The sequence below is a fragment of the Spirosoma humi genome, from assembly GCF_054776575.1.
The window spans coordinates 56249-171591 of the sequence record NZ_BAAHBR010000003.1 but is presented as its reverse complement, the minus strand read 5'-3'; the positions used below and the strand labels follow the sequence as shown (position 1 = coordinate 171591).

General features: G+C 50.7%; 99 protein-coding genes and 1 tRNA gene (2 of these 100 running past the window's edge). 46 read left to right on the top strand and 54 right to left on the bottom strand.

Annotated elements, in window-relative coordinates; translation table 11 throughout:
* Positions 1-246, top strand: partial view of an NAD-dependent epimerase/dehydratase family protein gene (locus ACYU8Y_RS04360; protein ID WP_460934582.1) — the final stretch only. It extends 651 nt beyond the left edge of the window; 246 of the gene's 897 nt are visible here — the last part of the coding sequence; the start codon falls outside the window, past its left edge; its stop codon occupies positions 244-246.
* Positions 247-333: 87 nt separating this feature from the next.
* On the opposite strand, the gene ACYU8Y_RS04355 is transcribed toward ACYU8Y_RS04360, so the two are convergent.
* The 9 genes from ACYU8Y_RS04355 to ACYU8Y_RS04315 form a co-directional block, all read right to left on the bottom strand.
* The gene (locus ACYU8Y_RS04355) at positions 334-1134 is read right to left on the bottom strand and encodes an endonuclease/exonuclease/phosphatase family protein (RefSeq protein WP_460934580.1); all 801 of its coding nucleotides are present in this window, start codon (positions 1132-1134) and stop codon (positions 334-336) included.
* A 95-nt stretch (positions 1135-1229) separates the two neighbouring features.
* Entirely contained in the window at positions 1230-2456 is a 1227-nt protein-coding gene (locus ACYU8Y_RS04350) for a metallophosphoesterase family protein (protein ID WP_460934578.1), read from the bottom strand.
* A 108-nt stretch (positions 2457-2564) separates the two neighbouring features.
* On the bottom strand, positions 2565-4295 hold the full coding sequence (locus tag ACYU8Y_RS04345; protein WP_460934576.1) for a RagB/SusD family nutrient uptake outer membrane protein: 1731 nt from the start codon (positions 4293-4295) through the stop codon (positions 2565-2567).
* 24 nt (positions 4296-4319) lie between these two features.
* Complete coding sequence (locus tag ACYU8Y_RS04340) at positions 4320-7886, bottom strand: TonB-dependent receptor (protein ID WP_460934574.1); 3567 nt, start codon at positions 7884-7886, stop codon at positions 4320-4322.
* A gap of 36 nt (positions 7887-7922) precedes the next feature.
* The gene (locus tag ACYU8Y_RS04335) at positions 7923-8969 is read right to left on the bottom strand and encodes a FecR family protein (protein WP_460934572.1); all 1047 of its coding nucleotides are present in this window, start codon (positions 8967-8969) and stop codon (positions 7923-7925) included.
* A 58-nt stretch (positions 8970-9027) separates the two neighbouring features.
* Positions 9028-9609, bottom strand: coding sequence for an RNA polymerase sigma factor (locus ACYU8Y_RS04330; protein WP_460934570.1), 582 nt, complete (start codon positions 9607-9609; stop codon positions 9028-9030).
* Positions 9610-9720: 111 nt separating this feature from the next.
* On the bottom strand, positions 9721-9945 hold the full coding sequence (locus ACYU8Y_RS04325; protein WP_460934568.1) for a hypothetical protein: 225 nt from the start codon (positions 9943-9945) through the stop codon (positions 9721-9723).
* A gap of 149 nt (positions 9946-10094) precedes the next feature.
* Positions 10095-10583, bottom strand: coding sequence for an SRPBCC family protein (locus ACYU8Y_RS04320; protein WP_460934566.1), 489 nt, complete (start codon positions 10581-10583; stop codon positions 10095-10097).
* A gap of 2 nt (positions 10584-10585) precedes the next feature.
* On the bottom strand, positions 10586-10900 hold the full coding sequence (locus ACYU8Y_RS04315) for an ArsR/SmtB family transcription factor (protein ID WP_460934564.1): 315 nt from the start codon (positions 10898-10900) through the stop codon (positions 10586-10588).
* Positions 10901-11292: 392 nt separating this feature from the next.
* Between ACYU8Y_RS04315 and ACYU8Y_RS04310 the strand changes: the two genes are divergently transcribed.
* The 8 genes from ACYU8Y_RS04310 to ACYU8Y_RS04275 all read left to right on the top strand — a co-directional run bounded on the left by ACYU8Y_RS04310 (position 11293) and on the right by ACYU8Y_RS04275 (position 23455).
* Entirely contained in the window at positions 11293-13050 is a 1758-nt protein-coding gene (locus ACYU8Y_RS04310) for a CocE/NonD family hydrolase (RefSeq protein WP_460934562.1), read from the top strand.
* Between the two features lie 191 nt (positions 13051-13241).
* Positions 13242-13586, top strand: coding sequence for a DUF6660 family protein (locus tag ACYU8Y_RS04305; RefSeq protein ID WP_460934560.1), 345 nt, complete (start codon positions 13242-13244; stop codon positions 13584-13586).
* 103 nt (positions 13587-13689) lie between these two features.
* Positions 13690-18117, top strand: coding sequence for a CusA/CzcA family heavy metal efflux RND transporter (locus ACYU8Y_RS04300; RefSeq protein ID WP_460934558.1), 4428 nt, complete (start codon positions 13690-13692; stop codon positions 18115-18117).
* Positions 18118-18130: 13 nt separating this feature from the next.
* On the top strand, positions 18131-19405 hold the full coding sequence (locus ACYU8Y_RS04295) for an efflux RND transporter periplasmic adaptor subunit (protein WP_460934556.1): 1275 nt from the start codon (positions 18131-18133) through the stop codon (positions 19403-19405).
* A 49-nt stretch (positions 19406-19454) separates the two neighbouring features.
* On the top strand, positions 19455-20081 hold the full coding sequence (locus ACYU8Y_RS04290; protein WP_460934554.1) for a hypothetical protein: 627 nt from the start codon (positions 19455-19457) through the stop codon (positions 20079-20081).
* Between the two features lie 8 nt (positions 20082-20089).
* A complete protein-coding gene (locus ACYU8Y_RS04285) occupies positions 20090-22099 on the top strand; it encodes a heavy metal translocating P-type ATPase (protein WP_460934552.1) in 2010 nt (669 codons plus the stop codon).
* Between the two features lie 17 nt (positions 22100-22116).
* The gene (locus tag ACYU8Y_RS04280) at positions 22117-22323 is read left to right on the top strand and encodes a PLD nuclease N-terminal domain-containing protein (RefSeq protein ID WP_460934550.1); all 207 of its coding nucleotides are present in this window, start codon (positions 22117-22119) and stop codon (positions 22321-22323) included.
* 220 nt (positions 22324-22543) lie between these two features.
* Positions 22544-23455, top strand: coding sequence for a hypothetical protein (locus ACYU8Y_RS04275; RefSeq protein WP_460934548.1), 912 nt, complete (start codon positions 22544-22546; stop codon positions 23453-23455).
* Positions 23456-23736: 281 nt separating this feature from the next.
* On the opposite strand, the gene ACYU8Y_RS04270 is transcribed toward ACYU8Y_RS04275, so the two are convergent.
* The gene (locus ACYU8Y_RS04270) at positions 23737-26379 is read right to left on the bottom strand and encodes an ABC transporter permease (RefSeq protein ID WP_460934546.1); all 2643 of its coding nucleotides are present in this window, start codon (positions 26377-26379) and stop codon (positions 23737-23739) included.
* On the bottom strand, positions 26376-26711 hold the full coding sequence (locus tag ACYU8Y_RS04265; protein ID WP_460934544.1) for a PadR family transcriptional regulator: 336 nt from the start codon (positions 26709-26711) through the stop codon (positions 26376-26378). Before ACYU8Y_RS04265 ends, ACYU8Y_RS04270 begins: the two co-directional genes overlap by 4 nt.
* Positions 26712-27274: 563 nt before the next feature.
* On the opposite strand from ACYU8Y_RS04265, the gene ACYU8Y_RS04260 reads away from it, so the two are divergent.
* The 3 genes from ACYU8Y_RS04260 (at position 27275) to ACYU8Y_RS04250 (ending at position 31579) form a co-directional block, all read left to right on the top strand.
* On the top strand, positions 27275-28807 hold the full coding sequence (locus ACYU8Y_RS04260) for an ankyrin repeat domain-containing protein (protein ID WP_460934542.1): 1533 nt from the start codon (positions 27275-27277) through the stop codon (positions 28805-28807).
* A 4-nt stretch (positions 28808-28811) separates the two neighbouring features.
* Positions 28812-29312, top strand: a complete 501-nt coding sequence (locus ACYU8Y_RS04255; protein WP_460934540.1) for a DUF2271 domain-containing protein — start codon at positions 28812-28814, stop codon at positions 29310-29312.
* A 71-nt stretch (positions 29313-29383) separates the two neighbouring features.
* A complete protein-coding gene (locus ACYU8Y_RS04250; RefSeq protein ID WP_460934538.1) occupies positions 29384-31579 on the top strand; it encodes a PepSY domain-containing protein in 2196 nt (731 codons plus the stop codon).
* A 35-nt stretch (positions 31580-31614) separates the two neighbouring features.
* On the opposite strand, the gene ACYU8Y_RS04245 is transcribed toward ACYU8Y_RS04250, so the two are convergent.
* From ACYU8Y_RS04245 to ACYU8Y_RS04235, 3 genes are all read right to left on the bottom strand, one after another.
* The gene (locus tag ACYU8Y_RS04245; protein ID WP_460934536.1) at positions 31615-32601 is read right to left on the bottom strand and encodes an FAD:protein FMN transferase; all 987 of its coding nucleotides are present in this window, start codon (positions 32599-32601) and stop codon (positions 31615-31617) included.
* A gap of 114 nt (positions 32602-32715) precedes the next feature.
* Complete coding sequence (locus ACYU8Y_RS04240; protein WP_460934534.1) at positions 32716-35745, bottom strand: PD-(D/E)XK nuclease family protein; 3030 nt, start codon at positions 35743-35745, stop codon at positions 32716-32718.
* Between the two features lie 88 nt (positions 35746-35833).
* Positions 35834-36430, bottom strand: coding sequence for a MiaE family protein (locus tag ACYU8Y_RS04235; protein WP_460934532.1), 597 nt, complete (start codon positions 36428-36430; stop codon positions 35834-35836).
* A gap of 147 nt (positions 36431-36577) precedes the next feature.
* On the opposite strand from ACYU8Y_RS04235, the gene msrA reads away from it, so the two are divergent.
* From msrA to ACYU8Y_RS04200, 7 genes are all read left to right on the top strand, one after another.
* Entirely contained in the window at positions 36578-37237 is a 660-nt protein-coding gene (gene msrA / locus ACYU8Y_RS04230) for a peptide-methionine (S)-S-oxide reductase MsrA (RefSeq protein WP_460934530.1), read from the top strand.
* Between the two features lie 181 nt (positions 37238-37418).
* A complete protein-coding gene (locus ACYU8Y_RS04225) occupies positions 37419-38144 on the top strand; it encodes a hypothetical protein (protein WP_460934528.1) in 726 nt (241 codons plus the stop codon).
* Positions 38145-38240: 96 nt separating this feature from the next.
* Positions 38241-39254 carry a hypothetical protein gene (locus tag ACYU8Y_RS04220; RefSeq protein ID WP_460934526.1) on the top strand — a complete coding sequence of 338 codons (1014 nt, stop codon included), beginning with the start codon at positions 38241-38243 and terminating at the stop codon, positions 39252-39254.
* A gap of 114 nt (positions 39255-39368) precedes the next feature.
* Entirely contained in the window at positions 39369-40430 is a 1062-nt protein-coding gene (locus tag ACYU8Y_RS04215; RefSeq protein WP_460934525.1) for a hypothetical protein, read from the top strand.
* Positions 40431-40448: 18 nt separating this feature from the next.
* Positions 40449-41033 (top strand): hypothetical protein, encoded by a 585-nt coding sequence (locus tag ACYU8Y_RS04210; protein ID WP_460934523.1) that lies wholly within the window; start codon positions 40449-40451, stop codon positions 41031-41033.
* Between the two features lie 17 nt (positions 41034-41050).
* Entirely contained in the window at positions 41051-41749 is a 699-nt protein-coding gene (locus ACYU8Y_RS04205; RefSeq protein WP_460934521.1) for a hypothetical protein, read from the top strand.
* On the top strand, positions 41736-43376 hold the full coding sequence (locus ACYU8Y_RS04200; RefSeq protein WP_460934519.1) for a S8 family peptidase: 1641 nt from the start codon (positions 41736-41738) through the stop codon (positions 43374-43376). The genes ACYU8Y_RS04205 and ACYU8Y_RS04200 overlap by 14 nt, the downstream gene beginning before the upstream one ends.
* Before the next feature lie 24 nt (positions 43377-43400).
* Here ACYU8Y_RS04200 and ACYU8Y_RS04195 read toward each other — a convergent pair whose 3' ends face one another.
* The 4 genes from ACYU8Y_RS04195 to ACYU8Y_RS04180 form a co-directional block, all read right to left on the bottom strand.
* Positions 43401-44291, bottom strand: coding sequence for a carbon-nitrogen hydrolase family protein (locus ACYU8Y_RS04195; protein ID WP_460934517.1), 891 nt, complete (start codon positions 44289-44291; stop codon positions 43401-43403).
* Positions 44292-44521: 230 nt separating this feature from the next.
* Positions 44522-44896, bottom strand: a complete 375-nt coding sequence (locus tag ACYU8Y_RS04190) for a DUF983 domain-containing protein (RefSeq protein WP_460934515.1) — start codon at positions 44894-44896, stop codon at positions 44522-44524.
* Between the two features lie 223 nt (positions 44897-45119).
* Positions 45120-45521: a hypothetical protein gene (locus ACYU8Y_RS04185; protein WP_460934513.1), complete on the bottom strand. Its 402-nt coding sequence runs from the start codon at positions 45519-45521 to the stop codon at positions 45120-45122.
* Positions 45522-45600: 79 nt separating this feature from the next.
* A complete protein-coding gene (locus tag ACYU8Y_RS04180) occupies positions 45601-46140 on the bottom strand; it encodes an NUDIX hydrolase (protein ID WP_460934511.1) in 540 nt (179 codons plus the stop codon).
* 64 nt (positions 46141-46204) lie between these two features.
* On the opposite strand from ACYU8Y_RS04180, the gene ACYU8Y_RS04175 reads away from it, so the two are divergent.
* Positions 46205-47107: a DUF2911 domain-containing protein gene (locus ACYU8Y_RS04175; RefSeq protein WP_460934509.1), complete on the top strand. Its 903-nt coding sequence runs from the start codon at positions 46205-46207 to the stop codon at positions 47105-47107.
* A 121-nt stretch (positions 47108-47228) separates the two neighbouring features.
* On the opposite strand, the gene ACYU8Y_RS04170 is transcribed toward ACYU8Y_RS04175, so the two are convergent.
* The 5 genes from ACYU8Y_RS04170 to ACYU8Y_RS04150 all read right to left on the bottom strand — a co-directional run bounded on the left by ACYU8Y_RS04170 (position 47229) and on the right by ACYU8Y_RS04150 (position 56685).
* Positions 47229-48917 (bottom strand): sodium:solute symporter family protein, encoded by a 1689-nt coding sequence (locus tag ACYU8Y_RS04170; RefSeq protein ID WP_460934507.1) that lies wholly within the window; start codon positions 48915-48917, stop codon positions 47229-47231.
* 201 nt (positions 48918-49118) lie between these two features.
* On the bottom strand, positions 49119-50027 hold the full coding sequence (locus ACYU8Y_RS04165) for a hypothetical protein (protein WP_460934505.1): 909 nt from the start codon (positions 50025-50027) through the stop codon (positions 49119-49121).
* 214 nt (positions 50028-50241) lie between these two features.
* A complete protein-coding gene (locus ACYU8Y_RS04160; protein ID WP_460934503.1) occupies positions 50242-51726 on the bottom strand; it encodes a RagB/SusD family nutrient uptake outer membrane protein in 1485 nt (494 codons plus the stop codon).
* Between the two features lie 13 nt (positions 51727-51739).
* The gene (locus tag ACYU8Y_RS04155) at positions 51740-54937 is read right to left on the bottom strand and encodes a SusC/RagA family TonB-linked outer membrane protein (RefSeq protein WP_460934501.1); all 3198 of its coding nucleotides are present in this window, start codon (positions 54935-54937) and stop codon (positions 51740-51742) included.
* A gap of 581 nt (positions 54938-55518) precedes the next feature.
* Entirely contained in the window at positions 55519-56685 is a 1167-nt protein-coding gene (locus tag ACYU8Y_RS04150; protein ID WP_460934499.1) for a hypothetical protein, read from the bottom strand.
* 46 nt (positions 56686-56731) lie between these two features.
* On the opposite strand from ACYU8Y_RS04150, the gene ACYU8Y_RS04145 reads away from it, so the two are divergent.
* Positions 56732-57922: an aspartate aminotransferase family protein gene (locus ACYU8Y_RS04145; RefSeq protein ID WP_460934497.1), complete on the top strand. Its 1191-nt coding sequence runs from the start codon at positions 56732-56734 to the stop codon at positions 57920-57922.
* 312 nt (positions 57923-58234) lie between these two features.
* On the opposite strand, the gene ACYU8Y_RS04140 is transcribed toward ACYU8Y_RS04145, so the two are convergent.
* Complete coding sequence (locus tag ACYU8Y_RS04140) at positions 58235-59821, bottom strand: acyl-CoA carboxylase subunit beta (protein WP_460934495.1); 1587 nt, start codon at positions 59819-59821, stop codon at positions 58235-58237.
* A 209-nt stretch (positions 59822-60030) separates the two neighbouring features.
* Here ACYU8Y_RS04140 and porQ point away from each other — a divergent pair, with 209 nt between their 5' ends.
* On the top strand, positions 60031-61077 hold the full coding sequence (gene porQ, locus ACYU8Y_RS04135) for a type IX secretion system protein PorQ (RefSeq protein ID WP_460934493.1): 1047 nt from the start codon (positions 60031-60033) through the stop codon (positions 61075-61077).
* Between the two features lie 10 nt (positions 61078-61087).
* Here porQ and ACYU8Y_RS04130 read toward each other — a convergent pair whose 3' ends face one another.
* Positions 61088-61456 (bottom strand): DUF5615 family PIN-like protein, encoded by a 369-nt coding sequence (locus ACYU8Y_RS04130; RefSeq protein ID WP_460934491.1) that lies wholly within the window; start codon positions 61454-61456, stop codon positions 61088-61090.
* Positions 61453-61698, bottom strand: a complete 246-nt coding sequence (locus ACYU8Y_RS04125) for a DUF433 domain-containing protein (protein ID WP_460934489.1) — start codon at positions 61696-61698, stop codon at positions 61453-61455. The genes ACYU8Y_RS04130 and ACYU8Y_RS04125 overlap by 4 nt, the downstream gene beginning before the upstream one ends.
* A 167-nt stretch (positions 61699-61865) precedes the next feature.
* Between ACYU8Y_RS04125 and hslU the strand changes: the two genes are divergently transcribed.
* The gene (hslU, locus tag ACYU8Y_RS04120) at positions 61866-63266 is read left to right on the top strand and encodes an ATP-dependent protease ATPase subunit HslU (protein ID WP_460934488.1); all 1401 of its coding nucleotides are present in this window, start codon (positions 61866-61868) and stop codon (positions 63264-63266) included.
* Between the two features lie 81 nt (positions 63267-63347).
* Here the strand turns inward: hslU and ACYU8Y_RS04115 are convergent, their stop codons facing one another.
* From ACYU8Y_RS04115 to ACYU8Y_RS04095, 5 genes are all read right to left on the bottom strand, one after another.
* Positions 63348-64931: a Na+/H+ antiporter gene (locus tag ACYU8Y_RS04115; protein WP_460934486.1), complete on the bottom strand. Its 1584-nt coding sequence runs from the start codon at positions 64929-64931 to the stop codon at positions 63348-63350.
* Between the two features lie 263 nt (positions 64932-65194).
* Positions 65195-66418 (bottom strand): MFS transporter, encoded by a 1224-nt coding sequence (locus tag ACYU8Y_RS04110; RefSeq protein WP_460934483.1) that lies wholly within the window; start codon positions 66416-66418, stop codon positions 65195-65197.
* A 94-nt stretch (positions 66419-66512) separates the two neighbouring features.
* Complete coding sequence (locus ACYU8Y_RS04105; RefSeq protein WP_460934481.1) at positions 66513-66911, bottom strand: hypothetical protein; 399 nt, start codon at positions 66909-66911, stop codon at positions 66513-66515.
* Position 66912: 1 nt separating this feature from the next.
* Entirely contained in the window at positions 66913-68175 is a 1263-nt protein-coding gene (locus ACYU8Y_RS04100) for an MFS transporter (protein WP_460934479.1), read from the bottom strand.
* A 101-nt stretch (positions 68176-68276) separates the two neighbouring features.
* On the bottom strand, positions 68277-68441 hold the full coding sequence (locus tag ACYU8Y_RS04095) for a hypothetical protein (RefSeq protein ID WP_460934477.1): 165 nt from the start codon (positions 68439-68441) through the stop codon (positions 68277-68279).
* A gap of 95 nt (positions 68442-68536) precedes the next feature.
* Here ACYU8Y_RS04095 and mltG point away from each other — a divergent pair, with 95 nt between their 5' ends.
* The 6 genes from mltG (at position 68537) to ACYU8Y_RS04065 (ending at position 74253) form a co-directional block, all read left to right on the top strand.
* The gene (gene mltG, locus ACYU8Y_RS04090; protein WP_460934475.1) at positions 68537-69574 is read left to right on the top strand and encodes an endolytic transglycosylase MltG; all 1038 of its coding nucleotides are present in this window, start codon (positions 68537-68539) and stop codon (positions 69572-69574) included.
* 67 nt (positions 69575-69641) lie between these two features.
* Entirely contained in the window at positions 69642-70055 is a 414-nt protein-coding gene (locus tag ACYU8Y_RS04085; RefSeq protein ID WP_460934473.1) for an acyl-CoA thioesterase, read from the top strand.
* A 100-nt stretch (positions 70056-70155) separates the two neighbouring features.
* The gene (locus tag ACYU8Y_RS04080) at positions 70156-71112 is read left to right on the top strand and encodes a YihY/virulence factor BrkB family protein (protein WP_460934471.1); all 957 of its coding nucleotides are present in this window, start codon (positions 70156-70158) and stop codon (positions 71110-71112) included.
* Between the two features lie 262 nt (positions 71113-71374).
* Positions 71375-72406: a glycosyltransferase gene (locus ACYU8Y_RS04075; RefSeq protein WP_460934469.1), complete on the top strand. Its 1032-nt coding sequence runs from the start codon at positions 71375-71377 to the stop codon at positions 72404-72406.
* A gap of 80 nt (positions 72407-72486) precedes the next feature.
* Positions 72487-73107: an L-threonylcarbamoyladenylate synthase gene (locus tag ACYU8Y_RS04070; protein WP_460934467.1), complete on the top strand. Its 621-nt coding sequence runs from the start codon at positions 72487-72489 to the stop codon at positions 73105-73107.
* 105 nt (positions 73108-73212) lie between these two features.
* Positions 73213-74253, top strand: a complete 1041-nt coding sequence (locus tag ACYU8Y_RS04065) for a hypothetical protein (protein ID WP_460934465.1) — start codon at positions 73213-73215, stop codon at positions 74251-74253.
* A gap of 61 nt (positions 74254-74314) precedes the next feature.
* Here the strand turns inward: ACYU8Y_RS04065 and ACYU8Y_RS04060 are convergent, their stop codons facing one another.
* The gene (locus ACYU8Y_RS04060; protein ID WP_460934463.1) at positions 74315-74890 is read right to left on the bottom strand and encodes an NAD(P)H-dependent oxidoreductase; all 576 of its coding nucleotides are present in this window, start codon (positions 74888-74890) and stop codon (positions 74315-74317) included.
* A 67-nt stretch (positions 74891-74957) separates the two neighbouring features.
* On the opposite strand from ACYU8Y_RS04060, the gene ACYU8Y_RS04055 reads away from it, so the two are divergent.
* Positions 74958-75800, top strand: coding sequence for a DUF6597 domain-containing transcriptional factor (locus ACYU8Y_RS04055; protein WP_460934461.1), 843 nt, complete (start codon positions 74958-74960; stop codon positions 75798-75800).
* Between the two features lie 121 nt (positions 75801-75921).
* On the opposite strand, the gene lepB is transcribed toward ACYU8Y_RS04055, so the two are convergent.
* From lepB to ACYU8Y_RS04035, 4 genes are all read right to left on the bottom strand, one after another.
* Complete coding sequence (gene lepB, locus ACYU8Y_RS04050; RefSeq protein ID WP_460934459.1) at positions 75922-77091, bottom strand: signal peptidase I; 1170 nt, start codon at positions 77089-77091, stop codon at positions 75922-75924.
* A 197-nt stretch (positions 77092-77288) separates the two neighbouring features.
* Entirely contained in the window at positions 77289-79559 is a 2271-nt protein-coding gene (locus tag ACYU8Y_RS04045; RefSeq protein ID WP_460934457.1) for a DUF3472 domain-containing protein, read from the bottom strand.
* Positions 79560-79922: 363 nt separating this feature from the next.
* The gene (gene tig / locus ACYU8Y_RS04040; protein WP_460934455.1) at positions 79923-81269 is read right to left on the bottom strand and encodes a trigger factor; all 1347 of its coding nucleotides are present in this window, start codon (positions 81267-81269) and stop codon (positions 79923-79925) included.
* Positions 81270-81376: 107 nt separating this feature from the next.
* Positions 81377-81458: transfer RNA gene (locus ACYU8Y_RS04035), tRNA-Leu, on the bottom strand.
* Positions 81459-81679: 221 nt separating this feature from the next.
* Here ACYU8Y_RS04035 and ACYU8Y_RS04030 point away from each other — a divergent pair.
* The 7 genes from ACYU8Y_RS04030 to ACYU8Y_RS04000 all read left to right on the top strand — a co-directional run bounded on the left by ACYU8Y_RS04030 (position 81680) and on the right by ACYU8Y_RS04000 (position 90590).
* Entirely contained in the window at positions 81680-83932 is a 2253-nt protein-coding gene (locus ACYU8Y_RS04030; RefSeq protein WP_460935181.1) for a RelA/SpoT family protein, read from the top strand.
* 101 nt (positions 83933-84033) lie between these two features.
* A complete protein-coding gene (locus ACYU8Y_RS04025; protein WP_460934453.1) occupies positions 84034-84555 on the top strand; it encodes a Fur family transcriptional regulator in 522 nt (173 codons plus the stop codon).
* 132 nt (positions 84556-84687) lie between these two features.
* Positions 84688-85974, top strand: coding sequence for an adenylosuccinate synthase (locus ACYU8Y_RS04020; RefSeq protein WP_460934451.1), 1287 nt, complete (start codon positions 84688-84690; stop codon positions 85972-85974).
* 93 nt (positions 85975-86067) lie between these two features.
* The gene (locus ACYU8Y_RS04015; RefSeq protein WP_460934449.1) at positions 86068-86787 is read left to right on the top strand and encodes a hypothetical protein; all 720 of its coding nucleotides are present in this window, start codon (positions 86068-86070) and stop codon (positions 86785-86787) included.
* A 78-nt stretch (positions 86788-86865) separates the two neighbouring features.
* On the top strand, positions 86866-87948 hold the full coding sequence (locus ACYU8Y_RS04010) for a hypothetical protein (protein ID WP_460934447.1): 1083 nt from the start codon (positions 86866-86868) through the stop codon (positions 87946-87948).
* Positions 87949-88067: 119 nt separating this feature from the next.
* A complete protein-coding gene (locus ACYU8Y_RS04005; RefSeq protein ID WP_460934445.1) occupies positions 88068-89441 on the top strand; it encodes a LapA family protein in 1374 nt (457 codons plus the stop codon).
* 231 nt (positions 89442-89672) lie between these two features.
* The gene (locus ACYU8Y_RS04000) at positions 89673-90590 is read left to right on the top strand and encodes a PhzF family phenazine biosynthesis protein (protein WP_460934443.1); all 918 of its coding nucleotides are present in this window, start codon (positions 89673-89675) and stop codon (positions 90588-90590) included.
* A gap of 5 nt (positions 90591-90595) precedes the next feature.
* Here the strand turns inward: ACYU8Y_RS04000 and ACYU8Y_RS03995 are convergent, their stop codons facing one another.
* Positions 90596-90919, bottom strand: coding sequence for a hypothetical protein (locus ACYU8Y_RS03995; protein ID WP_460934441.1), 324 nt, complete (start codon positions 90917-90919; stop codon positions 90596-90598).
* A gap of 286 nt (positions 90920-91205) precedes the next feature.
* On the opposite strand from ACYU8Y_RS03995, the gene ACYU8Y_RS03990 reads away from it, so the two are divergent.
* Complete coding sequence (locus tag ACYU8Y_RS03990) at positions 91206-93005, top strand: AMP-dependent synthetase/ligase (protein ID WP_460934439.1); 1800 nt, start codon at positions 91206-91208, stop codon at positions 93003-93005.
* A 2-nt stretch (positions 93006-93007) separates the two neighbouring features.
* Here the strand turns inward: ACYU8Y_RS03990 and ACYU8Y_RS03985 are convergent, their stop codons facing one another.
* Positions 93008-93274 (bottom strand): hypothetical protein, encoded by a 267-nt coding sequence (locus tag ACYU8Y_RS03985; protein ID WP_460934437.1) that lies wholly within the window; start codon positions 93272-93274, stop codon positions 93008-93010.
* A 190-nt stretch (positions 93275-93464) separates the two neighbouring features.
* Between ACYU8Y_RS03985 and ACYU8Y_RS03980 the strand changes: the two genes are divergently transcribed.
* Positions 93465-95363 carry an AAA domain-containing protein gene (locus tag ACYU8Y_RS03980; protein ID WP_460934435.1) on the top strand — a complete coding sequence of 633 codons (1899 nt, stop codon included), beginning with the start codon at positions 93465-93467 and terminating at the stop codon, positions 95361-95363.
* A gap of 69 nt (positions 95364-95432) precedes the next feature.
* On the opposite strand, the gene ACYU8Y_RS03975 is transcribed toward ACYU8Y_RS03980, so the two are convergent.
* The 7 genes from ACYU8Y_RS03975 to ACYU8Y_RS03945 all read right to left on the bottom strand — a co-directional run bounded on the left by ACYU8Y_RS03975 (position 95433) and on the right by ACYU8Y_RS03945 (position 100258).
* On the bottom strand, positions 95433-95906 hold the full coding sequence (locus tag ACYU8Y_RS03975) for an FKBP-type peptidyl-prolyl cis-trans isomerase (RefSeq protein ID WP_460934433.1): 474 nt from the start codon (positions 95904-95906) through the stop codon (positions 95433-95435).
* 44 nt (positions 95907-95950) lie between these two features.
* Positions 95951-97153: a chromate efflux transporter gene (gene chrA / locus ACYU8Y_RS03970; RefSeq protein WP_460934431.1), complete on the bottom strand. Its 1203-nt coding sequence runs from the start codon at positions 97151-97153 to the stop codon at positions 95951-95953.
* An 83-nt stretch (positions 97154-97236) separates the two neighbouring features.
* On the bottom strand, positions 97237-98193 hold the full coding sequence (locus tag ACYU8Y_RS03965; RefSeq protein ID WP_460934429.1) for an isopenicillin N synthase family dioxygenase: 957 nt from the start codon (positions 98191-98193) through the stop codon (positions 97237-97239).
* A gap of 165 nt (positions 98194-98358) precedes the next feature.
* Positions 98359-99054, bottom strand: a complete 696-nt coding sequence (locus ACYU8Y_RS03960) for a superoxide dismutase (RefSeq protein ID WP_460934427.1) — start codon at positions 99052-99054, stop codon at positions 98359-98361.
* A 40-nt stretch (positions 99055-99094) separates the two neighbouring features.
* Positions 99095-99274: a hypothetical protein gene (locus ACYU8Y_RS03955; RefSeq protein ID WP_460934425.1), complete on the bottom strand. Its 180-nt coding sequence runs from the start codon at positions 99272-99274 to the stop codon at positions 99095-99097.
* Positions 99274-99885, bottom strand: a complete 612-nt coding sequence (recR, locus tag ACYU8Y_RS03950) for a recombination mediator RecR (protein WP_460934423.1) — start codon at positions 99883-99885, stop codon at positions 99274-99276. The genes ACYU8Y_RS03955 and recR overlap by 1 nt, the downstream gene beginning before the upstream one ends.
* A 94-nt stretch (positions 99886-99979) precedes the next feature.
* On the bottom strand, positions 99980-100258 hold the full coding sequence (locus tag ACYU8Y_RS03945; RefSeq protein ID WP_460934421.1) for an ATP-dependent Clp protease adaptor ClpS: 279 nt from the start codon (positions 100256-100258) through the stop codon (positions 99980-99982).
* 113 nt (positions 100259-100371) lie between these two features.
* Between ACYU8Y_RS03945 and ACYU8Y_RS03940 the strand changes: the two genes are divergently transcribed.
* Both ACYU8Y_RS03940 and ACYU8Y_RS03935 read left to right on the top strand, forming a co-directional pair.
* A complete protein-coding gene (locus ACYU8Y_RS03940) occupies positions 100372-101835 on the top strand; it encodes a sodium:solute symporter (protein WP_460934419.1) in 1464 nt (487 codons plus the stop codon).
* A gap of 134 nt (positions 101836-101969) precedes the next feature.
* The gene (locus ACYU8Y_RS03935) at positions 101970-103874 is read left to right on the top strand and encodes a redoxin family protein (protein WP_460934417.1); all 1905 of its coding nucleotides are present in this window, start codon (positions 101970-101972) and stop codon (positions 103872-103874) included.
* Position 103875: 1 nt separating this feature from the next.
* On the opposite strand, the gene ACYU8Y_RS03930 is transcribed toward ACYU8Y_RS03935, so the two are convergent.
* Positions 103876-104460, bottom strand: coding sequence for a Uma2 family endonuclease (locus ACYU8Y_RS03930; RefSeq protein WP_460934415.1), 585 nt, complete (start codon positions 104458-104460; stop codon positions 103876-103878).
* A 67-nt stretch (positions 104461-104527) separates the two neighbouring features.
* Between ACYU8Y_RS03930 and ACYU8Y_RS03925 the strand changes: the two genes are divergently transcribed.
* Positions 104528-105040 carry a GNAT family N-acetyltransferase gene (locus ACYU8Y_RS03925; RefSeq protein ID WP_460934413.1) on the top strand — a complete coding sequence of 171 codons (513 nt, stop codon included), beginning with the start codon at positions 104528-104530 and terminating at the stop codon, positions 105038-105040.
* A gap of 64 nt (positions 105041-105104) precedes the next feature.
* Here the strand turns inward: ACYU8Y_RS03925 and ACYU8Y_RS03920 are convergent, their stop codons facing one another.
* The 4 genes from ACYU8Y_RS03920 to ACYU8Y_RS03905 form a co-directional block, all read right to left on the bottom strand.
* Positions 105105-105773: an SRPBCC family protein gene (locus tag ACYU8Y_RS03920; protein ID WP_460934411.1), complete on the bottom strand. Its 669-nt coding sequence runs from the start codon at positions 105771-105773 to the stop codon at positions 105105-105107.
* Between the two features lie 88 nt (positions 105774-105861).
* Positions 105862-106905 carry an MBL fold metallo-hydrolase gene (locus ACYU8Y_RS03915; RefSeq protein WP_460934409.1) on the bottom strand — a complete coding sequence of 348 codons (1044 nt, stop codon included), beginning with the start codon at positions 106903-106905 and terminating at the stop codon, positions 105862-105864.
* Positions 106906-106937: 32 nt separating this feature from the next.
* On the bottom strand, positions 106938-107426 hold the full coding sequence (locus ACYU8Y_RS03910; RefSeq protein WP_460934407.1) for a methylated-DNA--[protein]-cysteine S-methyltransferase: 489 nt from the start codon (positions 107424-107426) through the stop codon (positions 106938-106940).
* A gap of 117 nt (positions 107427-107543) precedes the next feature.
* Positions 107544-108767, bottom strand: coding sequence for a PQQ-dependent sugar dehydrogenase (locus tag ACYU8Y_RS03905; RefSeq protein ID WP_460934405.1), 1224 nt, complete (start codon positions 108765-108767; stop codon positions 107544-107546).
* Between the two features lie 305 nt (positions 108768-109072).
* On the opposite strand from ACYU8Y_RS03905, the gene ACYU8Y_RS03900 reads away from it, so the two are divergent.
* The 3 genes from ACYU8Y_RS03900 (at position 109073) to ACYU8Y_RS03890 (ending at position 111832) form a co-directional block, all read left to right on the top strand.
* Positions 109073-109918, top strand: coding sequence for a serine O-acetyltransferase (locus ACYU8Y_RS03900; protein ID WP_460934403.1), 846 nt, complete (start codon positions 109073-109075; stop codon positions 109916-109918).
* 44 nt (positions 109919-109962) lie between these two features.
* Positions 109963-110871: a cysteine synthase A gene (cysK, locus tag ACYU8Y_RS03895; RefSeq protein WP_460934400.1), complete on the top strand. Its 909-nt coding sequence runs from the start codon at positions 109963-109965 to the stop codon at positions 110869-110871.
* A 91-nt stretch (positions 110872-110962) separates the two neighbouring features.
* Complete coding sequence (locus ACYU8Y_RS03890; RefSeq protein ID WP_460934398.1) at positions 110963-111832, top strand: YitT family protein; 870 nt, start codon at positions 110963-110965, stop codon at positions 111830-111832.
* Here ACYU8Y_RS03890 and ACYU8Y_RS03885 read toward each other — a convergent pair.
* The 4 genes from ACYU8Y_RS03885 to ACYU8Y_RS03870 form a co-directional block, all read right to left on the bottom strand.
* Positions 111775-112236, bottom strand: a complete 462-nt coding sequence (locus tag ACYU8Y_RS03885; RefSeq protein ID WP_460934396.1) for an SDR family oxidoreductase — start codon at positions 112234-112236, stop codon at positions 111775-111777. The genes ACYU8Y_RS03890 and ACYU8Y_RS03885 overlap by 58 nt on opposite strands.
* A gap of 77 nt (positions 112237-112313) precedes the next feature.
* A complete protein-coding gene (locus tag ACYU8Y_RS03880) occupies positions 112314-112907 on the bottom strand; it encodes a TetR/AcrR family transcriptional regulator (RefSeq protein WP_460934394.1) in 594 nt (197 codons plus the stop codon).
* 206 nt (positions 112908-113113) lie between these two features.
* Positions 113114-113878, bottom strand: a complete 765-nt coding sequence (locus ACYU8Y_RS03875; protein ID WP_460934392.1) for an SAM-dependent methyltransferase — start codon at positions 113876-113878, stop codon at positions 113114-113116.
* A gap of 108 nt (positions 113879-113986) precedes the next feature.
* Entirely contained in the window at positions 113987-114454 is a 468-nt protein-coding gene (locus ACYU8Y_RS03870) for a redoxin domain-containing protein (RefSeq protein ID WP_460934390.1), read from the bottom strand.
* Between the two features lie 287 nt (positions 114455-114741).
* On the opposite strand from ACYU8Y_RS03870, the gene ACYU8Y_RS03865 reads away from it, so the two are divergent.
* Positions 114742-115343 carry the 5' portion of an ROK family protein gene (locus ACYU8Y_RS03865; RefSeq protein WP_460934388.1) on the top strand. The gene runs 319 nt beyond the window's last position, so the window shows 602 of its 921 coding nt (coding positions 1-602); the start codon lies at positions 114742-114744; the stop codon falls past the right edge of the window.

The following is a 115343-nucleotide window of genomic DNA, read 5'->3' as shown; positions in this document are numbered from 1 at the left end:
GCGCGGGATCTGGGCCAGATCGTGGATTTATGTTTGCAAAAAGATGGATTAGGGTATCAAGTATTTAATGCCGGCAATGACCACAATGGAGCGCTTCTTCCGAGTAAAGAACTGGCGGAACGTTTCTTTCCTGGGGTGCCGCTAAGTCGGGAGTTAGGCGAGCAGGAAGCCTTATTTTCTAATCGCAAAATTCGGGAAGTTTTAGGCTTCCGGGAACAACATAACTGGCAGAAGTACGTGCCATAAGGGCATGAATTGATCGGTGAGCACCATTTGCTGATTTTGGGGCGATGTGGAACAGTATACGAACTCCGTTCATTTTCCCGCCAAAGATTACCTGAACTTTAATTCTACAACTACCGGTAAATGATCGGATGCATATTGCTCATCAATGACTCTGGTTGACACGCTTTTCAAAGAACCATCCTGTTTATACATAATGAAATCTATTGCGCGGTCAGGATTTTTGACCGGAATGGTGGGCGCGCAGGGTTGACAGCTTCGTACGAACGTTTGGTCAAAAAGCTGAATAACCTTACTGTCAGCCTGCGCATTGAAATCGCCACCCAGAATGACGGGCAGAGCCGTGCGGCCAAAATGCGTTAGGAGTAACTTCGCCTGCGTAAGCCGGTTAGGTTCTTTCAAATCCAGGTGCGTGCTGGCGAAAATGATTCGTTTTCCCCTCGTCGGCTCTACCGTTATAGCCGCTACCGTTCGGGTTTCACCCCCGATGGCGGAGTCAATGGGCAGGATAAAGCGGGTGGAGTCGAGGATGGGGAAACGGGACAGAACAGCAACGCCATAATCGCCCCCCTGGTGGTCGATGGCCTTGGAAAAGAAAAAGTTCATCCCCGTTAACCGGGCCAGTTCCTTCGCCTGATTCAATCCCTTCCCCGACCGTTCGGTGTTCACGTCAACCTCCTGCAAAGCAACAAAATCAGGCTTTTCGGCCGTGATGACGCGCGCAATGGCTTCCACATCAATCTTACTCCCGGCAGAAGGCGGATTGCAGTGATGGATGTTGTACGTCATCACCCTGAGACTTTTTGCTTTCTTCGTCCCCTCCGATGGACCTTCATGAGCAGAAGAAGTAATGGGAAGGAGCAGGAGTAACATCCAGTTGACTAGCTTCATAAACATTTGATTGGGTTGCAGTTATCGGTCTTAACAACGGGTTAATTTCACCCCTTTGCGTTTGACCGGAGATCACTTCCATTTTACCGGTGCAATTACGACCGATTCTTTTTAGAAATAGTGTACTTCCCTACCACTTCGCCATCATCCCGAATCATTTTTACATTCAGCTCTCTGGCGGTAACGTGTAGCTTTATTAACGTCCGGTTTCCTTCCAGCGGCCCTCCACCGATCACGATTGGATAATTGTGATCGGCACTGGCATCGTGGGTTCCGTACCGGTGCGTATGCCCTGAAATCTGAAGATCGATTTTAGCCCTGTTCAGCAACGGCCCAAAGACTTCGCGGCAATGCATAGTCCCATGCCAGTCGCCGGAGTGGTAGGGTGAGATATGAATCAACACGACTCGAAAAGCGGCTTTTTTGAATTCATCGCGCTCGATTTCTTTTTCCAGCCACTTCGCCTGCGTCTGCCGGTACCGATCAAAAGCCGAGAGTCCACCGTATTCAACACTGTCATCGGTCTTATCCTCGCCCGAATCCAGAACAACAAACCGCACCGGGCCGCGTGTGAAGGCGTAGTAATAGTTGTCGTCGGGATACGCGTAATAAGCCGGCAGGTGCCTTGAAAAACTGCCCCGGCACTCATGATTTCCCTGCGTCAAAATAAACGGCATTTCCGACGCGAAAATATCGACCGATGGTTTGATCAGGTGCTCGACCATCTGGCTTTCATCGGTAACCCAGTCGAAGCAGTCACCGTTGAAAACGACGAAATCGTAATCCCGCTTGTTGCCCGTATAGCCATGCCGGTAGAGTAACTGAGGAATGATCTGAGGTCGGTCATGGATGTCGTTGAAGATGACCAGCTTAAACTCTTCCTCCTTGTCGGACGGGGTTTTAAAGCCGTATAGAGGGCTGGTAACGGTTTCGCCAAACTCAACCTTCGACCCTTTGTAGCCCAGTATTTCGGTTGAAACAATTCGGTACTTATGGTCTGCACCGGGCGCAAGACCCGACAGGGTTATTTTGTTTATCCGGTTGTTGGCTTCGATCAGTCCATTCGTGTAGCCGAATTCCCGTTTGCTGGTGAACGTTCCGGCTCCGTACTCGACCCAACTGAAACTGTTTTTGTGGGTAATCCACATAATTGTCACGGCCTGGGTACTCATATTTTGCAGATACGGCCCGGCCACAACATGATTCTTTTCCTCTATCAACGCGGAGGACCCGGCCGCAGCCAGTGCCGGAGCCGTGGGCAACAGCCCCAGCGCCCCGGCCTTCGCCATTTTTTCAAGAAAGGATCGTCTGTCTGAAAACATATTGATGTATAGGGTTATGGGTTTAGCGCTTAGCGATGAACGATCGGCGCTTTTGGTGGAGTCAGGTTAAAAATTTGTCGCTACGAAAAGCGCCGGACACCCCTCCCCTTACTCCCAATTAGGGTTCTGGTTTAATTTAGTGTTCAACAGCCGCTCCTGCGTAGGAATCGGGTACAGGTAATCGCGTGCTTCGTTGAATTTTTTGGTAATGTGTCCGTTCACCACAATGTTGCCGCCTTTGTTGCCATTTTCCAGCAGTATTTCGCTCCCCAGTTTGAGCAGTTGAGCACCCGACACGGATGGTTTGGTGCCTTCGTAAATAACCAGGTCGACTTTCCCGTTCTTGTCCAAATCGTAACTACCCGGTCCCGGAAAATACATGCCTTTGAATGGTTTGGTGAGCAGTTGCCCCTCTTTCCAGCGAATGATATCATCCCAGCGGAAGAAGTTTTCCATCACCAGTTCTACCCGCCGTTCGCGCCGTATCTCCAGAATGACGCCCGTGTTAGCCCCCTTGAGCTGCGTGTATTGCTGCGCCTGATAAGGGTCGGGGCTGGCATTGGCTGCGGCCAGATTAATGTTTGGCATACCAACCCGGTCGCGGGTGAGTTTAGTAGATACATCCAGGTCAGCCTGGGTTAACGTGCCCCGCTCAGCTTTGGCTTCAGCAAAATTCAGCAGCACTTCAGCGTACCGAAAAATGGGCATATCGGTGATGTCCTTGGTAAACGTATCCCACTTGGGTGCCGAAACAAACTTGATCAGTTGGTAGCCGGTTACGGTAGCCCCAAATTCCGGCACCAGGGGTGTGGTTTCGCCAATACGGGTGTAGCCTGGTGTCCGGATCGTCTGGGCCAAGCGAGGGTCTCGGTTTTGTACCTCCTCTGCAAACTGCATGGTTTCGTATCCTTTGACGTCCGTAAAGCGGGTCCCGTCGGCCATCAGATAGCTGTTAACCAGCTTCTTCTCCAGGCCGGGCTTGCCGTACGAGGCCGTCATGGTATAGTAATTCAGGTTATGATACACCTGCAATTCGTCGCTGAAATCGCGGGCCAGAATCACCTCGTCGGGAATGGCATTGTCCGACGAAAACAAGTTGCCATACGCGGTGGTGGGCGTGGCTTTGTAAATCGTGTATCCGCTGTTTTTCATCAGCTCCTGCGAGGCCGCAATGCTTTCGTCCAGAAATTTATCGGCACCGGGCAGGCTGAATTCTGTGTGGTACTTACGGAATGTGCCTTCATATAGGCCTATTCTGGATTTCAGAGCCAGAGCCGTCCACTTTGTGACGGTTGTAACCTGCCGTGATGCATCGAGGTTGGCAATGGCATAGTTAATATCGGCCATCACCGAATCCATAACCATTGTCCGGGGATCGCGTGCTTTAGTCAGCATCTCCTGATCCATCACCTCAATGGGTTCCGAATACCAGGGAACATCGCCAAAACGTTTCACCATGCCGAAGTAAAAGTAGGCACGAAAAAACCGGGCCAGTCCGTTGTATTTGGCTACCGCTTTGCCATCCGGACATTTTCCCGAATTAACCAGAAAATAGTTGATGTTACGCAAAGTGCCCCAACTCCAGCCGCCCCCGCTGGTGGGCACTACCCGCGTGCCCTGCAATTCATCGCGCAGGCTGTTCTTGACCACATTGTCGACATCTTCATTATACACATCCTCGGCCGATGGCAGGGCGTTATAAAAGGAATTCGTGTAAAGCAGCAGGTCGTTTTCGGTATTGAAAAAGGTTTCGGGCGAGATGGCGTCCTGAGGCAGCATGTTCAGGTCGCAGGCTGTCAAACCAAGGGTCACAGCCAGGATACTTATGATTTTTTTCATCGGAGTAGGTAGAGTTGAATGGACCTAGAACGTGAGATTCAGACCGGCAGAAATTGTCTTGGATAATGGGTATGTTCTGCCATTGGTGGCGTCGCCATCGAGTTGCTCCGGATCAATGTATTTGGATCGCAGGGGGGTATAGGTCAGCAGATTTTCGCCACTTACATAAATCCGGGCGCGAGTTATGCGGATCTTTTTGCTGAGACTTTCGGGAATCGTGTAGCCAATGACCACATTTTTCAGACGCAGGTAGCCAACATTCTGAATGTAGCGGTCGTTGGGCGCGTTCAGGTCACCGCCACCGTTTAACGCCGTGTAGCCTCTCAGCACCGGAAAGTACGCGTCGGTGTTGGTCGGCGTCCAGACATCAGCCTCAAAATTCTCCGGAATGAACGAATAATACGGCCGCGAATAAGGCCCCCAGAACTTGTCAGCGTTGTTGCCCGGATACCAGTTTTTCCGAAGAATCCCCTGCGCCAGCACCGACATGTCGAAGCCGTTCCAGCTTGCCCCCAGGTTGATACCATACCGGTAGCGCGCCCGGTCGTTGCCGATTATCTTCAGGTCGCCGTGATTCGCTAGTGTGTTGGCTCCCTGGTCGATCTTTCCGTTCCCGTCGGTATCGATGAATTTCAGGTCACCGGCTTGTAGTTTGCTCCAATCGCCGGGGGCGCTCAGGCGCTGTTTGTTGACAAGCGTTTGGTCGACCGTGTAGGCCTGCGCTTCTTCATTGGTTTTGAAGTAGCCGTCGATGGAGTAGCCCCATATATCGCCAATGGTCTGCCCTTCATAGCGGCTCGACAGAATCTTGTTCGGGTTGTCGTATTTGGTTATGATCGATTTGGAATCGGATAGAACAAACGAGGCATTATACACCAGTGGCTTACCGGCCACCTTGACCTGGTCGCGCCAGCCGATGGACAGTTCAAAGCCCTTCGTCTGTAAATCCCCGGCGTTTTGGGTGGGCACTGTAGCGCCATAAACCGACGGAAGCACCTGCCCCGGCACCAGCATCCCCGTTGTATTTCGGATGTAAACGTCAGCGGATAGGTTCAGTCGATTCTTCAACAAACCCGCATCCAGACCCAGGTTGGAGGTCGTTGCTTTTTCCCACGTAAGGTCCGGCGAAATTGGGTTCGGGCTGTTCACGTACGACAGCTTTTGACCATTGGTTATCCAGCTCGACTGCGCTGTTGGCATAATGGAGATGTATGGATAAAAGCTGGCCGAGTTGGTGTTCGACGGCAGTTGATTCCCCAGCGTACCGTACGAAGCCCTGATTTTAAAATTATCTACGAGGCCCTTGAGTGGATCGAAAAAGCGCTCTTCGCTCAGCCGCCAACCCGCTGAAACAGACGGAAAGAAACCATACCGTCGACCTTCGCCAAAACGGGAAGTCCCGTCGTAGCGGCCATTCACTTCCAGCAGGTATTTGCCGACATAATCGTAGTTCAGGCGATAAAACGCCCCAAACAGTGAATACTGGTACGAGTCACCGGCCGACAGTTGTTCGCCCGTACCCAGGTTGAGATCGTTCAGACTTTCGGAAAGCAGGTTCTTACGAGCGCCGAACAGCCGCTGGTGTTTTTTAGACTCGTAGTTAATCCCCGCCGTGGCCGCCACATAGTGTTTGCCGAATGTCTGATTATAGGACGAATACACGTTGGTCACGTTCATGGGATCGAACCAGAATGTTTTGCGGTACTGGTCCGTATTGTAGTTAGGCACGACGGCTAGAATACCCGGTTGAATGGAGTACTGAGCCACTGCAGACCGGTACCAGTCGTCGGCGATGTAAAAGGAGTACGCGTAGTTGGCAACCAGATTCCAGGTTTTGGTAAAGTCGATGGTTACCGAGTTGATTGCCGTCAGTTCATGTACCCGCTTTTCGCCACCGGCAACGCCTTTCAGCAGGTTTGCGTACAGCCCATCGCCAATGGAATAGTTGTTTTTCAGGGTGTTATACGTAGCCGTTCCATCGGGATTCGTGGGTGCATAAGCGGGTAAGGCGTGGACCGTAATTCCTACAAAATTCGCGTTGGCACCCCCTTCCAGGCCGGGGTATTTATACTTCGAGTCGAAATACTGGATATTGCTGCCCACTTTGAGCCAGGGCGTCAGCTGTGCGTTGATTTTACTGCGGAGGGTGTAAGACGTGAATTTATCGGTGTTGATCTTCATGATTCCGTCTTTCTCGAACATCGATCCCGACAGAAAATAATTGATCTTGTCGGTCCCGCCAGACAAATTGATGTTGTGCTGTTTGGAGGGCTCGGTCGTGTTGAAGAGCGTATTCCACCAGTCGTAATTCCCGTAATAGTTATAAATATCTTTTCCGTTTACGTTTTTAATGACCGTCCAGGGGCGAGCGGGATTTTCAACTTTATCGTACCGCCGGGCTTCCAGTTCCTTGTAGTCTTCCTCCGAATAACGGGTGTAGCTGTTGCCGGTAGCCCGCGTAAACGCTTCGTCGTTCATCCGAACGTATTCGTAGCCATTGGTCAGAAATTTGGTGCTGACCGTCGGGGCCGACCAGCCAAAATTGTTGCTGTACGATATGGTTGTCTTGCCATTTTTGGCCGTTTTGGTCGTCACCAGAATAACCCCAAACGCACCCCGAGCTCCATAGATCGCCGATGCGGCCGCATCTTTCAGCACCGATACCGACTCCACGTCGGCCGGGTTGATGCGGTTGATGTCGCCGGGAATACCATCGATCAACACCAGCGGTCCTCCCCCGTTGATTGACGTTTCTCCACGCACGTTCAGGTTACCACCCTGCCCCGGCTGGCCGGTGCTGAACGTAATGTTCAGGTTAGGAACCATACCCTGGAGAATTTGTGACATGTTGTTCAACGGCCGGTTTTCAAGTTCCTTGGCCAGCACCTGCGATACGGCCCCCGTCAGGTTCACTTTCTTTTGGGTACCATAGCCCACCACCACCACTTCGCTCAGCGCGTTCTGCGTTTCTTTGAGGATTACGTTGAGTATAGACTGACCGCTGTTTACGGGTACTTCCAATGTTTCGTACCCAATGAAGGAGAAGGATAGAATCAGATTGCTACTCACGTCGGGAATGGTCAGCGTAAAGCTACCGTCGGCATTGGTCGATGTGCCACGCGTGGTTCCTTTTACAACAATGCTCACACCGGGCAACGGTTGGTTACCGACATTGTCGCGCACGACACCCGACAGGATTCGCCGGGGCTGATCGAAGGCGACCACCCGGTTGATCTGAAAAGCCGGCACAGCCAGCAGGCTGCTTTGCCCATCCACTTTTTTTAGAATGATCTGTCCGTTGATCACTTCCCAGGCAATGTTCTGGGGGGTAAACAACCGCTGGAGCACACTCGCCAGCCGTTCATTACGGGCACTGATCGAAATACGTTTGTCAGCCCCAATCACACGCGGACTATACACGAAGCGCACATCAACAGCCCTTTCCAATTGCTGCAATACCGTTCGTACCGTTTCGCCTTCTACCGTTATGGAAACGGAGCGGTTCATTAATTCCTGCGCTGACAAGGGCACAGCCTGGCCTAGACTACTACTCAGCAGGACGCTGACTAATAGCGAAATAAAACGTTTCATGAAATATAAGTAGTTTTAAGTAAGCTAGTTTGATTGTTAAGGGCATCCCCGGCCGCTAATTCGAATGCGCGTGCCGTTGGTTTGATAGGTAGCGCCAATGGACAGACAAATCATGTTCAATTGGTCAGGTAATGACTGGTTGGCCAGATTGGCCGTGAGTGTACAGTTGGCAAGGGCGTTGGCATCGAAGGAAATGGCTACACCATACACGTCGTCCAGTTCCTTAAACACGCGGGCGACGGGGGTATTGTCGAACACAAAATGGGTTTTGATGGCCTGAGGCCGGATTACGACCGGATAATCGGCCAACGATTTGACAATACGGCTCTCTGCCCGAAAAAAAGTCGCTTTCTCATTGGGAATCAGTACCATGTCGGACACTGTCGGATGCGGCTCCGCTTGCCGGTAAACGGCCACTCGGCCCGTCCGAACAACGACCTCAGCAGTGGGCTTACCCGCGTGGGCTACAATGGTGAAGCTGGTACCAAGCACTTTCGTGACCAGACCGTTCGCATAGACCAGGAAGGGTCGTTTCGGATTTTTAGTAACGTCAAAAAAAGCCTGACCGACCAGCCGAACTTCCCGCCGGTCGGCGGCAAATGGTTCGGGGTATTGTACCTGACTACCCGGCTGGAGCGTAATGGCGCTGCCATCCGTCAACGCAATCCGAAGCGGCTTACCCGACTGGTTCGTCTGATCGACCCGTTTTGACTTGCCCGTTTGAGCTGTTAGCTGATTGAAACCCTTTTCTGATGAACGATTCATCAGGGAATACCAGCCCAGTCCCATACCCAGTATAACCACAGCGGCAGCGGCCAGCCGGTAGACCAGTGTTGGTATACGTTTATGAGTTGGCGTCTGTTTGATCAAAGCCGCCATTTGTTGCCAGTGCTGCTCAACGAATGCCCGTTTGTCGGTCATCGACAGAGTAGGTTCAGCTTCTCCATCCAGCGCATCATACCACGCTTCGACCTGCGCCCGCTCCTCATCAGTCGCATGGCCGTTCCGGTACTTGGTCAGTAAGGTTTGTAGCGTTTGGGGGTCCATACCATCTGGCGACGGCACTCTATAGTTGTGCCGCATTCAGAGTACTAGACGAACAACTTGAAAAATACCCTAAGGCCAGTATGTTACGAAATCATTAAGAGCTCAGAAGAGTGGTCAGCACGACAGCGGTGGCATAGTCGTGCAGATTGGCGCGGAGGAAGGCAACTGAGCGTGACAGGTGGTACTCGATGGCTTTTTCGGAGAGGCCCAGCCGCATGGAAATTTCACGGATTGTTAGCTGTTCGAATCGGCTAAGGACAAATACTTCGCGGGTTTTGTTGGGCAGTTGCTCTAATGCCTGATTGAGGGATTCGGTCAGTTGGCTAAACTCCACCGAATGGAGGGTATTGAGCGTATCCGTTGGCGGACTATACACAAAGTGGCTGGCATATTGCTCCCCCTGCAACTGCGTGCGCACATGATCGACAATCAGGTGTTTGAGGGAGGTGGTCAGGTAAGCCCCAACATTACTGATGAGCAGTGATTCACGCTTTTGCCACAGCCGGAGAAACAACTCCTGCGCCATGTCAGAAGCCATCGCTTCGTCGCGAAGTTTACGCTTTGCCAGCACAAAAAGGTTATACCAGTGGCGTTCGTACAATGTGCGAAATGCTTCCTCGCTATCGGTTCGAAGTAGGGCCACTAATTCGTCATCGGTTAGCTCTTGCTCAGACATAGCTACAAAATTGCCATAGTTTTCCTACTCGTCAACCAATTGTGAGTTAAGTTTCTGTGAACAGATTACAGGCTTCGCTGCGAGCCCGACAGAGTACCGGGCGCCCTGGTGCTACGTGCGCGGCTCAGGTGGTAGCCTGGGGTGGGGAGTTTCTTTGTCCGTTTTCCATAACCGGCTTTTCGCCGGGTTGATTAGCTCCAGATGAATATGCTCCTGCGTGGTTTTGCCGGTATATTTGTTCAGCAGGTCTGTCAGATACCCCCGACAGATTGAGCTTTTCGGCGACGTACAAAACGGTGGGTAAACCCCGCAAAACTGCCTACCAGTAGGTGGCATTCGCAATTAACGGTTTACGGCTTGGCGATAGTGAGGGGATTGGAGAGCTTTTGCTCAACAAACCCACTAATGCCGATTAGCTACCAATACTAAATAATGGAGCGTTCAGCCTCACTTCGCCAAGCCGATGATAACGGCAATTCAGTCCGTTACTTTTGTTGCGATAAAGTTGCCAATAATTCCTCCAGGTTTTTCAATGTCATGGCCGTTCCTTCCTTGAAGCCCATTGCCAGCATTTTCTCTAAGCGCACAAGCGATTCATTGTAAATACTGATGCGTACGGTTGTCTTCCCGTTTTGTTCGCTGAACGTTAAGTCCCATTCCGAGCCGGGCAATTCTGGGTTTTCATCTTTGTCGGCAAAGGCATTCAACAATTTGAAATTGGTTTTGGGGCTAATGGACGTGTATTGTTGAACGGACCAATGCTCTTCTCCCTGAGGACTTACCATAGCGTAAAACCGCCGGCCGCCAACTTCAAAATCCATAAACTTTGTTTTTGAAGTCCAGGGTCTGGGCGCCCACCATTGATCCAGAATTTCCGGCTTCGTGTATGCATCCCAGACCAACGAAAGGTCGGCATCAAATTCTCTGGAAAAGGTTACTGTTTTTGTTGTTTTGTCAACGGTGAAATCGTTCATGTTTATCCTTTTTTTAGGGTTGATAATACGTCGTCAAGCTGATTAAAGCGGGTTTCCCAAAGGCTTCTGAATTGGTTTACCCACTGATCAACCTCTTTTATTCTTTCAACTTCCAGTGAGTAGTAGATCTCCCGTCCCTGCTGTTGCTGTTTCACTAGTTGACATTCGGTGAGTATGCGAAGGTGTTTGGAAATAGCCTGTCGGGTTGTATTGAAATTGTCAGCAATGGCGTTGGGTGTCATTGCCTGCAAGGCAATCAGGGCGATGATGGCCCGCCTTGTGGGGTCGGCTATTGCCTGAAAAATATCTCGTCTCATCTTGTTTGAAGTTTACGTCGCGAAACCGTATGGTTGCAAATGTACGCGCAACCATACGGTTTCGCAAATTTTTCACAGTAAAAGAAAATCCATTGGACTTGTCGACTTGGAGCCGCATTCTGAAATGGCTACTGACTCACTAGTTGCTTCACCAAACACCCCTTCCCGAGCAGACGCGTGGAGTTTTTATCGTCTCACATGAAAGCGTTTTGGGAGACCTTGTGATGTTTGGAGCCTGTTTTACATTTTCGCTGGATTGGTTTATGATGCAACGAAAGCAATCAATGGCTGTCCTTAAAAGCCTGATGACCTAAAAAAAGCTAGTAAGAAATTGGCTCGATTCAACGAAGTAGCAGCAGGCGCTTACGAATCAACATCAGTACGCCAACCGTATGAATGCCAAAAACACAACGAAAATTATCTGGGTTGCCCTTTTTTTACTGGTAGTCCGGTTCACCTACGCCCAACAGACCCTCCGGACGAAAATAGAGGAATCCAAAAGTGATTACGACGTACAGGATAGCATCCTGATAAACACTCAGGACGGCGCAACCCTCTCAGCCATGATGGTCCGAAAAAAAGGAGTAACCCAGCCCCTGCCCGTGGTCCTTCAGTTTAGCATTTATGTGCGCGATACCGGACGGGATATCAAGTCGCTGAAAGAATCGGCCGATAAGGGCTATGTAGGCGTTATTGCCTACACAAGAGGGAAACGATTCAGCCCTGACGAGATATATCCTTACGAAAACGAAGCATCCGATGCTTATGATGTAATTGAGTGGATTAGTAAACAATCGTGGTGCAACGGCAGCGTGGGCATGTTCGGTGGGAGCTATAATGGGTTTTCGCAATGGGCAGCTTGTAAAAAACTTCATCCGGCCCTTAAAACCATTGTGCCGTATGTAGCCAACAGACCGGGAATGGGTTTGCCCATGGAAAACAATGTATTTGTAAATCCTAACTACGAATGGTCGTTCTACGTTGGCAACAATAAGTACCTCGATACCCTTACCGGAAATGACAGGAAGCGTTTCCGAAACGTGATGTTTGACTGGTGGCGAAGCGGAGCGGCCTATAACAAAATGGACAGCATCGACGGAACCCCAAATAAATGGTTTCAACGCTGGATTAGCCATCCTGACCTTGACCGGTATTGGCAGGCGATGGCGCCCTACAAAAGCGAATTCAGGCAGATCACCATTCCTGTTCTGGCTTTTGATGGCTATTACAATGATTCACAGAATTCGAGCCTGTATTATCTTAAAGAGCTCCAGAAATATAATCCGAAAACACCCTGCTACCTTGTAATTGGTCCTTATGGACACTTTGGCACCCAGATCGGCGGAGAACGAGTGGTTAACGGCTATTCGGTGGATTCGGTTGCGTTGTTCGATATCAAGAAAATAACGTATCAGTGGCTTGATCACGTATTGAAAAGTGGCCCGAAGCCTGACATTCTAAAAGACAGGATCAACTATGAGGTCATGGGGGCCAATGAATGGCGTAGTGCCCCTTCGCTCGCGAAAATGAACAATGGGTTTTTAACGTTTTACCTGACCGACCAGAAAACAGACGCATTCTATTCATTAACGCCAAAGAAGCCATCAAAAGCGGGTTATCTGAGCCAGCAGGTCGATTTCTCTGACCGGCAAACCAGTACTAACGACTACTATCCTGACCCGATCGAGCGAAAGGCGATCGACACGAGCAGTGGCTTTGTATTCGTCAGCCAACCCTTACCGGAGCATCTGCTGGTAAATGGCTCATTCCTCGGTCAACTGAACATCAGTATCAACAAAAAAGATGTAGATCTTGGCATTACTCTCTATGAGTTAACCCAGACCGGCGAGTATTTTCACCTGTCGTATTACATTGGTCGGGCGAGTTATTCAAAAGACATGACGAAACGAACGCTGCTGAAACCGGGTGAACTAACGACCATTGATTTTTCAAACACGCATCTGGTCAGTAAACAGATAGGCAAAGGAAGTCGGCTGGTGGTGGCCATCAACGTCAATAAGAATCCCTTTTCTCAACTGAATTATGGAACAGGCAAAGAGGTAAGCACAGAAACCATATTGGATGGCAAAGAGCCGTTGCAAGTAAAGTGGTACAACAGCAGCTACATCAACGTGCCAGTGTGGCGCTGAAGTGTAGTCGTCGCGACGTCTCACTTCACCTAAGAGCCCTTTACAAGACAATAATTTTTACTGGTTGCCTAACTCGGTCAGTCGCATATGGGATAGTCAGACAAGGCGGGGGATTATGATAATTCCTTAAATTTGACCTGACCTACTTTTTGACTCCCTGTTGCACGTGCGTTTGCCCTACCTTTGTGAACGTGAAGTGGCTGACAACCATACTGGCCTTTTATCTGCTGACCCTTTCCCTGTGGCCCTGTGCAGATGAACCCCTACCGGTAGCCCGGCAGGCAGAGCCAGCTATGACCCTGTCAGTGAGTACGACCGAATCGGGGGGCGCCCATCACCACGAACACGATGCCTGTACTCCCTTTTGTACCTGCGCCTGTTGTGCCGCGACGATTACGGTCAGTCCCCAGTCCAGCCATACGCTAACTTCCCCGGTCGAAATCGTACCCATTGCCGTGACCCGTTTTAGTTACGCGTCGGCACATCCCCTTGATCCGATAACGGCCATCTGGCAACCCCCTCAACTTCGGGTCTGAACACCCCTGCCGGTTGCACCGGACTGCTTTGCCTTAAACGGCGTAGTTATGCAGTCTGTACGTGCCCGGCATCTGCCTATTATCCATTTGTTCAGACTACTTCATGCTGGATTCTATCATCCGATTTTCCATTCGGAACAAGCTCATTATCGGGCTGTTCACGCTCGCTTTAGCGATATGGGGCGGCTACTCGCTGACCCAGTTGCCCATTGATGCCCTGCCCGACATCACCAACAATCAGGTGCAGGTCATCACCCAAAGCCCGGCCTTATCGGCGGTTGATGTCGAACGGCTAATCAGTTTTCCCATCGAACAAACCATGGCCACCCTGCCAGACCTGGTAGAGGTACGCTCCATTTCCCGCTTCGGTCTGTCGGTCGTTACGGTCGTATTCACCGATGCGGTAGACGGAAACCTCGCTCGTCAGCAGGTTTTCGAGCGCCTGCAGCAAGCCCGTTCGCAGATACCCGCCAATGCGGGTGAGCCCGAACTGGCCCCCGTTACAACGGGACTGGGCGAAATTTATCAGTACGTGATTCGGGCTAAACCCGGCTTCGAGAAGCGATATCCAGCAATGGAATTACGCTCCATTCAGGACTGGATTGTCAGGCGACAACTGCTGGGCACGAAGGGGGTTGCCGATGTAAGCAGCTTTGGGGGCTATCTCAAACAATACGAAGTAGCCGTCGACCCACAACGACTCAAAGCGGTCGGGGTGACCCTAAATGAGCTGTTTTCGGCCCTCGAACGCAACAATCAGAATGCGGGTGGAGCCTATATAGATCGGCGACCCAATGCCTATTTTATCCGTTCCGAAGGGCTCATTGGTACGCTCCAGGACATCGGTAAAATCGTCGTGCGCCGAACCGACGCAGGCATACCGGTGTTGGTGCGCGACGTGGCCCAGGTTGGGCTTGGTTCGGCCATTCGCTACGGGGCCATGACCCGAAACGACGAAGGCGAAGTTGTGGGGGCCATTGTCATGATGCTCAAGGGAGCCAACTCATCGCAGGTAATCGGCAATGTCAAGCAACGGATCGAGCAGATAAAGAAGTCGTTGCCCGAAGGCGTTGACATTCACGCTTTCCTGGACCGAACCAAACTTGTCAACCGCGCTATTGGTACCGTTGAGCGCAACCTGATCGAGGGGGCCTTGATCGTGGTATTCGTGTTGGTCCTGATGCTGGGCAACTGGCGGGCGGGCTTGGTGGTCGCTTCGGTGATCCCGCTGTCGATGCTTTTTGCCGTCATCCTGATGAACCTCTTCGGCGTATCGGGCAACCTGATGAGCCTGGGGGCCATCGACTTCGGGCTGATCGTGGACGGAGCCGTCATTATCGTGGAGGCCACGCTGCATCACATCGCACTGAAAAAATTTCAACACCACCTCACGCAGGACGAAATGGACGCGGAGGTCTTCGCGTCGGCCAGCCGGATACGGTCGTCGGCGGCTTTCGGCGAAATCATCATTCTTATCGTGTATCTGCCGATTCTGGCTTTGGTCGGTATCGAGGGCAAAATGTTCCGCCCGATGGCGCAGACGGTAGCCTTTGCCATCGCCGGTGCGTTTGTGCTGTCGCTCACCTACGTACCGATGGTGTCGGCCTTGCTGTTGAGCAAAAAGCCGGTGCGCAACGAAACTCCCGCGATTGCGGATCGCATTATGGCGTTTTTCCACCGACTCTACAACCCGGCTATTCGCTGGACGCTTGGGCATAAAAGGTGGGTCGTTGGCTTGTCTCTCGCGTTGTTTGCCGGTTCACTGTTTGTGTTCAGTCGGTTGGGCGGAGAGTTCATTCCTCAGTTGGACGAAGGAGATTTCGCCGTGGAAACCCGGCTGATGACGGGCTCGTCACTAGGTCAGACGATTGATGCGTCCCTTCTGGCCGGCCAGGTACTCAAAGAAGACTTCCCCGAAGTGATCGAAGTGATCGGGAAAGTGGGCGCGGGTGAGATACCGACCGACCCGATGCCGGTGGAGGCCATCGATCTGATGATCATCCTCAAAGACCGCGACGAGTGGACATCCGCTGACAATCGGGAGGAACTGGCTGAAAAAATGCAGGCTAAATTACAACAGATTCCCGGCGTGAGCTTTGGTTTTCTTCAGCCCATTCAAATGCGGTTTAGCGAACTGATGACGGGCGTCAAACAGGACGTGGCGGTGAAGTTATACGGCGAAGATCTGGGCGTACTGGCTGATTATGCCGCCCGCATTGGCCGGGTTGTGACCACGGTGCCGGGCGCGGAGGACCTTTACGTAGAGCAGGTATCGGGGTTGCCTCAGATTGTCATCAAGTTTGACCGCGACGCGTTAGCCCGCTTTGGCCTAAGTATCGAAGAGGCCAACCGGTATGTCCAGACTGCGTTTGCCGGGACTTCGGCGGGCCTGGTGTATGAAGGCGAACGGCGCTATGATCTGGTGGTTCGGCTGCAGCAGCAAAGCCGCCAACGCATCGAAGATGTGCAGAATTTGCTGGTAACAACCGCTGCCGTTCCGGGCCATCAGGGGCAAGCCGTTCCGTTAGGCCAGATTGCCAATGTATCCTTTCAGAACAGTACCAACCAGATTCAGCGGGAAAATGCCCAACGGCGCATTACGGTGGCCTTCAATGTGCGCGACCGTGACGTAGAAAGCGTCGTTGGCGAGTTACAGCGGAAATTAGCGAGCCAGGTGAAGCTGCCAGCTGGCTACTATCTGACGTATGGTGGTCAGTTTCAAAACCTGCAGGAAGCCAAAGACCGGCTCACTATTGCGGTGCCAGTGGCCCTGCTGCTGATTTTTCTGCTCCTCTTTTTTACGTTTGGCTCCGTACGGCAAAGTCTGTTGATCTTTTCGGCGATTCCACTTTCGGCCATCGGGGGCGTAATGGCCTTATCGGTGCGCGGTATGCCGTTCAGTATCTCAGCTGGCGTGGGCTTCATTGCGCTGTTTGGCGTGGCCGTGCTCAATGGCATTGTGCTGATTGGTGAGTTCAATTACCTGAAAGCGGAGGGGCAGACTGACCTGCGAACGATCATTCTGCAAGGAACCGCCACCCGGTTGCGCCCCGTGATGATGACGGCCCTGGTGGCCTCACTGGGCTTTCTGCCGATGGCCCTGGCGACGACGGCCGGAGCCGAGGTCCAACGGCCTTTAGCTACCGTTGTGATTGGTGGACTATTGTCGGCTACACTGCTGACGCTGCTGGTCCTGCCCTGTCTGTACTGGTGGGAACAAACGCTGATGGGTGCCAAGAAGGCCAACCTCACCTCCAAAGCGGCCCCAAACCTGGCCACCTGGTGGCTCATTGCCGGACTCCTGTTTGGCATAGGCTCCACTGCGCTGGCGCAACCAGCCGCGAACGCACCCCTGACGCTTGAGGCTGCCCTGAATCAGGCCATTATCAACAACGGGTCGAGCCGGGTCAGTAGGCTGAACATTGCCCTTCAACAGACGGGTCGGCGCACTGCCCGCGACATTGGCCGTACAGACGTTACGTGGGTGGGCGGTCAGTACAACTCCCGGCGGTGGGACAATAATTTTACGATCTCCCAACCCATTCCGAATGGAAAACTGATTCGACGTCTGGAGCAACTGGCCGACGCGGGCATCCGGGGCAGCGAGTTGCAGGGGCAGGTAACCCAGGCCGAGCTACGGACGCGGGTGAAAGGAACGTACCTGGAACTGGCGTACCTGAATGAGCGGCTCAAACTCCTTCAATCTCAGGATAGCCTGCTGGTGGGATTCCGGCGGGCAACGGACGTTCGGTTACGCACGGGCGAGGGAACGAGTCTTGAACTAGCTACTGCCGACAACCTGATGGGGGAAGTACGTAACCAAATCGCTCTGACGGAGGCTGACCGACAAATTGCCCTGAGCGGTCTGCAAACCTTGTTGAACACAACGGGCCATTTGACCCTGCCCGATGGTCCGCTAGCCCGCCGACCGCTCCCAATGCTGTCCGATTCAGCTTTGGCCCAAAACCCGACGCTGGCTCTCTTGCGCCAACAAACCACCATTGCTCAGGGGCAGATTGCCGTGGAGCAGGCCCGGCTACGCCCCGATTATACCATCGGCTATTTTAATCAATCGCTTATTGGTGTACAAACGATCGATGGTCCGGGTGGCGTCTCCCAGGATCAGTTCTTTGGCGGAGGGACTCGGTTCCAGGGCGTTCAGGTGGGCGTTTCCATACCCCTGTTTCAGAAAGCGCAGCGCGCCCGCATCGAGTCGGCCCGGTTGGGGCAGCAGGTATCCGAAGCCTCGCTCCGGTTCAATCAGCGCAATCTACAGGGCGAGCTGGCAGCGGCCGTTGGGGAGGTGCGGAAACAGCAGGCCAGCCTGACCTATTACGAGCAAACGGGCCTGCCCGTGGCCCGCCGATTGGCCGAGGGGGCTGAAAAGGCGTTTCGGGCCGGAGAAGCCAATTATCTGGAATACGCCCAGGCCTTGACGCGGGCCATTCAAACCCGCACAGGCTATTTGGACACCATCAATCAATATAACCAGGCCGTGGTTGTTTTAGAACAACTCATTGGCCTGCCTTAATCGCACCTCAATCATGTTGACAATCATCAAGTTATATCGCATGGGCCTGTTGCTCGGTCTCCTGAGTCTCAACGCCTGCACCGGCAAGGATGAAGCTACGAGCGAACAGAAAACGGCCGCGGCACAATCCCAACACCATGAAGAAGCACCGCCCGACATCATTGAATTAACCGAGGATCAGGTTCGTATTGCCTCCGTTCAACTGGGTCAGGTGGAGTACCGCACTATAGCTCAATTGCTAAACCTCAACGGGCGGTTGGCCGTTCCGGCCCAGAGCCAGGTAAACATCACCGCATTGCAGGGCGGCTTCGTACGGTCGATTCCGCTGTTGCCCGGCCAGCCGGTACGAAAAGGGCAGCTGCTGGCCCGCGTCGAGAATCCTGACCTGATCGGGGTGCAGCAGGAATACGCCGAAACGCATAGTCGGCTGACGTATTTAGAAGCCGAACTGGCCCGGCAGCAGGAGTTGAGCCGGGAGAATGTGAGTGCCCTAAAGGTGTTACAACAAACGACGGCTGACCTCAACGCTGCCCGCGCCCGCCTAACGGGATTGGCTCAGCGGATACGATTGGTAGGCTTGTCGCCCCAGGCGGCACTAGCGGGTCGGTTTAGTGCCACGTATGTCATTACGGCCCCGGTTACCGGTGTTGTTACGGACATACCGGCCACAGCCGGCCAGTATGTTCAGCCTGCCGACGTAATTGCCCGACTTACCAGCAGCCAGGGCCTGTATGCAGAGCTAACGGTCTTCGAAAAAGACTTACCCCAGCTTCGGGAAGGGCAGCGGGTGCGGATTCTGCTCAATAATGAAGGCGGGAAGCAGCGGGCTGGGCGGATCTCATACATCAACCGGGCGATCGACGCGGACCGCTCGGTACGGGTTGTAGCCAAGCTCGACCAGCCCGATACCCATTTGTCGCCGAATACATCACTCAGGGCCAGTTTAGATCTGGTCGATAGCCGGGTTACAGCCCTACCCGAAGGAGCCATCGTGTCGGCGGAAGATAAGGACTACATCTTCGTGGAAACGGATGAAAAGGAACCTGAACACCAGGAGCACGAAGCAAAGGGAGATGAGCATTCGGAAGAAAGACCCGACAAGGGCGGTTCATCAATACGGTTCAAGCAGATTCTAGTGCGCCGGGGCGTAACAGACGGAGGCTATTCACAGGTAATGCTACCGGCCAGCCTCAATCCGGCTACGGTGCGCGTGGTCGTTAAAGGTGCCTATGCGCTGTTGTCGCAGCTTAAAGCCGCCAGTGGCGAAGGAGAAGAACACGCCCATTAACCAAAAAGCCTGGTACCCCTTGCCCTATAATCAAACCCGACGAAGACAGATGCTCTGGAACCTACTGATAGGCAGCCTTCTCCTGGGATCGGTCCACGCGGCCATTCCTAACCACTGGTTGCCAGTTGTACTTATTGGCCGCTCCGAAAGCTGGTCGGAGCGGGAAACGCTGGGCGTGGTGGCCCTGAGCGGATTCTTTCATACGCTCAGTACGGTCATACTGGGAATTATCATCGGGGCAATCGGGATGAAAGTCTCCGAACGGCTCGAAGCGCAAACCCGACTGATTGCCTCCCTGCTACTGCTTTTCATGGGGCTGATCTACTTTGCCATGCACGATGCCAACGCCGGATCACCCCATGAACACGTACCCAGGGGAGTGGCGGGTCGTTCGAAAGCAGCCATCATCGCTACGCTGTCGGTAGCTATGTTGTTTTCACCCTGCCTGGAAATTGAAACCTTCTTTTTTACGGCGGGTACGCTTGGCTGGACGGCTATCGTCACCCTATCGGTGACCTATACCGTGGTAACTATTGCCTGTATGGTAGGCCTGACGGCAATCTCGTACCGGGGGCTGGCCCGCGTCAACTGGCATTGGCTCGACCATAACGAGAAACGCCTGACCGGCGGCATTCTGATTGCCCTCGGCATTTTCACTTTTTTCATAGAACTCTAAAACTATTTATGGCACACGATCACGATCATGATGGTCACGACCACAGCGACGATGAGGATATCGAACTGATCGAAGAGGGCACCACACCAGCAGCAGCGGCTACGAAGGCAAGCCCTGATCAGGCCTGGCGCACGTACGCACCTGCCGCAATCAGCCTGGCATTGTTGCTGGGTGGCATCGGACTTGACAGCTACGCCGAAAGCTGGTTTAAGAATCTGACCTGGACGGGTCCGACCTGGAAGGACCCCATCCGGCTTATCTGGTACGTGGTGGCTTACCTTCCGGTAGGCTGGCCGGTGCTTAAACGCGCCTGGAGCAGCAGCATCCGTGGCGACGTGTTCACCGAATTTTTCCTGATGGGTGTGGCTACGCTTGGTGCCTTCAGTATCCGCGAATACCCGGAAGGTGTAGCAGTCATGCTGTTTTATACCATCGGCGAGTTGTTTCAGGATGCCGCCGTTCTCCGGGCACGTCGCTCCATCAAAGCCCTGCTCGATGTTCGCCCCGACGAAGTGACGGTACTTGTAAACGGGCAGGCGCAAACCGTAAAAGCCGCTACCGTGGTTGTTGGTGCGGTGATTCAGATTAAAGCAGGCGAAAAAGTAGGGCTGGATGGCACGATGCGTTCCAACTCAGGTACGTTCGATACGGCAGCGCTGACGGGGGAAAGTGTACCCCGCATTATTGAAAAAGGCGAAGCGGTACTGGCCGGGATGATCAACCGGCAGTCGCTGGTCGAGATGGATGTGACCACGCCCTATCAGGATTCCAAGCTGTCGCGCATTCTTAAACTTGTGCAGCAGGCCACAGGCCGGAAAGCACAGACCCAGGAATTCATTGCCCGGTTTGCCAAGGTGTATACTCCGGCTATTTGTGGACTGGCTTTACTGATTACAATTATCCCGTATTTCGTTGTCGCCGATTACCAATTTCGTGACTGGCTCTATCGGGGACTGGTATTTTTAGTCATCGGCTGTCCGTGTGCACTGGTTATTTCCATACCGTTGGGCTACTTCGGCGGCATTGGTGCCGGATCAAAGCAGGGCATTCTCTTTAAAGGTTCCGTGTTTCTGGATTTGATGACACAAGTAAAAACCGTCGTCATGGACAAGACCGGTACGTTGACCAAAGGCGTTTTTAAGGTGCAGGAAGTCAAACCCGTTGGTATCGACGCTACAGAATTAGCCCGGTTAACGGCCGCGCTGGAAAGCAAATCAACCCACCCGGTCGCCACCGCCATCATTGATCATGCCGGGGAAGGATACGAAACAGTAGCCGTTGAAAACGTGGAAGAAATTCCCGGACACGGGCTAAGAGGAACTGTCGACGGGAAAGAACTGCTGGCCGGCAATGCTAAACTGCTTCGCAAATTCAATGTATCGTTTGATGAAGCCCTAACCCAAATTCCGTTTACGATTGTCATGACGGCCATTAACGGAACATTTGCGGGTTATTTCACCATTGCCGACGAAGTAAAAGCCGATGCCGCCGATGCCATCAAACGCCTGAAAGCCGATGGTATTCGCACCGTGATGCTGTCGGGCGATAAAGCGGCTGTTGTGGAAGCCGTCGCCAAACAGATAGGCGTAGCGGAGTGGCACGGCGATTTATTGCCTGAGGATAAAGTTCGTGAGGTCGAGCGGTTAAAAGGAGAACAGCCCACCAATCCTAAAGCAAAGCTAGCGTTCGTTGGCGATGGCGTGAATGACGCGCCGGTGGTCGCGCTGGCGGATGTCGGTATGGCAATGGGTGGGCTCGGCTCGGACGCGACCATCGAAACCGCCGACGTGATTATCCAGAACGACGAACCGGCCAAAATTGCTACGGCGGTCGAGATTGGCCGGGCTACCCGCCGGATCGTGTGGCAGAACATCACCTTGTCGATGGTTGTCAAAGCCATTGTGCTGGTGCTGGGCGCTGGTGGTCTGGCGACTATGTGGGAAGCCGTCTTCGCGGATGTCGGCGTGGCGATGCTCGCCATTCTGAACGCTGTGCGGATTCAAAACATGAAGTTTTAAGCTTAAACTCGACAAGGATGCCTTCTCCCGATACAAGTTTAGTTCTCTGGCAGATTGGGGTGGTAACTCAGTTGCCAGGAACTGCCTATGCCCTTATGCAAATCTACCGGCAATCATTACCCCCCGGAAGAAAGACGGCCTGGTGTTTAGTCATTTTGTTTATTCCTTTGGGTTGGGTTATTTATCTCCTTTTCCGAAAACAAATAGAGTCAGCCAGATCGTGAGTTTATTTACTCAACCTAAATCAATCGACTGTATATGAATGCTTTACAGATTATTGAGAAACCCGGATAAGAGTCGCTACAGGTTACTTTTCCTGTCTAAAACAAGGAACTTGAAACCCTTTCTGTCTTTTACAACAGCCCCCGTGGTTAGACAAAAGAGAAATCTTCTTTAAAACTAGCTAAACGAGTAAGTCTCTGATTTCATCTTGAAGAACTGAGTATGGTAAACTTTTACACTAAGAACGGGGTGATCAGGTTCATCGGTAACGTTTATTTACTGACCTTTCTGGGCTTATCAATAGCCTACTGTCAACGTATCAAACCCGATATGACGCCAGTTGAATTAGCCCAACGAATATTTGATGAGAACGGCTTTCCAGCCTTAGGCAACTATATCACGGGGGACTACAAGGGGCACCCTAACGGCAAAGACTTTAAGCAAAAGAACTCGAAGCGCACGTTCAAACTGTTAAGTCAAACTAACCAAAATGCGGTTGTAGCCTTAACAATCACTAACAAAGCAGGCTTGGGTACGGACTATTATCTATACTTTGTGAAACAGACCATCTGGAAGATGCAAGCCTTTCGGTCATTGGCCATGGCTGGTTATGGTTTGTTCGAAAAGAACCAGTTAGAGCGTTTGAATACCAAACAGATTGATAGTATTATCGCTTTGTCGGAACGTAAGCAAGGGGTATACAGTCTTTTTTCGTCCCGAGAGGACTACAATTTCAAGTTGGGCAACGCTCGTTTGCTGTCCTTATCGGATGACGGCTTGATCGCCTTTTTCAATGAACACCGTCATCAGTTCGATGAATTGAAAAAAGTCATTATAGCGGGAAAGGACGAATTCAAAAAGAATAAAACGGCGGATATTGAGCTCAATGTAAAGAATAGCAAAGTGATTGAAGATCGCTGGAAAGAAGCTTGTCGAAAGCTATTTATCTTATATGCACCCGCGCGCGATTCGGACTTTAGAAATTCAGTTGAAGTAGTCATTTGGGGAATGAGCGACAACTCAATGGGTTACGTTTACATTCCAGATAAGGAGAATATTCCAATGATGAGCCCGGATCATATCATCTTGTTACGAGCAATGGGCGATGGATGGTTTCTCTATAAGACTACTTAAGTTGACGTTTGAGGACTTGACAGCGGTGGCTGTTGCAAAAGGCCTGAAAGCCAAGTGTAGGATGAGGAAGAAATAGGATTGATTGACGACGAGAAGCCTCTCGTTATTGCCCTCCACTGGTGGTCGACGTAAGCAAGGGTAGCAGCCATTCTCTTTGTCTCTATTGGAAAAGTTTTGAACAAACAAATGGCATTTGGTTTTATAAGCGATCCATGAACGTAGATCGGCTCACCAACTCATCGTATGCCAACGATGAGTTGGTGAGCCGACCTCTGTACAATCTATTCCGTTCGTAACGTCTTTACTGGATTTACCAGAGCGGCTTTCACGCTTCGCAAACCGACGGTCAGTAAAGCCACCAGGAAGGTGATCAGAATGGCCAGCAGGAAAATGCCAGCGCCAATTTCAATGCGATATACAAAACTGGCCAGCCATTTGTTCATCGCCCACCAGGCCAGCGGTGCCGCCAGCACAAACGCAGCTAACAGCAACCGGGAAAATTCTTTCCCGAACAGCCAGAGAATACTGGACGTACTCGCGCCTAATACCTTGCGCACGCCAATTTCCTTCTTTTTCTGAGCCGCCATGAACGACACCAAGCCGTACAGACCCAGGCAGCCGACAAAAATGGCGATACCAGCAAACCCCTGAATGAGCCTCAGCAGCATACTATCGAGTTTATAAAGCCGGTCAATGTCTTCGTCCAGAAAATGGTACGTGTAAATCGATGACGGATACAGGGCCGTCCAGGCTTTTTCAAATCCGGCCAGGGTAGCCCCCAGCGTAGCCGGGTTCACTTTTATTCCGCAACTGTTGTACATCTCCAGTCGGGTCGTCAGGCAGAGCGGCTCAATCGCGCTACGAAACGACTTAAAATGGAAGTCTTTCATAACCCCAACGATGGTTCCCGCCTGACCATTGATCGTTGCCGATTTCCCGATTACATCCTCTAGGGAGGCTAAACCCAGAGCTTTCACGGCAGCTTCGTTGAGTAAGTACTCCCGAACGGTATCCGACGAAGCCAGGTTGCGACCGGCCAGAATGGGGATTTTAAACGTTGGGACGAACTGATTATCCCCGGTTTTATAGGAAATATTGAAGCGTTCATTTTTGGGACGAGAGTCAAAGCGAATACCTGTACTGCCCAGAAATTCGGTGGCTGGAGGACTATTAAAAAACGTCACGTTTTCGACGCCCGCCAGTTCCGAAAGCTGGTTACCCAATGTAGTTATCTTTGACTTTTGATTATCCGGTACCGGTAGAATGACGATAGCCTCTTTCTGAAAACCCATGTCAGCCTGCTCAGAATACCGTACCTGGCGGGTGACGATCAGCGTGCCGATGATGAGCAGTTGTGAGATCGCAAACTGGGTGACAACCAGCCCTCTTCGTAGGGAAAACCCGCCCACTGATTGCTGAGAGAGCTTGCCCTTCAGGGCCTGCACGGGCTGAAAACGAGCCAGAACCAGACCGGGATAAGCCCCCGAACAGAACGTCACGATCAGGAGCAGGCCGAGCAAAAAGAAAAGTAGGTAGGTATCCGTCAATGGATTGATGGTTAGCTCAATAGCAAACCATTGATTGACCGACGGTACGGCCAGATAGGTCAGGCCTAAAGCGATTATCAGGGCTAATCCAGCGATGAGCGCCGTTTCGGTGATAAATTGCCAGAAGAGTGCTCCTCGCTGGCTGCCTAATGCTTTTCGAACACCAATTTCTCTGGAGCGGCCCAGCGCCTGCGCGGTTGCCAGGTTAATAAAGTTGACGCAGGCCGTAACAACCAGGAAAAAGCCGATCAGCATAAACGTCCAGAGATTCTTTTTATCCGTATACCCCCGCAGTTTGGGATTAAAATGAACATCGGAGAGTGGCTGTAGCGTAAACCGAAAAAGCTTCGCATTCTCCTTGTCATAGTATTTAGCACTAATGGCGGGAAGAATAGTAGAATTAACCATCGCGGCCGACACCCCTGGTTTGAGCTTGATAAAGCACTGCATCTCTTTGTTGAAACCGACCCACCAGTCTTTTTCAACCAGCCAGGGACTATGGTCCTGCAAATTGCTATAGGGAATATAGATTTCCGTGCGAAAATCGGTTGTGGCCGGCAGGTTCTGAAGAACACCCGTAATGGTTACGACCAGCGAACTATCGATGCGCAACACCTGACCCATGGGGTCCTTATCACCAAAGTATTTTTTGGCTATTCGCTCCGTAATCAGGGCCGTATTGCGCTCCTGCAAGGCCGTCGGCAAGCTACCCTCTAGCAGGGGAAAATTGACAATGCGGAGAAAATCGGGATCTGCAAAGGCAACATCTTCCTTGAATTTTTTCTGGGGCGACACCGCCACCACTCGATCTTTCAAAAACCCGATTCGCCCGACTTCCTGGGCAACATCATAGCCTCGCTTGAAGGCTTCGCCCATTGGATTGGGAACCCCTGTACTGTAGGTTATCTTTTCGGTATGAAGCTCTGTGGTAATGCGGTAGATCCGGTTGTGGTCGGCATGGAAGGTATCAAAACTGAGGTGGTATTTGACCAACGTAAAAATCAGAATGGCACCGGCAATACCCAGACTCAGGCTCACTACATTAATCAGCGTATAGGACTTGTGCCGATTGAGTTTCCTCAATGCGATTTTAACATAACTGCTTAGCATGGTCATTGGAGTTGGATCTGAATAATGGCTTTGTTGGGTGTATCGGTGGGTTGATTGAAGGGGCTCTCGCCATAACCGGGGATGCAGCATCAACAGCATTTCCAGCACATACAATAGTTGGGCTTTCCTAACCCCGTACCGATGGACTCGCTTTTGAAACAATTCATGCAGATCACCCAGCACTTCGTCCCGGATATAAGGAGCCGTAATTCGACTGAGTAGCTGCTCCGCCCAGCGTGGCGGCTGGATTTTGTTTCTCCGATTCATGTCAGGTGATCAAAAGCGGTTTTTGGAATCCCGTTCCACAATTCATTCCGGATACGCCGGGCTTGCTGTAGGGCTTGTTCACCGGCCAGGGTCATCGTGAACAGGCGTTTGCTGCGCCCTCCTCGTTCGGCAACCGGCTCACTAAACCGGGACTGAATCAATCCCTTTTCTTCTAACCGCTGCAACGTTCGATGCACAACGCCTAAGCTCATCGGCCGCTCCAAACGACTGGTTAGTTCTTCTAAAACCGCTACCCCATAGGCATCATCGTAGAGCAGGGCGACCGTCAGCAGAACGATCTCTTCAAACTCACCCAATTGAGTTCCTTTCATGAATTGGTAGATTGCGTAATTAAAAAAACTTATGTTTTCCTTTTGCATAGCAAATAAAAGGCCAATAGTATCAATCGGCTTCAGAACCTTAAAAAGCTTATTTTCGGCTTTCTTTGGGGTTTTATTTCGTCCGTTTTCGGACTGTACTTTGTCCATATTTGGACGGTTCATGGAGATTAGGCTAAGTATCGGCCGCTTTTCAACTTGTCTACTATCGCACCAACCACACGAATGCAAGCCGGAAATTTGCCGTTCTTTCGGGCTATTGAACGGAGCCTATTGAAAACGGCATCTACCCTTCCAGCAAACCATTCAGGACTCGTTCAAGCCGATCTTATAACTGGTTTAGTCTGACTTCGCTCCCCTTTCAGCGGCCTGGAATAAGAAACGGCAGAAAACATCCTCTTCAAGCATACCGATGCGTGTAAAATAAGCATATAGAATCAGTCCGAGCGCTCTTATTTAGACTGAATCTTATTAACTTTGCAACGGGTTCGGCCCTTTATCGGACCTGCACGCGCAATCGTACGCAAGTCAATCCAATCGTTTCAGGTATAATCTATATGAAAAAGTTACTGAGTGCCGTTTTGGTGGGCTTTGCGCTCTCCGCTCAGGCTCAGAAAAACGTACTGCTTGATCAGGCGTTCTGGCAAAGTAAGCCAGACGTGAATCAGGTCAAAGCGGAGATCGAGAAGGGCAGTAACCCCTCGCAGTTCAATCCGGCTAGTTTTGATCCCGTTGTCATGGCGATTAATGCACAGGCCCCCAATGAGACCATCAAATATCTGTTGGCGCAGCCCGGCAATGGTATAAACAAGCTGACGCACGACAGCCGTACCTACCTGCACTGGGCCGCCAACCGGGATAATATAGAGATTGTGGAATACCTGCTTGGCAAAGGCGCTACTGTTAGTGTTGGTGATAGCCACGGAGCAACCCCGCTAACCTTCGCGGCCGGTGGCGGAATGCCCGATACGCAGCTATACGACCTGCTTATCAAAGGTGGAGCCAACCTTAAAAAAGACGTCAACCACGATGGAGCCAATGCCTTGCTGGTGGCCATCGCCAACGATAAAGACCTCAAACTGACTGATTATTTTATCTCGAAAGGGCTGGATCTGAAAAGCACCGACGCGGCCGGGAACAATGCTTTTGGCTATGCCGCTCGGGGTGGTAACCTCAGCGTACTGAAAGCCCTTCAGCAACGGGGTGTATCCGTAGATCCCAACGCCATGATTATGGCCGCGCAAGGGTCGCGCCGGGCCCCTGCTCCTATTGAGGTGTTTCAATACCTGGAAAGCGCGGGGGTAAAACCCACAGCCGTTAATAAAAATGGCGAGAATGCGCTGCACGCGCTGGTACGTCGGCCTGGTCAGTCGGCCCTGATCGAGTATTTTTTAGGTAAGGGTACCGACGTCAATCAGGCCGACGAAGACGGAAACACGCCATTTATGAACGCTGCCGCCAGCAACCGCGACCTGAGTACGCTCGAACGGCTGGCCCCGAAAGTGAAAAATATCAATCAAAGTAATCAAAAGGGAACATCGGCTTTAGCCATGGCCGTGCAGGGAAACTCGCCAGAGGTGGTTGCGTATTTGCTTGGCAAGGGGGCCGATATACAGGCAACCGACAAGGCAGGCGATAATCTGGCGGTGTACCTGGTGCAGGGCTATCGTCCAGCAGGCCCTGGTTCTGCTGGCATGGGGGGCGGTCCACGTCCCGAAGGCGGAAACGGTGCCCCCCGTATCAGTGATTTTGACGCTAAACTGGCGCTCCTGCAGGAAAAAGGGGTTGACCTAAAGACTCCGCAGAAAAATGGCAATACACTCTATCACCTTGCCGTAGCTAAAAACGATCTGGCGCTGCTGAAAAAGCTGGAACCTCTCCAGATCGATGTGAACGCCCGCAACAAGGAAGGGATTACGGCTCTGCACAAAGCGGCTATGGTCGCCAAAGACGATGCCATGCTAAAATACCTGCTGTCGGTCGGGGCTAAAAAGGAAATTCCCACCAATTTTAAAGAAACCGCTTTTGATCTGGCCAGCGAGAACGAATCGCTGTCGAAAAGCAACGTATCGCTTACTTTCCTAAAATAAGAACATGTCTTTTTTGCCTAAAATTAGCCTGCTGGCGTTGGTCCTGGCCTTTGCCCAACCGGCTGCTTCATTTGCCCAATCGGGTACGACCCAATACAAGTGTATGATCCAGATGACCAACTATATGGGCGAAGGCGCTTACATTGTCGTCTCACTCATTAACGGCAAGGGAGCTTACGAGAAAACCTTGTATGTACTGGGCTCCAACAAAAAATGGTACCCGGATGTAAAAGAATGGCATAAGGCGTTGGGCAAAAAAACACCCAATATCAGCGCCATCACCGGGGCATCCGTTGCGGGGGGCGACCGTAGCGTCACCGTGCTGGAAATCGATAATAGCAAAATCAACAAGGATTATAAGCTTCGATTTGAAAGCGCGGTGGAGGACAAGAATTACAACGTAAAAGACCTGGAAATTCCGCTTACGACGGAGGCACTTGCCGCCAAAAGCGAAGGGACGGGCTACATCCGCTACGTACGTTTCAGCCCCAATACCAGCAACTAAGTTGCGCCAACCGCGTTGCGCCAGCTGCGCTGTGCCAACCAAGCTGACCCCAATTAACAGCGGCCTCATTTATGACTATTTCTGTCTGGAGATACAGCCACTTAGCCCTGGCTGTATCTTCTTTTCTTTTATTGTCTCTGGCATCGATCACGGGCATCATTCTGGCCTTCGAGCCCATATCGCAGAAAATTCAGCCCTATCGGGTTGCTAATTTTAATCAGCTTACGCTGGCTCAGGCCTTGCCAGTCCTGAAAAAACACGTTTCCGAGATCAGTGAACTGAGCATCGACGCGAACCAATTTGTGCAGATCAAGGGAAGTGATGCCGACGGCAAAAACCTGACCGCCTATGTCGATCCACAAACGGGCAAAATCCTGGGTATTCCAACGCAGCAGAGCGACTTTTTTCAATGGGTAACGGCGCTGCATCGGTCCCTGTTTGCGCACGAGGCTGGTCGGTTCTTTATTGGGCTGACGGCGTTCCTGCTACTGCTGATCACAGTCTCGGGCACAATGCTGATCATCCAGCGGCAACGGGGCATCCAGCGATTTTTTACCCGAATCGTGCGGGATAACGCTGCGCAGTATTATCACGTTGTGCTGGGACGGTTGTCACTGATTCCGATCTTCGTTATTGCGCTGTCGGGCACGTATTTGTCGCTGGAGCGGTTCGGACTGATGAAGACCGAAAAAATCTCCCCCAAAATCGATCTGGACGCGATCAGGTCCAAGCCGGAAAGCCAGTTGGCTGACTTCCCGGTATTCAAAAACACGAAACTTTCCGACGTTCAACGCGTCGAGTTTCCCTTTTCTGACGACGTCGAAGATTATTACACCCTGACGCTTGCCGATCGCGAACTGACGGTGAATCAGATTACGGGCGACATTCTTAGCGAAACCCGTTACCCAACCGATGTCCTGTTAACTAACCTGAGCCTAGATGTACACACCGGCCGGGCCAGTGCCATTTGGGCCATCATTCTGGCCATCGCTTCGGCAAACATCCTCTTTTTTATCTATTCCGGGTTTGCCATTACGTTTAGACGACGGGCAAACCGTGTCAAAAACCAGTACTCCGCCGACGAGAGCCGGTTCGTCATTTTGGTTGGGTCGGAGAACGGCAGTACTTTTCAGTTTGCCCAGCTCATTCATCAGCAACTGCTCAAACAAGGCCAGAAATCGTTCCTGACTGAGTTCAACGACTACACCGTTTTCCCTAAAGCGGAGTACCTGATCGCTTTAACGGCTACGTATGGGCTCGGTGACGCGCCAACCAATGCCAACCGCTTTGCCGCACTGGTTGAAAAATACCCACAGTTGCAGCCAGTACGTTTTTCAGTACTCGGCTTTGGGTCGCACGCTTATCCCGACTTTTGTAAGTTTGCCTTTGACGTGAACCAACTCCTGTCCCGGCAGCCATGGGCTGTTCCATTGGTGGATATTCACACCGTCAATGATCGGTCGCCGGACGAGTTTGGATTATGGGCCGAAGCCTGGTCGCAACAAACCAATCTACTGATGCCCGTTTCGTCGGCCCTCCCGAAGACGCCTGCGGTCAAACTTGAACCATTAACCGTAACGCACAATACGCGCACGACTCAGCCCAATGGCACCTTTTTGATCCGGCTACGCGCCAACCAGACAAACAGCGTTACGTCGGGTGATTTGCTGGCCATTTACCCCGCCAACGATCACCGCGAACGGCTGTATTCCATTGGTGTGTTGAATAAGGAACTTCAACTCAGCGTCCGGCTGCACCAACATGGCTTGGGTTCCAGCTTTTTACACGAACTTTCGCCGGGAGAAACAATCCAGGCCCGGATCGTTAGCAACGATCATTTTCATTTCCCGAAAAAAGCGCCGGTCGTGGTCATGATTGCCAATGGTACGGGCATCGCCCCCTTCCTGGGCATGATTAGTGAGAATAAACAGCCCGTGCCCTGCCATTTATACTGTGGTTTCCGGCAACATGCCTCCTTCGATGTTTACCGGAATTTTCTGGAAACGAGTCAGTTGGCGCGGCAACTCACGAACCTGCACGTTGCCTATTCGCGCGAAGGCAACAAAGAATATGTCAGTCAATTACTCACCCGCGACGCCGACTTCATTGCCAATACATTGATGGCAAAAGGGGTATTGATGCTCTGTGGATCGCTGGCGATGCAGAAAGATGTCCTCGCTCTACTGGAAACCATTTGCCAGACAAAACTGGGGCAAAGCCTTAGCGTGTACCAGTCACACGGCCAGATTCTGATGGATTGTTATTGAGCTGGCGGACCTGCGCGATCCCACCAGACATCAGCCTACAGCTTATGCATGGTCAAGGCTAGCTTGCTGGAGGAGATAATTTCCCCTTCATCGGTAATCAGGATATAGCTGTACTGCGGGTGTTTTTTTATCAGTTTCAGCCCGGCCTCCTTGCCCATGACCATCAAGGAGGTACTAAACCCATTGGCGGTTTCGGCGCTGGGTCCCAGGATCGAAACGCTGATCAACCCGGTAGCCGGATAGCCCGTTCTGGGATTAATGATGTGGGCATATCGCTTGCCATTGAACACCACAAACTTTTCGTAACTGCCAGAGGTAACCATGGCGCTTTCCCGCAAGGGCAAAACGGCGAAAATGGTATCACGCTGCATTGGATTGGTAATGCCTACCATCCAGTCACGGCCATCGGGTTGTTTTCCCCAGGTGCTCATATCACCCGACCCATTGACAATGCCAGCCTTGATACCTCTGGCCAGCATCATATCGCGGCAACGGTCGGTGGCGTACCCCTCTCCCAGCGCACCGAAGCCAATTTTCATCCCTTTCCGTTTCAGAAAAATGGTGGACTGTTTGCGGTCCAGGACTATAAATGAGTAGCCTACCTTCGCCACAGATTTTTTAATCGCTTCGGGGCTTGGCATTTCGGTCATTGAGCCATCGAACTTCCAGATTCGGTCCATGGCGGCAAAGCTGATATCGAAAGCCCCGTTGGTCATTTTGGAGAGCGCAATCGCCCGTTCCGTCAAGGCAAAAACCTCCGCATCCACCTTAACGGGTGCAATACCGGCATTTTTATTGACCATTGCTATTTGAGAATCCGCTTTCCAGTCGGAAATCAAGTTCTCGATCCGCGTTACTTCGGCAATGACCCGATCGATATTCGTCTCAGCCGTCAGGGAATCCTGCGCAACGATGGTAATGTCGAAGCGGCTACCCATTAGCTTAACGGTTCTTTTCCGTAGTACCTGAGCCGTCGTGCTCAAACTGAACAAGAGCAGCACCAGTAATAATGCCTGTTTCATGCTTTTGACGGAACAAACGCTGCCTCGGTATAATGTACTTCGTTCATGACCTGGTGGAGGCAATCCCCGGCGTTAAATAGGGTCTATAAAATTTACAAGATGCGTTAACGACGCCTAGCGGCCACAAATGCCCTTGTAATCGCAGAACTGGCAGATTTCAATCTGATCCGTTTTCTTGAACGGCTCATTCAGATCGAGCAACCGCTCGATCAGTTGCCGCAACAAATCTTCCGAATCCTCAATGTATTGCGCCGGGCTGTCATTGTCGCCAAACCGGACCGGGTTTGATTTAAAGCCCCCGTTCACATCGCGAAACGAATAGAAGCCCGCTTCAACGGGCATGCCTTCCGCCCGAAAAATATCCTTCTTTGCTCTGTCGCGGGGCAGGCCGCCATAGTCCCGGATGTTTTTCAGGGCCAGGTAGCGATACAGCCACAACTGCCGCATTTTATCTTCCTTACCATCGTTCAGTAGTTTGTCACTCAGGCCGATGGGCGTCTTTTCGGATAGATCGACCTTACCAGTTTTGTAATCGACAATACGTATCTGATCACCAAACTGCTCGATGCGGTCAATTTTACCCGCAATCCGCACCTGGATCGGTGCACGCCCCTCGATAGCCACCGTCAGGTACGTTTCCAGGGTTTGCTCGGTGCCAATGACGGTGAGGCCGGGGAGGGCATTTTGTTGCCGCTGAAAATCGAGCATCAGTTTCTGAGCCAGGTCATAGAGCAACAGGTTCATCCCCGATTCAATGACCCGGCCTTTCATGGAAACCGCAAACTCTTCTTCCAGGAGGGTCTTGATAATCGACTCATCAATGGGTAACGCTTTCATTCGGTAGTCAAGATCCAGGCGCTCCATCACCTTGTGCAGCCAACTCCCGAACTCGGCAGCCCCCATTTTTTCCTCGATATCTTCTTCTTCGCTGATGTTCACAATCCGGCTAAAATAGAAGCGCATCGAGCAACTCACAAACTGGTTCAGGTAGGACGGATACAGGCCTTTTGTGGTAAGTAACTTTACAAGATCCTCCCGAATCCGTTCCGTTTTTAACACCCGCAATTGAGACGGATCGGTACTTGTCTGCTCGGTAGATCGCCCGAAGCGAACGGTTGGGTGGCTCATGCGCACCCGACCATTTGAGCGTGGTATCAGTTCGTGTTCCAACTGTCGGATAAACCGGCTCGGCTCCCCTTTGCTACTGCCATAGGCATCGGTCGACGTGGTGTACAGCAACACCACGTCGCTGGCGCGCTGCAGGAGCCGGTAGAAGTGATACGCCATGACGGCTTCCTGCTCCCGATAGGTAGGCAGGAGCAATTCAGACGCTATATCGAACGGAATCAATGAGTTAAGCTTGCGTGACTGGGGCAAAATTCCTTCGTTTACGGAAAGGATGATAACCCGGTCGAAATCAAGCGCCCTCGTTTCGAGCATCCCCATGATTTGAAGCTGGCTCTTCCCCTCGCTTGTAAACGGAATGGACGTCTGCCGAATCAATTCATACAGAAATTGCCGGAAGCTTCGTACCGTAACCTCGGCCTGCCCCGTGGCCTGCCGGCCGTTGGGTGCTCCTTTCCCAACGCTTCCCTGCCGCTCCAGCGTGGCTTCGAGTTGCTTGAGCAGGGTAAAAAACAGATAGAGATACTCGATCTCGATGGCATCCTGACTGGTGCGATAAACATCGCGCAAAAGCTCAATCAGCTCATAAAATGTCTGAATGGCTTTCATCGGCTCGTCGTTGGGCCAGCGGGTGAACAGCACCTGGACGAGCGGATCGCGCTGCCCCAGCTCTCTTATCTCCTGCTCGGTCAGGTAGACGCGCTGGTTCTTGACAATTTCTTTGGCAATCCACTGAAAGAGAGGTTCTGCCGGTAGCACGTCACCATTCGGCAACACCTCGCCCGGCCACAGGAGTCCGCGAATACGCTCATACTGTTTCAGGAACGGGTGATTGAGCAGTTTCACCACGTGGCGGTGATGAAACTTGGGTATCTTCAGGTCACGGCCATCCCGGGTCCGGAATTCGTGCACCGTTCGCTGCATCTCAAACAGCGTATCGACCAGGGTGAACATCAGCGACGAACGCAGCGATAGCCCCATGGTCACGTTTAAATCCGTTACGTTTTCATCGAGTGCATACAGCACCGGCACCAGCAGAGTTTCATCGGCCAGCACGATGGCCGTTTTGGACGAACGGCTCGGATTACTCCCCTGCCCCACGGGCCCGGTCTGTTGCCATTCGCTGTAAATTTTGCCAGCCACTTTTGTCTGCATGCTGGCATTGGGCACGCCGACTACGCGAATATTTTTCTCCGAGCCAAGCAGATTATTGGATTGCTGGGCCAGATCGGTATGGTTCTGTTTCGAGAAAAACCAGCCATTTTCCTGGTATCGACGCAGGAATTCACCCGCTTCCTGCCGACGGTCGTCCATGTAATACTGATCGGCATCCCAGATAAGTTCGGCCTTTTGGGCGTCGACCAGCACCCGAATAATATGTTCTTCGGCCCGACTGAGTGCATTGAACCCAACAAAGTAGACCCGTTCGTACAACAAGTTATCCCGAATCAGCGATTCAACGTTCTGCGCCAGCAACCGATAGGCCATGCCCCGGTAAGCAAGCCCCTGCTCGTTTAGTCGTTCATGCAGGGCATGGTAAGCCGTTTGCAGGTTCTCAAACAGTTTGAAGTAGCGGGCCGTACCGGGCGTTTCCGCAATGGGCTTGGCCGTCGACGGCATGTCTACCTGCCAGCGTTCGAGGGTTTTAGCCGCGGTGAGGTAACTAAACAATTCATTCGGACTAACCAGGTATTGATCGATACGGTCGAAATCAGCCAGTAATACCGACGCCCAACCAATAAACTGCTCGAACTCAACCAGTGGGTCGATCTCCCTGAACACATCGTAGAGGTCGAATAATAAACTAACCGAATCAATCAATTGAACACCTGCAGCCTGGGTAATGAAATCATCGACAGCCAGGGCATGGGGTGCCAGAAAGGGTCGGTCGGAAAGGGCCGCCAGTTCATCCAAAAAAACGGACACCGCCCGGCGCGTTGGTAAAATCACCCAAACATCACGTAAGCTGGGGCCGTGGGTATCAAATATGCGTTTAGCCGTTTGGCGAAGAAAAGTCATTCGGTATTTGTTGAGTCGGGCCCGTTGTCCCGGACAGTAAAGATACAACTTGTCATTCACTGACCAGCCTTCCAAGGAGCCAACTCGGTTAGTGCATTCGATCTCCCCGGACGCCCAGGTTAGCTATAATATCAGCCTCCACGGCCAGAAATTCCTTCCACCGCTCCCGGACACGCCCGGCGGGCAGATAGGTTTCTGCCAGGTCAATGAACGTGCGGTAATGACCGGCTTCCGAAACCATCAGTTCCCGGTAAAACTTGCGCAGGCTTTCATCGGCAATCTGCTCCGAAAGAAGTTTAAAGCGCTCGCAACTACGGGCTTCAATCAGGGCATTCATCAGCAGATTGTCCATCATCTGCTCTTTGTAATCGTTAATTGACCGGCGCAGTCGGGTTCGTACCTGGTTCACGTATTCATCCTTCCGATGCCTCCCCAGCGGAATATTGCGCTTCTGAAGTTCTTTTAACACCCGATGAAAATGTCCCCATTCTTCGGATACAATGGGCGTTAAGGTTTCCACCAGCACTGGCTGATCAAAATACTGGACAACCAGCGAGATACACGACGATGCGGCTTTTTGTTCACACCAGGCATGATCGATCAGAATTTCGCCGATGTTCATTTCGGCAATATTGACCCAACGCGGGTCGGTGGGCAGTTCGAGTCCTAAAGTTGTCAATGACATACATGCAAAGCCACAGCATCTTGCCGTTGATAACCCATCGTTACGATTGACAGACTATGGCTACACAACAAAGTTAAGCACGAATGGGCCTTACTTTTCGTAACCCCCCGCCCCGATTTTGTGTTAATCTGCTACGATCACACACGCATGAAAGCTTACATTCATTTATTCGTTTTGGCCGCGTTGCTGCTGCCCGGCTGCCAGCAGCGCCCGGCCGAAAAAAAGCCGACCGTTATTGACACAAATCCCGCTAAACTTCCGGGTCTGCAACCCGGTGAGGCCGTAGCGACCGTGGCAGGTGGCTGTTTCTGGGCCGTTCAGGAAGAAATGAAACGCCTGAAAGGGGTGCGAACGGCCGTATCCGGCTACGCAGGGGGCGATCTGGCCTACCCAACGTATGAGCAGGTTGGCACCGATCAGACGGGGCACGCCGAAGCGGTACAGGTGTATTATGACCCGACGGTCATTTCTTACGACGTTTTATTGGATGCGTTTTTTGCCGGTCACGATGCGACGCAACGCGATCGGCAAGGCCCCGACATTGGAAAGCATTATCGATCAGCGGTATTCTTTCGGACACCCGAAGAGAAAGCCCGTATCCAGGCGGCTATCGGGCGAGAAAATGCCTCGGGCCATCACCAGGGGCGGGTTATTACGCAGGTTGTTCCCTACGCAGCCTTCTACCCCGCCGAAGGATACCATCAGGATTACTACCGCCAGAATCCCTATAATATGTATATCCAGTTGGTTTCTAAGTCGAAAGTAGAAACGTTTACCGAGCGAATGGAAAAGTGGATAAGGAAATGAGGAAATGCGGCTAGCAACCGATAAACCGTAAAGCCCGTCCTTCCCTGCAACAAGTTGTCAACCTCCGCAACCGTTCGGCCAAATCTGGTATTGTGGGATTGGTAGTAACCTCGTAACATTGCTGAGTCGTTTACCAAAGGGGTAAACCCGCGAATGAGTAACTCCGAAACGATAGACAATTATGCCAGAACCTGACAAATCACTTGGTCGTAAAATCCTGAGTTTCTTCGTGAAAGATGAAGAGCCAGGTACCGCTACCGGCACGCCACCGACGGCATCATCGGCACCTGCCGCACCCCGCCCGTCGGCTACTGTACCCACGCCCGGCACCACCAGCGCAGGTCCGGTTACACCCGTTGCGGAGTCGGCGGCTACTACGGCCGGCTCGGTCGATTCGAAATTTGCCGAACATTTGGCCAACGTACTGGCTCAGAATAACCCACCCGGTCCCGATTATTTCGAATTTCGGGAAACGCTTCGGAGCCTTGGCAACCTGGGCTTACCGGAAGAAAAGCAGTTTCAGGCGGCCTGGGCAAGTTTCAAAGCGCTAGGGGGCTCGGCAGATGTTATGACGTTAACCAATACGGCAAATGGGTATATTGCGGCCCTGAACAAAGACCGGGATGGATTTACCAAAAGCGTAGAAACAGCCCTGGCCGAACGCGTTGGCGGCTTACAGAACGAACAGAAACGGCTGCAAACGGATAATGAGTCGCTGGCCAAGCAACTCGTAGAGATTCAGAAACAGATCGATGCCAATACAAACCGGCTGACGGCCATTACGGGTGAAATCACGGAACAAAGTGCAAAAATCACCCAAAATCGGCAAAACTACGAGTCGACATTCGCGCATTTTATTGGCCAGATTAAGGATGACATCGCCAAAATGGCGCACTACTTAAAATAGGTTTTTACAACTCAATGGTATGGGTCTGTCGAACCGATAACCCGTGTATCGGCCGACTTGTGAATACCAAAAACCGTTAACCATAAACCCCAACAAATGGCAACTCCTGACTTTTCAAAACTTGGTGGCGGAGCGGACGTAGAAAAACGTTCGTTCTGGAGCCGTCCGGAAGGTGTTCTGGGCATGATCGTACTGGCTGGCATGGCCGGATTAGGCCTGGTTTATTTTAACCGGATCATCGAATTCCTGATTCGCGCGACATCGAACATTCTTGAACTGTCGCTTCTGCTGGGCGCGCTGGGTGTCCTGATTTTCCTGTTCACCAGCAAAGATGTCCGTACGGCCGTCTTCTTTCTGTTCAAGTCATTGATGCGCAGTTTGACCGGTACGGTCATTCAATTGAATCCGATCGCTATCATGAAAATTTACATTGACGATTTAAAGCAGAAGCGCGAGAAAATGCAGGGCCAGATTAATATTCTGGCGGGACAACTCGTTAAGCTGAACAAAAAAATCAATGAGAACAACGAAGCGATCAAGCAGAAATTCGCCGAAGCCAACAAAGCCAATTCACTGAGCGACAGGCCCGGTATGCGCGAAACGGCTCAACTGGCTACCATCGAAGGGGCGGGCCTTCAGGAAATGAACGAAAAGCTGCTGCCTCTCCAGCGGAACATGAAAAATGTGCTGGCGTTCATGGAAAAAGTAAATCAGAGCGCCGATTACATCATTAAGGAGACGGAGATCAAAGTCCGGCTCAAAGAGACAGAGTATCAGATCGTTAAGGATAGCTCGAACGCGCTCAAAACAGCGGTCAGTATCTTTAAAGGTGATCCCGATAAGAAGTTCTACTTCGACCAGTCAATGGAGTATATCCAGGATGACATGAGTATGAAACTCGGCGAAATGAAACGGGCTATGGACCTCTCGATGGATTTCATCAATGGTGTCGATATTCAGAATGGCGTTTTGTCCGATAAGGGCGAAGCACTGCTGGAAGCGTATAACAAAGGCGAGTTTAAGATGGTCCAGCTGGACGCCCCGGCTCAACCGCTCAACCTCGGCCCGAACCCGCAAAAAGACGCCGGTTACAAGAATTTACTGGATTAATTTCGACTGATAGAGTGATTGACTGATAGAATAGCTGACGCAAATTTTATTCAATCACTCTACCATTCAGTAATTCAATCACTCTATCACTCATTCATTCAAAATTAATTTCCTATGCAACGATTAACCGTGGCCGGTCGGCTACTCATCACCGCGCTGATTCTGGCGGCTGCTTTCTTCGCGTTCCGTTATTTTGGTGGCAACGCAGCCCTGCGTAAACTGGCCCCCAACAACAAGGAAAAAGAATATTCCGAATCGCAGACAATGCCCAGGGCCGACGACAAGACAGCCGAAGGTACTGTTGAAGAATCGTCAGCCTCCTCTGAAACGTCGTCCGGCTCATCGGAAAGCGAAGCGACGGATCAGCCTCGCCAGGCGTTCAACTATACGGCTCCTGAGCCTCAGAACGGCTTGCTTAAAGGTGTTGTCGAGTTAGGAGCCAGTGGTTTCAACTCATTCATTGTCAGAATCGACGATCAGAAGCGCTGGAAACTGGAAAAAGCTGAATTCGGTAACAGCCTGGTTTTGGAAAACATGGCCAGTGACGACGATATCCGGGCAGGGTTGAAAAGCTATATTGGCAAAATGCTTGACTTCGGCGTTGGCGGACGCAACATTCACTTCGTTGTCAGTTCGGGAGCGATAAAAGCAGAAGGGACGCAGAAGATTATTAAGGCGCTGAAATCACTCAACTATTTTGTCAACACCGTTACACCGGAACAGGAAGGCTCTCTGGCCCTACGGTCGGTGCTGCCCGCTGACTATGCCAGCAATTCGTTCGTAACGGACATTGGCTCGGGCAACACCAAAATTTCCTGGAAACAGGGGGAGTCCATTAAAGCCCTGGAAACCTACGGAGCCAAGTATTACTCGAATGGAACCAGCGACGAAACCGTTGCGACGGATGTAGCGGCCAAAGCCAAACAAGTTCCCACCGATCACCGCAAAACTTGCTTTATCATCGGTGGCGTACCTTTTGAATTGGCCAAATCGGTGCGAAAAGGCAAAGAACGATACACCGTTCTCGATGCACCATCGGCTTACAAGCTGGAGAGCGCCAAGTCAAAATCGGGCTTGACCATATACAAAGCCATTGCCGATGCAACGGGCTGTAATCAGTTCGTTTTCGACTGGGATGCCAACTTTACGATTGGCTATTTACTGACGCTTAAATAATAAAGAGCGCCAGAATGAATGAGTGAAATCGGACCGCCGATGCGGAGCGAAAAGCATAAACAAGCTATTTTCACTCATTCATTCTGGCGCTTATTTCCCATGACACTACGCGATGTATTTGCGGCCTTATCCGGCCAGCCTATTGTGTTATTTCTGCTCCTGGCGGCCATACCGACAGGAGCTTTTTTAGTTAATTTATGGTCGGGCGAAACGGCCGAAGACATCTGGAAATGGCGGTATGTGTATGCCGTTCTGATTTATCTGGCCTGTATTCCGGGTATTTTTGCCGTCACGCTCAACATCTACCTGTTCCTGTTCGAGCGGCAGAGCATCTGGGATATGAACCTTGCGCTGCAAGCGCTGCCTATTTTGACAATGGTGGCCACGCTGGTGCTCATTCGTCGTAAGCTACCATTCAGTTATATTCCGGGTTTCGGCAAATTATCCGGGTTTCTAACCTTGATCGGAGCCATAATGGGTATTCTGTGGTTCATCGATCGCACCCGCATCTACGCGGTTGCCTACATCCCTTTCACCTACCTTGTCGTTGGCTTTGTCGCTCTGCTGCTCGTGATTCGTTTCGCCTGGAGCCGTATTTTCTGACCGCCGTTCCCTTTCATATGCCCCACCCCTTGTCTGTCTGGTTTCTGATCGTCGTTTCTGTGGCTCTGCTTTCAGGATGCCAGTCGGCTACAACGGAGCCTGCCCCATCAGACTACGAGTACTTTCCGCTCGAATCGGGTCAATACCGTATTTATACCGTACAGGAAGATCAATACGCGCTTCAGGCCGCGCCCATACAGCGATATTACCAGATCAAGGAAGTCATCGGAGCGGCTTACACCGATGTAGCCGGCCAAACCGCCTACCGGCTGATCCGCTACCGGCGCTCTACTGACAGCCAGCCCTGGCAAGCCGACTCGGTATGGTCGGACCGGTTAGTCACGAACGAAGCCATACGCACAGAAAATGGGCAGGATTTTGTTAGCTTACTAATTCCAATCAGCAATGGGTTACGCTGGAATGGCAACCGATACAACACGTTCGGCCCCGACGAGTATGAGATACGCAACGCAGACCAGCCTTTTCGCGTATTGGATAAGTCGTTCAAGGAAACCGTTACGGTTGTTGCTCAGGACGATTCCACGCTGGTCTCGCAGGAGAAACGCCTGGCGGTGTATGCCCGGCAGGTTGGGTTAATTTATAAAGAACGGACGTATCGTAAATTTTGCACGACAAGTTCGGGTTGTATCGGGAAGAACCAGATTGATTATGGCACTCGACAAGTGTATCGTATCCAAACGTATGGAAAGGAATAAAATGGGCTGGCTTTTACTGTTACTGCTCTGTTGCCAGTTCAGTAGCTTTGGCCAGACAACACGTAAATACCTGGTACTACTGCGCGACAAGGCGAACTCACCCTATAGCATCAGCCGCCCGGAACAGTTTCTGTCCCAGCGCTCCATTTTACGTCGGCAAAAACAGGGCATTTCCTTACGGGAGCGCGATTTGCCGGTCAATCCCACTTACGTAACACAACTCCAGCAGGCGGGGGCCAGAATCTGGTTTACCTCTCGCTGGCTCAACGCCGTATTAATTGAAACCAACGACGTTACCGTTGCTGCAATTCAGAAGCTTCCGTTTGTGAACGGGCTGGAATTTGGCCGGTCGCTGGCTACGGCTCGTGTGGGTGCTGAAACACAAAACAAAACCATCCGAAAGCTGGAATCTTCTGCCAGCGTAAGCGATGACCCCCTGAATTATGGCAACTCGCAGGCGCAAATCACTCAGCTCGGGGTCGACAAAATGCACCAGCAGGGCTATCATGGCGAAGGCATGCTCATTGGTGTGCTGGATGCCGGTTTTCTGAATGGCGACAAAGTTGGTTTTCTTAAGCCGGTTCTGGACGACAAACGAGTCTTGGCAACCTACGATTTTGTCAAGAAGGAAACGAGTGTATACGAAGACGATTCGCACGGACTATCGTGTTTATCGGCCATTGCCGCCACTGCCGACAGGCAATTGTACGGAACAGCCTACAAAGCATCGTTTATTTTACTCCGCACTGAAGAGGCCGCTACTGAAAAACAAACCGAAGAGGCCAACTGGCTATTCGGTGCCGAATATGCCGATAGTGCGGGAGTCGATGTAATTAGTTCATCCCTGGGGTACACGCAGTTCGACGATGCGGGCACCAGCTATACGTACCAGAACTTGGACGGAAAAACGGCTCTGTCCAGCCGGGCAGCCCAGATTGCGACCGAAACGGGCATGGTTGTGGTCGTAGCCGCCGGAAATGATGGCAGTGATGCCTGGCATTACCTATCGGCTCCGTCCGACGCAGCCTCGGTGCTGGCGATTGGTGCCGTTACGCAAACCGGACAGCGGGCTTCATTTAGTTCATTCGGTCCCTCGGCCGATCAGCGGGTAAAGCCCGATCTGGCAGCCCGAGGACAGGGAACGATTATAGGCAGTCCAGGCGGCCAAATCGTTTCGGGCAATGGCACCTCCTTTGCCACCCCGTTAGTGGCGGGTCTGGCGGCTGGTTTCTGGCAGGCTCACCCGCGCTTGACGGCGGCCCAGGTGACGGACGCGCTTCGCCGGTCAGGGAGCCAGTTTGGGAATCCCGACGACCAGTTGGGCTACGGCATTCCCAATTTCGAGCGGGCGTCCGTTCTGGCGGACAACTACGGCCAGTTGCTGGTCTATCCGAATCCGTTCAGCGACAGCGAGCCACTTGGCGTTCAATGGGGAGAAATTGACGCGAATACTCCTCTGGATGCGACGTTGACGAATGCGGCCGGACGCGTTGTCTGGCAGAATCGCTACACCTCGACCGGACTAAGCGCATTTACGTTACCCAATCTGAATCTGTCAGCCGGTATGTATGTTATGACCCTCATTTCGGGCGACAAAAAACGCACAGTGAAGCTGATCAAGCTATAATATAGCTTGTGGTTTACGACTAGACTAAACATCGAACAGATCGGGGCGGCTGTAATGGCCGATTACATCGAAGTCGAGCTTGCTCTTGACTACTTCGTCCAGGTCCAGCTCGGCCATCAGTATTCCCTCCTCGTCCCACAAAGGGCCCGCGATAAATTCGCCCTGTGGCGAAACAATGGCACTGCCGCCCCTACTCAATATACGCTCATCGTCAGTTAACAACGATTGATAATCTTCCGGGTAATCGTTTCGGGTAAAATACTGATTACAACCCAATACAAAACAACGGCCCTCGCAGGCAATGTGCTGGAGCGTAGCGGACCAGCTAGGGCGGGCATCGGCGGTTGGGGCCAGATAAAGTTGCGGAGCCTGTTGGTAAATTCGCATCCGGGCCAGCGGCATGTAGTTTTCCCAACAGATCAGGCCACCCATGCGGCCAACGGTCGTGTTAAAGGTTTTCAGAGAATCCTTTCCTGTTCCTTCGGCCCACACCAAGCGCTCAACGCCCGTCGGCTTGATCTTTTGGTGTTTACCTAAATAGCCATCTGTCGGGGATAGATAGATCAAGGAACAATACAGACTACCGTTCAGGCTATCACGCTCCGTTACGCCAATGGCCAGATAAACGCCGTTATCGCGGGCGATCTGCTCCAGCCGACTCAGTTCAGGGCTGGGAAGTTGCAGACTATTTTGCCAGTACGTTTTATAAAGCTCGCGTCCGGCATCTGTCCGTAAACCGATGGATGCACCAAAGGTGAATTTCCGGGGATAACCCGGAATGAATGACTCCGGAAAAAGCATAAACTGGCATCCTTTTCTGGCCCCGTCAATCACCAAAGTTTCCAGTTTGTCAATTGTCCTGACCATGTCGAAGAACACCGGAGTCGCCTGGACCACCCCTACCTTTACCCGCATAATGTTAGTTAATTTTTTACAACGCAGAATCCGTAAAAGCTTTTACACAGCCAGAAACCCCGCTTTATTTACGCATGTATACAATGAACCTGTTTACACCTTTATAACCGAAGTGGTAACAGCTCCCAAGACAAAGTAGCACATTTTCATAGATATCAGCCAATAAAAAAGCCAGTCACCACATAAACGATCAATGTGGTAACTGGCATTGGCCTGACCGTACTAGCAAACTAACTCGCTACGGGTTTGGGAGCAATAAAGATGGACAACCAGGTTCGGCGGGCGAGCCGAAAGAAGTAAGGCGTCAACAGAATCAGCGTTGGTACCAACCCGATCAAGTAGTAGTCCAAATCAACGTTTAGCCATTTGACGACAATGAAAAATGTCAGCAAGGTATAAATGGTGTAAAATGCATAACTCACAAACATCGAAGCCCAGTAAAAACCAGGTTCGGGCATAAAATTTTCGCCACAATGCGGACAGTGATCGTGCATTTTGTCAAAATTACGGCTAAATGCGCTGTTCGAGACAAAGAAGTTACCCTCTTGACAACGAGGGCATTTATTGTTCATGATGCTGTATAAACGACTATGAATGGCTGACATGGTTGCAACGGTTTAAGGTTGATAACGATAAAACGCAGGGTGTAGAGCTGGTTCTTTTTTGTGAAACAAAGGTACGCAGTAGATAGCTGGGCTGAAAAGACAGATCAAGTCGTGTATGGTACAAATCAATGATGCGGCAAAACAGATCTTGCATTCGTGAGGACTAAAACAGAAACGGGTCAACGGTACGTACCGTTGACCCGTTCGATCTGGCTCCATCAGCCTAGTTACCAATTGTCGTACTGTCGGTTCTGCGTCTCTTGACGTAATACTCATCCATCAGAACAATGGGTTTGGGCTCACTCACCCGTTGGATCTTATAATTCCGGTTGGCCAGACTTGCCGATGGCGTATGGTCAACCTGAATGCCACCAGACGGCTGCTGGTTCGGCATCTGGTTTTTATAATTGGCAAATCGGGTATCGGTTGAGCCAGGTTGCTGCACGACAATACCCGCTTTACTTTCCTGCCGCCGGGCAGCCGCAGCCATATGGGGATGCTTGTAGTTATGCGTCGAATACATCGGATTGTTTAAAGGCTTCCGCGCGCCGTCGTCCTGCGAAAAAGCTTGCCCCGACAGCGCCAATAGGCTGATGCCAGTAAGCAAAAAAACGATCGATTTCATGGCTATTTCTATGGTTTTGTTGTCCAACAAAGCTACTACCTCATCAGATTAAAAAACAATTAAAATAGCTACTATATTTCTAGTTTTTACTATTTTTTCTTACCATTCTTAAAATTGATTCAGAATTAGCCATAACATTTACGTTTTCGACAGAAAACCACTGAATATTCGTTATTTCGTCAGAATCACCAAACGCTTCAGACGGGTCCGCTTCGAGCAAAAATCGGATATCATAATGCAGGTGGGCTGGCACGTCTTTGCGGAGTGGAATTTCGTGTACATCAACGTCAAAAATACTCGTACCAACAATCCGTAGGGATGTTAAACCCGTTTCTTCATGGGCCTCACGTAAGGCCACCGCAGCCACATCGGGATCACCATCCGCATGCCCACCGGGTTGTAGCCACCGGTCGAGCTTCCGATGATGAATGAGTAATACCTGCTCACGATCGGGACTAACAATCCAGGCCGAACCTGTTACGTGGCCAATCGACAAGGAACGCTCAAAACAATCGGGATGGCTCCTGACAAAGTCAATGGTTGCCTGGGTCATGGCCTGCTCCGCAGCGTCGGCGGGGGTGTGCCCCTGTAGCAATGAGATCAATGGTTGACGGTGCATGTGTTGGTTTTTTTCGTAAAAAAGTCACAAATTGACCAGATTTTTAAATAGTCTATCGACAACTATGCGCAAACTTTCGCTTACAGCAGTTGCTATTTGTTTGGCTGCTCAATTAACCACCGCACAAATTAAGTTACCATCACCCAGTCCGGGCGCATCGGTTATGCAAACCGTGGGCACCACCGACTTAACCGTAACGTACTCACGTCCAAGCCTAAAAGGACGCGATCCCTTCGTGGGCTCTTTTGTTCCAGCGGGTAAAATCTGGCGTACGGGTGCCAATGGCGCTACGATTTTTACGACCACAACCGACCTGATGGTAAACGGAAAGACGCTCCCAGCCGGAAGCTATTCGATCCTGTCGATTCCAGGCGCCGACGCGTTTACCCTGATCTTCAACAAAGACAAAGCTGTTACTGAAGCGTCGTACAAGCAGGCTGATGACGTCTTGCGGGTAGACCTGACGCCGAAGGAGAATAACGAGAAAATCGAAACCTTCACAATCGGTTTCAGCGACTTGACCGACAGCACGGCCAAAATGAATTTCATGTGGGCCAACTCGAAAGCCAGTGCTGATTTGCGCGTTGATGTAAACGCCAATTCAGCCGCGAATGTCGACAAGGCCGTAGCTGAAAAGCCCGAAGATGCGGCTGTATTGCAGGCGGCAGCGAGCTACAATCTGTCGAAAGGACGTAACCTGGAGCAGGCATTGACCTGGATCGACAAGTCGATTGCGCTAAAAGAAACCTACCGTAATCTATACATAAAATCACAGATTCTGGGCAAGATGGGCAAATACACCGAAGCGGTCCCTCTGGCGCAGAAAGCACTGTCTATGGGCCAGTCGTCCAATGATTCGGCGTTCCCGTTCTTCAAGGAAGGTATTGAGAAAAGCATCACCGAGTACACCGCTAAAATCCCGGCCATGCCTGGGATGAAAAGCGGCAAAGGCAAGAAAAAGTCGTAAGTTACCGTACTGTCCCTTAGTGAAGCAGCCCGATTCGAGTGTTCGAACCGGGCTGCTTCAGTTACTCAATGGTCTGGTAAACGTAGGTAGGTCGGCTGGCATCGGTGCGTCTCAACCGGAATCACTGATGGTTGGGCATCATTCGCTGCAGGACCCACGCAATGCCTACCACCAGCAGACACCCGATTGCGTTGAGCCATAAAAAAGCGGTCAGATCCAGGTACCAGCTCACGACTACAAGTATTTCGGCCAGTATCGACGCCCAGAACGTGGCACGGCCACCGATGGATTTGGCATAAAACGCGACGACAAACACCCCGAGGATGACACCGTAAAACAACGATCCAAGGATATTGACTGCCTCGATCATACTGCCTAACCGGTTGGCAAACTGAGCAACGACAATGCAAAATATTCCCCATCCCACGGTAGACCAGCGCGAAACAGCCAGGTAATGCGCATCGTCGGAATCGCCTTTAATCAAGCGTTTGTAGATATCAACAACCGTTGTCGAGGCCAGCGAATTATAAGCGGAGGCTATGCTGCCCATCGACGCGCTGAAGATGACGGCAATCAGCAAACCGATCAGGCCGTGCGGCAGGTAATCGAGGACAAATCGCAGAAAAACGTAGTTGACGTCATTGACATCGGCCGATGGGTTGTTCTGCTGGATAAGCTTGGTAACGTCCGTTTTGACCACTTTCAGGGCTTCGTCTGTCTGGCGCAATACCGTACCAGCCGCATCCTGCGCGGCTTCGTTATCCGCCTTTAGGGCTACCTGCATATCCAGCACTGCCCGTTGCCGTTGAGCGGTCAGGTTTTGATGTTTGATCTCGGCCAGTTGGTAAGCCGATGCATACTTACTTTGCTTTAGCCGGTCGGTTTCCTGTTTGTTGAAAAAGGTAGGCGATGGGTTGTATTGATAAAAGACAAATACCAGTACACCCACCAGCAGAATCAGAAACTGCATGGGTACTTTCAGAAGCCCGTTCATCAGTAACCCCAACCGACTTTGCCCGATCGACTGCCCGGTGAGGTAACGTCCCACCTGCGACTGATCGGTGCCGAAGTAGGAAAGTTGAAGAAAAAAACCACCGATCAGACCCGACCAGAGGTTGTATCGACTGTTTGGGTCAAACTTCAGGTCGATGAGGTTCATGCGTCCGGCCTCCCCCGCTACGTGCAGGGCATCCACAAAACCAACGCTTTCCGGCAGCATTTTAACGGTCAGATAGCCCGCCAGTCCCATGGCAAATGTGACTATGGCCATCTGCTGAAGGTGCGTGTAGGAGATGGCTTTGGTGCCACCCGTTACGGTATATACGAGGACAATACCACCCATCAGCAAGTTTGTCCAGTAGATGTTCCAGCCCAGAATCGTCGACAAAATAATGGCCGGTGCATAGATCGACAGACCCGTCGATAACCCACGTTGTAACAGAAACAAGCCGGCCGTAAGGGTCCGGACACGGGCATCGAAACGGGTTTCCAGAAATTCATAAGCCGTGTAGATTCGTAGCTTGTGGAAAATCGGAACGAACGTAACCGACAATACGACCATAGCCAGGGGCAAGCCAAAATAGAACTGCACAAATCGCATTCCATCGCTAAACCCCTGCCCTGGTGCCGATAAAAATGTGACGGCGCTGGCTTGCGTAGCCATAACCGAAAGCCCGACATGATACCAGGGCAGCGATTGTCCGGCCAGCAGGTAATCGTCCATACTCCGGCTGCCCCGGCTGCGCCATAAGCCATAGGCGATGATGCCGATCAGCGAAAGAGCCAATACGCCCCAGTCAAGAATACTCATGACAACCAGCGCATTAACCCATAAAAAAACAAGATTTCGGCGACCAGGCTACCAATTACAATGGCATAGAGTTGAGCCCATGAACGAACAAAAGGGGGTAGATCAGCAGGATTTTCGGGCATACAGGAATGGCTTATCGGATAATAACGGCGAAAATAGCGGAAATCGGTGTATTGCAGCCGCTATTCTCACCCGATCAATTTATTTGCCAATTTTCAGATGGTAGCTTGCGTAGGGTATAAAGGTAACCAGACTGGAAACACCAGGGCCAACAAAGAACGGAACATAAGCGGCCAGGTCAAACGCATGGCGACGACGATCGAAACGGATGCCCGCCGACAACATACCCCCAAAATCGACGGTTCCCCGTCCTAGCAACGCGAAGTTCTCCGTAATGAACGAAAGCTTGGGGCTAACTTTCCGAACCAACCCGAATGAACCAACGACAGTTCGGGACAGTTCGCCGTTGGATACTCCCCAACCCAGGCCGAATGTCGTATTGTTTTGCCGGTCGCCGGTCGTCACGATCCCCTGCAGATACCCGGCTCCCTGTATTGATCCCCGCCCCCCGCCAAACAGGAACCCATCGGATTGAATCCCAATGTATTGGCCACTAATTCCCAAACGCACCCGATCACCGATGGGGAAAGAAACTTTCGTTGACAGGCTGAATATTGCGCTTGGAACAAAGGTAAAGAACGTAGTTCCGACGCTCCAGTTATCCGTAATGCCGTATTCGAACTGACTGAAATACAGTAGGTGATTTCGGTAATAAAGCCTCCCTTTTTCAGCCGAGAAAGCCGTTGGGGTTAACCGCATGGTCTGCGAAAACTGGTTTGGATAGCTAGCTCCATCGACCTGAGCGCCCTGTTGCTCGATGCTAACGATCTGATCAGCGCGTAGCCGAACCTCACCCAGGTTCCTGGTGCGGATAACAGCCTCTACACTATCCTGCCGCACCAGTTCACCCTGCAGTTGGGTACCGTCTTTCAATAGAATCGTATACCTGGACTTTGCCGGTACGGGCTGTTTTTTGGGCTGGTAATAGTCATCCTGAGCGGTAACCAGACTGGACACCAGCAGAAACAAGAGAAGATGTAGGTGTTTCATTGAGCAACTTATCCAGGTAGACTGATCGACGCTCACCAATTAACAAACAAATTCGCCCATTTCAAACAGACTCTCTGTGTTCCTCGTACCGCTATGGTTAGCCAATTTGTGCGGTCAGTTGTAGAATAGGGATTGAGTCGACAAGGATCACACAAAATGCAACGCGCCTGACTGTTTATACAGTCAGGCGCGTTAACGCTAAATAAATAGACGCTTACAGCGGATTCTGAACGATTGCTTTATTGGCGTTAATTTCCCGTCGTGGGATTAAAAACTCCCACTGGTTGTCGCCGGGCGCTACGTCGAAGAGAACCACGACAGCCGAGCTGATATTCGTTGCCCCATTCCGGTTAAGGGCCATGTTCATGCGTTTCAGGTCCGTGAACCGGAACCCTTCGCCCCATAGCTCGATACGCCGGTTGAACAGAATCTCATCGATCAGTTGCGTACCGGTTTTGGTCGACTTCACATACGACGGGTCACGCTTGCTGACCAGGTCGAACAATACGGTAGACGCAGCGGCTGCGTTACCCAGCCGTGCCTGTGCCTCCGCTTCGATCAGGTACATCTCCGCAGCGCGCATATAAGGAACGTCGCCCATCGTGCTGGTTGAAGGCGTAGCCCCTGGTAGCCGAAACTTCTGGGTTAAATATGGCACACGCACACCACCCGTCGGAACAATTGAATTGGTTGACGTTGGCGCCTTTACCCACATCTTCGAGCGTACGTCCGTTGCTGGAATCTGGTCGTACAAAGCACTGTTGATCGTTTTGGGTGACACCCGAATATTGGTAGAGTTGTAGTTTGAGGATATATACGAATGGAAGGCCCCAAACGTCTCCGACTGATCTTCAACGTGGTCAAAGCCCCACATCCATTCGGGATTGTTGATGTCCGAAAACCCTTCCTGATACTGCGCAACCGACATCAGCGAGTAACCACTACGTGCTTCAGCGGCATATTTTGCGGCATCTGCCCAGTTTTGCTGGACTAACGCAACGCGAGCCTGCAACCCTTTGATCACGTTAAGGTTGATGTGTGATTTATAGCTGCGCGTGGTGGTCAACAAGGATGAAGCTTCCGTCAGGTCCTTGTTGATCTGTGCATAAACCTCTTCTACAGTCGCCCGTGGCAGCCCCTCCGTTGTAGGGGTCAGCACCAGCGGTACACCGAGTTGAGCGTTTGGTTTAGCTGCGGCATCGTACCGCTTGCCAAAGAGTTGCACCAAGTTGAAATACGAGAAAGCGCGTATGCCTAAAGCTTCGCCCTTTATCTGATTCTTTTCTGTCTGCGTACCAGCCGCTTTATCGATATTGGCAACAGCCAGGTTTGCATTACCAATAAGCCGGTAGTAGAGTTGATACGGTAACTCGTCTCCGGTAGAGGTTTCGGAACGGTGCGCCTGCCAGCGCGTTTCAGCAAGATGCCAGTTATTCGATGTATTACTGATCACGACGTCCTCACCCAACACATCGACTATGATCATCATGGCCGGATGGCCGAAGTGCCCCTGCGAACTCAAATAGCGTACGACCATGGCCCGATAGATTCCGTTAATGGCCGCAGCAGCGTTCTTCGTTGTCGAATAGGCAGCGCCGGCATCAATGCTACCCGTGGGCGAGAGTTCTAAATATTGTTTATCGCAAGACGTAGCCAATAGGCCCAGGGCCATTACCATCGTCAGATATCTTTTTTTCATTGTTGTCTGAAGCTTAAAGCGTAAAGGAAACACCAAGTACCAGGCTTCTGGCCGGGCTGTACGAGTTACCGGTCACCCCGGTAAATTGCTGCTGAACGTTCATACCAGTCCGGCGAGAAAGAAAGAGCAGGTTTTCACCACTTACGTATACCTGTGCATTTTCCAGCAGTAATTTGCGGGCCAGCACATTTGGTAATGCGTAAGAAAGTGTAATCGAACGTAGATTTAAGAAACTGGCGTCGGTAAGCCAGCGGTCTGACTGGGCGTCGAAATCGGAGGTACGGCCCGCATCCATCCGGGGAACATTCGTGATATCGCCAGGATTTCTCCACCGGTTCAGGATGTCTACATGCTTGGCGCTACCATACCCCCCTGCGCTCATTAGGGAAGCATAGGCGGCATCGTATATTTTACCCCCTAGTTGATAAACAAACAGCGCAGAGAGCGAAATGCCCTTGTACCGTAACGTATTGGTAAAGCCACCGGAAAGAGCCGGAATCGATGATCCGTTATACCGATAACGCGCATTGTTAACACTGTTGGTCAGTGTATCACCGGATTCTGTAATACGCGAGTTTGACGCTACGTAATTAGCCGCCCGGTACTGAGCTTCACCGTTAGTTGGATTTACACCGGCGTATTCCCGTAGCCAGTAATCGTAGATTGATCGCCCTACGGCCAGCTTCTTGGTTCCGTCAATAATTTCGGGGTTCTCTTCCGGCATTTTGGTGATTTTATTCTTAATACGAGTAGCATTCAGATCAAGACGCCAGGTAAAGTCTTTCGTTCGCACAGGTTCGATTCCCAATTCGACTTCCATACCCCGGTTATACATTGTGCCAATGTTGCGCGTTACCGTCTGAATACCTGATGATAAAGGCAATGGCACGGCAAAAATCAGGTTCGATGATCGACGATCGAAATACTCAACCGTACCCGATACCCGACCCTTAAACAGACTGAACTCCAGGGCCAGGTCGAACGCATTATTCGATTCCCAGGCCAGGTTTGGGTTCCCCAGACTTGTTTGCAAAATTCCCGCTTCTGAAGCATTATTCCACGACCCTAAGCCGTAGAGTGGTTGCCAGGCATAATAACTAATCGTGTTGTCCTGAGCATCTTGGCCTGTATTACCACCACCGTCGTTACCCGTTTGGCCATAGGATGATCTTAATTTCAACGCATTAATGCTGGGAATAGAGCGCAGGAACTCTTCCTGATCTAAACGCCAGGCTCCACTGACCGAGAAGAAAGTCCCCCAGCGGGAGTTCTGATAGAACTTACTGGAACCATCGCGCCGGGCGGAAGCCGAAAGAAAATATTTCTGATCATAATCGTAATTGATCCGTGAAAAATAGCCTTCTACCCGACGCATGAAGGCCACCGAGGCCAGGTTGGTTGTCGTGGTGAAATTGACCAGTTCATAGTTGCCCTCTACAATTTGCTGCGTACGGGCTCCTTCCAGATTATTATCGCCAACCTGGAAGTTTTCGTGGCCTAACAAGACATCAACGTTGTGCTTCCCGAATGACTTGTTATACGTTAGCAGTTGGTTAAGGTTGTAACTGTTGATATTTTGAAATTCGTGCGTTGCGCGGCCTGCCGGGGCTCCATCACCGATTTCAGGATTCCAGAATGTATATGTGTTGATGTTCGTGATATCGGTGCCGATGTTCGCTGTAAACTTAAAATCCTTCAGAAAAGAGATTTCTGCGTAACCCCGGGCACTCAATACGTTCCGCCGAAAGTTGTTTTGATTCAGAATCGTTTCCGCAATGGCATGGCGGCCACCATACTGCGGACGGGCGGGCAAGCCTAAAGCCGTAAGATTACCGTAATCCCACCGTCTGTTCCCATTCGCTAAGGTAAGAAACTGGCCAGGATTGTTCGGATCATAGGCATACACAGGGTAGATTGGGCCAATATTACGGGAAAAGAAAAACGGGTTAACAAAGGATGTCCCGCCTGCCGTACCACCAGCATCGGCCTGATTCGATTTTGACATAGTTGTCGATAGGTTCCCACCCACCCGTAACCATGGTTTCATTTGGGAGTTCACGTTGAGACGGCCTGTAAAACGGCTAAAATCTGAACGGATCAGATAACCTTTGTCATTCAGGTAGGAGAGCGACAGGAAATAATCTGACTTGTTTTGTCCCCCTGCGAAGCTCACATTTAATTCATCGCGATTTCCCTGCCGCATCAATGGTTTTTCCCAATTCAGATCGTCGGGCGAATACAGGAGCGTGGCATTTGGGTTCATCTGCCCGTTATTATCGACCAGTTGATTGTCCGGTACGTTATATACGTTGTAGCCGACCAGACTAACCAGCCGGTTGGTGGCATCGGCGTTTGCCGTAGCCAGGGCTACAGGGTTCGTAGCCCGGTACGCTACGTTGTTCCGGTACATTTCCCACATCAGCGGATAATACTCGCCTACACCTACGCGATCGTATTCTGGCAAGCCGCGGGTGCTCAGACCTTTTGTGTAACGTACGTTGATTGAACTCCGGTCTTTCTGACCTTTCTTCGTTGTGACAACAACAACCCCATTGGCAGCCCGGGAACCATACAAGGCTGTTGAGGCCGCATCTTTCAGGACTGAGATGCTTTCAATATCATTCGGGCTGATGTTGGAGATATTGCCGGAGTAGGGTATGCCATCCACGACATAAAGCGGTTCATTTCCCGATGAGTACGATCCAAACCCGCGAATTCGAATACTCGGAGCGGCCCCCGGTTGTCCGGTACCCGCCGTTGTCTGAACGCCTGACACCGCTCCAGAAAGCGCCTGAGCAAGGTTATTTACCGGGCGATTCTGAATCTGCGTAGGCGACAGCGTACCCGCCGAACCAGTGAACGACGCCCGCTTGGCCGTCCCAAACGTGGTAACGATGACTTCATCCAGATTAGCCGCGTCGGGCACCAAGCTGACGGTAATAGTCGACTTGTTGCCGATGGCAATTTCCTGCGAAGCAAAGCCAATATAGCTGAAGACCAGACGGCCATTGGCGGGAACGCTTATTTTGTAGTTACCCTCGGCGTCGGTTGTTGTGCCGCGTGTAGTTCCCTTAAGCTGAACACTCACGCCCGGCAAGCCGGATTTATCTTCCGATGACGTAACATTGCCCGTCACCAAGAAGTCCTGCGCTAGCACTGGCAAACTGAACAAGACAGTTAATAGCCAGATGACTGATAAAGTTTTTTTCATGAAGTGTGACCAAGTAGAAAGGTTTTAACCATTTTTTAATACTGGCCACAAAATTACACGGTTATCATAAACAACAACATATTATGTTGTAAAAAATATCAATACACATATTTACTATGGCATTTATATTTTTTTTCACAATTTGATGAATGCATATTATTTTTCTACCATTTGACATTGTGTATCCCAACGACACAGCTGAATGCTTTTCAAAACGTATAGGCATTCGTTATACCTATGTGAATACTATTTCTATCTCTAAGTCTATTAGTAAGCTATAATCAAGCTCTACTGTGTACTTTTTACTACTTAGTTACTATGCCGTATACATCTGGCATAAGCCTTGGCTCCAGGCTTTCGAGCGAAATTATTTTTCACACTTACCCCAAAATGGCTCAAAAAATGGGGACCAGGTTAGTTTCCCTCAGTTGTATCCAACTGCCAAGACGAACCACACACAGATTAGGTTAAGACCACATCCAGCCCTAGGGTATTAATGGCAATGGGTGGCCAACTGAAAAAAGGGCTTCCGCCCCTTTTTCTCCATCTATTCCGAATGCTTCGCCCCTACCCTTACTTGATTAGCTATGCCCAATGATCAGGTTATACGCAATATAGGGGTACACGTACGTGCGGGAACGGGGTTGGTAGTAGTTATAACCAGTTGTGTAGATAAAGTACGGTGCCTGCACAATACCTAATGCGCCAACATCGAACGCATGCCGACTACGATTCAGACGAAGCGCAACAGACAACTCAGCGCTGTTAGCGCCCAGATAAGGATTCAGGTAAAAGGTGTTGTCACTAAGGAAGGTCAGGTTGCGTGAAATGCTGTGCATGACACCCGCCAGTACATACGTCACCTTGCTGTTCAGCGTGTTACCGGGATAAAACCGCATACCATAACCGAGGGTGGCATTTCGCTGGCTGCTTCCAAAGGACATAAGTCCCTGAAACGTTAATTGCTGGTTTAGTCTGAATAGATACCCTTTCTGGCTTGGTTGATAGATCGCGTTGACACCGACCCGAAACTGCTCGCCAATGGGAAAGGTGAGCTTGCTGTTGATTCGGATCGTAGCGCCCAGTATGGTTTCCCGCGCACCGTTTTCAGGATTGATCGAGCCGAAAAATGGATTTACATTGACACCAACGCTCAGGTTGCGCGAAATGCCATATTGCAGTTCATTCAGCAACAGAAACGTGTTTCGGTAGTATAAACGCCCCTTCTCGGCCGTGTAGGCCGTTTGGCCGGTCAACAGCCAGGGCGAAAACCGGTTCGGGAACGAACGTCCTACTGTCATTGGTGGCGACGATTGTTCGGTTGGGGCTTGCACTGAATCGACCCGAACGAGCAGTTCAGGTTCAAAGTAGGTCAACTGCCCGTTGCTCTTCCGAACCGTTATCATGGTACTGTCCCGCCGAACGAATTTTCCCTTAAGTTGGGTGCTGTCTTTCAGGACAAATACGGTATACAGTAGTTCGCCCGACGGAGTTGGTGCCCCCCGTTCGGCCGGGCGATTGGCGGCAATAGAGATGACCTGATCGGCTTCTACGTAGGACATATCGCCATTGCTCTTTCGTACCGTAATAATCGAACTATCCTGCCGAACGATACGCCCTCGCAGCATGGTGCCATCGCGCATCATCAGGTATGACTGCTTGCGTTCGGTATCCTGCGGGGTAATTTTGATCAGTTGAGCCAACAAAATAGTTGGGCTAAGTAAGAAGGCAAGCAGAACTGTTTTCATGGTCGAGGGTGTTGACTTTTAGAGAAGCAATATTGATAATTCTAATATGCATACGGTGACAAACCGGCAATTATTTTTCCAGCATATAGCCCAGACCTCCGATTTCCCGCTAGGGTTGGAAATTGAGCGGGCCGAAGGCATTTATCTGTACGGAATGGGTGGTCAGAACGCCTACATGGACCTGATTTCGGGCATTGGCGTGAGCAATGTCGGGCATCGGCACCCCCATGTTCTGGCGGCTATTCACAACCAGTTGGACAAGTACCTCCACCTGATGGTTTACGGCGAATACGTTCAAACGCCCCAGACGGAGCTTGCCCAGGCCCTGGCGGCAACCTTACCGGAAAGCCTGAATACGGTTTACTTCACGAACTCAGGTACCGAAGCCGTGGAGGGGGCCATGAAACTGGCCAAACGCTACACGGGCCGCAGCGAGGTCATCAGCTGTTTGAATGCCTATCATGGGTCCACTCAGGGTGCCCTATCGCTCTCTGGCGACGAGAACTTTAAACGAAACTACCGTCCGCTCCTGCCCGATATTCGGCACATTCAGCACGGCAACTGGGCCGACCTGTCGCAGATTACGCACCGAACGGCCGCCGTAGTGATGGAAGTCGTTTGTGGTGAAGCGGGCGTACGGGTTCCTGACGCGGCTTACCTACAGGCTGTCCGCCAGCGGTGTACGGAGGTAGGTGCGCTGCTGATTTTTGATGAGATTCAGACGGGCTTTGGCCGGACAGGGACCTTCTGGGCGTTCGAAGCTTTTGACACAATCCCGGATATCCTGCTCTGCGCTAAAGGCATGGGGGGCGGTATGCCCATCGGTGCCTTTATTAGCTCAACGGAGATCATGAGCGTATTTCGGAACAACCCAATTCTGGGCCACATTACTACGTTTGGGGGGCACCCGGTTTCATGCGCGGCCTCACTGGCTACGTTGCAGGTTATTCAGACTGAAAAGCTCCACGAGCAGGCCGAAGCGAAAGGGCAATTGATCAAACAGTTGTTGATACATCCGACTATCCGGGAGGTGCGCGGTAAAGGACTGATGCTGGCCGTTGAATTCGACTCATTCGATGTCCTGAAGCCCGTTATCGACCGGGCCATCGAAAAAGGCGTCATTACGGACTGGTTCCTGTTCTGCAACAATTCGATGCGGATTGCCCCCCCGTTGATTATCACAGAGGCTCAAATCCGGGAAGCCTGCGCCATTATTCTGGACGCGGTTAATGGGTAACTTTTTGGGGCAGGATCGACCGGATAAAATAGAATAGCTGTTTATCCGGCTGATCCTGCCCAAACGTTTTAAGGAAACAGGACGGTAAGCGTTCCAACGAGAAGGGCAATACCGAAGATAATCAATAAACCAATAACCACGGTTTTAAGTAAACTACCTGATTTTTTGGGAATTTGGTTGGCCATTTGGTCAAGCTTGTTGTGAATTATAAAACGAGATAAACGAAACTTTACGAAGCTTGTCTATCTGCTATTGAAACAGACTTAAGTGAAGGCAGATTCTTACAACCGACTTCACGGAACTCACACCGCACTATAACGGAATGTTGCCGTGTTTTTTCTTTGGCAACGTTGCCACTTTGTTTTCCAGCATGGTAAACGCCCGAATGAGTTTCTGGCGCGTCTGATCGGGCATAATGACCTCGTCGATATACCCCCGGTTGGCGGCCCGGTACGGGTTGGCAAACTTTTCGGTATAATCTAGTACTTTCTCCTGCAACTTGGCCTGTGGGTCGTCAGCTTCGGCAATTTCGCGCTTGAAGATAATCTCGGCGGCTCCGCTGGCCCCCATTACGGCAATCTCGGCCGACGGCCACGCGTAGTTCATATCGGCTCCGATGTGCTTGGAGTTCATTACGTCGTACGCGCCCCCATAGGCCTTACGGGTAATGACCGTTACGCGGGGCACGGTGGCCTCGCAGAAAGCATACAGTAGTTTGGCCCCGTTGGTGATAATGCCGTTCCATTCCTGATCGGTGCCGGGCAGAAAACCGGGTACATCTTCAAGCACCAACAAAGGCACATTGAAGCAGTCGCAGAAACGAACAAACCGGGCCGCTTTGGTACTGGCATGAATATCGAGCACTCCCGCCAACACCGCGGGCTGATTACCCACCACCCCAATGCTCCGGCCACCAAGTCGGGCAAAACCCACAACGATGTTCTCCGCGAAATTCCGATGAACCTCCAGAAAGCTGCCTTCATCCACCAGTTCCTCAATCACTTCCCGCATGTCGTACGGCTGATTGGGGTTGGCCGGAATAATCGTATTGAGTCCCGGCCTCGATTCGTCGGCGGGTTCATAGGCAAGCCTGGGCGGCTCATCTTCGCAGTTCTGCGGAATGTAACTCAACACCTGCTTGATGTTTTGAATGCAGGTAAGTTCGTTTTCGCAGGAGAAATGCGTTACGCCCGATTTGGTGCTGTGCGTACTGGCCCCGCCCAGCTCTTCGGCCGTAACACTCTCGTGCGTAACGGTTTTCACCACGTTGGGGCCGGTCACGAACATGTAGCTGGTGTTCTCGACCATAAAAATAAAATCGGTGATGGCCGGGCTATACACCGCGCCACCAGCGCAGGGGCCCATGACAGCCGATAGCTGGGGAATAACCCCCGACGCCCGCGTGTTGCGGTAAAAAATATCGGCGTACCCCGCCAATGACAGCACCCCTTCCTGAATACGGGCTCCCCCCGAATCATTGAGTCCTACCAGAGGAGCCCCGTTTTGTAACGCCAGGTCCATCAGTTTACAAATCTTCTCCGCATGGGTTTCGGACAAAGCCCCCCCGAAGACGGTAAAATCCTGCGCGAAGACATAGACCAACCGGCCATTGACGGTACCGTAACCCGTCACGACACCATCGCCCAGATAATGCTCTTTGTCGAGCCCGAAATCGCGGGTGCGGTGCATGACAAACTTGCCAATTTCTTCAAATGAGCCCTCATCCACCAGCAGAGCAATCCGTTCGCGGGCGGTCAATTTCCCCTTTTTATGCTGAGCGTCAATGCGTTTCTGGCCACCGCCGAGCTCAGCTTCGGCATTTTTCTGAGACAGAATATCCGCTTTGGACAGTTTGGGGGTGTTGGCCTGACTGGACTCTTGAAGGGCTGTAGTAGACATGCAATTGATTGTAGGTAAACGCGTGTAGACAAAGTTAATTTTTCTTACGGATTCCAACGGTTGAAACCGGTTTTGTCGCTTACTTTTATTCAGGACCATTTTGGTCTGTATCCGCTCCGCTCGGGGATACATTCCCCGTAATATGCAAATGAATACGCTGGACAGGCTAAAAATTGGCTTTCTTTGTAAAAACTGCGACTGACTTACGTTTGAAAACCTTTTACGTTACGTTACTTTTTGTGTTGACCGGGTCGGTTCTTACGGTTGCCCAACCGCTCGGTGGTCAACGCGTCTTTTCCTTTCTCGATCTTCCAACGCACGCTCGTGTTGCCGCTCTGGGGGGCCAGGTGGCTACGGCCATCGGTCCCGATGGGGCCTATCACCTGAATAACCCCGCCCTGGCTGATTCGGTCAGCCCAAACCTGCTATCCATCAGCCTGATGCCTTATCTGGCAGCCGCCAAATACTATACCCTTCAGTACGGACTGCCGGTCCGGTCCAAAGACCCGGATCGACACGCTGGCTGGGCCATTGGGCTGCAGTATTTAAGTTACGGTCAGTTTAACTTTACAGACCCGGCCGGCAATAATCTGGGTACATTTTCAGCGAACGACTATGCGCTTAGCCTGACCCACTCCCGTACAGAAGGCAATTTCACGCTCGGCGCTACCATCAAAGCCGTTGGCTCAGCCATCGAGACGTATTCAGCCTTCGGGATTCTGGCCGATCTGGGCGGGGTCTGGCGACACCCGAATGACAATGTAACCTTCGGGCTAGTCGCAAAGAACGTTGGATACCTGATTAAAAATTATGGACCGACAGACGCCAGCCTGCCCTTTGATCTACAGGCGGGGGTGACCCTGAAACCCCAGCACGCGCCCATCCGCCTGACGGTGACGGCTCACCACCTGCAACGATTCGATATCAGTTACGATGACCCTACGCTTAATGTACAGTACGACCTGAGTGGCAATCCAATCTCGAAGACCACCAGCGTAACGGAGAAACTAGCCCGTCACCTAAGCCTGGGAGTGGAACTACTTGTCAGCAAAAATGTGCATCTGCTGGTGGGCTATAACCACCAGAAACGGGCTGAAGGCACCCTGACAACGGGCGGGGGTGGTGCCGGTATATCGTTCGGTGCATCGGTGCAGGCCAAAGCGTTTCAACTTACCTATGGTCGGTTTACGTCGGTACCCACGGCAGGCACCAGCCAATTGTCGATACGAATTGATCTGGACCGGTTAATGAAGTAACGAATCAGAGCTAAACAGGTATCGCTCTTTTCCGAATCACGGCATCCTCTACAACGGTAATATATTTGTAAAACTGCCAGTTATCTGCCAGCATTCGAACTAATAAATGACCGGGATAGTCAGGCAAGTAGTCGCTAAGACGAAAATAGATTATGCCTAATGGACGATAACCGTCTTTAAAAACCAACGTTCCATGATCACTATCAAACGTTATTAAAAGTCGATTCTCGTCAATAGCTATTTGCATAACAGCCGTATCAGGCAGGCCACCGTTCTCAATCCCAATATGTTTTATGTCCCAACCAGCCTTAACTAACACCCGAAAGGCGGGTATGGGTACATTTTCGTCCGCCAACCATGCATAGCTTACCGAAGTCATGAAGCCTGTCGAACAGATGGCTGTATCTGGAATACGTCATCCTTTATGGTATCGAGCATAAACCCATAAACAGCTTGTAAAGCTTCCGTTGGCAGATTAGGATAACTATCAAAAATCATTTGCTCAGTCCAACCGTTCGCCAGGCGTTCCAGTAATAACTCGACCGAAAGTCGTGTGCCCTTAATAATAGGCTTCCCCCCTAAAATAGCCGGATCAGTATGAATATACGCTCGCCAGTTCATAAATAATTGTTTCGTTAGCCAAGTAAAAATAGCCTATTTTTTATGACGAACTCAGTTTCTATTTCATTTATTCACGATTGCTATGGCTAAAAGCACTATCCTTTGGCACATTTTCCTATTTCCTTTGTTTCTAAAGTAAGGAGCGACCAACTCGCTCCGTTTTTTCAATGACCCAATCACTCAAAGACCTTACCCCACGGCAAATTGTTGCCGAGTTAGATCAGTACATCATTGGCCAGCACGACGCCAAGCGCAATGTGGCCATCGCGCTTCGCAATCGCTGGCGCCGAATGAATAGCACCGCCGACATGCAGCGTGAGATCACGCCCAATAATATTCTGATGATCGGGGCCACCGGCGTGGGTAAAACAGAAATTGCCCGGCGGCTGGCCAAAATTGCCGACGCCCCCTTTATCAAGGTAGAAGCCTCCAAGTTTACCGAAGTTGGGTATGTCGGTCGTGATGTGGAAAGCATGGTGCGCGACCTGGTCGAACAATCGGTCAATATGGTGCGGGCGGCTAAGAAAGAAGCCGTAAAAGCACAAGCCCACCAGTTGGTTGAAGACGCGATTCTGGATATTCTGATTCCGCCTGTTAAGTCCGCCAGCGGCCAAATGGGCTTCGATAATGAAAAGAAAGAGCGAATGCAAGGCGATTCAGATGCCGAATTGAACGAACGCACCCGCGAACGGTTTCGCGAAAAAATCCGCTCCGGCGAAATGGACGACCGGAAAATCGAAATTGATGTGCAGCAAAACCAAACGCCCAACATTGGCATCATGGGTGGCGCTGTCGATGATCTTTCGATGATGAATATTCAGGAAATGATTGGCGGAATGATGCCGAAGCGGGGCAAAAAACGGAAGGTGACCATCGCCGAAGCCCGCAAAATCCTGCTTGAAGAAGAAGCGGCCAAGCTGATCGATATGGATGAAGTAAAAGAGGAAGCCATCCGCAAAGCCGAAGACGCGGGAATCATCTTCATCGACGAAATCGACAAGGTGGCCTCTGCCCGTTCAGGCAATGGCGGTGGCGGCCCCGATGTCAGCCGTGAGGGTGTTCAGCGGGATTTGCTTCCCATTGTCGAGGGTAGCGCGGTGAACACCAAGTACGGCGTTATTCATACCGACCACATTCTGTTTATTGCAGCCGGAGCCTTCCACGTGGCTAAACCCAGCGATCTGATTCCTGAATTACAGGGCCGTTTCCCCATTCGGGTCGAGTTGCAAAGCCTGTCGGAAGATGACTTTTACCAGATTCTGAAGGAACCTAAAAATGCGCTGACCAAGCAGTACGAAGCGATGCTTCAGGCCGAAAATGTGGACCTTACCTTTCAGGATGATGCCCTGCGCGAATTGGCCCGAATCGCCTTCGAGGTCAACAGCGATGTAGAGAACATTGGAGCACGTCGGCTACAAACGGTACTCAGTCACCTGATGAACGACTTTATGTTCGACATTCCCGACGTAATCGGGGCCAATGCTCACGTGGTCATCACGAAAGAGCTTGTCAACGACAAACTGAATGGCCTGGTAAAAAATCGGGACCTGAGCCAGTTTATTCTGTGATGTCAACCGTGCTAATTACAAAATAGCCCCGACCAGCGGGGCTATTTTGTGACCAGCTTAGTAACGCAACTTTTTCCCAGATTAAATGATCTTCAACCGTTCTTCTTCCAGATCGATTTGATATAATTGCTGACGAATAATTCCTTCATCAACCGTCGGGTCTTTGTTGAGTTCGGAAAGATACTGCCGTTGACTTTCGAGCAATTCCACAAAAATGGTCTTTGTCTTGGCCGTCATCCAGCTATCATCGGTGGCCTTTGCCCGCTGTTCCCACTGCTGAAGCAGTTTCTCGATAGCAGCATTGCCATTCAGCTCATTTTCATGTTTGCTTTTCAGAAACTCGTAGACATGCTGTTTCAAGCCTCGTTTCATTTTTTGTCTGGTCACTTCTTCCGATTCCGCTTCCAGGATGGCGTCAAACAATTTCGACCGGGTGATCAGATACGGAAGCGTGAGTCCCTGCACCAGTAGCGTAAGCAGAATGACCACAAACGTGATGAACAGAATGAGGTTTCGTTGCGGAAAATCGGTGCCATCGGCTAATTTGATGGGGATAGCTAAAGCAGCGGCCAGCGATACGACACCGCGCATGCCTGTCCAGCCCAGAAGCAGAGGCATCAGCCAGCGCCTTCTGGTATTTCCGGTATGAGGCATCACGCTGGGGCGAAAGATATACGTAGCCAGTAAGGCCGCGTAAGAACTAATGATTCTAGCCGCAATCAATATGCCGGTTACCAGTACACCAGAACCAATGGCGGTACGTAAGGGAATGCCTTTCGCGTTTAGCCCTTCGACAATTTCGGGTAGTTCCAGACCAATGATCAGAAAGACAACACCGTTCAATATAAACACGAAACTTTCCCATACACTGAAGCTCTGAATACGGCTGGCACTGTTAAAAAAAATAAGTCGCCTGGCCGACATAAACAAGCCACCGCTTACGACCGCCAGCACGCCCGAGCAATGAATCTGCTCCGCTACCCAATACAAAAAATAAGGTTCGATCAGCGTCAGGGCTATATTGGATGGAACATCGAGCGGAAGTCGTTTATGGACTCGAACGAAAACCCAGGCCAGGAGCAAACCAATGCCAGCACCGCCAATGACCATCCAGAAAAAACTTAGAATCGCCTGCTGCCAGATGAACTGACCGGTGCCAACAGCGATCAGCGCGAATCGAAAAATGATCAACGATGACGCATCATTGAGCAGGCTTTCGCCTTCCAGAATAGCCGACGTGTTTTTAGGAATTTTTACAAATTTGGTAATGGCTCCGGTACTCACCGCATCGGGTGGCGATATGATGCCGCCCAGTAAGAAACCCAGCGCAATCGTGAAGCCCGGAATGAAATGGTTAGCCGCTACCGCCACCGATAGAGCGGTAAAAAACACGACCAGAAAGGCAAAACTACCAATGATGCGCCACCATTTTTTCATCTCTTTAAATGAGATTGACCAGGAAGCTTCGAACAAGAGTGGCGGCAGAAAAATGAAGAAAATAAGATCGGGATCAATTCGAACCCTTGGCAGTACCGGAATGAAACTAACAAACAGACCGGCAAGAACGAGTAGGATCGGATAGGCTATTTTCAGTTTATTAGCCCACATGTTCAGCAACACGATGGCCGCTACCATGGCGAGCAGAAAAGGTAAAAGTGTGTGCATTAGATTAAGCGTGTGTAGTGCGTAGGTTTCTACAACCTACTTACTCTTTCCTTACGATACAAATCAGCGGGTAGCTTTTCAGGTATTGTCAGGATTGGCAGTGCTCATCCGAGCGGTTCTACAGGCGGATACCTGGGGAAAAAGCCTACGTTTTCCCCGTTATTGGCTCAACCGATGGGTAGGCTGAATGAAGTAGACAGGGCAATAAATCTCGGTAGTTATCGGAGTTTCACAATAAGTCAGCAACCGTTGTAATCTCGATATCAGGCCGTTTCACGAACCGATTTATTGGCGCTCCCCCATAAAACCAGCAGCGCCAGACAACTCCAGATAAGCAATTGCCAGGTCACCATCGACCAGCCGCCCCACGCCCAGCACTGAATGCCCACGAACGTACCAATGGCCCCACCCAAAAAATAGGTTGTCATGTAAACCGTATTGATGCGACTATGCGCGGTACTGTCCAGGCTGTAGATAAGCGCGGTATTTGTTACCTGCGTCGACTGCGCGCCCAAATCAAGCAGCAAAACGGTCAGAACAAAGGCAGTCGCTGAAAACGGAAACACCTTAACAAGCAATACACTTAAGATGATGAGTGACACCGTCACCAGCCGCACCTGGTTGGCATTGCCCTTATCGGCAAGTTTACCGAAGTAGGGAGCCATCAGGGCCGCCCCAATGGCCAGTAGGCCGAATAAACCAATAGTTCCTGTCTGATACCGGAAAGGCGGACCACTCAGGTGAAACGTCAGCGTAGTCCAAAACGAACAGAACGTCCCGAAGACCAGCGCACCCAGAAGGGCGGTTTGGCGCAGTAAGGCGAAGCGTCGAATCTGGTGCACCGTTGAGGCTAGTAGCTGACCGTACGTACCCGTAAATTCGGAGGCTACGTTGGGTAGTGAAGCCTGGAGCGCAACGGCCACGACGGTTACCATGGCTGCCGAAATACCGTATACATACCGCCAGCCAAGCCATTCGGCCACAAAGCCGCTGAATACCCGGGCAAACAGCACACCCACGAGAATCCCGGTGAAAATAATTCCGACAATTCGCCCCCGATTTTCACGCGCCAGGCTGGCCGCCATCGGTACGATAATCTGAACGGAAACGGCGGATAAACCAATGAGAAAGCTCATGCTGCTCACCAGCAATAAACTGTTGGCAAACGTCATGCAAAGCAGCGCGATAACCAGGAGCACCTGCAACAGCAGCATCAACCGTTTTCGGTTTACCTTATCGCCAAGGGGAGTCAGAAAAAAAAGGCCGAGGCCATAACCCGCCTGTGCCAGCACGGCTACCCGCCCAACCTCATTTTCGCTGGCGTGAAATGAGCGGGCCAAATGAGGCAAGATAGGTTGGTTGTAATAAATATTGGCGACGCATACGCCCGCCGATATAGCCATAATGGCAATCTGAGTGGCGGTTAACGTACTCTTTTCTTGGTTGATCGACTGTTCCACTACGTAATGACTGAGCGGTAAACGCATTGTTTGAAAATGTACAGAACTATTACCGATAACGCCTAACTGCATTTGAGATAACTACGTCTGTTTAGAAATGTCTACCAGCCAATAGCGTCTCCTACGAGGCCAGAAGTTGACTAACCTGGGTAATTGCCCGGTCGGTATCGGCACGCTTTCGGTCTGGCGGGTCGAACCGGTTGAAGGGCTTCAGGGCAAGGACAAACGTTTCGTCAACAGTTTCTTCACCAATGGGTGTGTAGAGTTTGTACGCCACCAGGTTTATGGGGATCAACCCGTGCCGGGCCCTGAAACGGGTCAGAACGGTCGCCAGCCATTTCTCAACTTGACCAACCGTAATGCCATCGGCCGGCACAAACCGAACTTCGGCATGATTCCGGTCAACAAGTGTCTGCTCGTCGGGCCTATAGTGTCCTTCGCAACTCGAAAACGTTTGTACCAAGCCGGTTTTATTGAGCGCGTCAACCAGCGGGCGGATTTTCGGTTCCAGTTCGTTCATATCAGGCTTCGCCATCCAGTAACGCTATTTCATCGGTATCGTTCGGGCGATGCCGGCTTGCCTGCCGCCCCTTACGCCAAAACCAAGCCAGGTACACAACGGCGGCCAGGGCCAGAAAACCAGCGACGGCAAACGATGTGTCGACGCCCGGTTTCCCGATAATGTGGTTATGCAGCCAGCCCGACGCTAATGCCCCCAGGCCGATACCTGCCTCGAGAGCAATGTACATAGTCGCCATGGCACGACCTCTCGTTTTCTCATCGCTCAGGTCAGCCGTCCAGGCGGTTACGGTTGGCGAGTTCATTCCCCACGACATACCGTAAAACACCGCCGATGTCCAGAACCAGGTGGTCGAATCGGTCAGGATCAGCATTCCCATCGACAAGGCCAGCACGATCGTTGAGATGAACAGCACAGGAACACGGCCATACCGGTCGGATGTTCGACTGAACACCAGCCGAATAACCAGTGACGCGATGGTGTATACGGTAAAAAATAAGCCATTGTTCGTAATACCCAGTGGTGTGCTCACCTCCGAAATAACCGTGAGAATAACTCCCGACGAGAACGACTGCAGCAACAGCACAATGAACGGTGGCAGAGCCTGCTTATCGAAAATTTCTTCTTTCTTCAGGCGAAGAAGCCCAAACCGAAAGGACTGTGTTGTGGCCAGCGTTTCGGGCATTTGGAGCAGAATAAGGATGGAAAGCAGGGCAAATGCGGAGGATGTCCAGAACATGACATTCATGGAAAACGCATGCGCCAGCCAACTCCCGATGGCCGGACCCAGCGACATGCCCATGGCCGTGAACAACCCCAGCGTGCCCATGGCCTCGCCCCGGCGGGTGGCAGGCACAACGTCGGCTACGTAGGCCGATGTGGCCGTAGGCTTTGTGCCCGTCGAAAAGCCATGAATAAGCCGAAGGGTCAGGAATCCGCCAACCGTGAGCAGGTAAGGATACAGGAACCCGCAAACGAAACAGACGATAGAACCAAACGCCATAACCGGTACCCGGCCGACGGTATCGGTGATTTTTCCGCTGAATGGCCGGGAAACACCCGCTGTGAGTGTAAAAAGGGCGATGATGAGACCGATGTATTCCTTACCGCCCAGCCGGGTCAGGTAGGCGGGCAACTCCGGAATCATCATCTGAAAGCTGGCGGAGAACAGAAAGTTACTGACGCAGAGTAACCAGAACGAGAAGGTATAGAGCGAGGGCCCGGACGAAGCCCGGCGCGTACCGAATGAGCGAGCGAAAAGCAAGTTTGTCCTTGATGGTTTGTCGTGGCAAAGTTAGCCTGATCCGCGGAACCTCTCCTCATAAACCGTAAACAATAAGCCGTCATTTTGGCCCGGGCGTTGGGTTACTCCCAGCCCGCGCAAGCGTTATTGGCTACCGGATTCATCGGACGCGTACGTTCTACCTTCGTCTGGCAGCAGGCTATAAACAGCAGGACACCCGAAAAGGGCAACTGGTACTTTAGATATGGTAGGTTGATTCGTACAGTTTTGCCGTAAATTCGCGGCATGAATGATAGAGGGTATAGGATGATTAGTTCATTGCCCTGTATCTCTGGAATACCAGCCCGATTCATCATTCATTATTCATTATTCATCATTTATTATGTCGCGCAATCTAAAAATCGGCCTGTTTCTCACCGTATCTATTCTGTTAACGACGTTTACCTTTTACTTCTGGCAGGTTTTCAGAAGCCCCAACCTGCTGGTTCAGGATGACGACAAACCATTCGCCCTGCTGATTCCTAAAGGCTCTACTTTCGACTCGGTCATGGATACCCTCAAGGCCCATCGGGTTGTCAATGACGAAACCTCCTTCCGCTTTCTGGCCAAGATGATGAAATACCCGGAGCGGGTGAAAGAAGGGCGTTATGAGATCAAACCCCGCATGGGCAACCGGGAAGCATTGGTCAAGCTACGCAGTGGCAGCCAGGATGCCATGCCGGTGACGTTTAACAGCATGCGGCAGAAAAGCGACCTCATCCAGCGGCTCGGCAGCAAATTCGAATTTGGCTCCGATGCGCTGGGTAAGCTGCTGAATGATCCGGCTACCTGCCAAAAATTTGGTTTCGACACAACAACCATCGTCTGCCTGTTTTTGCCCAATACATACGAATTTTTCTGGACCATCAAACCCGAAGCATTTCTGGAGCGCATGGGAACCGAATACAAGAAGTTCTGGACACCCGAACGCCAGGCCAAAGCTAAAGCCCTGGGACTGAGCCAGACCCAGACACAGGTACTGGCGTCGATCGTGGCGGCTGAAACCAACAAACGGGATGAGCAGCCCCGCGTGGCCGGCGTTTACCTGAATCGGTTGAAGCGGGGCATCAAACTCGAAGCGGATCCAACGGTCATCTTCGCCCTTCGTGATTTTGGTATTCGCCGACTCCTCAACAAGCAGTTGGCCGTCGATTCCCCGTATAATACCTACCGGTACGCGGGGCTCCCTCCCGGCCCCATCAATCTACCTGCCCCGGCTACAATTGACGCTGTCCTCAACGCCGAACAGCACGATTACCTCTATTTTGTGGTCAACGCCAGCTTCAATGGCTATCATACTTTCTCAAAGACCCTGACTGAGCACCTCGCCAATGCCCGCCTGTATCAGCAGGCCCTCACCCGAATGAAGATAATGAAGTAGGTCGATGGGTTGTACTGATCCAGATACAACCCATCGATAACGTTTTCCCTTTCGACTAGTAGTTACCATGATTACGCACGACGTTACAGCGATTCGGGTCCGGTATTATGACACGGACCAAATGGGCATTGTCTATTACGGTAATTATGCCCGTTTTTATGAAATTGGCCGGGTTGAAGCCCTTCGACACTTAGGGCTGAGTTATAAAGAGATCGAACATAGTGGCATTTCGATGCCCGTTTATGACCTTACTTCCCGATTTATCCGACCCGCCAAATACGACGACCTGCTGACCATACGGGTTACGATACCCCAGATGCCCAAAACGCGGTTGCTGTTTGATTACGAAATTTTCAACCAGGAGGGCCAACTCCTGAATACGGGGCAGACCACCCTGGTCTTTGTCCGTACGGAGACGGGCCGCCCCTGCGCAGCCCCGGCTGAATTAGTCGAAGCCGCCAAACCTTTCTTTGAGCAGTAGGTTAAAAAAAAAGAACGTTAGGTCATAACTCGATGATGCAGACCAGGCAACGTCGGGTTATGGCGTTTGTACCCACCCCAAATCACTGACTAGAACCGCTATGTTCGACAAACTGATGAACGTTAAGGCGTTGCGGAATACCCGTGCCTGGCTGTACACCCACCACCCGTTCAACTCCCGAATCACCTGGTACGCGTTTCTAACCAAGATGATTGACCAGATCGCGGATAACAACACCAGCGAGCGGGCAGCCTCGGTCTCGTACAGCCTCATTCTGGCGGTTTTCCCGACAGTCATCTTCTTCTTTACCCTTATTCCATTCATTACATTCATTCCCAATCTGGAAGACCAGATTATGGGGTTCTTTCAGCAGGTCTTACCGGGAGACACATTCAGTACAGTAGACACGACCATTCGGGACATCATCAATCGCCCACGCAGTGGGGTACTGTCATTTGGCTTCTTACTGGCCCTGTATTCGGCAACGAGTGGCCTGGTCGCGCTCATGCAGGCCTTCAACTCGTCGTACCACTCGGCCGAACGTCGCGGCTTTTTCAAACTCCGGCTCGTAGCCATCGGGCTTACCTTTACGCTGGCGTTTGCGCTTATTCTGGCCGTTGTCGTTTTGATTATCGGCGGCATTATCAGCGACTTTCTGCTTCATTTCGGCCTGCTCAACAATGTCATCTTCATAAACCTGCTGGCCATCGGCCGTTATCTGGTTGTCTTCGCCGTTTTCGTCGGGGTTGTTTCCGTGATTTACCGATATGGGCCGGACGTGCGAATGAAATGGGCCTTCATCACACCCGGAGCCGTTACGGCATCTCTGCTCATTGTGCTAACAACGCTGGGTTTTTCGTACTATGTTTCCAATTTCGGTTCGTATAATAAAGTATACGGGTCAATTGGCACACTAATTGCCCTAATGATCTGGATAAACCTTATCTCGCTCCTATTAATCCTGGGCTTCGAGATGAATGTCGCTCTATACAACCTCGAAGGTGATACAAACCCAAGTGTGGCGGCAAAAACAACAAACGCCACCCCGGAGATTTGAGATGACGTTTGCAAAACCTAACCCATAAATGTAAAGGCACATTTTCTGATTGACCAAACAAGTTTGGCACGCCCAAAAAATGTTCATTATTCATTTTACAAAAAGCACGCCAACATTGTCATCGACTAATTATTTTATCTGATTTTTTCCGTTTGATAAATACATATCCTAATCTGGTAACAAATAAGTTTTATTTTGAAGGTTTACACAACTTGACTACACAGACCGTAGTTCGCTAAGTAAAGACCGTCACTCTATTTTTATGGTTTCCGTTACCGGACAAGTCAATTCATTGCCGATGAGCCCCTACCTCAATCGGATCAAACCCTGGGTGAGCGTCATCTGTACAAGCTTCAATCAACAGGCATACCTCGAACAGGCATTACAATCCGTTATCGGGCAAGACTACCCAAATGTTGAACTGATTGTGATTGACAACGGCAGTACAGATGGCTCGGCCGAACGCATCGCAGAATTTATCCAACCCTATCCGTCCATACAGTTTATTCGAAACCGGACCAACCTGGGTTTGAATCGGGCGTTTAATCAGGGATTAGCGCTGGCAGGAGGTCGTTATGTCATTGACCTTTCGGCCGATGATGTACTGCTCCCCAGCCGCATCAGCAAACAGGTAGCCTTGTTTGAAGAACTCGCCGGTCCCTATGCCGTTGTTTTTTCGAATGCGACTTACATTGATCCAGCGGGCCGGGATTTAGGGACTCATTATGCCGTCGATGCTAACGGACGCTCGCTGGCTGCGGTTCCGTCCGGTAATGTGTTTCGGCCTATTCTGGAATCCTACTTCATCTGCACGCCAACCATGATGATGCGTCGGGATGTACTCAATGAACTGGGTGGCTATGACGAAACCCTGGCGTACGAGGATTTTGACTTTTGGGTGCGCTCAGCGAGCCTCTACCAGTATGCTTATCTGGACGATGTGTTAACCCTAAAGCGACAGTGCCCCGGCTCAATGTCGGCTCAGGTGGTTCTGCCAGACAATACGTTGCTTCAATCCACATTGACCGTCTGCCATAAGGCCTATGACCGGTGTAGCACTCCCGAGGAATACGGAGCCTTGGCCCGACGCATACGTACCTTTATTCGCAAGGCATTTTACGCGGAACAATTCGACCTGGCGTTAAAATTTGGTGCGCTCCTCCGCCATATTGAGCGACCTGGTTTCTACAGCAGCCTGATTTTGGAACTGAGCCGTTTTCATCTGCCCGTCAATAAAATGTATCAGCAGTACCTGAAGTTCTATCCCGTAAGTCAATCAGCGAAACTGGTTTAGCCCATTTACCGTTTATTGAGTATGATAAGCTGACGCATCGAGTCGATGCCGCAGCACTTCATAAACTCAACACGTTTACTATGTCGGCCGAATTCATAAAACTTTATCCAAAAAATCCCGATCCCCGTCGAATTGAACACATCGTTCGCGCTCTTCGCGATGGTGCCGTTGTTATTTACCCAACCGATACAATCTACGGCATGGGCTGCGACATTCACAATGCCCGCGCGGTTGAACGGGTGGCCCGAATCAAGGGCATCAAACCAACGAAGAACGATTTTTCCTTCATCTGCTACGATTTAAGTCATATTGCCGACTACGCCCGGGTGAGCAACCAGGCGTTTAAGCTCATGAAGAGCCTGTTGCCGGGTCCGTTCACGTTTATTCTTCAGGCTACTGGTAACGTACCCAAATTGCTGAATACGAACAAGAAAACGGTTGGTATCCGGGTTCCTGACAATGACATTCCACGGCAGATTGTGCACCAGCTAGGTAATCCAATCATTACCACTTCGATTCGGGACGAAGACGAAATCATTGAGTATTCAACGGATCCGGAGCTAATTTTTGAGAAGTTTCAGAACCAGGTTGACATCGTGGTTGACGGTGGCTATGGCGGCAACGTACCGTCGACAATTGTTGACGCGACTGACGACGATTTTTCGGTTGTTCGCCAGGGTCTGGGTGAATTAATTCTTTGAAAAGTTAGGTTTTGGCTCTATACTTGCACGCTAGGGTTGACATTCCTTTGAACCGGACTGCAACCCTTTTTTTGTGAATTATCTAAATTTCATCTGTAAGTACGTATGCGCTTTTCTTTGGCCGCGCTGTCTGTGTTGGCTCTCAGCCAACTAACCGGCTGCTCTACACAATCAAAACAGGACGATTCGTCTAAAACGGGGAAGATTGCGGTCGAAGCATCCGCCAAAAGTCCGGAGGCAACCAGCACAGCACCTGATTCATCCGAAACCCCAGCGACTACGGCCGCAGCGCCTGCTACCCGATCGGGTGCCGCATCTACCGGCGACCCCAGCCTCGATTCGCTTACCTATGCCCCAACGGGTGCGCTGCTGCCTAAACATCGCATTTTTGCTTATTACGGTAACCCGCACTCCAAGAAGATGGGTGCTCTGGGCAAATACCCTAAGGAAGAAATGCTTCGCCGGCTGGATGAGGAAATCAAAAACTGGCAAAAGGCCGATCCGGCTACTCCCATTCAGCCCGCCCTGCATCTGGTAGCTACTTCAGCTCAGGGGCTGCCGGGTAAAGATGGCGGCTACCGCATGCGGATGTCCGACAAAACGATCAAGAAAGTCTTGAAATGGGGTAACGAGCATAAAGCTATTGTTTTTCTAGACATTCAGCGCGGACATGCCCCCCTTGGTCCGGAGATGGCCTACATGGAAAAGTACCTTAAACTTCCCTTTGTTCATCTGGGCATCGACCCTGAATTTTCGATGGTAACGGGGGCTAAGCCGGGCACCAAAATCGGTAGCTACGATGCCGCCGATGTCAACCAGGCAGTGCAATTTCTGAGCCGAATCGTTAAAGAAAATAACCTGCCTCCTAAAGTGCTGGTGGTTCACCGCTTCACACAGGGTATGATCAAAAACTACAAAAACATTAAACTAGACCCGAACGTCCAGATTGTGATGGATATGGATGGCTGGGGCCCTCCGGTTCTTAAAAAAGATTCGTATCACGACTACATTCAGAAGGAACCCGTGCAGTATACCGGTTTCAAATTGTTCTACGAGAATGACTTCCGTAAGCCTGGTTCCCGCATTATGACACCGGCCGAGGTGTTGGCACTTGACCCAAAACCAATGTACATCCAGTATCAGTAAGTGTACGCTCAGTTAATGACAACGAAAAAGGAGACTCGCCGAGTCTCCTTTTTCGTTGTCATTAACTGAGATCCAGTTGGGCTATTTCTTCCAGCCAAGTCGCTCTTTGCGCGGAGGATGCCTGAAGAACGGACGCCAAAAATATGTGGTGTAAAATCTCAAAGCCACAATACTCGAAAATTCCCCGATCAGACGTTAGGCGCAACGCCTGATCCATCCCTATAGCTCGGTATTCCTCGTGCGATTTACCCTGTGTGTTAATAATGACTGCTTTCTTGCCTTTCAGTAAGCCTTGCTGAACACCCTGTACATACGTATAGGCAAACCCATACATAAAAACCCGATCAATGTATCCTTTCAATAAGGCAGGTAGTCCGGTCCACCAAATAGGATAAATAAACGTGACCACATCTGCCCAGGCTAAAAAAGATTGTTCAGTGGCAATATCAACCGGCACTTGCCCCGTTTTAGCGGTCAGCAGATCAGCTACCGTCAAGACTGGATCAAAGCCCAGGGCATATAAATCGCGTACTTCGACTAAATCCCCAGTCTGGTGCAGTTTTGCGACCACAGCTTCCTTAAGCTCACGGTTAAAGCTGGTTGGATCGGGATGCGCATAAATTATGAGATGTTTCATTTGTCTTTCGTGTTTTAGTATGACAAATGTCCATCTGGATCACTGGGCAAAATTGTAAGAAAACGAAATGGAATCACCGACGAATAGCCAATTGATTGACGCCGATGAGCAACTCGCTACGGTAATCAGCCATTTTTACTGCGTCGAGCACACTACACAAGCTGCGCCGGTATGCCAACAGTTGCTGCCTAACTATGAAATGCTTCTGGTATTCAACTTTGGCCCGACTATTCCTATTTCATTAGGCGAGGCTTCGTATGTTATCGAACAAACGGCGGTGCTGGGGCCGCTCCAGAAAACGCTTGTGTATGAACTACCTCCCGGAGCAGATTTAATTGTTGTGAACTTCACCCTCAATGGCTTCTATCGGCTTTTAGGGGTTCCCATGCATCAGCTCAAAGCCGATGATTTACATAACCCGGATCTGTTGCTCAACAAGGCCTGTTTTAGTGAACTGTGGGCTCAGTTGGCCCCCATGCGTGTATTGGCCGATAGGATACGGTTACTACGTGACTATGCGATGGCGTTTGTAGCCCCTTCCGATGCGGCTGCGCTCTCCTTACTCGACAGCATTCCATTTTTCCGGGATTCAAGTACTGACCCGATAAAAATATTGGCGCAAACCCATAAGCTGTCGACCCGTAGTATTCAGTTGCGATTTCAAACCTATCTGGGGTATTCGGCCAAAGAGATGATCCGTTTCCTTCGTTTCAAAAAAGTACTTAGTCATCTTTGTCAGCAGTACCCAGCTACCCCCGACTGGCTGGAACTGGTAGTTATGTTCGGCTATCATGATCATAGCCACCTGATCAAAGACTTTACCTATTTTTTAGGCCTTACACCCCGCCAGTTTTTTAAACAGCTAGCCGCAGGCGGTGTATGCATCAGTAAATCAGGAAAGTTTTATTGACTGAATCCGAGAGGGATGTCGTGTTCACTTTAACTCCGCGATTGAGACTGTAACCCGATTTCTGAATGGAGCCACCATCGCCGGTTACCAATCAACCAACGATGGCCTACCAAAATCATACTCAATGAATCAATCGGCCCACCCGACTCCAGCGGACTTTATGGAAAATATCTGCCGGAACAGGATCGAGAGATAACCAGACAAAAACCGCTTTCCCGACGATATGGTCCTCTGGTACAAACCCCCAGTAGCGCGAATCCTCCGAGTTATGCCGGTTGTCGCCCATCATGAAGTAATAGTCCTGTTTGAAGGTATACGTATTAATCAGCTTTCCGTCGATCCGAATGCTGGACGGCGTTAATTCCACATTTTTATTATCTTCATACCAGTCGATAATAGGGCCATACAGCGCAATCGTCTGCTTATTGATGGGAATGGTTTCCCCTTCTTTAGGGACGTTGAGTGGACCAAAATTGTCCTGATTCCAGGCATAGGCAGCCCCACCATAAATGCGGGAATCCCGTTGTCCGGCCTGTTCGCGTAGAGGCTCGATACCTTTTATCCAGTCAAATTGCCGGAATTTATCGATCACCGTTTGGGTCGTATTTATTTGGTAGCCAACCAATACCGTTGTTTTGGTGGCCGCGTCGTACTGCTCAAGTGGTTGCCAGTTGATAAAGGGACCCTCTTCCGATTTAAAATCATTGACAATATCGTATTTCCGAAAAAATCGCTCGTCAAGGACCTCCGTCGTTTTAATGAAATAAGTGGTTTCTGAGCGTGCTGGTACGGCCATTTCTTTACCATTGACGTAAACCCGTTGTTGCCGGATTTCAAGTACATCACCCGGAATGCCAATACATCGTTTAATAAAGTTGGTTTTCAGATCGGCCGGATAGGCGGGCTCGTTTGGTTTGGGTGGCGGATAATTAAAGACGACAACATCACCATTTTTAACGGTTGTGAAACCAGGCAACCGATAGGAAGGCAGTTGAATGGCCGTGCTGTACGAAGGAATATTTGTACCCCATATTTTCTGATGTGTTAGCGGGATCTGCAAAGGCGTTTTTGGCGTACGAATGCCATAGTGAAGCTTACTGACAAATAGAAAATCGCCCACCATGAGGCTATTTTCCATCGAAGGCGTAGGAATGGCAAATGCCTCGAATGTCAGAAACCGAATCAGCGTGGCAGCAATCACGGCAAATAAAAGTGAATCGAGCCATTCTCTAAGTGGTGATTTTTTCGATTTAACTGGCTTGCCAGTAACGTGCTTTTTCTTTCTGAACATCGCCTGAAGGATGGTTAAAACTTGCTATCAAGACAACCGGATGGCTGAATGAGAGAAAGATACCTGTCCCGAGTTATAGGAAAGCTGTATTTTACAGAAGCGGTAATATAGGTGGCTGAATAGCGAGACTGTTCATTTACAGCCCTTTGTGTTTATCCTTTTTCACCAGCTATACATTCGGCGCAAATGGCTACTTTCTATCGACAGTTGCAGGTGTTGGCATTGCTGAATAAACCCCAGACCACATTCGATTCCTGTTCGAAAATATCTGTGACGAGTAACCGTACATAGTAGTTTTTTGGCGGGAAGTTGAGAAAAGGAATTCCTGCTGATCTGGCCTCGGGGTCGATTCCACTAACCTGAGCTAGCGGTGTACCGCTAAAATTTGCATTATCATACACCTCAATCCGGTAAGATAGCTGGGGGGCTCGACTCGGATCAACTTGCCAGCCAACGTTCAGGCTCCCGTTGGCGAAAGCTGGACTCAGTTGGTTTACCAAAGCCGTAGTTACCACCGATGGTTTGGTTTCGGGCATGGTCATTGTAAATGAATACAGATCTCTGGGTGGTTCAAGGCCAGTACAGGTAAAGAGTTTGACTTCTTTAGCCGAGCTTTTCTCGGCTTTCCAGGCTCCATCTCCCCCACTGACGTCAATTTGGGTGGCTTTATTCCAGGTCTTATCCTGATTGAGTTTCCAGAAATTGCGCCAAAGCCCACATCGTTCATTGGGCTGACCACTAATTTGATCCAAGTAAGCGGTCAGGGAATTTCCCAGAAAGAAGGCATTATTATCAGGCGTTACTACCGTCACATAATGTGTCCATTGCCCTGTCCCATAATCGTACATAAATAAGCCCACTCGGGTCTTGTTATCCCCGGTAGACCATCGTCTAAGCACAGTGGTATACCAGACATCGGTTTTCCAGGGCATAGGATGGTTGGCCTGCAAACCGGTTCCTGTTTCTTCGTAGGGCACGATAGATTCAGCGGGCAGTTGGTATTCAGTATAGGATTGAGCAAGCGTGGAACTAACCAGATCGCCCACCCTCATTCGATTGTTGAAAGTGGGGCCGCCTGCTTTCTGTTGAATACCTGTTTCAACGGGCCGTGTTGCGAGTTTACCGTTGAGTGAACTCCAGGTGGTATTGGGCCGAATGCATTCGGCGGGAACCATGACTTCGGATAGCAGGACCAGTCCAGGTTTAGTGCCTAAGCCACGGGCCGTAAGTGTGGGGGTAGGACAACTGTCGGCAAGACAGGCATAGGGCATCTTGTGGGTGCGCACACTGGCCATGGCCTGCGCCCGCTCCCGCCAACGCCGGGCCATATTTGAGGTGGTGGTATTACCAATGGGGCTCCCATCTACCACAACATCCGGGTTAGAGTAGAAATTGATATCGTCTCCACACTGAATTGTTGGCCCAAACCCGTTAGCGTAGGGCCGATCTCCCCCACCCCGGCAGTGGCCTCCTCCAACACTATGCCCAATTTCGTGCGCAAACACCGACCAGGGCGAAGGGTTCGACTCCACAACCGATCGGTTGCCAGGTTTATAGGCAATACCCCGAGCTTCTCCTGGATAACCTTGTACGGCGACCAGGTAATCGGCACCGGTAGCGACCATGTCGGCTGCGTGCCAATCATCTATAACGGCTAACACATTTCCATAAATCCCTGCATTCCTGGGCGCGCGAACGACACCCACTAACCGAAGTCGCACATTTTCCACCAGGGAATTGTGCAACGCGTTATTAACCCGGTTAATCATCTGGTTAGCCACTAACGTCGGGTTACCGCCCGATCGGCTGGCGGCAATGTCAGAAAAGCTAACCAATACGTCAATGATATACACTCCCTCACAGTTGGCCTCACCTTCGGCTACGGCTGCGGCTACACGAGCATTTTTGGTAGCCAATGGTGGCTGTTCGAACGTTGAATCGCAAAATGTTGACGATGTTTTTCCTAGTTCAATGACCTGATGAATCTGAGCAGTACCCGTGGCTCTTGCCGACGCTGAACGCGCAAGCGGCAAGGGCTTGATCTCATATTCCTTCCCCTTATAAAAAACGGTAGCGATCAGCTGCTTGTGGGCCGGATCGGCCGAAATGATCACATTGCGATAATGGGGTAAATGATCGAACCTGGGATCAGGAATTCGGCCATACCAGATTAGGGTTCCATCCGGTAGGGTTTTGGACTCCACTCGCTGAGCCACCAGATTGACATCGCCAAACAGATTAAACCCAATCTGGTCTGGCAGAAAAGGAGCTGTAGTGGCAAAATTGATGGATGCATAGCTACTTCGAAGGATTGGTACCAGTGTATCGCGCGATTCGGTAAGGCCTGAAGCAGCAGTTGTCACACGCATCGGTGACAGCAGTTGAGTCTGACTGTAACCCATCGAGACAAATAGGCAACTCACCAGCAACCAGCTTAGTAACCGCCTGGTCAACGTAAAGAATTTCATGGTCAGGAAAAGTAGATGTGTAGTATGCTAACCCACAACAAGGTTAGAGCAATGCTTATGACGCGCAGTGAAGAAGAAGGTCTCGGGAGGTGAAATCGCGACTGAGCTAAACGCTTCATTTAGCTACCTAAAATTTGCGAAATGTATCTATTTTTCGTTCACAGGATACAAACCAACATTCTTTAATTCCTTGTTACTTTATTCGTGTGGTTGACTTAGACCGTTTATTAACCTTGCTCATCCATTGTAGGCACGACGATATGTAAGTAGCTACTGGATTAGTATAAGGAGAACAGGAGACGCTATAAAGCAGAAAGGCCCGGTCATTGACCGGGCCTTTCTGCTAAAATGAAAACCGATTATCTATCGATTCTCTACCAATGCTTTGAACTCATCGACGGTAACGTCCTGTGATACAACCGTCAGTTGGGTTTTGGCATACTCGATTACCTTGTCGTCAAACACCCGATTGAAGGTGCTGGTGTAATTCTGTCCGTTGTTCTTCTCATCCATGAGGTAGTTGCGGGCGATGCGGTCAATGGTTTTATTCATTTCCTCATCTTCGCTACCCATGAAGCCAAATTGCTCCTGAACCATCAGGCGAGTTACGGCCAGCACTTCGTCGAACTCAACGTTGATGTCCGCTTTTTCGGCAATCTTGTTTTTGATCAGTTGCAATTTCACCGACTTCGTGAAATCGTCATATTGCTCCTCAATCTGCTCGGGGGTAAACTTACCTTCGTTAACCTCCAGTAACCAGTTTTTCAAAAACTCATCGGGCAGCAGGATTGGCGTCGTATCGATCAATGTTTTTTCGATATCCAACCGCAATAATTGGGCTGACTCACGACCATAGTTGCCTTTGATAATGTCGGCCACTTTCGCACGGAACTGCTCTTCATCAGAAACAGCACCAACACCCAACACTTTATCAAAAAATTCCTGATTCAATTCAGCGGGTTCATGACGGGTAACGTCATCAACCTCAAACGTAAACTCACCGGTCAGGTTCGCGACGTCTTCTTTCGGAGCGCCCGTAGCATTGGCACGCGCTTTTTCATCCGGGAAAGCCTGCTCAAGGTTAAACGTAATAACGTCACCTTTCTTCTTGCCAACAAACTGCCCTTTAGCGTCTTCGGCCATCTGGTTCGTTGGGAAGGCCGTCTTGGCGGTGAAAGGCCCGTCAACCTGCTTCAACTCGCCGTAAATCGTATCGCCATCGTTCACATCTTCCCCGTGAGCGTGGGTATGAAACCGTTGTTGCAAGTCAGCAATAGTCGAATCAATTTCAGCCTCGCCAGCCTGAATTTGATACTGGGTTACGCTGGGCAGATCGCTGAAGTCAATATCGAATTCGGAAGCCAGACCCAGTGTGTAACTAAAGGCAAAATCAGACTGGTTGTCCCAATCAATGGCTTCGGCCTGCTCGCGGTTAGGTACGGGATCACCTACGACCTGAAGTTTATTTTCACGGATATACTGGCTAACCGTTTTGCTCAACATGGCATTGATCTCGTCGACCAGGATACTCTTGCCATACATTTTTTGCACGAGCGACGCAGGAACGTGACCTGGGCGGAAACCCTTCAATTGAACTTTGCGACCGTAATCTTTCAGTTTTTTATCAACTTCTGGCTTATAGTCGGCTGGGGTCAGCGTAATCTTCAGCGAGGCATTCGTGTCGCTGGCTTTTTCGAGAGTAATATCCACGTTTGTATCGGTTTAAAAACAAAAAGCGAAAGAGTGAAAGTATGAAAGAGTGAATTGTTACAGACAACGCTCTTTCGCTCCTTCACTCTTTCGCTTTTAAACTTCAGTACGGGCGGAGGGACTCGAACCCCCATGCCTTGCGGCACCAGATCCTAAGTCTGGCACGTCTACCAATTTCGCCACGCCCGCAAATTAATGGCCCGAACAGGTTGAATCCGTTCGCCGAAAGCTGATCGACCAGTGGCCGTTTCAGTTATTTCAGGGTGCAAAAGTACAAAAAGAATTGAATGCGCAAAGCATTTTCTCAGAAGTTTTATTTTTACCGATTATTCCATCCTTTTTCGATTATTAATTTGTTAACTTGTAGTAGGAGTACATCCTGAAGAGAATTACCGCAACGAAGCAATATGATGAATGTCTCAGCCGAACCCGTTATTGATTTAGAACTGGAGCGGCAGGAAATCCTGAAGCGCTACCGACGCCTACTTCGGGCAGCCAAACCCATGTTGAAGGGCGACGACGCCAAGCTGATCAAGAAAGCCTTCAACACATCGGCTGAAGCCCATAAGAACATGCGTCGCCGGTCAGGTGAGCCCTATATTTACCATCCCCTGGCCGTCGCCCAAATTGCCGTCGAGGAAATTGGCCTGGGCACAACCAGTATTGTTGCGGCTCTGCTCCACGATGTCGTAGAAGATACAGACACGACAATTGACGATATTGATCGGGCGTTTGGCCCCAAAGTGGCTAAAATCATCGATGGCCTAACCAAGATTTCAGGCTACTTCGAATACGGAACGTCGCAGCAGGCTGAGAACTTCCGGAAGATGCTGCTGACTTTGTCAGATGATGTACGGGTCATTCTGATCAAGCTCGCCGATCGGCTTCATAACATGCGTACGCTGGACTCGATGCCCCGCGATAAGCAGCTAAAAATTGCCTCCGAGACGATTTACATTTACGCCCCGCTGGCCCACCGGCTGGGATTGTATAGCATCAAGTCGGAGTTGGAAGACCTATACCTGAAGCACGTTGAGCCGGAAGCGTATAAGGACATCGCCAAAAAACTACGCGATACGCGCCTGGCCCGCGACCGGTTTATTGGCCGGTTTATCGAACCCATCGAAAAAGACTTGGCCGAAACAGGCATCAAATACGTCATTAAAGGACGGCCAAAATCTATCTATTCGATCTGGACAAAACTGAACAAATCGAAAAAGCCGTTTGAGGAAATTTATGATTTGTTTGCCGTCCGCATCATTCTGGATGTACCGCAGGATGAAGAAAAAGCAGCCTGCTGGCGGGCCTATTCCATCGTCACGGATCATTACAAGCCAAACCCGGATCGGCTAAAAGATTGGATCAGCACCCCGCGAACCAATGGCTATGAGTCGCTCCACACAACCGTGATGAGTCGGCTCGGCCAATGGGTTGAGGTGCAAATACGCACCGAACGCATGAACGAAATTGCGGAAAAGGGCTACGCTGCTCACTGGAAATACAAAGGCAACGATACCCAGACCGGGGCGGGTATTGAAGCCTGGATCAGTCAGGTGCGCGACATGATCGAGTCGGCAGGTAAAGGCGATAAAAAGGCCGCCATCGAGTTTGTCGATGATTTCCGAAGCAATCTGTACAGCGAAGAAGTCTTTGTCTTTACCCCCAAAGGCGATCTTCAGGTATTGCAGCGTGGCGCAACGGCCCTCGACTTTGCCTTTGACATTCATACCCAGATTGGTGCACGATGCATGGCAGCGAAGGTCAACAACACGCTGGTGCCGCTGAGTTACGTGTTACAAAATGGGGACCAGGTCGAAGTCATTACCTCAAACCGCCAGAAACCCAGCGAAGACTGGCTGCGGTTTGTGGTTACCTCGAAAGCCCGAACCAAGATTAAGGATTTAATCAAGGAAGAAAACAAGCGGTTCGTAACGGATGGCCGTGAACTGGTCAACAAGAAGTTACGGGTGCTTCGGATGGAGATGACCAACGAGGTTATCAACCAGTTGAGGGCTTACTTTGGCTCAAAAACCACCGACGATTTTTTCTACCGTGTCGGGAAAGGACACATTGACGTTGGCGAACTCAAGAAGTTTAAATCGGATAAAGAAGCGAAAGAGAATCGCGCTAATAAACTTAATACCGACACCTTGCCCGACGCGAAGGCGTTTGTCAAAGAATTAAAGAAAATTCACGGCGAACGGGCCGATGCCGACATGCTCCTCATTGGGGAAGACATGGACAAGATTGATTATACGCTTTCCAAATGCTGTAACCCGATCTCGGGCGACGACGTTTTTGGCTTTGTGACCATCAATGATGGCATAAAAATTCACCGGGTCACCTGTCCGAACGCCGTTGAGTTGATGTCTAATCACGGTAACCGCATTATTAAAGCCAAATGGACCTCCCAGAAAGAGCTGGCTTTTCTGGCCGGGCTTCGGATTACAGGCACCGACCGCGTTGGTTTGATTAACGACGTGACGCGGGTCATCAGCAACGAATTGCACATTAATATGCGTTCTGTGGCGATTGATTCGAAAGACGGTATCTTTGAGGGAAATATCCGGCTCTACGTTCACGATACCGGTCACCTCGAAACCCTGATGCAGAAACTCGAACGCGTTCAGGGCGTGTTTGAGGTAGTACGGTTTGACTCTTAACTAGTGAAGAATGAAAAGTGTAGCGTAAAGACTAGGGCGGCACGCTAACCTTATTCTTTATTCTATACTCTTCATTCTTCATTCTTCACTAATTTTGCGATATGACTGCTCCGATTCAAACAAATTTAGATGCCGCTCAAATGATTTTTCGGGCCTACCTGGAACGGAAGGGCCTTCGAAAAACGCCCGAGCGGTTTGCTATACTGGAAGAGATTTATAACCGACAAGACCACTTCGATGTGGACGAGTTGTATATCTCCATGAAAAATAAAAAGTACCGAGTGAGCCGCGCAACGGTGTATAATACGCTGGATGTACTGGTTGACTGCGACTTGGTAACCAAGCACCAGTTCGGCCGTAACCTGGCTCAGTACGAAAAATCATATGGATTCCGGCAGCACGACCACCTGATCTGTACGGACTGTCATAAAGTGATGGAGTTTTGTGACCCGCGCGTCCAGAATATCCAGAACATGGTGGGCGATATGTTGAAATTCAACGTGATGCACCATTCCCTGATTTTCTACGGTTCCTGTGCCCGTGATCGGTGTGAGAACCGCCTGACTGAGAAAAACGCGCAAAGCCAACCCGCCGATACGGTACATGCGTCTCCGTTAGATTGACTTTAGCCGCGCATCATTTCGTGTAGGATTTCACCGTGTAGCTGTTACCCAGATTAGGCAGGTAACAGCTACTATTTTTCGTTTTAATGACCGGAGACGTTTACTTGAGCGTGATCCAAATTCATTTTTATAATGATCGATGTTTTATTAGGCCTCCAGTGGGGCGACGAAGGGAAAGGTAAAATTGTGGACGTACTGGCTCCGCAATATCAGGTGGTAGCCCGTTTTCAGGGAGGTCCCAATGCAGGGCATACCCTCGAATTCAACGGGTTTAAACACGTATTGCATCAAATTCCGTCCGGCATTTTTCGCAATGATATTCTCAACATCATTGGGAATGGCGTCGTACTCGACCCAATCGTGTTCAAAAAAGAAATCGACGGGCTAGCCAAGTACAACCTTGCCTTGACGGAAAACCTACAAATTTCCCGCAAGGCGTCCATCATTCTGCCAACGCACCGACTGCTGGATGCGGCCTATGAACAAGCCAAAGGCGAATCGAAAATTGGGTCTACGCTGCGAGGCATTGGCCCAACGTATCAGGATAAAGTGGCCCGTTTAGGGCTGCGGGTTGGTGATATCGAATCGCCGAACTTCTCGGATAAATACCAAAAGCTGGTAGCCATTCATAAAGTCATACTGGAGCAGAACAACTTCGATTACGCAGCGGCTTTACCCCAGGCAGAAGCTGAATTCTTCGGAGCGGTTGAGTTTATGAAACAGTTTCAACTGTCAGACAGCGAGTATGCCGTCAATGATGCTTTGACCAGCGGGAAAAAAGTGCTGGCCGAAGGGGCGCAAGGTTCTCTGCTCGATATTGACTTTGGGTCTTACCCATTTGTAACGTCTTCCAGCACGATGGCGGCTGGCGCCTGTACCGGCTTGGGAGTAGCCCCCCGCAGGATTGGCGAAGTATTCGGCATTTTTAAAGCGTACTGCACCCGTGTGGGTAGCGGTCCTTTCCCGACCGAACTGAACGACGAAACGGGTGAGATGATCCGTAAAGAAGGGCGGGAGTTTGGTGCGACTACAGGTCGTCCGCGCCGATGTGGCTGGCTGGATTTACCCGCTCTGAAATACGCCATCATGATCAACGGAGTAACGCAGTTGGTGATGATGAAAGTGGATGTCCTGAATATTTTTGATGAGATTAAGGTCTGCACGCATTACAAACTCGCGGATGGTACGCTTTCCGAACAGATGCCGTATGACCTTTGCGATACGGACGTTACGCCGGTTTACAAAACATTTAAAGGCTGGCAAACGGATTTGACCGATATCCGCTCGTTTGTCGACGTACCCGCTGAACTGGCTACGTATGTCTACTTCCTGGAAGATACACTGGGATTGCCTATCAATTTTATCTCGACCAGCCCCGACCGGGAAGCCATCATTCATCGGCAGGCGGTGATTGCTTAATCGACATAAAAACCACGAATTGACTGGCAGCCGCCCCCGCTATACAAGCAGGGGCGGCTTTTTTGCTTATTTTTGACAAAACGAATAAGGGGTATGTCCGTAAAGAATTTTTATCAAACCGTCTATCAGGGCGACACAATCTTCCGGGTAGACGGCGAATCGTGGGAGTTGACAACCAAAGCAAAAATGGCGGAATCGCCCGTTATTGACAGCTCACTAGTTATTGACCATACCCCCGATCTACTTTCTGAATTGGATGAATTGCTGGTAAGCGCATCGGTCGCTTCAGCAGATACGGCAGAGATCGCAATCGATACGCCACCTGTTATTACCCTGCAACCAACGCTGGAACCGACTCCGGCCAAGGCAACACCTGAACCATTGCCCCAACCAGCACCACGCCCCACCACGCCGTCGATCTTACCCCCTATCCAAAACCAGCCGAGAATGCCCCAGCTGAATCATAAAGTTCTCCTGCTAGCCGATGAAGAATTAGATCCCAGCAATCTGCTGTTTCTGGAGAAAATTCTGAAGGCCGTTAACCTGAATGTCGATGGGGTTGACTTATTGAACCTACACGGTGTGCAGGGCATGGACTTTGCGGAATTGCTGCGGGGAAAATACATCAATCATTTTATTACGTTCGGGGTGCCTTTCGAGCGTATTAATCTCGACATTATGATGGACCGTTATTCGCCGGTTCGGTTCGAAGGCATTACGTTCCTGATGGCCGACTCACTGCCGACGATTGAAGCCGATCAGAATCTAAAAAAACGGCTCTGGAGTGCTTTACAACGAGTTTTCCGGCTTTAGCCAATGCCTGGTTTCCCGGCTCAGGCCCTTTGCAATGAAGAATCCAGTTCACCTATTTTCTTTCGTCAGCGTTTCCTAATGACGTTTTTCCAACGACTCCGCCGTTCCTTTTCTGTTACCTCTTTACCCCCTACATCAACGGGCGTACCCGTTCCATTACCTACGATACCTGTTTCCCAACCGCCAGCGTTGAATCTGCAATCAGCCGCAATCCGTTCATCGCCAGTCTATACTCCCGAACCCCTGCCCGAGTGGCTTGCCGATCAGGATTCGCTACGGGACGAGGGGGTATTATTTGGTTTATCGGAGGCTCGACCGGATGGGAAAATTTCGCAGATACGGGCGTTTTTTTCTCGACAAACGGCTCCTTTAACCGAATTGGCAGACGAGAACACCGAGCGAATTGGCGAACTCAATCTATTTATCGAACAACGGGAAAACCGAATTATCAGCCTTCGTAATCAAATCAATGAACTGGTTGATCGCGAGCCCCGTCCTAACAACCTGATCCGAACGCTGGTGAGTTTAATTCTTTCGCTGGGTGTTTGTGTCGGCAATTTCTACCTGATCGACGAAACGCTTCGCCCGCTGTTTCCCAATCGACTGATCGCGGTGGGTATATTTCTGGCGGGCATGTTCAATTTGTTTAGCCGAACGTCGTTCTTATACGAGGCCGGGGCTGGCCTGTCGGTTCGGCGCATTCTGGCAGAAACAGGCTTGCCATTGGCTGCGTCGGTATTTGTATTCGTGCAAGCGCTCCAATCACAGTCGATGGGGCAAGCCATTGCGTTGTTTGCGTTTGTGTTTTTCCTGTTTCTTCTGGCCGGAAATCTGTTTTTAAGCAACCTCGTTACCTTACAAACCGACCTGGCCAACATGGGTGCGCATCGCCGGTGGCTTCAGGCGAAAGCACAAAGTTTGCCCGTTTGGGAAGCCGAAATAGAACGCTTGAGCCGGGAGGTCGATTCGCTTCGCGTTCAGAAATGGCCCTTCGTAACAACGCTAAATCATGTACAGGCTCAAATTACTCATTGGAACACCCGGCGTGATGAACTTGTTAACTTATTCGTGAGTGAGTTTGAACTTGCCCGAAGCCTCCGCGATCGACTTTCTGAGCAACAGCGGAAATCAATTTTGACCGGGTCGCCGGTACGCATATGAATGATAAATGATGTTGCCCTGATGAATGAACGTCTCCCTTCATTAGTTGTCGCCGAGCCAGACCAGCCTGCTGTTAGCTGATCGGTCATGTTTTTTTAATTCATCGTTACTCATTCTTTATGGAGCCAACAAACAACCCAGACTTTCAGCACGGTTATACGAGCGGTGTGGAAGGCGTTAATCGGGAAACATACGAAGGATACTTATCGAGCCAGATCAATACAGACTGGCTTACGGAACGAATTGACGAGAAGCGGACGGAGGTAGCTACCCTTAATCAACAACTTTCGGAAGCTACCGAAGCGAACCGAGCGGCTTTTGCTACCTTACAAACCCATACCCTCCAGGTAGAGCGGCTGGCTAAACAAGTAGGCCAGCGTGAAGCAGACCGGCAAATTGTGCTCGCTGATCAGGATACGTTACGTGAGCGCCGGGCCAAAGCCGCGCCGGATTATTCGTTGTTTGCGGGGTTGTTATTTTTGGTGGCGGGTATTTCGTTTCTCGCGGGCGATCTGATTATTTCGCACGAGATTGTGGCGTATGCTCTCAACATTCGCAACACCAACGAAGCCTGGGCCTTTGCCGTTGGTCTGGCCATGGTGTCTATCCTGCTCAAACCGGCCTATGACCGGCTTATCGAGAAACCGTATCAGGAGGATCCTGAAAAAAACGGACGTAAATACGGGCAGTTCAAGATTGCGCTGGCCGTATTTGCGGTTGTTACGCTGGCCGTACTGGGCTGGTTTCGGTATGAAGCTTACCGTACGGATCAGCTTAAATCGGCTATTAACAAGTCGGTCCGGCAACTTCAGCTAAATACGGACCCTTCGGCAACTACACAAGTTCTTAGCCCGGCAACCATAAACAAAATCGAAAAGCAGCTCAGCGAGTCGAGCGAGTTGAATCTGGCGCTGGTCAACAGTCCATGGGCTTTGCTTTCGTTTGTTTTAAGTGGCATCCTGTTCGCGCTGGCGGGTGCTGTGTGCCTGGGAATTGCCTTGCCGGTGATCTCGGCGTTCTGGTTCCGATGGCTGCAGGCAGATATCAAACTCTGGAAACTGCGCCGTCGGTTGAAACGTCTGGATAAAGAAATGGCTCCGCTTGAGGCTGAATTAGCCGAACAACGAACTCAGCAAAACGTATTGCAGCACAACCTGGATTTGCTACCCGACCTAGCGGAGTTGAAAGAGCAACGGCAGGCTGTAACTGCCGAACTCAATGAATTACTGGCTGAACTCAAACTAGCGCAAACGGACAGCCGCATCAGCAATTTCAACGACGGCTACGGGCAAGGCGAAGCAACCCGCACTGTTTTGAGCGATGATGAGCAGCGGCAGCTTCGCAAAGAGATGCTGGCTCTTCAGAACGGTAACCGTAACCGGACGAACGAAGCCCGCCCGGCCGGTACGCCAGCTGCAAACGGTGCAAATGGAAAAGCGCCGGGCTTACGTCCCCACCAGACCATCCGGAAATTCCTCTCGGACGAGTTGTAATTAATCCGTTTTCTTTAGTGGGGGCAGATTCTTAAATCTGCCTTTGTGAGGTTTCTTAAAACCGAACGGTTCGTACAGCTCGATTTTAAGAAACCTCGCGGGGTAGGTTCTCAAACCTACCCCACTAAAGAAAACCTGATCAGGTAATCTTTCAACAAACGCTCTTTAGTTTTACAAGCTAAGGAGCGTTTTTGCTAGTCAACCGTTCAGTCAACACCTTCAAACAAGAGCATGCAGGGAATCAACTTTTACATTGTCGATGTATTTGCTAACAACAAATACGAAGGCAATCAACTCGCCGTTTTTCTCGATCTGGACAACCAGCTCTCCGATGAGCAAATGCAGCGGATAGCCCTCGAAATAAACTTTGCTGAAACAACTTTCATCAAAGCCGTCAAGGATAACCTTCGCTTTGTTGTTCGCATATTTACCCCCGAGCATGAGGTTCCCTTTGCGGGCCATCCTTCGCTGGGAACGAGTTATGTAATTGCCAAATTCATTCTGCCGCAGGCTCCAAGCCGACTGACGCTGGAACTGGCTCATTTGGATTTAGAGATTGAGGTTCTGGAGCCAACTAATCTGGACGAAAGTATTTTCTTCATGCGTCAGGCGCAACCTGAGTTCAGGCGTACGTTTACGCATGAAGAAGTATCAGCCGAGTTGAACATCAGGTTCGACGACATCGATCCATCACTGCCTGTCCAGGAAGTCAGTACAGGGCTACCTTACATTATCATTCCGCTAAAAAACCGGGAAGCCATCGACAATCTGACGCTTACGTTTGAGTCGTTCAGAGACTTTCTGCTGGCCCGGAACATGTACAGAACGAACAGCAAAACCGGTCACTCAACCTCCCTGTTCTTCTTCACGAACGATGTTTACGAAGCAGGTAATTCATTCAATACACGAATGCTTCTGACTGAAAATAACAAACTGTCAGAAGATGCCGCCACGGGAAGCGCCAATGGTTGTTTTCTGGCTTACTTATTAGCGCACCAGCAAACCAAAATTAAGGCAACTGTCGAACAGGGTTTTCAACTGGGCCGTAAATCATACATTTACCTCGATGGGTCGCTGGAAAACGGTCATTACCAGCTCAACGTAGGGGGCCGGAATAAGCTCATCTCAGCGGGCACCTGGTATATCTAATTGCATCAATACCCTTCATCGGTAACCAGATAATAATTCATACTTTCGGTTTGTTTGCCTTCGGTTAAAATCTCGACGGTAAGCCATTCGACATGCGTATAGGCATCGAAGGGGCCGCTTTCGGTTTTGATAAGTTCCTGATTTCGCTCTGCTGCCTGCTTTTCAAGAAACGAAATGGCCTCCTCGCGGGAGTCGAACGTATTGATCAGGTCGCCGAAGTCCAGCGTTGGCTCCGCTTCGGGCAACTCACCTTTTAAGTTCGAGACGGGCGATTCGGGAGGGTTCGATTCGGTCCGCGTTTGGGGGCTGGCATATAGTTCAATGGTCATTCGGATGTGTAGGTTTATGGTTTGGCAGCGTAGTAGGCCACCGCTTCCTGTAGAGAACTCCGTGCACGGTGGAGTGTTAAAAAAGTCTCAAAAAAAGGGGCGTTTAAATTCGTTTACCCAACAGATGGAGCCGCATCTACCTGGTAATGGCACAGCTACGGGGAGGCTAACCGGAAACTTTACGCAGGCGCACTGGCGTGGTGGATTTCCCGGCCAGAGGGAGGTATAAAACCTTTATTTGCCAATAAATCGTTATTACTAAACCGATACATTAATCTGGGCTTCGATGAACGAACCGAATCTGCTGTTTGAGTGCCTGACGTACCAGCAACAACACTTCCCGCTCAGCGATATGCTGTGCGCCAGGGAAGCAGGTCAATGGCGCCATTATAGTACACAGGAAGTCAGTAACCTGGTCTGTCAGCTCAGCGCGGGCTTGCTGACGCTGGGCATAAACGAAGGCGATGGAACGGCCGAAGGGCGCGATAAAATTGCCATCCTCAGCGCAAACCGGCCCGAATGGATGCTGGCTGACCTGGCTATTCAACAAACAGGAGCCGTTTCAGTCCCTATTTATCCAACCATCAATCCCACCGAACTTCAATTCATCTTACAGGATGCCGCCGTAAAACTGGTGTTTACCGGAGATGAGACGCTAGCCCGTAAAGTGGCCAGCATTCAGCATAACCTACCTCATTTACAAGCGATCTTTGCCTTCGATCAGGTTTCCGGTGTACGGCACTGGCGGGAATTGTTGGTGGCACTCACACCGAAGCTTGAAACGCAACTGACAAAGCAGCGGCAGACAATAACCCCGGCAGATCTGGTTACAATTCTATACACCTCTGGTACAACGGGAACTCCTAAAGGTGTGATGCTTTCGCACCACAACATCCTAAGCAACGTTTTTAGCAGTTCCATTTTGTTGAGAGAGGTCGGCATTCAGGGCCAAAAAGCTCTTAGCTTTTTACCCCTTAACCATGCTTTCGAACGAATGGCCACCTACTGTTATATTTACGGTGGGGCCGCCATTTACTACGCGGAGAGCATGGATACCATTGGTGAAAACCTGCGGGATGTTCAACCCACCCATTTTACCACCGTACCCCGGCTGCTCGAAAAGATTTACGAAGGTATTCTGGCGAAGGGCGAAGAATTGACGGGCATCAAACGGAGTCTCTTTTTCTGGGCGTTGAGACTGGGCGAAAAATTTGAGCTTAACGCACCCCAATCGCTAAGCTACCGGCTTCAACTGGCGCTGGCGAACCGGCTCGTTTTCAGCAAATGGCGCGAAGCATTGGGTGGGCAGATACGTGCCATCATCACCGGTGCAGCCGCCTGCCAGGTACGGTTGCTGAAACTGTTTGGAGCCGCCCGGATTGTGATCATGGAGGGCTATGGCCTGACAGAAGCGTCGCCCATCATCAGCGGAAACCGCCACAGCGACGCCAACCGGATGTTCGGTACTGTAGGGCCACTACTGAAAAACGTTGAGGTTGCCTTTGCCGACGATGGTGAAATTCTCTGTAAAGGCCCAAACATCATGATGGGCTACTACAAACGCCCCGATTTAACCGCCGAAACCATTATAGATGGCTGGCTTCATACCGGCGACATCGGTACGCTGGTTGACGGTAAATTTTTAACGATTACCGACCGCAAGAAAGAACTCTTCAAAACCAGCGGAGGCAAATACGTGGCTCCTCAACCCATTGAGAACAAACTGGTGGAAAGCCGATGGGTCGAGCAAATCATGGTCGTGGGCGAAGGCGAAAAATTTGTTGGTGCTCTGATTGTCCCGTCCTTCAAAGCCCTGAAAGAATGGTATGCACAGCAAGGAAAAACCTATCCGGGTGCCGACGCCATGGTAATGGACAAATCTGTTCTGGCGCTGTTCACAAAAGAAATTGACGAGTACAATCAATTCTTCAACCATGTAGAACAGGTAAAGAAATTTGTTCTGTTGCCCACAGAATGGACGATCGAGAAAGGCGAGCTAACCCCAACGCTCAAGCTGAAACGGAAAGTAATTCGGGAAAACTATAAGGACCAGATCGCCCATATTTATTCCGCTACGAACCGATAAGCTCACTCATTGATGGTCACGCGCAAAAGCTGTTGCCATTCGCGTTCTAACCGTTGGATTTCCGTCGAGAAAGCGATGTCCTCCCCGTCAAAAGCCTGAACAGGCAACGGGGTTCGCTTGTCTTTTTCGATCAGTTCAACGTTAGTGAGGCTGGCCCCTGTTGCTACAATCGCATTCAGGACATCAAAAGCAAGTTCCAGCCGGGAGAACCCCCAGGAGAAATATCTACTCTGTTTATTGGCGTCAATTGTGTGTACGAGAATGGTCATAGTGAAACCAGATTAGCCTATGCGCCCTAAAAATACTCATTTTCATCGCATGGCATCCAAGTATATATACTCATTTAATGCGTGTTTAATATAAGTAGCCTGTTAAGCTGGCGTTGAATAAAACTCAAAAGGCAAAGCTATCGACTGGGCTGTCCCTTCAAGACGCCTGACTAATTGGCTACCTTTGTCAATGGATTATTTTAAACACCTGCTCGATTTATTAAAGGCAGAACGCGACGAAGATCGAAATCAGTATCGTAGACTTACCGAAACCACTTCCTTAGCCGAACGCAGAGCCAATGGCCTGACCTGGTATCCCATCGCGATTAGAGGATCCGAAATGAGCCGGGGCGATTACGTAACCGTCGAAGTAGAACGAACAACACATCAGGATTTATCGCATCAATTGCGAACGGGTATGCCTGCCCTGTTTTTCAGCAACCACGACCCTAAAACCGATCGCGTGGAGGGTACGATCGCCTACCAGAGCGGCAATCGGCTTAAGATCACCTTACTTACGGATGAATTGCCGGACTGGTCGCGGGATGGTAAGCTGGGTGTCGAAATGCTCTTTGACGATAAGAGTTACGACGAAATGGAAGAGGCTCTTAAAACAGCCAACACCCTGAATCAGGCGGCTACGAATAGACTGGTGGCGATTCTGACGGGCCAGGCCTCCCCAACTTTCCATTTCGAGATCCCGAAACCGTCCATTCCAAAACTGAATGACAGCCAGTTGCGGGCCGTTGAGAAAATACTATCGGCCAATGAGTTAGCCATTGTACACGGCCCACCCGGCACGGGCAAAACGACGACACTGGTTCAGGCCATCAAAGCCCTGATCAAACAGGATCATCAAAAGATTCTCGTTGTTGCCCCCAGCAACACGGCCGTCGATCTGTTGAGTGAAAAGCTGCACGAAGAAGGTCTAAATGTGCTTCGGGTGGGCAACCCAGCCCGCGTATCGGAGCGGTTGATGGCACTCACGCTGGACCATAAAATGGCAGAGCATAGCCTAATGAAAGAAGCTAAAAAGCTTAAGAAACAGGCGAATGAGTTCAAGAACATGGCGCACAAATACAAGCGCAGTTTTGGCAAAGCTGAACGCGACCAGCGAAAAGCGTTATTCGATGAGGCTCACCGGATCATGAAGGATGTGGGTAATACGGAGCAGTATATTGTTGACGATCTGATTGCTAAAGCCCAGGTTATCACGGCGACGCTGGTCGGCTCGAACCAGTACATGATTCGTAACCTCAGGTTCCATACGGTTGTCATCGACGAAGCCGGACAGGCCCTGGAGCCAGCCTGCTGGATACCCATTCTGAAAGCGCAGAAACTGGTGCTGGCCGGCGACCATTGTCAACTGTCCCCAACGATCAAGTCGAGCGAGGCCGCCCGAAAAGGACTTAGTACGACGCTCCTGGAAAAATGCGTGGCCCTGCACCCTGAAGCCGTCACGCTGCTGGAAGAACAATACCGCATGCACGAACACATCATGGGTTACTCTTCGCAGGTGTTTTATAGAAATCAATTGCGGGCGCACGCATCGGTCGCTAGCCATTCGCTGTTTCCGGGTGACAGCTCGCTGGTCTTTATCGACACGGCGGGTTGTGGATTTGAGGAGAAACTAGAAGGAACCAGCTCGACCAATCCGGACGAGGCTGCATTTTTGATCAAACACCTTACGCATGTTGTCAGCGAATTAGGCCCTTATTACACCCCGGAGACGTTCCCGCGTATTGCAATCATTTCACCCTACAAGCAACAGTTGAACCTGCTGAACGAACAACTGCTGCACACGCCGGAGTTAGAGTCTTATCGGCCTAAAATAGCCGTCAACACCATCGACAGCTTTCAGGGACAGGAGCGGGATATTGTGTATATTTCCATGACCCGTAGCAATGACCAGGGCGAGATCGGCTTTCTGTCGGACGTACGCCGAATGAACGTTGCCATGACCCGCGCCCGTAAGAAACTGGTCGTTATTGGCGATAGCGCCACCCTGTCCGGGCTGCCGTTTTATGCGGACTTTATTACCTATGCCGAGCGTCTCAATGCATACCAGAGTGCCTGGGAATGGATGTGATGCATGGGTCTTCTACCGTTTAGCCATGTAAATTGATCCGTGGTTAAACGGTAGAAAATCATTCCTTCTTTAGTTGACCTTAACCAGGTCGATCTTAAAAACCAGAATGGAATTAGCCGGAATTTCGCCCTGCTCCTGCGAACCATAAGCCAGACTTGGGGGCAGATAAAGGACAATGCTGCCGCCGGGAGCCAGCAGAGGAATACCTTCCTGCCAGCCGACAATAAGCTGATTTAAGGTAAAGCTGATTCCTGAAGCACTGTCGAAGGTTTTTCCGTTTGTGAGTTTGCCGCTGTAGTTAACGGTCACGTTGGAGCAGGCCGTTGGTTTATTTCCCGAACCGGGCGACTCGATGGTGTAATAAAAACCACGATCATCGGCTTTGGCGGGGATATGGTTGGCGTCGATGTACTGCTTCAGCAGAACAGTTTCTTCCTGGGGTGCCTTCGTGGAAACAACAGGCTCCGTGCAGGGTCGATCGGCTTGTTGGCAACCGACCACTGCCAGTGCCCAACCCAACAGGGCAAATGCGTATTTTTTCATAAACTGTGTTTTAGCTGATTGTGTAGTGGCTTCGTATACATTCGCTATAGGACTACCCCTGCCACCAAACCAATAAAAATGAGCCCATAAGGCGGAATTTTGGTGTACAACAAAACGCCAATGGTCAGGACTACCACCACCACCGATGGCCAGTAGGGAGCCATTGGCTCAAACAGGGCCATAGCGGCTGCAGCCGTTAAGCCTGTACTGGCCGCATTAATCCCTTCCAGCGACGCCCGCACAACGCGATAGCGTTTTAACTGCTCCCAAAAACGGTAGACAAAGAAGATGAGAAAGGTACCGGGTAGAAAAATACCCGCCGTCGAAATAAAACTCCCCCAAAACTGGCCGCTGAGCCCAGCGTCTCGCATGGACAGGGCACCAATGTAGGACGCAAACGCAAAAACGGGGCCCGGTACCGCCTGTACTAACCCAAGTCCCGACAAAAACTCTTCACGAGTCAGGTAGTGTTTGAAGGCGACAAACTCATTGTACAGCAAAGGCGTCAGTACCTGCCCCCCGCCAAAAACGAAACTACCATTCCGGTAGAAATTCTCGAACAAGCGTACCGGTAGCAACTGCGTGTAAGCCCCCAGTGTAGCCGCCCCAATGAACACCCCAAACCACAGAAAAAAATTGGCCCACTGCACATGCAGGGGTTTCTTTTCCATTCGCTCCTGCTGCTGGTAGGTCAGCGCGGTTGTCAGGCCGCCAACCAGCAGCACGATGGGCGTCATTACCGGCGACCGGAATATGTAAGCCACTACCGCAGCCAGCAGGGCCAGCCCCAGACTGGTTTTATTTTTGATGACTTTTTGCCCGATTCGGTAACCAGCTACCACCATAAATCCAACGGCCATGGGTTGAATGAAGCGGACAAACTGCAGAGACAATTTCTGCTGTTCCAGGTAGTAAATAGCCATTCCGGCGGCCGTCATGATACTGACAGCGGGCAAGACCCAAATCAGCAATGTAATGTAAGCGAGGTTGGGCCCGCCAATTTTAAAGCCAATAGCCGTAATGGTCTGGGTAGAGGTTGGCCCTGGCAACACCTGCCCCAGCGCATTCAGCTCTAATAGTTCTTCTTCGGTCAGGTAACGGCGTTTCTTCACGAGCCGCTCGTAAAACATGGCCAGGTGAACCTGCGGTCCGCCAAACGTCGTCAGCGCCAGAATCAGCACATCTTTTAGAAAGATGAAAAGGCGGATTCGGCGTACGGGTTGAACAGTAGACAGGTAAGGAAGCATACGGGGCGATTATCTGCAATGGTTGATCGGCAGTACACGATTTCGTCAATGAACCTGACAATCAAACAGTACCATGAAGATAGCTACTTTTTGAGACCAAGCTCAATTAAGCGTTCGTTCAGAAATTCGCCAGCCGTCATATCTACGTAAATCTTCGGATGCCGGGCATCAATGCAACTGTCCAGACTGGTCAGATCCATCTCCGCACGCGGGTGCATGAAAAACGGAATCGAATACCGCGACTGGTTCATTTTCTCCCGTGGCGGGTTCACGACCTGGTGAATCGTCGACTTCAACTTATGATTGGTGAGCCGATCCAGCATATCACCCACGTTTACAACAACCTGGTCGGGAAGGGCCGTAATACCGATCCATTTTCCATCACGCCGGAGCACTTCCAGCCCGTCGGCCGACGCGCCCATCAGCAAGGTGATCAGGTTGATGTCGCCATGGGGAGCAGCCCGGACTGCACCGTCGGGCGTTGTATCAGGATCCAGCGGGAAGTAGTGCAGTGCCCGCAGAATACTGTCGCCGTTTTTTACTTTATCATCGAAATACGTTTCGGGCAGTTCCAGATAAAGCGCAATAGCGCGCAGGAGTTGCTTGCCTGCGCTTTCGAGCGTACGATAGGCAGCTACGGTTGCTTCTCCAAATTCAGGAACTTCTTCCGGGAGTACGTTGGCAGGCATATCGCCCTCCGGATCGGGCTGCCCAATGTGATAAAACTCTTTGAGGTCAGCCACCTTAAAGCCTTTCGCCGTTTCTTTGCCCTTCCCAATATATCCTCGCTGTCCGTTCAGTTCCGGGTGTTCGTATTTTTGTTTGAGCGCGTCGGGCGACGAGAAAAAGGTCTTTGCCGAATCATAAAGACGTTTCGTCAGTTCGCTGGTCAAGCCATGGTTTCGGATAGCAACGAAGCCGATCTGATTGAATGCCCGGCCTAAATCCTGCACAAATTTCGCTTTTCGGTCGGGGTCGCCTGATGTAAAATCCGCCAAATCCAGCGACGGTATCTCATTGTATAATTCTTCTGATGACATGGCGTAAAGCAATTTTTACAAAAATACGTAAATAAGTAGAGACGCATACTTGCGTCTCCTGTAACGTCGCGTCTCCTGTAGTATCGTGTCTCTCTGGCGTCAGTAAAACCATCCGGCACAGGAGACGCGACGTTGCAGGAGACGCAAGTATGCGTCTCTACTTATTTACGCGCCGAAATGCTTGCCGACTTTATTCCAATCGACTACGTTCCAGAAGGCGGTGACGTATTCGGGGCGCCGGTTCTGGTATTTCAGGTAATAGGCGTGTTCCCAGACATCGAGACCCAGAACAGGAGTTCCTTTTTTCTCAGCCAGCGCCATCAATGGGTTGTCCTGGTTCGGCGTCGAAACGATTTCAACGTCATTGCCATTTTTAATTAACCACACCCAGCCAGAACCGAACCGGCCGGTTGCGGCTTTACCCCATTCGGTTTTAAAGTTATCGAACGACGTATATTTCTTGTTAATGGCTTCGGCCAGAGCGCCCTTTGGTGCGCCACCCGCATTGGGGCCTATTATGTTCCAGAAGAAGGTATGATTCCAATGTCCACCTGCATTATTTCGAACGGCTGGTGGCGTCGTACTGCTCACACTTTTCACCAACGCGTCGATATCCATCTTGGCCATGTCCGTTCCAGCAACGGCTTTGTTGAGGTTATCAACGTAGGCTTTGTGGTGTTTGTCGTGGTGGATTTCCATCGTCATCTTGTCGATGTGTGGTTCAAGTGCACCCGCGTCATAAGGCAACGGAGCCAGTTTGAAGGGCCCTTCGGCCTGTACTGGCGCAAATCCTAAGGAACGAAAGGCAACTAAACCGGCGGATGCACCGAAGGCCAGTTTTAAAAACTCGGAGCGATTCATGCGAATGTTGGTTTGGGGAAACAAAAAAGCGTCTGTGACCTCACAGGTTGTTAAACTGAACAGCCCGGATGGGCGAATGTTCAACAAACCAACGGCCAGAGACGCAAAGAAACGAGATTTTTGTATCCGAAAACGAATGGGCCGGGGTTTCGGACGGGTCGCTGCCTAAAATTAATTCGGCAACCCGTTCGAAACCCCGACCCATGTCGGTATCAACCATTAATCGTAAGCAATCCGGCTGACGATACTACGCCCGAGGGTTACTTCATCCGCATATTCGAGGTCTCCCCCAATCGGGATGCCCCGTGCAATCGTCGAAATCTTGAGATTGAATGGCTTGAGTTTTTTCTGAAGGTAAAACGCCGTTGTGTCTCCTTCCATAGTAGGGCTGATGGCCAGAATGATTTCGCGTACGTGTTCACCTTCATCACTACGCAGCCGGGCAATGAGCGAGTCGATCTGTAGATCGCTTGGTCCAATGCCTTCAACGGGTGAGATGATGCCTCCCAGCACGTGGTACAGCCCTTTATACTGCGCCGTGTTTTCGATGGCCAACACATCGCGCGTGTCCTCGACAACGCAAATGATAGCCTGGTCGCGTTTGTTACTGGCGCAGATCATGCATAGGTCATGATCGGACAGGTTGTGGCATTTGCGACAGTATTTGACCCTGGTGCGCATGGCCGTCAGACTTTGGGCCAGCGTTTCGGTTTGTTCTTCATCGCGTTTGAGCAGGTGCAGTACCAGCCGGAGAGCGGTTTTCTTTCCGATTCCCGGCAGTTTCGACACCTCGTTCACCGCGTCTTCTATAAGTTTGGATGGGTATTCCATTAATAAAGAGTGAAATCGGACCGCCGACGCGGAGCGAGTGAGTGAAAGAACGTTAGAGTGAGCAGGGCGCTTCGCTCTTTCACTCATTCGCTTTTTAATTCAACACCTCGGCGCTGATACCGCGTCGGCATATTTCGTTGCGCATCGGCACGAGTTCTTCCCATGAACCGTTCTTTACGGAACACTTACCCTTGTAGTGAATGAGGAGCGTACATTGCTCGGCCTGCTCAGCCGTATGTCCGCAAACATCAACCAGCGTTTCGATTACATGCTCAAACGTGTTGACTTCGTCGTTGAAGACTACGAGGTTATGGACATCAGTTTCAACAACTTCGTCGAGTACGTCCACACCGGTTTCTTCAAAAGGTTGCATAGGCGATAAAATCGTATTTATTTAGCAAATTTACGGCAAAATGGGCACTTTAAAAAACCAGTGCCACGCTTTAAAAGAACCCAATTTTGGCTTAAAAAGTTGCCTGATCTTCTATGAATACCACCCTCGCTTTAGTCATTCTGATCGCTTATTTCGGGATGCTGATTGCTGTTTCGTTCTACACTGCCCGAGGGGCCGACACGAATGCTTTTTTTACGGCCAACCGACAGTCACCCTGGTGGTTAGTGGCCTTTGGGATGATTGGCACCTCGTTGTCGGGCGTCACATTTATTTCGGTACCGGGTGCCGTAGGCAAGATCGGTTTCTCGTATTTTCAGGTGGTGCTGGGCTACATTGTCGGCTACTTTGTCATTGGTTCAGTTTTGATGCCGCTCTACTACCGGCTGAACCTGATTTCCATTTACGGCTATCTCGAAAAACGCTTCGGATTCTGGTCGTATAAAGCCGGGGCCGGTTTTTTTCTGCTGGCCCGCACGGTTGGTTCAGCGGTTCGGCTCTATGTGGCCGCCGGGGTGCTTCAGATTGCTTTGTTTACTCCGCTGGGTGTTCGGTTCGAGGTATCCGTGCTGATTACCATCGCCCTGATCTGGGTCTATACCTTCAAAGGGGGCGTGAAGACTATCATTGTGACAGATACCCTACAGACCGTGTTTCTGGTAACGGCCGTTGTACTGACCATCGTCTTGATTTCGAAAGAGTTAGGCTTTTCGTTCGGTGATCTGGTCCGGACGGTGAAGGACAATTCAATGTCGCAGGTATTTTATTGGGATGCCAACGACCCCAAGAACTTTTTCAAGCAGTTTATTTCAGGTACCTTCATTGCCATTGTCATGACGGGTCTGGATCAGGATTTGATGCAGAAAAACCTGACCTGTAAGAACATCGGCGAAGCCCAGAAAAACATGTTCTGGTTTACCGTTACCCTGGTCGTCGTCAACTTCATGTTTCTGTCGCTGGGTGTGCTTTTATACGTATATGCGCAGCGTGAAGGCATCGCGATTCCTGCCCGTACCGACGATCTGTACCCCATGCTTGCCCTGAACCACCTCGGCTTGCTGGTGGGCATTACGTTTCTTCTGGGGATTACAGCCGCGACCTACGCCAGCGCCGATTCGGCCCTAACGGCCCTGACGACCTCATTTTGCGTAGACTTCATGAACGTCGAAAACAGACCCGAAACGGAGCGTTCCCGAATCAAACACATCGTTCATATTGGTTTTTCCATCCTGTTTTACATCGTCATCATTGTTTTTCGACAGGTCAACAGCAAAGAAGTCATCACGGCTGTTTTTGATATTGCCGGCTATACCTACGGGCCTCTGCTGGGCCTGTATGCCTTCGGAATTTTCAGCAAACGCCCGGTTATGGACCGTTTTGTGCCCTTGATCTGCATCGTCTCACCCCTCCTAACCTATTACGTCAACGAACACTCGGCGGCCTGGTTTGGCGGTTATCAGTTTGGCTTCGAGCGGCTGCTGCTCAATGGTTTATTCACATTTATCGGCTTATGGGCCGTATCGAAACCCGGCATCAAAGAGGAAGTCGTTGCGGTGTAGTCCATCGCTCGGGAAAATCTGTACATTCAGCACTTTAGCTATAAGAAATGAATAAATACAGGTAGGATTGCCGCGCTTACTTTCTTCTCCCGTATCTTCGTTTACCACCGATTGGCGGTGATCTCAACTGTGTTATGAATACCAATTCTAACGTTCTCGTTACGTTTCTCTTCGTCGTGCTGGCCCTACCAGTTGCCAGCGCTCAATTCTGCTTTTCGCCCGAACGTCCGCAGCTTGGGCAAGTGGTATCCTTTACCTACTCCCCCCAAACGACTCCACTGGCAACCGACAGCACGATCGAGGGTCGCTATGTGCGTTACGGCGCTCCCAACGCCATGCAGCTTAGCCAGCCAACAAGTGTTGCGCTAACACGCGTGGGCAATGAGTATGTCGGGCAATTAGCCTTGCCCAAACGGGACGTAGCTGGCCTGATGCTTCTCTTCAGAAATAGCAAGCAACCCAAACGTGCAGACCTGAACAAAGGCCAATTGTATGTTATTCCGGTTTGCGACGCTACGGGGCGGCCTGTTCCACACGCAACCGGCGGACAGGCATCCGTCTTTACGCGAAGTCATTTTATCTATGAAGCAGGCGCCCGTTACGACCCGAACTGGGTGGTAACGCTTTACGAACATGAAATCCTGCAAAACCCGGAACTTCGTCCGCAATACTGGTCGGATTTGCTGGCGGCTCAGGTCAAGCAACGAAAACCCGGCTACGGTCCGAAAGTGAAGGCCGGAATCGAATCATACCTGGCCTCCCGCCCGACACCCACCAGCGCCGAACTGACTACAGCGGCCCAACTGTACGAAAGTATGGGCGACTTCCCGAAAGCAAATGCCCTGCGCGAACGCCAGAAACTGATCGAGCCAACGGGTTCGCTGGTGCAAAAGGACCGATCCATGGCCATCCGGAATGAACCGGACTGGAACCGTAAAAAGGTGGCTTATCAGGCATTTTTGACGGAATTTCCTACGTCGTCGTATCTACCCGCCCTGACCGTGCTGATGACGGATGGCTACTTTAAAAACAACGATAGCAAAGGGTTGGTAGCCTTTGTGGAGAAGCAACCCGCAGCCCATATCGACGCGATGATGCTTAACACCATAGCCTTTCAACTAGCCGACGAACGACGGTCATTACCCGAAGCCGAAGTGCTGATCAAGCGGGCTATGGATGTCTTAAAAACGCAGCCAAAGCCGAAAACGGCAGTAGGAAATTGGGAAACAGAGAAGCAAAGCCGGCAACGGCAGTTGCTGAATACATATGCCCGAACGCTGGAACAACAGGGCCAATACGCAGAGGCCTATCCACTTTATCAGGAGTTCATCAACCCCGATGACATCGATAACAGTGACCCACGCGTTACGGAACGCTATTTTCTGTGCGCCGTACGAACAAACCACGTGGCCGAAGCCCAGCCGATGGCCGAGGCTGCGGTTCAAATCGGAAAAGCAACGCCTGGCCTCAAGGCGACTCTCCGCGACTGGTATGCCAAACAGCCCGGCAACACCCTTGCCAAAGCAGATGCCTACCTGACCAATCTGGAAGCCGATCTACGCGCCGACCAGCGGGACGAACTCCGGCAACTGCTTATCAATGAACCAGCTCCATCGTTTTCGCTTACCGATTTGCAGGGCCGAACTATTTCTTCGTCGGCCTTTAAGGGCAAGGTCATTGTGCTCGATTTCTGGGCAACCTGGTGTGGACCGTGTATTGCCTCGTTCCCGGCCATGCAGCAGGCCCAAACGCGGTTTCAGAACGACCCTGATGTGCGGTTTTTGTTTGTCAACACGCGCGAAGGCGGACCGCTGCAGCGCGTGCATAATTTCATGAACAAGAATACCTACAACTTCGTGGTCCCACTGGATGCGCAGCAGAAAGTAGCGAATGCCTATAAAGTGCAGGGTATACCAACCAAAGTTGTCATTGGTCCAGACGGCCGTGTTCGGTACCGGACCATCGGTTATTCGGGCAACCCCGAAACGACGGTCAATGAACTCAGTATGGTGGTTGAGATGCTAAAAGAAGGGAAATAAGTTAGCGGGTCAACAGCGTCAAGTCAAATGCAAAACCGGGAAGTATAGGCTCAGCCGTTAGTATTTGGGTGAATGTAGTGATTGTTTCAACGGGCTGGCCGGGACGGTAAATAAATACTTGCTGGCTTTTCCGATCAATTAACCAGCCCAACGAACAGCCATTTTCCCGGTACTCCTCCATCTTGCTCTGAAGATAGGTCAGGTCATCGCTGGCCGAGCGAAGTTCAATAACAAAGTCAGGACAAATGGGGGCGAATTTCTCCTGCTGCTCTTCCGGAATGGCTTCCCAACAATCCTTTTGAATCCAGGACACATCCGGCGAACGAATCGCTCCGCTAGGTAACTTAAAACCCGTAGATGAATCGAAGGTGTACCCAGCTGCTTTTTCTTCATTCCAAAGAAATATCCGGCTGGCTAGTATCAGATTGATGTTGCCTGTTTTTGACCCTGTTGGTGACACGATTACTATATTTCCGTTTTTATCACGTTCAAGTTCGAGCGTATCATTTGCCTGACAAAACGCAAAGAACTCGTCGTCCGTCATTACCTCCAGCTTCTTAAGCACCAACGGAAATTCCAGTTCCATAACGGTTTCTGTTTAGTAAACTATCGGCAAAATACCGTATTTGCGCCGAATTAACAATGTACCCTCAATGACTGTTCGCCTGGCTACGACTACCGATCTCCCGGCGCTGATGCACCTCATCCGCCACGTTGTTCCGCTCATGCGCAAATCCGGTAATTTCCAATGGGATGACCACTACCCTAACCACGCTGTCTTCGAAGCGGACATTGTCAAGAATCAACTTTGGGTAGCCATTATTGATGGATTACTGGCGGGCGTAGCGGCCATAACGGAAGATCAGGAACCCGAATATGCCCAGGTCGGCTTCGACCTGAGCCAGCGTGCAATCGTCACCCATCGGTTAGCCGTCGACCCGGCTTTCCAGGGACGGGGTGTCGCCATTGCTTTATTAAACCAGGCCGAACAGGTAGCGATTGACCGCGGTATTGCTTATCTACGGATCGATACGAACTCCGAGAACCAGGCTACGCAAACGCTTTTCCCAAAACTTGGCTATCAATATGCGGGCGAGATTACGCTTGGCTTCCGACCGGGGTTACGCTTTCTGGCCTACGAAAAGAAGCTCCAAAAAAGTGTTTAAACACGAATGACCCGGCGTACACAGCAGGCTGTGTACGCCGGGTCATTCGTGTTTAAACCTATTCCTAGTTACTCAAAAAAGCGAAGGTTTTCCCCTGGTAACGGGGTAAGGAAAGGCTGTTCCGAATCAATACAAACGATTGATAGGCGCTTGAGGCCGCAGCTACGTTATCGAGCCAGGCAGGAATATCCCCACCCGGATCGAGCCGACAGGTGTAGGTAACCTGCATCCGTTGCTTTGTAATCGGCCGAACGTTCCAGATAGCCAGCCAGTCTGCAATACGTACCGTATTGGGCTGGGCAGCCACCAGATTAGGTACGCCAACCCCTTTCACTTCCAGTACTTTGGACGTTGGATCCTGCGAAAAAGTCAACTGAACACCCATATCGCGATCACTGACGGGCCAGGGCACTGCCGTAACCACATGATACAAAAGCTCCGTTTCGCTTACACGGCGGATCAACCGCGCTGACTTGGTCTTGTAAATGACGTTTTTGTAATTGGCAATATCGGACAGCAACGCCACCAATTGACTTTGTGTACCGGGCATTGTGCATTCGACTTTCAGTTCGCTCGACCGACTACCGGGAATACTGCGCGTATAAACCTGTATCTGATCTTTATCTTTCGCCAAACGCCAGCTTTCCTGAGCCTGCGCCCGAACCGCTTTCAGAGGGAAACCGAAGCTACTGACCGCTACTATCAGATAGCATCCTAACCGAACTAACTTCATAAAGCATTTGCGTCTGTTTGTCAATATCATTGCCTACCTGTTCGCTTTAATTAACGCTACCACTCTTGCTTTTGTTGGATAGGCCAGGCTACTTAAACACCATAGGATGCCCTTCTTTAGGAACTAAAAACAGATTTTCGGGAATTTTGGCGGCTGATAATGCTTTACGTAAATCATCCGCAGGCTCAGCAAGCCCATCATCACCCTGCTGAAAAGTGCCGAAGTGAATGCCTACCGCCTGGGCCGCCTTCAAATCAGTAAATGCCTGCACAGCTCCCGCAGGGGAAACGTGTACGGGAGCCATAAACCACTCGGGCCGGTAAGACCCAATGGGCAGCAACGCCAGTTTGATCGGGCCGGTCGTCGACTTACGGGCCTGTTCAGCAATCTTTTTGAAATGAGGACCGTAGCCACTATCCCCACAGAAATAGGTTGTACCAAAGCTCGTATGTAAAAGGTAGCCACACCAGAGCGTTTCCTCCCGATCGCCAATACCCCGGTTGCTGAAGTGCTGCGCTTGTGTACACGTCAACATTAATTTATCATTCACCCGCAGGGTATCGTTCCAGTCGAGTTCCTGGGCAACGCGCCCCTCAACCGAGCGGGGCAAATACGACACGCCCAATGGGGTCACGAACAGCGGATTATGGGCTTTGACCAGCTTTTTGATCGTGGGTAAGTCGAGGTGGTCGTAATGATTATGACTCAACAATACCACATCAATGGGAGGCAGCTCCTCCAGCCGAAGTCCCGGTGGCCGTTTCCGCTTGATACCCAGCCACGACGTCGGACCCACCCGCTTCGACCAGACTGGATCGGTAAGAATGTTCAGACCCGCTGTTTGAATAAGAAACGTGGAGTGATTAACAAACGTCAGCACCAGACTATCGCCCTCTATGCGGGTGGCTGGCCGAGCGCCGACAAAAGCGTCAGGTTGCTCCGGCCAGGGGCCTTTATCGCGATGAAGCAACCACTTCAGCACACCACCCGATGTTCGCTCGGGCATACCCGGATTGAAAAATTTCTTACCGTTAAAATGATCCGTAACGGGACCTTTATATCGGGGTGCACAGGCCGATATGGTTAACAGTATGCACGACAATAAGCCAATCGATAAGGTTGTAGACATCATCACGTTATAATACCCCGGTATAGATGAATTGATTAGAACAGCGACAACTGGCCGGACCGAGAAAAAGCGCCTTCGTGCTCCAGCAACCATTTTTTACGCCATAACCCACCGGCATAGCCCGTCAGCGAACCATTGGAACCAATAATGCGATGACAGGGAACTACGATCCAGAGGGGATTACGGCCGTTGGCAGCCGCTACTGCACGAATTGCCTTCTCGTCGCCGAGACGCCGACTCAGGGCCAGATACGAGCGGGTGGTACCAAAGGGAACCTCCAGCAAGGCCTGCCAAACGGATTGCTGAAAAGGGGTTCCGACCGGCTTGAGAGGGAAGTCGAACGTATGCCGCTCCCCGCCAAAGTAGGCTTTCAGTTGGTCGACAGCCTGTTCGACTGGCGTCGGCAACCGGGTGCCAGCCTGATGTTCATCGGCCAGAACATCCGTACAGGAGATAACAGAAACGCCCTGATCGTCGCCCGTAACGCGTACAAAACCAAGTGGTGATTCGAAAATGGTGGTCATTGAGCAAACGGATGAATTCCAGATGGAACCTGCTATCAATATATAGAAAAAGGCGTCTACAAGCTGACTTATAGACGCCTTTTTTATTGACCATTGCGATAATATACTATCAATCAGTCAATTTCCGACCAGCTTAAGGATTTTTCCAGTACCTAAATCACATAGGTAAATCTCTTTTTTCTGGTCTTCGCCAAAGGCCGAAATAGCACCAGCCTGCGCCATCAGTTCCTGGGCAGCAGCGGGTTTTGTGCCATTTGGGGTTAGTGCCCAAACACGTCCGCTGGCGTAATCAGCGAAAATGTATTTACCCCGAAGGGAAGGGTTGGCGGACCCTCTATAAACCACGCCCCCCGTAATGGAGACATCGCCTTTATTGTGGCTGTACTGGTAAACAGGAGGAATTAATTCGGCCTCATTAACGGCGTTGTCCTTCGCGTTGAAGTCTGCATTGGCTTCTTTGATCCGCCAGCCATAATTGCCGCCTTTCGTAATGATATCGACCTCTTCAATCGTGTTTTGCCCGACATCACCCGCCCATAGACGACCTTCATCATCAAAGCTGATCCGCCACGGATTACGCAGGCCATACGCAAAGAGCTCTTCCCGATAGCCTTTGTCGTTGCCTTTGAAAGGATTATCAGCCGGAATGCCATAGTGTCCCTTTTCAGTGCTGTTCACATCGACGCGTAGAATTTTGCCTAGCCAACTGCTTTTATTCTGGCCGTTGTTCTGTGGGTCGCCCCCGCTACCACCGTCACCCGTAGAAACATACAGGAAACCGTCTGGGCCAAAAAGAACCTTGCCGCCGTTGTGGTTTGCATAAGGCTGCGCAAATCGAAACAAAATTACCTCGGAGGCCGGATCGACCTGCGACGCGTTGGCCGATGAAGCTTTGAAACGACTCACGATCGTTTCGCGCGGGTTGTTCTTCGTATAGTTGACGTAGAAGAACCCATTCTGTTTGAAATCGGGATGAAAGGCAAGCCCTAGCAAGCCCATTTCGCCACCAGATGCCACTTTGTCACGAATGTCCAGATACGTACCAGCCGTAGCGGTGTTCGGGTCGTTTTCGAAAACTCGAATTTTGCCTTCCTGTTCGATAACAAACACACGATTTGTGCCGTCGTTGGCATAAGTATATTCCACGGGTGATGAAAACGTCAATTTTGGATACGCATTCACAACCCTGGCCGAAGCAGTCCCTGTGTTTGTACTGCCTGTCGAGTCGGGTGTCATTGCATTCGATTGACTCGGTGACTGACAGGCAGATGCCACCATCCAGGCAACACCCGACGTAGCCGTCAGTGAAATCAGGAACGCAATGATAGTTTTACTGAGCATAATACGTTTGTTCATTAGTTTACCCGTTTTCCTCTTGCAAATCAGGTTCCAGGAATTGCCGACGAACTTTGCGGCCCGCTTTTTGTTTAAAAATCAAAGAAACTATTGTTTTAAAACGGTCTGGTGTCCGTTTAATGCGTAGCCGATCAGTGTAGTGTTTCCACAAAACGGGGTAAAAATTCTACCGAATTGGCGGTCCGACGGTTTAGCAGCCTTACTTATTGTCTGTCCGATGGTTCAACGCTTCGGCACTGCAAATCACGAGTGGCCTGCACACCCTTATTTCGATCCAGATAATGATTAATATGACTACCGAAACCAGTTCCTTTCTCGATCATTTACAAACTCAGCGGGCGCGTTATCGTTACAAGCTTCCTTCCCGACCGGATGCGGGGCGTTTTATCGACCAGTTAATGCGACTGCTTTTTCCCGTTACCCAGGAATGCAAATCCATTTCTCAGCACGTTGAGGAAACTTACCAGAACCTGAATGAACAGCTAGTTTGCCTGTTACATCCGCTGGAAAAAAACCTGACCGAAAGTCCGGCGGTCATTACCGGGCGTTTTTTCGAGAAGTTACCCGTCATTTACGATAGCCTCTTGTTCGACGCACACGCCATTGCCGACAATGACCCGGCAGCCGTTGGTATTGAAGAAGTCGTCGCCGTATATCCGGGATTTTATACCATTGCGGTATACCGGATCGCCCATGAGCTGCTTAAACTTGACGTGCCTCTTCTGCCCCGAATGCTTACCGAATATGCCCACGGCCAAACGGGCATTGACATTCACCCCGGCGCACAGATTGGCAAATCGTTTTTCATCGATCACGGTACAGGCGTGGTCATTGGCGAAACAACGATCATTGGCGACAACGTTAAGATTTATCAGGGCGTAACGCTTGGCGCTACGCATGTAGCTAAATCAATGGCTCAGAAAAAACGCCATCCAACGATCGAAAACAATGTGGTCATCTACGCCAATGCAACCATTCTGGGTGGCTACACGGTGGTTGGCCACGATTCTGTCATTGGTGGTAACGTTTGGCTGACGACCAGTGTCGAAGCCCATTCGCTGGTATTTCACCAGCATCAGACCGATGTTCGGCTTAAATCGCTCGAAGCGTCGGAACCTATAAATTTTGTTATTTAATTTACGGTAACACCCATTCGTTACCACGTCAATACCCTTCCCCTATGAAAGCTATCTCCATTCTCGATACAATCGGTAATACACCACATGTTCGTATAAACCGGCTGTTTCCCGGCTTCGAAGTCTGGTCGAAACTGGAACGGGCAAACCCCGGTGCGAGCATAAAAGATCGGATTGCCCTGTCAATGATCAATGCTGCCGAAGCCAGCGGATTGCTCACTTCAGGTAGCACGATCATCGAGCCAACATCGGGAAATACCGGCATCGGACTAGCCATGGTGGCAGCCGTGAAAGGCTATAAGATCATTCTGGTTATGCCCGAGTCTATGAGTGTCGAACGGCGTAAAATCATGGCGGCTTACGGAGCAGCATTCGATTTGACTCCCCGCGAGAAAGGCATGAAAGGAGCCATCGAACGAGCTCATGAACTGGTTGCTCAGACACCCGGCGCATGGATGCCCCAGCAGTTTGAAAACCAGGCCAATATCGACATTCACGTGCACACGACGGCTCAGGAAATTCTGGCGGACTTCCCCAATGGTTTCGATGTGCTGATTACGGGCGTCGGTACGGGCGGCCATATAACGGCGGTTGGGCAGGTGCTCAAGCAGAAATTTCCGAATCTGAAAGTGTACGCCGTAGAGCCCGAGCTCTCTCCCGTCATCAGCGGAGGTTCGCCCGGCCCCCACCCCATTCAGGGCATCGGTGCAGGTTTCATTCCCCAGAACTTGCATACCGACGTGCTGGACGGTGTGATTCAGGTAAGCAAAGACGAAGCGTATGAAATGGCCCGGCGGTCGGCTCGGGAAGAAGGAACGTTTGTTGGCGTGTCGTCAGGTGCTTCGCTGGCCGCAATTGCCAAAAAGTTACCAAGCCTTGCCCCCGGAAGCCGGATTTTAACATTCTGTTACGATACGGGTGAACGTTACCTCTCCGTAGACGGCTTATATTAGCACAATACGTCTGGTTATTATTTATCAGTAGACCGAATGAAACACGCTTTATTCGATCTACTGATTCTCTATTGTCTTAAAACGAGACCCTATGTTAACAAACACACCTACTTACAGATTAATTAAAGATACCGCGTTCATTGTTGCTGGCGTACTTAGTGCTGGCATGGGCATAAAAGGGTTCCTGCTATCGAGTCATTTTATTGACGGGGGCGTTACGGGCGTTTCGATGCTACTGGCATCGCTTATCAGCGTGCCGTTACCGATCTGGCTTTTACTCATCAACTTACCCTTTATAGGACTTGGCTACCGGCAATTTGGCAGCCAGTTTGCCCTGAAAAGTACGCTGGCCATTACGGGCCTGTCCATAAGCCTCGCCATTGTTCCGTATCCGGATGTCACCCCCGATTTCCTGTTAACGGCCGTTTTTGGCGGATTCTTTATAGGAGCGGGTATTGGACTAGCTATGCGAGGGGGGGCCGTGCTGGACGGCACAGAAATCGCAGCGTTGCTCATTAGCCGGACTAGTCCAATTCTGAAAGTCAGTGATGTCATCTTAGTCCTTAATGTACTCATTTTTGTTGCGGCAGCCTTCTTTCTTGGCATAAATCCGGCCCTTTACTCCATGATTACGTATTTCGCGGCCTCAAAGACGGTGGATTTTGTGATTCACGGTATTGAAGAATACACAGCCGTTCTGATCATCTCGAAACATAATGCCCTGATCCGGGACCATATTATCGACAAAGGCTGGGGCATAACGATTTTGAAAGGGGAAGGCGGCTATGGCAAACACGGGAGCCATCAGGATCTTGACAGCGTCCTTTATACCGTCGTTACCCGTCTTGAAATCAGCCGATTACGAGCAATTGTAATCGAAGTAGACCCCAAAGCCTTCATCATTCAGCACAGCGTTGATGATGTGGCGGGTGGAAAAGTCAAAAGTTTGCCCATGCATTGATCCGACACGACTGATCGCCTAGAGCCGGGCGGCAAATTGGTCCACCGTAGTGCAGGGCTTACCCAGATCGGCCCAGGTCCGGGCAGCCTCGAAAACTTCCGGGTAGTTGTTGATTGCTTTGCCTGAATCAAATTGAGCAGACCCTGAGCCTTGGTATGGAAGTGATCCTTCTCTTCATCTTGCCTGATAGATAAGTTCAGGTAAACGGAACCGATCTCTCTCAACGCGCGAACAAGGCTGTTAACACTGTTCAAGTCGCCCGGAACAACGGTTGCTTTGGGAAAAAGCTGGCACGTTTTCCTGACATCACGGGCAATGATCCGAATTGGAGAACCAGCCCGCATAAGCTCGTGCGTGACGGGCTGACCAAGCATTCCCGTTGCACCGATAACGACGATTTGCATGAGGTGTAGGATAATGATGCAGATGGGAAGGTAGGCTACTCTTTACAAAAACAGCCAGCGAACTTTCTTCACACTACTTACCGCAGATCACGAACGAAACGGCGCATCATCTCCCGATAAATTTGTTCAGACTGATCGAGTGATTGTTCGTTTTTGAGCAACATGGCCAGCATGATTGTCCCATGCGAGACTGACCACCACTGAAAATAAAGTCGTTTGATGCTTTCTTCCGCTTTAGGAATAAAGGAAAAGATCGTTTCACGGACAATACGGCTCACAGCCTGCATTGTTTCTGATTGATATACAGGTAGGGTACAATAGGCGCCATCCAGGTTATACATTACCTGATAGATCTCTGGATGATTGCGGGCAAATTCCCACTGCACGAGTGAAATTTCGTAAAGTCGCTTCTCAGGGTCGCGGTAAAGCTTCAGAATACGCTCATATTCATGCGCTAAATGCCGGAATCCTTCGTTGCGTATTTCATCTAACAGAACGTCCTTACTATCAAAATACTCATATACAATGGGCGCGCTGTACTCAATCGCGTCGGCTATTTTTCGAATCGAAACGGCTTGCCAGCCTTCCCGACGAGCAATCGTTTTAGCTGTCTTTAAGATACCGGAACGGGCTTGCTCTCGACTACGTGGTTTGCGTTCGATAGTTTCCATACAATTTCAGGCGATCAATCTTCAGTTAACGGCGTTATATAGACTGAAAACTACGGATTTATACCGAAATAATACAACAACCCTCAAAAAAGTTAAAAATAGAATTTACAAAAATCTGTAACTCACTGGTAAACAATGACTTATTTAGATAAATACTATTACCTGTTAGGTAACTTATCAATATACAAATAGGCAGATAGTACTGATTACCTTTTGGCTAAGATCCAGGCTGCTTCATCGCCAAGCGCGAACGAGTCCCCATCAATGGAACCATAACAATCAAGAACTGTCAGGCCGGCTTCCATGAACAACCCGCGAAGGTCAGCAAGGGTATACACAAAATGCTGCGCCGTTCGAGTCTGTGTATGCCCAGCCTGAACATAAGTCAGGTGTGAGTCGATCCGGCTCTCCAGTGGGACATATTCATTTTCGACCAGAAAGAGAATTGGCTCGTCGCCGTCGTCACCAACGGGTTGCCAATTGCGTGCCTGGTAATCGGGCAGTACCGATTCGGCAAGCATTTCGGTATGAACCAGAAAGCGCCCCCCTGGCTTCAATAACCTGGCAATGCGCGTCAGAAAAGTCCGCATATCGGGTCTGGGAAAGAAACTAAAGCTGTTTCCCAGGCAGTAAGCCGCGTCAAACGAGCCAGCCGCCCCAAGCTCGGACTCCGGTATCGTCAGGAAATCAGCCGCCAGGGTAACCAAAGGCAGCTTTTCAGCTTCGACAGCCGTTTCCAGTTCGGCAATATACTCTTCTGAAATATCGACTCCCGTTACACGGGCACCCATTCGGGCCAGCGGCAGCGCATGTCGGCCATAGCCGCAGAAAATGTCCAGTAAGCGATCATCCGGGCCGAAATCCAGCGTTTCTACGAGCAATTCGAGGTCAAGGTGCGTTTGCTCCTCCGTCTGGGCAGCCTTCCACGCGGTCTGCGGCAATCCATGAAAAAAATTATGATACCAGGCCATTTTTCAAGAAACAGGGCTTCGATTATGAGCCAAAGTCCAATAGGTAAATGATACGGGTTGCTCACGAATTGCCCGTTGACCTCTCCGTGAGCAACCCGTATCCCTCAATTAATTAAGTGAAGTCAACGTTTGCTGCACAGCTTGAAAATTAGGCACATCGCCTGCACTTTCCAGTACTTCAGCGTATTGAATAACGCCATCCTTATCGACGACAAAGGCCGACCGTTTACTAACCCCTTTGAGATTCATGACAAAGGTTTCATAATAGGTGTCGTAAGCCTGCGAAACTTCTTTGTTGAAGTCAGATAATAAATCGAACGGCAGGTTCTGCTCTTCCTTGAACTTGGCCAGCGTAAACGGCGAATCGACCGAAATACCCAGTATCTCGGCATTCAGCGCTGAATAGGTACTGATGTTATCCCGCATTTCGCAGAGTTCGGCCGTGCAAACGCTGGTAAAGGCCATCGGAAAGAAAAGAATAATGACATTTTTGCCTTTAAAAGTTGACAGGGCAACTTCCTTTTTATCACTGCTGAAGAGTGAAAACTCAGGAGCTTTTTGGCCGGGAGTAAGCATACTTATTTTTGATTTTAAATTTATGCGTGTTGATTTGGAACAGAATCGCTTGACTACTGCATGAATCAAACTTCATTTGAAGGATAAGTTCAGGAAAAGCCAGGTAAAACTAGCTAATTTGTCATTAATCAGGTTATAGATGAAATCGACAGGCACGCGGTAGCGTCATCTTTGTCTCGTTTTACTCGTTGGCGGATTTCCGGCACACGAGTATGGACAGCAAGACTAAGGCTGTATATCAGGTGCAGTCATCAACCTAAATCAACATCACCTATTATTTTTTATAAATGCAAAACTATTGGGGTATTGACCTGGGCGGCACCAAAATCGAGGGTGTTATTCTATCCGCTCCTTCTCCCGACGCCGTCATTATTCGTAAACGCATTGACACCGAAGCGCATAAAGGCTATGACCACATTATGAGCCAGATTGTTCGGCTCATCGATATGCTGAAAGCTGAAACCAACCTTCAACCCGACCGAATTGGATTTGGAACGCCGGGCTCCTTCGATCCGGCTCGTCAGGCGATGAAAAACTGCAATACAACGGTGCTGAATGGCAAGCCGATGAAGCAGGATCTGGCCAGGCTGCTGGGCCTACCGGTTTCGGTTGCCAACGATGCCAACTGCTTTGCCCTGGCTGAGTCGACAATGGGAATTGTGCCTGACATTGTCCCCGACTTCCAGACCGTTTTCGGCGTAATTATGGGAACGGGTGTTGGCGGAGGTGTTGTCATTCGGGGACGAGATGGCGTACCGTTTGTCCTGAATGGCTTACAGGGAATTGGTGGCGAGTGGGGTCATAATATTCTAGAAGAAAACGGCTATCCCTGTTATTGTGGAAAAGCCGGTTGCAATGAGCAGGTTATTTCGGGTCCGGCGTTGCAACG

Coding starts and splice junctions, on each gene's coding strand:
- ACYU8Y_RS04200 (WP_460934519.1), top strand. CDS start 41,736: ATGGAAAGGAATAAAATGGGCTGGCTTTTACTGTTACTGCTCTGTTGC.
- ACYU8Y_RS04280 (WP_460934550.1), top strand. CDS start 22,117: ATGCCTTCTCCCGATACAAGTTTAGTTCTCTGGCAGATTGGGGTGGTA.
- ACYU8Y_RS03995 (WP_460934441.1), bottom strand. CDS start 90,919: ATGACCATTGAACTATATGCCAGCCCCCAAACGCGGACCGAATCGAAC.
- ACYU8Y_RS04355 (WP_460934580.1), bottom strand. CDS start 1,134: ATGAAGCTAGTCAACTGGATGTTACTCCTGCTCCTTCCCATTACTTCT.
- ACYU8Y_RS04255 (WP_460934540.1), top strand. CDS start 28,812: ATGTCTTTTTTGCCTAAAATTAGCCTGCTGGCGTTGGTCCTGGCCTTT.
- ACYU8Y_RS03965 (WP_460934429.1), bottom strand. CDS start 98,193: ATGTCATCAGAAGAATTATACAATGAGATACCGTCGCTGGATTTGGCG.
- recR (WP_460934423.1), bottom strand. CDS start 99,885: ATGGAATACCCATCCAAACTTATAGAAGACGCGGTGAACGAGGTGTCG.
- hslU (WP_460934488.1), top strand. CDS start 61,866: ATGACCCAATCACTCAAAGACCTTACCCCACGGCAAATTGTTGCCGAG.
- ACYU8Y_RS03915 (WP_460934409.1), bottom strand. CDS start 106,905: ATGATGTCTACAACCTTATCGATTGGCTTATTGTCGTGCATACTGTTA.
- ACYU8Y_RS03900 (WP_460934403.1), top strand. CDS start 109,073: ATGACTACCGAAACCAGTTCCTTTCTCGATCATTTACAAACTCAGCGG.
- ACYU8Y_RS04250 (WP_460934538.1), top strand. CDS start 29,384: ATGACTATTTCTGTCTGGAGATACAGCCACTTAGCCCTGGCTGTATCT.
- ACYU8Y_RS03990 (WP_460934439.1), top strand. CDS start 91,206: ATGAACGAACCGAATCTGCTGTTTGAGTGCCTGACGTACCAGCAACAA.
- ACYU8Y_RS04190 (WP_460934515.1), bottom strand. CDS start 44,896: ATGTCAGCCATTCATAGTCGTTTATACAGCATCATGAACAATAAATGC.
- ACYU8Y_RS04095 (WP_460934477.1), bottom strand. CDS start 68,441: ATGCCGCGAATTTACGGCAAAACTGTACGAATCAACCTACCATATCTA.
- ACYU8Y_RS04350 (WP_460934578.1), bottom strand. CDS start 2,456: ATGTTTTCAGACAGACGATCCTTTCTTGAAAAAATGGCGAAGGCCGGG.
- ACYU8Y_RS03975 (WP_460934433.1), bottom strand. CDS start 95,906: ATGAAAAAATACGCATTTGCCCTGTTGGGTTGGGCACTGGCAGTGGTC.
- ACYU8Y_RS04160 (WP_460934503.1), bottom strand. CDS start 51,726: ATGAAAAAAAGATATCTGACGATGGTAATGGCCCTGGGCCTATTGGCT.
- ACYU8Y_RS04215 (WP_460934525.1), top strand. CDS start 39,369: ATGCAACGATTAACCGTGGCCGGTCGGCTACTCATCACCGCGCTGATT.
- ACYU8Y_RS04070 (WP_460934467.1), top strand. CDS start 72,487: ATGTCGGCCGAATTCATAAAACTTTATCCAAAAAATCCCGATCCCCGT.
- ACYU8Y_RS04210 (WP_460934523.1), top strand. CDS start 40,449: ATGAGTGAAATCGGACCGCCGATGCGGAGCGAAAAGCATAAACAAGCT.
- lepB (WP_460934459.1), bottom strand. CDS start 77,091: ATGTTCAGAAAGAAAAAGCACGTTACTGGCAAGCCAGTTAAATCGAAA.
- ACYU8Y_RS04275 (WP_460934548.1), top strand. CDS start 22,544: ATGGTAAACTTTTACACTAAGAACGGGGTGATCAGGTTCATCGGTAAC.
- ACYU8Y_RS03910 (WP_460934407.1), bottom strand. CDS start 107,426: ATGACCACCATTTTCGAATCACCACTTGGTTTTGTACGCGTTACGGGC.
- ACYU8Y_RS04185 (WP_460934513.1), bottom strand. CDS start 45,521: ATGAAATCGATCGTTTTTTTGCTTACTGGCATCAGCCTATTGGCGCTG.
- ACYU8Y_RS04165 (WP_460934505.1), bottom strand. CDS start 50,027: ATGAAACACCTACATCTTCTCTTGTTTCTGCTGGTGTCCAGTCTGGTT.
- ACYU8Y_RS04125 (WP_460934489.1), bottom strand. CDS start 61,698: ATGAACTGGCGAGCGTATATTCATACTGATCCGGCTATTTTAGGGGGG.
- ACYU8Y_RS04005 (WP_460934445.1), top strand. CDS start 88,068: ATGGAGCCAACAAACAACCCAGACTTTCAGCACGGTTATACGAGCGGT.
- ACYU8Y_RS04025 (WP_460934453.1), top strand. CDS start 84,034: ATGACTGCTCCGATTCAAACAAATTTAGATGCCGCTCAAATGATTTTT.
- ACYU8Y_RS04045 (WP_460934457.1), bottom strand. CDS start 79,559: ATGAAATTCTTTACGTTGACCAGGCGGTTACTAAGCTGGTTGCTGGTG.
- ACYU8Y_RS04330 (WP_460934570.1), bottom strand. CDS start 9,609: ATGTCTGAGCAAGAGCTAACCGATGACGAATTAGTGGCCCTACTTCGA.
- ACYU8Y_RS04155 (WP_460934501.1), bottom strand. CDS start 54,937: ATGAAAAAAACTTTATCAGTCATCTGGCTATTAACTGTCTTGTTCAGT.
- ACYU8Y_RS04225 (WP_460934528.1), top strand. CDS start 37,419: ATGCCAGAACCTGACAAATCACTTGGTCGTAAAATCCTGAGTTTCTTC.
- ACYU8Y_RS03885 (WP_460934396.1), bottom strand. CDS start 112,236: ATGCAAATCGTCGTTATCGGTGCAACGGGAATGCTTGGTCAGCCCGTC.
- ACYU8Y_RS04340 (WP_460934574.1), bottom strand. CDS start 7,886: ATGAAACGTTTTATTTCGCTATTAGTCAGCGTCCTGCTGAGTAGTAGT.
- ACYU8Y_RS04335 (WP_460934572.1), bottom strand. CDS start 8,969: ATGCGGCACAACTATAGAGTGCCGTCGCCAGATGGTATGGACCCCCAA.
- ACYU8Y_RS03945 (WP_460934421.1), bottom strand. CDS start 100,258: ATGCAACCTTTTGAAGAAACCGGTGTGGACGTACTCGACGAAGTTGTT.
- ACYU8Y_RS03940 (WP_460934419.1), top strand. CDS start 100,372: ATGAATACCACCCTCGCTTTAGTCATTCTGATCGCTTATTTCGGGATG.
- ACYU8Y_RS04265 (WP_460934544.1), bottom strand. CDS start 26,711: ATGAAAGGAACTCAATTGGGTGAGTTTGAAGAGATCGTTCTGCTGACG.
- ACYU8Y_RS04030 (WP_460935181.1), top strand. CDS start 81,680: ATGAATGTCTCAGCCGAACCCGTTATTGATTTAGAACTGGAGCGGCAG.
- ACYU8Y_RS04170 (WP_460934507.1), bottom strand. CDS start 48,917: ATGAGTATTCTTGACTGGGGCGTATTGGCTCTTTCGCTGATCGGCATC.
- ACYU8Y_RS03935 (WP_460934417.1), top strand. CDS start 101,970: ATGAATACCAATTCTAACGTTCTCGTTACGTTTCTCTTCGTCGTGCTG.
- ACYU8Y_RS04110 (WP_460934483.1), bottom strand. CDS start 66,418: ATGCGTTTACCGCTCAGTCATTACGTAGTGGAACAGTCGATCAACCAA.
- ACYU8Y_RS04065 (WP_460934465.1), top strand. CDS start 73,213: ATGCGCTTTTCTTTGGCCGCGCTGTCTGTGTTGGCTCTCAGCCAACTA.
- ACYU8Y_RS04270 (WP_460934546.1), bottom strand. CDS start 26,379: ATGAATCGGAGAAACAAAATCCAGCCGCCACGCTGGGCGGAGCAGCTA.
- ACYU8Y_RS04175 (WP_460934509.1), top strand. CDS start 46,205: ATGCGCAAACTTTCGCTTACAGCAGTTGCTATTTGTTTGGCTGCTCAA.
- ACYU8Y_RS04205 (WP_460934521.1), top strand. CDS start 41,051: ATGCCCCACCCCTTGTCTGTCTGGTTTCTGATCGTCGTTTCTGTGGCT.
- ACYU8Y_RS03920 (WP_460934411.1), bottom strand. CDS start 105,773: ATGAAGTTAGTTCGGTTAGGATGCTATCTGATAGTAGCGGTCAGTAGC.
- ACYU8Y_RS04195 (WP_460934517.1), bottom strand. CDS start 44,291: ATGCGGGTAAAGGTAGGGGTGGTCCAGGCGACTCCGGTGTTCTTCGAC.
- ACYU8Y_RS03880 (WP_460934394.1), bottom strand. CDS start 112,907: ATGGAAACTATCGAACGCAAACCACGTAGTCGAGAGCAAGCCCGTTCC.
- ACYU8Y_RS03870 (WP_460934390.1), bottom strand. CDS start 114,454: ATGCTTACTCCCGGCCAAAAAGCTCCTGAGTTTTCACTCTTCAGCAGT.
- ACYU8Y_RS03925 (WP_460934413.1), top strand. CDS start 104,528: ATGACTGTTCGCCTGGCTACGACTACCGATCTCCCGGCGCTGATGCAC.
- cysK (WP_460934400.1), top strand. CDS start 109,963: ATGAAAGCTATCTCCATTCTCGATACAATCGGTAATACACCACATGTT.
- ACYU8Y_RS04145 (WP_460934497.1), top strand. CDS start 56,732: ATGCATACGGTGACAAACCGGCAATTATTTTTCCAGCATATAGCCCAG.
- ACYU8Y_RS04055 (WP_460934461.1), top strand. CDS start 74,958: ATGGAATCACCGACGAATAGCCAATTGATTGACGCCGATGAGCAACTC.
- ACYU8Y_RS04075 (WP_460934469.1), top strand. CDS start 71,375: ATGGTTTCCGTTACCGGACAAGTCAATTCATTGCCGATGAGCCCCTAC.
- ACYU8Y_RS03890 (WP_460934398.1), top strand. CDS start 110,963: ATGTTAACAAACACACCTACTTACAGATTAATTAAAGATACCGCGTTC.
- ACYU8Y_RS04245 (WP_460934536.1), bottom strand. CDS start 32,601: ATGAAACAGGCATTATTACTGGTGCTGCTCTTGTTCAGTTTGAGCACG.
- ACYU8Y_RS04285 (WP_460934552.1), top strand. CDS start 20,090: ATGGCACACGATCACGATCATGATGGTCACGACCACAGCGACGATGAG.
- ACYU8Y_RS04290 (WP_460934554.1), top strand. CDS start 19,455: ATGCTCTGGAACCTACTGATAGGCAGCCTTCTCCTGGGATCGGTCCAC.
- msrA (WP_460934530.1), top strand. CDS start 36,578: ATGAAAGCTTACATTCATTTATTCGTTTTGGCCGCGTTGCTGCTGCCC.
- ACYU8Y_RS03930 (WP_460934415.1), bottom strand. CDS start 104,460: ATGGAACTGGAATTTCCGTTGGTGCTTAAGAAGCTGGAGGTAATGACG.
- ACYU8Y_RS03980 (WP_460934435.1), top strand. CDS start 93,465: ATGGATTATTTTAAACACCTGCTCGATTTATTAAAGGCAGAACGCGAC.
- ACYU8Y_RS03985 (WP_460934437.1), bottom strand. CDS start 93,274: ATGACCATTCTCGTACACACAATTGACGCCAATAAACAGAGTAGATAT.
- ACYU8Y_RS04130 (WP_460934491.1), bottom strand. CDS start 61,456: ATGACTTCGGTAAGCTATGCATGGTTGGCGGACGAAAATGTACCCATA.
- mltG (WP_460934475.1), top strand. CDS start 68,537: ATGTCGCGCAATCTAAAAATCGGCCTGTTTCTCACCGTATCTATTCTG.
- ACYU8Y_RS04020 (WP_460934451.1), top strand. CDS start 84,688: ATGATCGATGTTTTATTAGGCCTCCAGTGGGGCGACGAAGGGAAAGGT.
- ACYU8Y_RS04310 (WP_460934562.1), top strand. CDS start 11,293: ATGAATGCCAAAAACACAACGAAAATTATCTGGGTTGCCCTTTTTTTA.
- ACYU8Y_RS03905 (WP_460934405.1), bottom strand. CDS start 108,767: ATGCTCAGTAAAACTATCATTGCGTTCCTGATTTCACTGACGGCTACG.
- ACYU8Y_RS04345 (WP_460934576.1), bottom strand. CDS start 4,295: ATGAAAAAAATCATAAGTATCCTGGCTGTGACCCTTGGTTTGACAGCC.
- ACYU8Y_RS04115 (WP_460934486.1), bottom strand. CDS start 64,931: ATGCACACACTTTTACCTTTTCTGCTCGCCATGGTAGCGGCCATCGTG.
- ACYU8Y_RS04010 (WP_460934447.1), top strand. CDS start 86,866: ATGACGTTTTTCCAACGACTCCGCCGTTCCTTTTCTGTTACCTCTTTA.
- ACYU8Y_RS04235 (WP_460934532.1), bottom strand. CDS start 36,430: ATGTCATTGACAACTTTAGGACTCGAACTGCCCACCGACCCGCGTTGG.
- ACYU8Y_RS04320 (WP_460934566.1), bottom strand. CDS start 10,583: ATGAACGATTTCACCGTTGACAAAACAACAAAAACAGTAACCTTTTCC.
- ACYU8Y_RS04300 (WP_460934558.1), top strand. CDS start 13,690: ATGCTGGATTCTATCATCCGATTTTCCATTCGGAACAAGCTCATTATC.
- ACYU8Y_RS04105 (WP_460934481.1), bottom strand. CDS start 66,911: ATGAACGAACTGGAACCGAAAATCCGCCCGCTGGTTGACGCGCTCAAT.
- ACYU8Y_RS04015 (WP_460934449.1), top strand. CDS start 86,068: ATGTCCGTAAAGAATTTTTATCAAACCGTCTATCAGGGCGACACAATC.
- ACYU8Y_RS04180 (WP_460934511.1), bottom strand. CDS start 46,140: ATGCACCGTCAACCATTGATCTCATTGCTACAGGGGCACACCCCCGCC.
- ACYU8Y_RS04000 (WP_460934443.1), top strand. CDS start 89,673: ATGCAGGGAATCAACTTTTACATTGTCGATGTATTTGCTAACAACAAA.
- ACYU8Y_RS04085 (WP_460934473.1), top strand. CDS start 69,642: ATGATTACGCACGACGTTACAGCGATTCGGGTCCGGTATTATGACACG.
- ACYU8Y_RS04260 (WP_460934542.1), top strand. CDS start 27,275: ATGAAAAAGTTACTGAGTGCCGTTTTGGTGGGCTTTGCGCTCTCCGCT.
- ACYU8Y_RS04315 (WP_460934564.1), bottom strand. CDS start 10,900: ATGAGACGAGATATTTTTCAGGCAATAGCCGACCCCACAAGGCGGGCC.
- ACYU8Y_RS04080 (WP_460934471.1), top strand. CDS start 70,156: ATGTTCGACAAACTGATGAACGTTAAGGCGTTGCGGAATACCCGTGCC.
- ACYU8Y_RS04140 (WP_460934495.1), bottom strand. CDS start 59,821: ATGTCTACTACAGCCCTTCAAGAGTCCAGTCAGGCCAACACCCCCAAA.
- ACYU8Y_RS03875 (WP_460934392.1), bottom strand. CDS start 113,878: ATGGCCTGGTATCATAATTTTTTTCATGGATTGCCGCAGACCGCGTGG.
- ACYU8Y_RS04240 (WP_460934534.1), bottom strand. CDS start 35,745: ATGACTTTTCTTCGCCAAACGGCTAAACGCATATTTGATACCCACGGC.
- ACYU8Y_RS03955 (WP_460934425.1), bottom strand. CDS start 99,274: ATGGTTGATACCGACATGGGTCGGGGTTTCGAACGGGTTGCCGAATTA.
- ACYU8Y_RS04220 (WP_460934526.1), top strand. CDS start 38,241: ATGGCAACTCCTGACTTTTCAAAACTTGGTGGCGGAGCGGACGTAGAA.
- ACYU8Y_RS04150 (WP_460934499.1), bottom strand. CDS start 56,685: ATGAAAACAGTTCTGCTTGCCTTCTTACTTAGCCCAACTATTTTGTTG.
- ACYU8Y_RS04295 (WP_460934556.1), top strand. CDS start 18,131: ATGTTGACAATCATCAAGTTATATCGCATGGGCCTGTTGCTCGGTCTC.
- chrA (WP_460934431.1), bottom strand. CDS start 97,153: ATGCTTCCTTACCTGTCTACTGTTCAACCCGTACGCCGAATCCGCCTT.
- ACYU8Y_RS03960 (WP_460934427.1), bottom strand. CDS start 99,054: ATGAATCGCTCCGAGTTTTTAAAACTGGCCTTCGGTGCATCCGCCGGT.
- ACYU8Y_RS04325 (WP_460934568.1), bottom strand. CDS start 9,945: ATGCCACCTACTGGTAGGCAGTTTTGCGGGGTTTACCCACCGTTTTGT.
- ACYU8Y_RS04060 (WP_460934463.1), bottom strand. CDS start 74,890: ATGAAACATCTCATAATTTATGCGCATCCCGATCCAACCAGCTTTAAC.